Source organism: Kitasatospora sp. NPDC018619 (assembly GCF_044391605.1).
In the GTDB taxonomy this organism is placed as follows: domain Bacteria; phylum Actinomycetota; class Actinomycetes; order Streptomycetales; family Streptomycetaceae; genus Kitasatospora.
This window is the reverse complement of record NZ_JBISAI010000008.1, coordinates 194658-307882: the sequence shown is the minus strand read 5'-3', so window position 1 is coordinate 307882 and position 113225 is coordinate 194658. Positions and strand designations below refer to the sequence as shown.

Sequence of the window (113225 nt, the reverse complement as noted above, 5' to 3'; positions counted from 1 at the left end):
CGGAACACCCGGACGTGGTGGAGGCCGTACTGCGCGGCTCGGTGAAGACCAACGCCTTCATCAAGGCGAACCCCGACAAGGCCAAGGCCGACGCCAACGAGGCGATCAGGAAGGAGGCCGGCAACTCGCTGGAGGCCGCCGTCCTCGACCCGGCCTGGGCCGACATCGACTTCCTGGACGACCCGCTGGCGAACACCCTCCAGGCCGAGGCCGACCACGCCGTCACCGCCGGGCTCCTCAAGAAGCCCAACCTGAACGGCATCTACGACCTCACCCTGCTGAACAAGGTCCTCGCCGCCCAGGGGCAGCCCGCCGTCGCGGACGCCGGGCTCGGCGCCAAGTAGCGCCCGCACCGCCGCCGTTCGACCCGACTCCGCGGTCCGGCCCCCGCCCGCCCGGTCGATCCCCGATCGATGCCCACCGGGACGGGCGGGGCCCGGGCCACGGCCCCGCAGACCTCTCCCCCCTCCCGCCGGCGGACAGGCGGGCCCATGACCACTCACGCAGGAGGTGCCCGGATGACCCCGGCACTGACCACCTCGGCGGACGCCCCCGGCGCCGACGCCCCCGGCGGCGAGCCCGCCGTCCGGATCTCGCACGTGCACAAGTCCTTCGGCCGCCCCGGCGCCCGGACCCGCGTCCTGGACGACATCACCCTCGACGTCGCCCCCGGCGAGTTCGTCACCCTGCTCGGCGCCTCGGGCTGCGGCAAGTCCACCCTGCTCAACCTCGTCGCCGACCTCGACCGGCCCACCTCCGGGACCATCGAGGTCCCCGGCGGCCGCCCCGCGCTGATGTTCCAGGAGCACGCCCTCTTCCCCTGGCTCACCGCCGGCAAGAACATCGAACTCGCCCTCAAGCTGGCCGGCGTCGCCCGCCCCGAGCGCAGGGCCGAGGCCGAACGCCTGCTCGACCTCGTCCGCCTCGGCGGCGCGTACGGCAAGCGCGTCCACGAGCTGTCCGGCGGCATGCGCCAGCGCGTCGCGATGGCCCGCGCCCTCGCCCAGGGCAGCAGGGTCCTGCTCATGGACGAGCCCTTCGCCGCCCTCGACGCCATCACCCGCGACGTGCTGCACGACGAGATCACCCGGATCTGGTCCGAGCGGCAGCTGACCGTCCTGTTCGTCACCCACAACGTCCGCGAGGCCGTCCGCCTCGCCCAGCGGGTCGTCCTGCTCTCCTCCCGCCCCGGCCGGGTCGCCCGCGAATGGCGCATCGACCTGCCCCAGCCGCGCCGCATCGAGTCCGCCGGCGTCGCCGACCTGTCCATCGAGATCACCGAAGAACTGCGTGGGGAGATCCGTCGCCATGGCCAGCACTGACACCACCGCCGTCGCGGACACCGAGGACGGCCGCGCCGAGGCCGGCCGCAACGCGCCGGGCGCGAGCGACACCGCCGGCGTCGGCGCCGGCCTGGACGCCCTCGACGCCGTCTCCGCCCAGCGCGGATCGCTCGGCGAGGCCCTGCGGAGCAAGGCCCTGCCGCCGCTGATCGGCGTGCTGGTGGTGCTCGCGCTGTGGCAGGGCGCGTACAGCCTGGAGCTCACGTCCTCCTACAAGCTGCCCAGCCCCGCCGACGTCTGGCGCTCCGCCCAGGACCTCTGGTACCAGGGCACGCTGTTCTCCGTCATCTGGACCAGCGTCTGGCGCGGGCTGTCCGGCTTCCTGCTCGCCGTCGTCATCGGCACCCCGATCGGCCTGGTCGTCGCGCGCGTCCGGCCGGTGCGCACCGCCATCGGCCCGGTCCTCCAGGGCCTCCAGTCACTGCCCTCGGTCGCCTGGGTGCCCGCCGCCGTCATCTGGCTCGGCATCAACGACTCGATGATGTACGCCGTCATCCTGCTCGGCGCCGTCCCCTCCATCGCCAACGGCCTGGTCGCCGGCATCGACCAGGTCCCCCCGCTGTTCCTGCGGGCCGGGCGCACCATCGGCGCCACCGGCCTCAACGGCGCCCGGCACGTCCTCATCCCGGCCGCGCTGCCCGGCTACCTGGCCGGCCTCAAGCAGGGCTGGGCCTTCTCCTGGCGCTCCCTGATGGCCGCCGAGCTCGTCGCCTCCTCCCCCGACCTCGGCCGGGGCCTGGGCCGCTTCCTGGAGGACCAGCGCGAGTTCTCGGACATGTCCGGCGTCCTGCTCGGCATCATCCTGATCCTCTTCGTCGGCATCGCCATCGAGCTCCTCGTCTTCACCCCGGTCGAGCGCCGGGTCCTGCGCAACCGCGGCCTGCTGGCCGCCGGCAAGTGAGGCACCGCTGATGCCCGCCCTCCTCCTGATCGCCCACGGCAGCCGCGACCCGCGCCACGCCGCGACGGTGGCCGCGCTCGTGGAGGAGGTGCGGGCCCAGCGGCCCGGTACCGAGGTCGCCACCGCCTACCTGGACCACTGCGCGCCGCGGATCCCGCAGGTGGTCGGACGGCTGGCGGACGCGGTGGCGGTGCCGCTGCTGCTCAACCGGGCGTTCCACGCCAAGCACGACATCCCCGCGGCGCTGCGCGCGTCCGGCTCCCGGCTGCCGGTCGCGGACGTGCTCGGCCCCTCGCCCCTGCTGCTCGCCGCCCTCGACCGCCGGCTCGCCGGGGCCGGGCTCGACGTCTCCTCCCCCGCCGTGCGGGCCGCCACGGGTGTGGTCCTGGCGGCGGCGGGCTCCTCGGACCCGGCCGCCGACGCCGCGACCCGCGCGGTGGCCGCCGAGTGGCGGCGCACCCGCGGCTGGGCCGCCGTCGAGGTCGCCTACGCCTCCGCCACCGGCCCGCGCGTCCCCGACGCCCTGGCCGCCCTGCGCGCCGCCGGCGCCGGGCGCACCGCCGTCGCCCCCTACCTGCTGGCCCCGGGCCTGCTGCCGGACCGCATCGCGGCCGCCGCCGGGGGCGCCGACACGGTCGCGGACGTCCTCGGCCCGGCCCCCGAGGTCGCCGCCCTGCTCCTGGCCCGCTACGACCGGGCCCTGCGGGCCACCCGCACCCCCCGGGCGCTGACCGCCTGAGCCGTCACGACGCCTTGAGCTGCTGGTACTCGGCCACGGCAGCCGTGATCACACTGAGCGGAACCGGCTCGTCCAGGTCCGCGATGGCACCCTCGATCCACTCCCGCATGATCGCCGTCGGCTTCACCCCCCGCTCCCGCGCCCGGCGCCGTACCGGGTGGTGCCGGCGTCCCGGGTGGCGGGCCCGGGACCGCGGACGGGCCCCGCACCACCCTCGCGGCAGGGTGGTGCGGGGCCCGTCGGACACCGGGGAAGGGGATCAGTCGAACGTGCGGCGCTGGCGGCCGGTCCCGTAGTTGGAGCCGGACTTGCTGCCGCTGCCGGGCTTGGCGCGGCCGGCGGAGCGGCCGATGAAGCCGGCCGCCTGCGGGCGGTCGCCGTTCTGGGCGGCGGCGCCGAGGCGCTGCTTGGGGCGGGGGCGGCGCGGGTTGCCGTTCATGTCGACGTCGGTGGGCAGCCCGGAGCGCTTGCCGGCCCGGCGGCGCGGGGCACCGGACCTGGCGGGCTTGTCCGCACCGGCACCGGCACCGGCACCGGCGGCGGCCGCGGCCTGCTCGGCCGGGACCGGCACGGCGAGGGTGACCGGCACGCCGCTGGGCGTGCGGGCACCGGTGATCTTGGCCAGGTCGGCGTCGCCCGGGCGGACCTTGGTGACGGTCGGGCGGATGCCGGCCACCGTCATCAGCCGGTTGACCTCGCGGCGCTGCTCGGGCAGCACCAGGGTGACGACCGTCCCGGACTCGCCGGCCCGGGCGGTGCGGCCGCCGCGGTGCAGGTAGTCCTTGTGGTCGACCGGCGGGTCGACGTTGACGACCAGGTCCAGGCCGTCGATGTGGATGCCGCGGGCGGCGACGTTGGTGGCGATCAGCGCGCTGACGTGGCCGTCCCGGAACTGGTCCAGGACCCGGTTGCGCTGCGGCTGGGACTTGCCGCCGTGCAGCGCGGCGGCCTTCACGCCGCTGGCGAGCAGCTGCTTGGCCAGCCGGTCGGCGCCGTGCTTGGTGTGCACGAACATGATCACGCGGCCGTCGCGGGAGGCGATGTGCGCGGTGGCGGAGACCTTGTCGGCCTGGTCCAGCTGGAGGACGTGGTGGTCCATCGTGGTGACCGCGCCGGCCGAGGGATCGACCGAGTGGGTGACCGGGTCGGTCAGGAAGCGCTTGACCAGCCGGTCGACGTTGCGGTCCAGGGTGGCGGAGAACAGCATCCGCTGCCCGCCCTCGGCGACCTGCTCCAGCAGCTTGCTGACCTGCGGCAGGAAGCCCATGTCGGCCATCTGGTCGGCCTCGTCGAGGACCGTGATCGCGACGTCGGAGAGGTTGACGTCACCGCGCCCGATCAGGTCGTCCAGCCGGCCGGGGGTGGCCACCAGCACCTCGGTGCCGCGGCGCACCGCGTTGGCCTGCCGGTTGATCGACATGCCGCCGACGACGGTGGTGATCCGCAGGTTGACGGCGGTGGCGTACGGGGTGAGCGCCTCGGTGACCTGCTGGGCCAGCTCGCGGGTGGGCACCAGGACGAGCGCCAGTGGGTGCCGGGCGTCGGCGCGGCGCCCGGCGGTACGGGCGAGCAGCGGCAGGCCGAAGGCCAGGGTCTTGCCGGAGCCGGTGCGGCCGCGGCCGAGCACGTCGCGCCCGGCGATCGAGTCGGGCAGCGTGGCGGCCTGGATCGGGAAGGGCTCGGTGACGCCCTGGCGGCCGAGCGCGGAGAGGATCGCCTTGGGCAGGTCCAGCTCGGCGAAGGACGCCGCCGGGGGCCGGGCCGGGGTGCCCTGGACCACGGTGAACTCGGTGGCCTCGGGGACGGCGGCGGGGCGGCCCTGCCGGGGGGCGCCGGCGCGGTTGCGCGGCTTGCGCGGGCGGTCGCCGCCGGCGGTGCGGCGGGCCTGGTCGGTGGTGCGGGGGCCGCGCTCGCGCGGGGTGCGGGCAGGGGTGGTCACGGGGTCTCCGTCCGTCGGTCGGCAGCCCGGGGTGCGGGCTCGGTCGGCCGTCGGATGCAGAGTGCGCCGCCCCGGCCGTACGGCGGCATGAGCGGGGGCCCGCACCGTGCGGTGCGGGCCCCCGCTTCGCGATGATCGCGAGTCAGCGTGGAGCTGACGTCAGCCGATGATCTGGATGTTCTCGGCCTGCGGGCCCTTCTGGCCCTGGGTGACGTCGAACTCGACCTTCTGGCCCTCGAACAGCTCACGGAAGCCCTGAGCCTGGATGTTCGAGTAGTGGGCGAACACGTCGGCGCCACCACCATCCTGCTCGATGAAGCCGAAGCCCTTCTCGCTGTTGAACCACTTCACGGTGCCGGTAGCCATAACCGTCTCCTCTAACTGGGGCATCAGGGACCCACACCTCGTGAGTCCCCGGTGTAGCCGCGATCCCCATCCGGAGACTGAAACACCGGACAAAACAAATGCGCCTGGCGGTTGGAACCAGCAGGCGCACACCACGTTCATGGGAACCAAAACTGCAACTGCATCGACTGTAGCACGGGGGAACGGGGGTTGACCGGGGATTTTTCCGCTTCGGAGATCACGTTTGACGGCTCCGGAAAAGGGGCAGCGGCGCCCCGCCGAAGCGGGGCGCCGCCTGGTCCGTGCGGACCGGTCGGATCAGCGCCGGCCGGCCGGCTCCGGCACCCCGTGGGCGCCGGCCACCGGGGCCGGGCCCTCGCCGTGGCCGTGGCCGGGGCTGTCCGCGTGGCCGGGCCACCAGGCGCGGTGGCCGAGCAGCGCGGTGAGCGCCGGGGTGAAGAACATCGCCATCACGAAGGCCGCGATGAGGATGCCGATGGCGATCGAGAAGCCCATCTCGCTCATCAGGGTGTTCCCGGCCAGCAGCATCGTGCCGAAGGTCGCGGCCAGGATGAAGCCGGCCGCGGCCACCGTCGGGCCGCCGTGGCGGATCGCCTGGCTGGCCGCCTCGCGGGGGCTGCGGCCCTCGCGGGCCTCCTCGCGCAGCCGGGCGATCATCAGGATGTTGTAGTCGGTGCCGAGCGCGACCACGAACAGGTAGATCAGGATCGGCAGCATGAACATCAGGCCCTGCTCGCCCTTGATGTTCTGGAACACCAGGGTGGTGGCGCCGAGGGTGGCGCCGAAGCCGAGGCCGACGGAGGCCATCAGGTACCAGGGGGCGACCACGCTGCGCAGCAGCAGGCCCAGGATCACCATGATCAGCACCGCGGCGATCGGGAAGACCAGGCTGTAGTCGTGGGCCATCGCCGTGTTGATGTCCTTGTACACGGAGGTGGTGCCGGCGACGTAGGCCCTGGTGCCGGCGGGCGCGTGGCCGTGGGCGACCTCGCGGACCTCGCCGATGGTGTCGATGGCCTTGTTGCTCGCCGCCTCGTCCTTGAGGACGACGGTGATGTCGGCGGTGAGCCCGTCCTTGCTGATGCCGTGCTCCGGGTCGGGCAGGGCGGCGCTGGACACGCCGTCCACCCGGCCCAGCTCGTCCACGTAGCCCTTGAGCCCGGCGACGTCGATCCGGTTGCCGTTCTCGCTGGTCAGGTAGACGTGGGCGGGGTCGGCGGCACCGGCCGAGTAGGCCTTGATCATGGTGTCCTGGACGACCATCGACTCCTTGGACTTCGGCATCGAGCTGCCGGCCATGTCGAAGGTGCCCTGGTAGTTGAGCGCGGCGACGGCGAGGCCGACCATCACGAGGCCGGAGAGCACGGCGGCGGCGGCCGGACGGCGGCCGACGCCGCGGCCCATCGCCGCGAAGCGGGCGTTGGACGGCTCGCGCTGCCAGGCCTTGGAGGGCCAGAACAGGACCTTCTCGGGGATCAGGCACAGGATCGCGGGCACCAGGGTGACCGAGGCGACGGCGGTGACGGCCACCGCGATGGCCAGCGAGGGGCCGAGCGCCTTGAACATGCCGAGGCTGGAGAGCACGAGGACGGCGAAGGCGACCACGACGGCACCGGCGGCGGAGGCGATGGCCTCGCCGACCCGGCCGATCGCGTTGGCCACGGCCTGCTTGCGGTCGTCGCCGGCCCGCAGCCGCTCGCGGTAGCGGAACATCAGGAAGAGGAAGTAGTCGGTGCCGACGCCGTAGAGCACGACGGTGAGGATCTGTTCCATCGAGCTGTCGGCCTTGAGCCCGAACACCTTGCTGGCGTCGGCGATGAGGCCGTTGGCGACCAGCGAGTAGATGATCACCGAGAGGATCGGCAGCAGCGCGATGATCGGGCTGCGGAAGATGATCCCCAGCGTGAGCAGGATGATCACGACGGTGCCGAGGCCGATCAGCATGCCGGCCGTCTTGCCCGCGTCCTTCTGGTCCAGGTTCATCGCGGCCGGGCCGCCGACCTGGTACTTCAGGTTGCTGCCGGAGGCGAGCGCGGTGCCTTCGTCGCGGAGCTTCTTCGCGGCGTCGGTGAACTCGTCCGACTGCATCTTGGTCTTGTCGATGGAGACCAGCGTCATCGCGTACTTGTGGTCCTGGGAGTACGACGCCGGGGACACCGGGACGACCATCTCGACCAGGGGGATCTTCTTGTCGGTCAGGCCCTGGGTGACCTTGGCCATGGCCGCGGCGTCGCCCTCGTCCAGCGTCCCGCCGTCGGTGCGCTCGAAGAGCAGCAGCGCGGAGGGCGAGATGTTGGACGGGAAGGCCTTCTGCTGGAGCTCCGAGGCCTGGATGGACTCGTAGTGCTTGGGCAGGAAGGCCGCCTCGTCGGTGTTGGCCTTCAGCGGCGGGGCGGTCGCGATGATCGCGACCGCGGCGACCAGCCATGCGCCGATCACCCACCAGGGGCGGCGAACGACGAATTGTCCGAGTCGGTGGAACATGCTCGTGATGCCTCCTGGGCATGGTTCACCGCAGCCCTTGGGGGACGGGACGCCGGGCGACGGCAGGACCGGCGCGGGGCATGCTGCGGGCACACCCTTGCCGGTCGGCAGGTAAGTAGGTCTGGGGCATCATCCTACGAGTACTTGCTTGCCGCCCGGCAAGGAGCCCCCGTGTGCTTCAACCCCCGTCGGGCCGCCACGAAGCGCCCCGGCCCAGTGTCTCCCGGAGGCACCCCCGTCGACCTCGTGCTCCGGGTGGAGTCATCTCCCCCTCAGGGTGGAGGCGCATCCCCTACCCCCTGGGAGGAGATCTCGGGGTCCGGGGGTAGGGGAAACCCCACCCGCGGCCCCGAGGAGGGCGCCGCGAGGGGGCGCGGGCAGCGCGCGGGCCCCGGCGCCCGTGCGTCATGATGATCACCGTCCGGGGTCCCCCGGATGAACGTCGGCGGAACGGAACACCAGTCATGACCCCCTTCGACGAGGGCCGCGCCCGGCGGCTGCTCGCCCAGGCCTGCGCGGCGGCCGGGCTGGCCGCGCCCGACGGGGCCACGCTGCTCGCGCTCGGCGAGAACGCCGTCTTCGACCTCGGCGACCCGGCCGTGGTCGCCAAGGTCGGCCGCGGCCCCGAGCTGTACGACCGGGCGCGGCGCGAGCTGGCCCTGGCCCACTGGCTGGCCGGGCAGGACGTGCCGGTGGTCCGCCCGTACGACGCGGTGGCGCCCGAACCGCAGCTGGCCGACGGCCACCCCGTCACCTTCTGGCACCGGCTCGCGCCCGCCGTCCGGCCCGCCCGTCCGGTCGACCTGGCCCCGCTGCTGCGCGCCCTGCACCGGCTGCCGCCGCCGCCCTTCGCGCTCGGCCGGCGTGACCTGCTGGCCCCCGTCGAACGCTGGCTGGCCTCGGCCGAGGGCCACGTCGACCCGGCCGACGTCGCCTTCCTGCGCCACCGCCGCGCGGCCTTCGAGGCCGCCCTGCCCGACCTCGTCCCGCAGCTGCACCCCGGGGTGATCCACGGCGACGCGCTGCCGCGCAACGTCCACATCGGCCCGGACGGAGCGGTCCTGCTCGACCTGGAGTTCATGGCCAACGACCTGCGCGAGCACGACCTGGTGGTCCTCGCGCTCAGCCAGGACCGGTACGGCGTGCCCGCCGAGGAGTACGACGCGTTCACCGCGGCCTACGGCTGGGACGTGCGCGAGTGGCACGGCTTCACGGTGCTGCGCGGCGCCCGGGAGACCGCCAGCGCCTCCTGGGTGGCGCAGCAGGCGGCCAGCAGCCCGGCCGCGCTGAAGGAGTTCCGGCGGCGGGTCGACTCGCTGCGGGACGGGGCCACCGGGGTGCGCTGGTACCCGTTCTGAGGGCTCCCCGATACCCGGGCCGGGGCCGGGGCGCCACCGGGGCGAGTGTGAGAAGGCTCTTACGGCGGTTCGGTCCGGTCGGCAACCGGCGCACGTACGATCGGCGTCCTGTCGGACAGTCGTCCTGCCCGACAGACCGGCACCGTACTCGCACCTCAGGAGCCGCCGCCATGCACCGGACCGCCCGCCGCCCCTCCACCCCCGACCGACTCGCCCGTACCCGGCGCAGGCTGCTGGTGGGCTGCGTCGCGGTCGCCGCCGCGCTGGGGCTGGCCGCGTGCGGGACGGCCGACGGAGCGCTCCAGCCGCCCGGCGCGGCGGCGCCGGGCGGGACGCCGTCGGCGGCCGGGACGCCCTCGGCGACCACCGCCCTGCCGAGCGGGGCGCCCGCGAGCACCGGCGCCCCGGCCCCCGGCTCGGACGCCGTGCCGCCGGGCGGCGCGGGCTCGCCGAGCGCCGCCCCCTCCTCGCCCTCCCCGGCCGCGACGACCAAGCCGAGCCCGTCCGCGGCCACCGGCTCGCCCGTCGCCACCCCGACCACCGCGACGGCCGCGCCGACCACCCCGGCGGCCCCGAGCGCCGACCCGTCCTCCCCCGCCGCGCCGCGCCCGCACACCGGGGCGGGCACCGTGATCGGCTCCACCGCCTCCGGCGGGCGCACCGTCGCGCTCACCTTCGACGACGGCCCCGGCCCGGCCACCGGCCAGATACTCGACCTGCTGGCGCAGTACCACGCCAAGGCCACCTTCTGCCAGATCGGGCAGAACGCCGCCGCCAACCCCGCGATGGTCAAGCGGATCCTGGCCGCCGGGCACCGGCTCTGCGACCACAGCGTCCACCACCCGCAGCCGTTCGCGAAGCTCCCGCACGACAAGGCCGCGTACGAGATCACCGCCGCCCGGGACATGATCCTCCGGGCGGGCGGGCCGGGCACCGAGATCGGCTGGTTCCGCGCCCCGGGCGGCGGTTTCAACGCCGACAACGAGCAGATCACCGCGGGCCTCGGGATGTCCTCGCTCGGCTGGTCCGTGGACCCGCGCGACTGGTCCCGGCCGGGGACGCCGGCGATCGTCGCGGCCGTGCAGAAGCAGCTGAAGCCCGGCGGGGTGGTGCTGATGCACGACGGCGGCGGCGACCGCAGCCAGACGGTGGCCGCGCTCCGGCAGCTGCTGCCCTGGCTGGTCGCCCAGGGCTACACCTTCGACTTCCCGGCGGCGTAGGGCCGTCGGGGGCGGGGGGTACGGGAGGCCGGGCAGCGGGCGGCGGGGACGTTCCCCCCTCGTTCGCCGACCGGACGGCCGGCGCCCACGCCGCCCGTCACAACCGCCGCCCTCGTCTCCGGGCATGACCGCCGGCCCTCCGTCGAACCCGCGACTGCCCTACCTGGAGGCCCGACTGGGCCTCGGCCGGGCGCTCGCGGCGCTGCTGATGCCGGCGCTCTGCGCGGCGGCCGGCCGGCTGTTCGCCGCCGGGGTGGTCGCCTACCGCGACCGTGGCCGGGAGGTCCACGCCGAAGGTCGCCGGCTCGACGGCGCCCGGGCCGCGGACGTGGTAGCGCAGCGCGTCCGGGAGCGGCGCCCGGCCGACGCCGGTGCCCTGAGGGCCCCCGCGACCGCAAGCCGGTGCAGGGCGGGGCGCCGGGGCGCCATCCGCCCCGGCGACAGGGCGCCGGGCAGCCCCGCGACGTCCTCGGCGACGGCGGCCGGGCCGTGCTCGATGCCGCGGCGCACCGCACGGCGGCAGCCCGGTCAGGCCTCCGGCAGGCCGGGCCGGTGCCCGGCCTCCGCGGCGGGCGCGAGGGCGCCGGGCAGGCCGGCGGGACGGGCCGGGCGCAGCGCCGTCACCGGGCGGGCCAGCGCGGGTCCACCACCGCCTGCGGGTCCTTGCCGCGGCGCAGCCAGGCCTGGAGGCCCTCGGCCCACTGCCGGTACCAGTCGACCTGCCGCCGGTGCAGCTCGGCGGGCTCCACCGCGCCCACCTCGGTGGGGTAGCGCCCGGCCAGCGCGACGGCGACCCGGACGGCGGCCAGGGCGTCGCTGCCCGCCTCGTGGGCGTCCGTCAGCTCCACGCCGTACAGCTCGCAGACCCGTTGCAGGGTGCGCGATCCCTTGCGGTAGCGGTCCACGGCGCGGTCGATCACCAGCGCGTCCAGCACCGGCCCGACCGGTCGGCCGAGGCGCTCGTCGAGCGTCGCCAGCCCGTGCCGGCGCAGCTCGGCGTCGAGCAGCGACAGGTCGAACGGCGCGTTGAACGCCACCACCGGGCGTCCGGCGGCGATCCGCTCGCACAGTGCGGCGGCTATCTCCTCCACCGCCTCCTTCGCCGGTCTGCCCTTGCTGCGCGCCACCTCGTCCCCGATCCCGTGGATCGCCGCCGCCTCGGCGGGTATCGGCACCCCGGGGTCGAGCAGCCAGTGCGCGGCCCCCACCAGGGCGGCCCCGACCGTGTCCACGAGCGCGGCCGTGACGATGCGGTCCACGGCCGGGTCGGTGCCCGTGGTCTCCAGGTCGAAGCCGACCAGTGGCTGCTGCCACCAGCTCATCAGGTGTGTCCTTCCGTCCTGCCTCTCGAAACAGCCCCCATCATCACCCGCCCCACCGACAAGCCGGTCCGCGGGGACCCTGGTCGCGCCCCGCCCGCCCTGGGCCTGAGGAGCTCCGGGACGAGCACCGATCCGCCCGAGGCGCCGGTCGCGGCCCCGGCCACGGCCATCGCGAGGGGCCGGGCCCTCGTCAGCCGCGCCGTCAGGCGCCTGGCGCGGACCGGTGCGGCCGTGCTGAACCGGTGGGAGCACGGAGGGCCCGTCTCCCCCGGCCCGCTCCGCCTCAGCGGGCCGGGGCGGTGAGGGCGACGCGGTCGGGCAGGACGCTGGAGGCGACGGCGAGCAGCAGGCACCGGGCCGTGCCGGCGCCGAGCGGCGCCCGGGGCAGGCGCAGGGCGACGGTGGCCTGGCCGGCCGGGACACGGTGGTCGGGCAGCGCGGTGGTGCCGTACCGGGTGGGCGCGGTGGCGGCGAGGGCGGGCAGGGCGGCGGCGGTGACGACCAGGACGGCCTCCGGCGCGGCCACCGCGGTGGTCTGCCGGCGCACCGTCCCGGCCGGCCGCAGCACGCCGGAATCGCGGTGGCGGTCGGCGGTGCTCGTCACCATTCGTGTCGACGATCGCGATCAGCGCGTGGAGCAGGGCGGCCCCGGGGGTCGTGGTGGCGGCGGTCCAGGTGTCGTGGGCGCCGGGGTCGGGCCCGGGGTCGCGGGCGCCGGTGCGGGTGCCGCCGAGGCGGTCGGCCGGTTCGGCGTCGCGGTGGGCGGCGGTGGGGCGGGCCGGGTGCGTCCGGGCGGTGGTCTTCTCAGGAGACGGGCCGGGAGTCGGCCCAGATGCCCTCGAACTCCTCGCGGTAGACCTCCAGCAGCCCCGGCTCGGTGCCGCCGGGCTGCTGGCCGGCGCCGCCGCGCAGCACCAGCGCCGGGGACTCCATGCCGCGGGCGCGGCGCAGGTAGGGCTGGACGACCCCGAGGTCGCGGCCCTGGCGGCGGCCGCCCGCCTGGCCGGCGGCGCGGGGGCCCTCGACCAGGTAGGCGGTGAAGCGCGGGGTCTCGTCGAAGACCCGGATCTCGAAGCCGCCCTGGTCCCGCAGCCGGGCCCGCACGCGCCGCACGTGCATGATGTTCATCTCGATGGAGCGGGACAACTCGCTGCGCCCCAGCCCGAGTTCGCGCTCGCGGCGGCGTACCGCGCTGCTCGCCGGGTTGAGGAAGAGCAGCCGCACCCGGCAGCCCTCGCCGGCCAGCCGCACCAGGCGCTTGCCGGTGTAGTTCTGGCAGAGCATGCCGAGGCCGATGCCGAGCGCGTCCAGGCGCCGGGCGCCGTCCAGCAGGTCCTCGACCGGCAGGTCGCGCTGGAGGCGGACGCGGTCGGCGTGCACGGCGACGACGTCGGCGTACCGGCCGGCCACCAGGGACTCGACCACGTCGGCGGGCACCCCGCCGGCGCCGCCGTCCAGGACGGCGAGCAGTCGGGCGGCGGCCCGCTCGGTCTGGGCCAGCACGGTCTGGGTGAGCACCCGGTTGCGGGAGACGACGTGCCGGGCCACCTCCAGTTCGTCCAGCGCCAGTTCGATCTCGCGCCGGTCGGCCAGGTACGGCTCGAAGCAGGGCCAGTGCTGGACCATCAGCTCGCGCAGCTGGGGCAGGGTGAGGAAGACGAGCGGGTCGTCGTCGGCCGGGTCGAGCAGGTAGCCCTTGCGGCGGCTGACCTCGCGCACGGCGCCGGCCCGGTGGGCCCACTCCTCGCCTGCCGGGCCGGCGGCGGCGGTGACCCAGTCCTCGCCGTGGGCGGGGGCGTAGATGGGGTGCAGCACCTCGTCGACGAGGGCGCGCAGCCGCTGTTCGACGAGGTTGAGCCAGACGTAGGCGCGGCCGGACAGCCGGACCCGCTGGTAGGCGTCCTCCCACTCGCCGGCCGACCAGGCCAGCGCGGGCACCTCGACCGGGCCGCCCTGGGCGGGCACCAGGGCCCGGCCGGTCAGGGTGGGGCGCATGACCACCGTGGGCGCCTCGCTGCGGCCCGCGCCCCGGTCGGGGCCGTCGGGCCCGGAGCCACGGCCGCCAGCGGGGAACACCATGCGCCACCTCATCTGCGGCTGACCCCCACGGGCGCGGGGGCCGTTGACAGGTCGTTGACAAACACCGGGTCGGCCGGGGCGGCCGGACGATCAAGGATACTGCCCGCCACCGGCCGCTCGCAGCCGGATGTCCGGGGCCCGGCCGCACGCGCCGTCGGCGGCACCCGTCGGCGGCGGCACTCTTCACACGAATGCCCGGCGGACGCTCGTTCGGCCCAACCCGGGCCGGATCTCCCGGCCCGCGGGGACGGGCTCGGGGAGTATGCGCTGTGCCGTGCGTCACGGCTGCTGTGCCGTGCGTCACGGCGCGCGGTCCCGCACATGCCCGGCCGCCCGGCCGGGAAGAGAGCGTCCGAGCCCGGACAGGAGGTCGGGCGCATGTGTCGGACACACGTCAGTTTCCGCCGTCAGCAAGGAAGTTGGAGAGTCATGCAGGTCTGGCCCGGTACGCCCTACCCGCTCGGCGCCACCTACGACGGGGCCGGCACCAACTTCGCGGTGTTCTCCGAGAGCGCCGACCGGATCGAACTGTGCCTGATCGCCGAGGACGGCTCCGAGACCGCCGTCGAACTGCGCGAGACGGACGCCTTCGTCCGGCACGCCTACCTCCCGGGCATCCAGCCCGGCCAGCGCTACGGCTTCCGGGTGCACGGCCCCTACAACCCGGGCCTGGGCCAGCGGCACAACAGCGCCAAGCTGCTCCTGGACCCGTACGCCAAGGCGATGAGCGGGCACATCGACTGGGACGAGTCGGTCTACGGCTACCACTTCGGCGCCCCCGAGCGCCGCAACGACCTGGACTCCGCCCCGCACACCATGCACTCGGTGGTGATCAACCCGTACTTCGACTGGGGCACCGACCGCCCGCCGCGCACCGACTACCACCGGACCGTCATCTACGAGGCCCACGTCAAGGGCCTCACCCGGCTGCACCCGGGCATCCCCGAGGAGATCCGCGGCACGTACGCGGGCCTGGCCCACCCGGCCGTGATCGAGCACCTGGCCAAGCTCGGCGTCACCGCGATCGAACTGATGCCGGTGCACCAGTTCGTCCGCGACCACCGGCTGCGGGACCTGGGGCTGGCCAACTACTGGGGCTACAACACCGTCGGCTTCTTCGCCCCGCACTCCTCCTACTCCTCCAGCGGCGACCGCGGCCAGCAGGTGCAGGAGTTCAAGTCCATGGTCAAGGCGCTGCACGCGGCCGGGATCGAGGTGATCCTGGACGTGGTCTACAACCACACCGCCGAGGGCAACCACCTGGGGCCGACGCTGTCGCTGCGCGGCCTGGACAACGTCTCCTACTACCGGCTCGCCCAGGACCAGCGCTTCTACGAGGACACCACCGGCACCGGCAACAGCCTGCTGATGCGCAGCCCGCACGTGCTCCAGCTGATCATGGACTCGCTGCGCTACTGGGTCACCGAGATGCACGTGGACGGCTTCCGCTTCGACCTCGCCGCCACCCTCGCCCGGCAGTTCCACGAGGTGGACCGGCTCTCCTCGTTCTTCGACCTGGTCCAGCAGGACCCGGTGGTCTCCCAGGCCAAGCTGATCGCCGAGCCGTGGGACCTTGGCGAGGGCGGCTACCAGGTGGGCAACTTCCCGCCGCTGTGGACGGAGTGGAACGGCATGTACCGGGACACCGTGCGGGACCTGTGGCGCGGCGAGAACGCCACCCTCGCCGAGTTCGGCTCCCGGCTGACCGGCTCCTCCGACCTCTACCAGGACGACGGCCGCCGCCCGATCGCCTCGATCAACTTCGTGACCTGCCACGACGGCTTCACCCTGCGCGACCTGGTCTCGTACAACGAGAAGCACAACGAGGCCAACGGCGAGGACAACCGGGACGGCGAGTCCTTCAACCGCTCCTGGAACTGCGGCGTCGAGGGCCCCACCACCGACCCGGCCGTCGAGGAGCTGCGGGCGCGCCAGCAGCGCAACTTCATCGCCACCCTGATGCTCTCCCAGGGCGTGCCGATGCTCTCGCACGGCGACGAGCTCGGCCGCACCCAGCTGGGCAACAACAACGCCTACTGCCAGGACAACGAGCTGACCTGGGTGCACTGGCCCGAGGGCGACGGGCCGCAGGCGCAGCTGCTGGAGTTCACCCAGGGGATGATCTGGCTGCGCCGCGACCACCCGGTGTTCCGCCGGCGGCGGTTCTTCCACGGTCGGCCGGTGTCCGCCTCCGGCGGGTTCGACGACCTCACCGACATCGCCTGGTTCACCCCGACGGGTGAGGAGATGACCAAGCGCAACTGGGGCGCCAGCTACGCCAAGTCGCTGACGGTCTTCCTCAACGGCTACGCGATCTCCGAACCGGACCGGCGCGGCGGGCGGATCGTCGACGACTCCTTCCTGCTGATGTTCAACGCGCACTTCGAGCCGCTGGAGTTCACCGTGCCCGCCGACCACGGCCGGGAGTGGCGGGTCGTGGTCGACACCGCCCTGCCCCGGCTGCCCGCGCCGGGCACGGGGGCGCGGGTCAAGGCCGGGGACAGCCTCTGGCTCACCGACCGCTCGCTGATGGTGCTGCAACGGCCCGCGTAGGGCCGTCGCTGGCCGTCACGGGACCGCCCCGGGACCGCCCCGCGACCGCCCCGGCTGTCCGAACGCGCCGGGGCGGTCACCTGTTCGGATCAGTAGCGGGTCTTGGCGGCGCGCTCCGCCGGGTACCTATGGAGCTATGACCCCCGCCGCCGAGCCCGCGCAGCCCCGCCCGGCCGCCGCCGTCCCCTCGTCGTCGTACCGCCTCCAGCTCCAGCCCGGCTTCACCCTGCGCGACGCCACCGCGGCCGTCCCCTACCTGGCCGCCCTCGGCGTCTCCCACCTGCACCTCTCCCCGCTGCTGGAGGCCGTCCCCGGCTCCACCCACGGCTACGACACCGTCGACCACACCCGGATCAGCGAGCAGCTCGGCGGCGAGCCGGCGCTGCGGGAGCTGGCCGCCGCCGCGCACCGCCACGGCCTGCGGCTGATCGCCGACGTGGTGCCCAACCACATGGCCGTGCCCGCCCCCGAACGCCTCAACCGGCCGCTGTGGCAGGTGCTGCGCGACGGGCCCGACTCCCCGTACGCCCGCTGGTTCGACATCGACTGGACCGCCCAGCCGGGCCCCGTCGACGCCCCCGGGCGCGGACGGGTGCTGCTGCCGCTGCTCGGCGACCGGCTCGGCGCCGTGCTGGACCAGCTGACCGTGGACGGCGACACCCTGCGCTACCACGAGCACGAGCTGCCGCTGCGCCCCGGCACCGCCGGGCTCCCGCTCGACGAGCTGCTCGCCCGCCAGTGGTACCGGCTCGCCTGGTGGCGCCTCGCCCGCACCGAGATCAACTACCGGCGCTTCTTCACCGTCAACGAGCTGATCGCGCTGCGGGCCGAGGACCCGGAGGTGTTCGCCGCCACCCACGCCGTCCTGCTCGGACTGCACGCCGACGGCGTCCTGGACGGCTTCCGAATCGACCACCCGGACGGGCTCGCCGACCCGCGCGGCTACCTGCGGCGCCTCGCCGCGGCCACCGGCGGGGCGTACACGGTGGTCGAGAAGATCCTCACCGGCGAGGAGCGGCTGCCCGAGGACTGGCCGGTGGCGGGCACCACCGGCTACGACGCGCTGCGCCGGATCGACGGCGTGCTCGTCGACCACGCGGGCGCCTGCCGGCTCGCCGGGGCGTACGAGTCCTTCCTGCACGGCGGCCCGGTCCGGGACCTCTGCGCGGACCCGCACCCGGCCGTCGCCGAGGCCCGGCGCGGGCGGGCCGCCATGACCGGGCCGGACGGCGAGCTCGCGGCCGAGGTCGAGCGGCTGGTGCGGATCGCGCTGCGGATCGGCGCCGCCGAGCCCGCGCACGCCGACCACGCGCCCGGGCAGCTGCGCACAGCGCTCGGCCGGCTGCTCACCGGCTACCCGGCGTACCGGCCGTACGCCCGGCCCGGCGAGGCCGTGCCGACCGCCTCCAGCCACCAGCTGCGGGCGGCCCTGGACGGCTCCGCCGACCCGACCGACCGGCTGGTGGCCGCGCTCGCCCTCGGCGAGCTGGGCCGCAGCGCCGACAAGGACGAGTTCTGCACGCGCTTCGCCCAGACCGCCGCCGCGGTGGCCGCCAAGGGCGTCGAGGACACCGCCTTCTACCGCTGGAACGCCCTGCCCGGCCTCAACGAGGTCGGCGGCGATCCGTCCCGCCCCGGGCTGCACCCGGCGGAGTTCCACGACTGGTGCCGCCACGTGGAGCGCAGCTGGCCGCACGGCATGACGGTGCTCTCCACCCACGACACCAAGCGCAGCGCCGACGCCCGGGCCCGGCTGGCCGCGCTCGCCGAGCGGCCGGACGCCTGGGCCGCCGAGGCCGCCGCGTGGTCCACCGCCGCGGGCCCCGGCCCCGACCGGGACGCCGACTGGCTGCTCTGGCACACCCTGGTCGCCGCCTGGCCGATCGATCCGGACCGGCTGGTCGCCGCCCTGCTCAAGGCCGCCCGCGAGGCCAAGCTGCACACCTCCTGGACCGCCCCGGCCCCGGGCTACGAGCGGGCGCTGGAGCAGCGGGCCCGCGCCGTCTTCGGCAACCCCGGGCTGCTGCCCCGGATCGAGGGCGCGGTGCACGCCCTCGCCCCGTACGCCCGTGCCAACACCCTGGCCGCGGCGCTGCTGCACCTCACCGTGCCGGGCGTGCCGGACCTCTACCAGGGCAGCGAGGAGCCGCTGTACACCCTGGTGGACCCGGACAACCGGGGCGTGGTGGACTTCGGCGCGCTGGCCGTGCGGCTCACCGACGCGACCGCCCCGCGCCCCGGCGACCTCGCCCGGGAGAAGCTGCACCTGACCACCACCGCGCTGCACCTGCGCCGCGACCGGCCGCTCGGCGCCTACCAGCCGCTGCCCGCCGCGGGCCCCGCCGAGGACCACCTGCTGGCCTTCGCCCGGGGCGGGGACGTCGTCACCGCCGTCACCCGGCTGCCGTACGGGCTGGAGCGGGCCGGCGGCTGGCGCGGCACCGTGCTGGAGCTGCCGGGGGGCGGGCCGTGGACGGACGCGCTGACCGGGCGCAGCTTCCCGGCGGGCGCGGTGCCGGCCGCCGAGCTGCTGGCGGCCCTGCCGGTGGCGCTGCTGACGAGGAGGGGCTGATGCCGGTCTACCAGGTGTGGGCGCCCGGCGCCGCGTCCCGGGTGAGGGTCGAAGTCGACGGCGAGGCCCACGAGTTGGCGCGCTGCCCGGAACGCGCGGGCTGGTGGTCCGGCACCGCCCCGGCGGGCGACTACGCCTTCCGGCTCGACGACGGGCCGCCGCTGCCGGACCCGCGCTCGGCCCGGCAGCCGTACGGCCCCGACGGGCCCAGCCGCGCGGTGGACCACGCCGGCTTCCGCTGGTCGGACACCGGGTGGCGCGGCCGGGCGCTGCCCGGCGCGGTGCTCTACGAGCTGCACGTGGGCACCTTCACCGCCCGCGGCACCTTCGACGCCGCCGCCGAACGCCTGGACCACCTGGTCGAGTTGGGCGTGGACTTCGTCGAGCTGATGCCGGTCTGCCCGTTCCCCGGCCGGCACGGCTGGGGCTACGACGGGGTCTCCCTCTGGGCCGTCCACGAGCCCTACGGCGGGCCGGAGGGCCTCAAGCGCTTCGTGGACGCCGCACACCGCCGGGGCCTGGGGGTGGTGCTGGACGTCGTCCACAACCACCTCGGCCCCTCCGGCAACCACCTCCCGGCGTACGGGCCGTACTTCACCGACCGGCACCACACCCCGTGGGGCTCGGCGGTCAACCTGGACGCGCCCGGCTCGGACGAGGTGCGCGCCTACCTGGTCGGCAGCGCGCTGGCCTGGCTGCGCGACTACCGGATCGACGGCCTGCGGCTGGACGCCGTGCACGCCCTGGCGGACGACCGGGCCATCCACTTCCTGGAGGAACTCTCCGCCGAGGTGGAGAAGTTGGCGGTCGCCACCAACCGGCCGCTGTTCCTGGTCGGCGAGTCCGACCTCAACACCCCGGCCACCACCGCTCCGCGCGCGGCGGGCGGGCTCGGCCTCACCGCGCAGTGGAGCGACGACTTCCACCACGCCCTGCACTGCGCGCTCACCGGCGAATCCCAGGGCTACTACGCCGACTTCGCGCGCGAGCCGCTCGCCGCCCTGGCCAAGGTGCTCACCCGGGGGTTCTTCCACGACGGCACCTGGTCCTCCTTCCGCGGCCGCACCCACGGGCGCCCGTTCACCCCGCTCGGCGAGGGCCACCGGCTGCTCGGCTACCTCCAGACCCACGACCAGGTCGGCAACCGGGCGCTCGGCGACCGCGTCTCCACCAGCCTCTCCCCCGGCCGGCTCGCCTGCGGGGCCGCCCTGGTGCTCACCTCGCCGTTCACGCCGATGCTGTTCATGGGCGAGGAGTGGGGTGCCGCCACCCCCTGGCAGTACTTCACCGACCACACCGACCCGGACCTCGCCGAGGCGGTCCGGCGGGGCCGGCGGCGGGAGTTCGCCGAGCACGGCTGGGCCGCCGAGGCCGTCCCGGACCCGCAGGAGCCCGCGACCGTGCTGCGCTCGGTCCTCGACTGGACCGAGCCCCGGCGCTCCCCGCACCGCGAACTGCTCTCCTGGCACCGGAAGTTGATCCGGCTGCGGCGCGAGCGGCCGGAGCTGTCCGACCCCGACCTGGGCGCGGTGCGGGTGGTGTACGACGAGGCGGCGGGCCATCTGGTGGTGCACCGGGGGCCGTACCGGGTCGCCGTCAACCTCGGGCCGGACGAGGCCGCGCTGCCACTGGGGGCCGACGCGGTCGAGGTGGTGGCGGCCTTCGGGGCGGCCGCGCCGCGGGGGGCGGCGGTGCGGCTGGCGCCGGACGCGGTGGCGGTCGTCCGGGTCTGAGCGCCGCCGCCGGCCGCCAGGGGCCGCGGGCCGCCGGCTGCCGGTCGGGGCGGCGGCTGGCGTCCGGCCGCCGGCTGGCGTCGGGCGGCGGCTACCAGAGGAAGGTGCCGATCCGCTCCCGCAGCGAGGCCGCGTCCAGGCCGTAGGCGGCCAGGTGCTCCGCGATCGAGCCGTAGTGCCGGTGCTCCTCGCGCGGCACGCCCAGGCCCAGCACCCGGTGCGGGCGGTCGGCGAGCGCCGCGTGCGCCTCGTTGGCGGAGGTGCCCGCCAGGTACGGCTCGACCAGCACCACGTCGGCCCGCTCGCCGAGCGCCGCCCGCAGCCCGGCGGCGTCGAAGGGGCGCACCGTCGCCGCGTACAGCACGGTGACGTCCAGCCCCGAGGTGGCCGCGAGCACCGCGTCCAGCATCGGCCCGACGGCGAGCACCGCGCCGCGCGAACCCGTCCGCACGGTGCTGAAGCGGCCCGGCTCGACCGGCAGCGCCGCCTCGTTGCGGTGCTCCGAGAGCCGGACGTAGACGTTGCGGTCGCCGTCGGCGTAGGCGTGCCGCAGCAGCCGCTCGGCCTCGTCCGGGTGGCCGGGGACGTGGACCGTCCAGTCCGGCAGGGTGTCCAGCAGGGCGACGTCGCCCGGGGACATGTGGGTGCGGCCGCCGGCCGGCCAGTCGTACGAGCCCGCCGCGCTCACCAGCACGGCGCCGACGCCCTGGTGCACGAGGTCCAGCTTGACCTGCTCGAAGGGGCGCTCGATCAGGAAGCTGGCGAAGGTGTGGGCGATCGGGCGCATCCCGGCCAGGGCCAGGCCGCCAGCCGCGCCGATCAACAGCTGCTCGCGGATGCCGACGTTGACCACCCGGTCGGGGTGGCGCTCCCGGGCCGGGGCGAAGGCGGCCGCGGTGATGTCGGCGAGCACCAGGGCCAGCCGGGGGTCCTCGTCCAGCAGTCGGGTGGTGACGTCCACGAAGCGTTCGCGCATGGTGTCCATCGGTGGGGTTCCTCTCGGGTGCGGGCACGGGCCCTGGTTCGGGGTGCGGGTGCGGGTGCGGGGCTCAGGACGGACGGGGGTGCGGCCGGGGGCTCACTGCTGCTCCTTGGGCTCCACCCGGGCCACCACCACGTGCGGCCGGCCCGGGTGCTCCGCGGTGTACGCGCGGTACAGCGCCTCGTGGTCGCGCCCGTCCACCGTCGCGGTCGACCAGCCCTCGGCGGCGAACCGCTGGGCGATGCCGCCCCGCCAGCCGTGGGTGGCCGAGGAGTTGTCGATCACCACCACGTGCAGCCGGTCCAGCCCGTAGGCCCCGGCGAAGGCCACCGCCTCGGCGTTGGAGCCCTCGTCGAACTCCGCGTCGCCGACCAGCACCCACACCGCCGGGTCGGTCAGGCCCTGCGCCCGCAGCCCGAGCGCGGTGCCGACGGCCAGCGGGAGGCCGTGCCCGAGCGAGCCGGAGGCGATCTCCACGCCCGGCACCAGCGTGCGGTCCGGGTGGTGGCCGAGCGGCGAGTCGTAGCCCCCGAAGCTCGGCAGCACCGCCGGGTCGAGGAAGCCCTTGGCCGCCAGCACGGCGTAGTAGGCCATCGGGCCGTGGCCCTTGGAGAGCAGGAAGCGGTCGCGGTCCTGCGCCTCGGCGCTCTCCGGCGCCACCCGCAGGACCCGGTCGTAGAGCACCCAGAGCGCGTCCAGGGTGGAGGTGGCGGCGGGGCCGTGCTTCTCGGCGCCGGTCATCAGCGCCATCAGGGCGGGCAGGTCCTCGAAGCGGGTACCGGTCGGGTTCGTGGCGGTCGCGTTCGTCGTCATGACGACGATGGTGCAACTTAAAGCCGACTTGAGGTCAAGCGGCTACAGTGGGTGCCCATGACCGCCCACTCCGACGGCCCCCGCGCGCCCGGCCCGCACCACGGCGACCTGCTCACCATCGGCCAACTCGCCGACCGCAGCGGCCTCGCCGCCTCCGCGTTGCGCTACTACGAGAGCCTCGGCCTGATCCAGGCCACCCGCACCTCCGGCGGCCAGCGCCGCTACACCCGCGGCACGCTGCGCCGGATCGCCTTCATCCGCGCCGCCCAGCGGGTCGGCCTCTCGCTGGACGAGGCGAAGGTCGCCCTCGACCGCCTCCCCGAGCGCCCCGCGCCCAGCGGCACCGAGTGGGACAGGGTCGCCGCGTCCTGGCAGAGCCGGATCGACGAGCAGATCGCCGAACTGCGGCTGCTGAAGGCCAAGCTGACCGGCTGCATCGGCTGCGGCTGCCTCTCGCTGTCGCGCTGCGCCCTCTACAACGCCGCCGACCGCGCCGGCGAGGCCGGCCCCGGCGCCCGCTACCTGCTCACCCGCGACCCGGACAGCGGCCCCGAGCCCGTCCCGCCGGGCGTACGGACCTGCGGCACCCGCCGGGGAGAAGGCTGAGAAACCCTTTGCCTCCGGCCCGTCCGCCTGCCTAAGGTGCCGCCGTGCTGCCCCTGGTGCTGACGGACGAGGAGTGGGACGCGGTCGTCCCGGACGAAGCGGCGGTGCGCCCCGGCGCCGAGGCGCTGTGCGCCCGGCTGGGCCTCGGCGGCCTGCCGCTGGAGCGCTTCGCGGAGGGCTCCGTCCCGGTGTACGCGGTCGGCGGCGCGCTGGTGCTCAAGCTGTTCCCGGCCGCGAGCGCCCGGGACGCCGTGGTCGAGGAGCGCGTGCTCACCCGCCTGGACGGCGCGCTGCCGGTCCCCACCCCGACCGTCCACGCGGCCGGCGAGTACGTCAACGGCTGGCGCTACGTCCTGATGTCCCGGCTGCCAGGCCAGGGCCTGGCCCCGGCCTGGCCGCGCATCCCCGGCCCCGACCGCGAGCGGATCGCCCGCCGCTGCGGCGAGGCGCTCGCCGCCCTGCACGCCCTCGACCCCGGGCCGCTCGCCGGCTTCCTCGGGCCCGGCGACTGGCCGGCCTTCCTGGCGCGCCAGGCGGCGGGCGCGGTGGCCCGCCAGCGCGAGCGCGGGCTGGGCGCGGAGTGGCTGGAGCAGATCCCGGGCTTCCTCGCCGCCGCCCCGCTGCCCGCCGGCGCGGGGCCCGGCGCCGCACTGCCCGCCGCCTCACTGCCCGGCGCCTCACTGCCCGGCGCCTCCGAACGCGCGCTGCTGCACACCGAGTTCATGCGCGAGCACCTGCTCACCGACCCGGGCGACGGCTGGCGCCTCACCGGCCTGGTCGACTTCGAGCCCGCGATGCTCGGCGACCCGGCCTACGACCTGGTCGCCGTCGGCCTGTTCACCACCCGGGGCGACCGGCGGCTGCTCGGCGCCCTGCTGGACGCCTACGGCCGCGCCGCGGACCCGCGCCTGCTGATGGCGTACACCCTGCTCCACGTCCACAGCAACCTGCCCTGGTACCTGCGGGAGTTGAGGCCCTCGGCGCGGACGCTGGACGCCCTCGCCGAGGAGTGGTTCGCTGGAGCCTGACCTCAGGGGCGGGGGTCGGTGCGCAGCAGGCTGTAGCGGACGACGTCGCGCCACTCGCCGCCGCGGAAGGTCACCGCGCGCTGCACGCCCTCCCGGGTGAAGCCGAGCTTCTCCAGGACGCGCTGCTCGGCCAGGTTGCCCGCCTCGGTGTCCGCCTCCAACCGCATCACCGGCGTGTGCGCGAACAGGTAGTCCACCAGCAGCCGTTGGGCCCGAGTGCCGATCCCGCGCCCGCGCGCGTCCGGCACCAGCTGCACGCCGAGGCTCCAGTACGGCACGGCCGGCCGCATCCCGCCGCGGGTGGCGGCGACGAAGCCGCGGAAGGCGCCCCCGGCGAGGACCGAGAGCATCACCTGCTCGTCCCCGAGCAGCCCGTCCTCCGCCCACCGGCGACGGAACCGCTGCGGGTCCCGCCAGCCGTACCACTGGAACTCGCCGAGTGCCCGCGGGTCGTTCAGCATCTCCTCGACGCCGGTCAGATCGGCTTCGGTGATCGGGCGCAGGGTGACCGAATCTTCACTCATGCCCGCGCAAACGCACGAGCGGACGCGACGGTTCCTCACCCCGCGAGGGAGCGGGCGAGCCGGAATCCGACGTCGTCGATCCGCAGGGTCGGGTGGCTGCGGCGGCGCACGGAGGCGCGGCAGCTCCAGTGCTCGTCGAACCAGCCGCCGCCGCGCAGGACGCGGTAACCGCCGTACACCTCCGGGTCGTAGCGGTCCCAGCACCACTCCCACACGTTGCCCAGCAGGTCGTGCAGCCCGAAGGCGTTCGGGCGCAGTTCGCCCACCGGGTGCGGGCGCTCGCCCGAGGTGCCGCGGTACCAGGCGATCTCGTCCAGCGGGCCGTAGCGCGGGCCGTCCGTGCCGGCGCGGCAGGCGTGCTCCCACTCGGCCTCGGTGGGCAGCCGGTAGCCGTCGGCGCCGCGGTCCCAGGCGACCTCCTCGCCGTCCACCGCGTAGGCGGGCGCGAGGCCCTCGCGCCGGGAGAGCGCGTTGCAGTGGCGGACGGCGTCGAACCAGGAGACGCTGTGCGCGGGGCGGCGGTCACCGGCCGTTCCCTCGTACTCCTCGCGGGTCACCGGACAGCGCGCCAGCCGGTACGAGGGGACGTCGACGGCCCAACTGCGCTGGGTGCGGCGGTCGGAGAGGGTGACCCGGCCGGCCGGAACGGTGATCATCCGGCGATCCTACGCGCGCCCCGCCGTCCCGGCCCGGTCAGCCGGCCGGCAGCGTCACCGCGATGGCGGTGAGCGCCGCCCAGCCGACCAGCGCGATCCCGCCCGAGGTCCAGGCGATGACTGCCGCCGGACGGCCGAACTCCCGGCCCTTGGCGCGCTGGAACCCGGCGACCAGACCGGCGAGGGCGGTGACCGGCAGGGCGAGGAAGGCCAGGAAGAGCAGCCAGCCGTCCACGACCAGCGCGGCCATGATGCCGAACAGCGCCGTCGGCACGGACACCGCCGCCACCGCCATCCCGGCGGCCGCACAGGCGACCCGGAAGCGGTCCCGTCGGGCGAAGAACGGTGGAACGGCACAGGCGACGGCGCACGACAGCCCGAGCCCGTACAGGAACACGTCGGCCGCCCCGTGCACCTGCCGGATCGGGACGACGGGCAGCAGGAACGCCAGGAGCCCCGTTCCGGACAGCCACCGGGCACTCACCGGCACCGCGACCATGGTTCCCCCTGCGCGCCCCACGGATGTGAACGCATCCGGAATTGAACGCATTCGAATCCAGCACGCAGGGGGCACCTCACCGCGGCCGTCGCTCGGCCCCGACCGCCGCCGGCATCCGCCGCCGCACGGTGGCCGGGGCCTGGGGTGGCCGGTACGCCAACTCCGCTCCGGACCGCCGCCGTTCGGCGCCGAGGAGCCGGGCGGGGCGGTACGGGAGCACCACGGCGCCGAGGCCGCCGACGGCGCCGGGCCCGACGCGGGGCCGCCCCGGCTCGGTGGGTGGCTACTCCCAGCGCCAGCCGTTGTTGTCCCGGCAGGTCAGGACGTGGCCGTTGGCATCGCTGCCGGTGTCGCCGTGGGCGCTGTTGGGACAGGTGCGGCCGCGGACGATGCAGTTGCCCTTGGAGTCGGTGGTACAGGCTGACGCCTGGTGCTCGGTGGGCGCGGCGGGCTGCGGCGCCGGCGGGGCGTGCGTCGGAGCCGGGGCGGGCGGCGCGGCAGGGGCGGGAGCAGCCGGGGCGGCGGGCGCAGGGGCCGCCGGAGGGGCGCTCGGCGCCACGGGTTCGGCCGTCGCCGTCCCGGGCGCGCTCGCGGCGGGGGAAGCCGGAGCGGGGGCCGGCGGGGCGGGCGATGCGCTGCCCGGGCAGTCCTCCTCGTTCTTCACCACGGACAGCGTGACCGTCGTGTCCTTCGTCGAGGGCTCCCCGGCGGCCGGCTGCTGGGAGCACACCTTCCAGTGGCTCGGCATCAGAACCGACCGTGTGTGGGACTCGCCCGGGTGGACGTCCTGGAACGTCACGTTCTTGGCAGCCCGGGCGTTCGGCTGCTGAAGGGCGTCCTTGGCCTTGTCCCCGTGCATGCCGATCACACTCGGGATCGGCGCCGGCGTGGCGTCGGCCGTTTCGGCCGACGCCTTGCACCCGGCCACGAGGAGTGCGGCGGCCACGGCGGCGGCGAGGGCGGTGGTCCGCCTCCGACGGGAGGGGCGGGTCGGTCGGGCTTCGTGCGACGGAGCGGTCGTCGGCTGTATCACGGCAGGCAGACGTTCTTTCGAGTCGGCGGTGGGTGGGGTGAGCGGAGCGTCAAACGGGCAGAACCTTTCGAACCTACTCCACCGCGCCGGCGGAAACCTGGGAGTCCCGCCCGCGAATCCTTGATCGAAGCGTGACCTCGGCCCCCTCTCCGGAGCCCCTCCCCGCCCGGCGGAAGCGGCCCGTCCCGGCCTCCGGCGACTCCGGCGCCGCCCGCCCGCCCGGCCCCGAAGCCCCCGTCCGCACCGGGGCCACCGGGGCCCCGACAGCCCACCGCCCAAGGGCTTTCGCGCCGCCCGCGGCCGCCCTCCGCGCGGCCTACGCTCGGCCGCATGAACCGTACGATCCGCACCGCCGACGACGTCCTCGCCCTGCTCGACGGCTTCTTCCCTCCCGAGCGGGCCCGCTGGGACCGCCTCTACGCGGACCGGTCCGTCGAGCGCCCGTTCTTCGCGCCCGAGCCCGACGAGAACCTCGTCTCCTACCTGGACCGCGGCCTCCTGCGCCCCGGCCGGGCGCTCGACCTGGGCTGCGGGGTCGGCCGCAACGCGATCCACCTGGCGGCCGCCGGCTTCGAGGTGGATGCCGTGGACCTCTCCGCCACCGCGATCGCCCGGGCCGAGGAGCGCGCCCGCGAGGCGGGCACCGGCGCCGGCCTGCGCTTCCACCGGGCGAGCATCTTCGAGGCCGAACTCCCGCACCCGCGCTACGACCTGGTCTACGACTCCGGCTGCCTGCACCACCTCCCGCCGCACCGCCGGGTCGGCTACCTGGCGCTGCTCGACCGGGTCCTCGCCCCCGGCGGGCACTTCGCCGTCACCGCCTTCGCGGCCGGGGCGATGGGCTCCGAGCGGCCCGACGAGGAGCTCTACCGGATCGGCTCGCTGGAGGGCGGCCTCGCCTACTCGCCGGACGAACTGCGCTCGCTGTTCCGCGACTTCACCCCGTTGGAGATCCGGCCGATGGCGGCCCAGGCCCCCGGCTCCGGGACCTTCGGCCTGCCCTTCCTCCTCACGGCGGTCTTCCGGAAGGCTCCCAACCTCTGACCGGCCTCTCATCCGGTTCCCCTACCCTGCGGCGCCATGGCCGTCTCCCTGCTCAACGGCTGGATCCCGTGGACGGTTCAGGCCGCGGCCCTCACGCTGGAGATGATCGGCGGCGAGTTCGCCGCGCACGACCCGCCGCCGGTGCTCGCCCAGCGCCCCCGCCGCCAGGGCGTGTCCGGCTGCGTCGCCCAGGGCGACGAGGAGCGCGGCCGGATCGACTCCGCCCGGCCCTGGAGGCGGCGGCCCGCAGGGCCGGCATCCGCACCGTGGAGGTCGTCGGCTCCGGTCGGCGCACCTGGCAGACCGGCGCCGCGTCCTTCGCCCAGGCCCTGCCCTGGCTCGCCCAGCAGCTCGGCGTCCCGGGCGCCCGGGGGTAGCCGTACGGCGCCGGGCGCAGCCGCACCCCCCGACCCCGCGGGTACGCCCCGGGGCGCGGCCGCGCGCACCCGCCGCCACCTGCCCGGATGCGCCGCCACGGCCCGCTCCCGGAACCGGCCGCACGCTCCGGGCCCCGCACACCGTGCCCGCCGCACCGTCCCGGTCCACCCGGAAGGCACGTCCCATCCGCCCCGGAAGGCCCCATCTGCCCCAAAGGGAATCCGGGCCTCCGGCCGGAACCCGGCTTTGCGAGCAGCCGTTCGGTGGCATAGGTTTCGACCGCCGCCGGTGCGCCGTCGCGGCCCTGACCACCCCTCATGTCTGCGACGGGCGGCGGGCCGGGGGTCCGGCGGCCGTACGCACAGGGGGAGGCCCGCCATGCCGAGTGCCCACGACCACGTGTCGGGCGGGCGGCGAGGACGGACGGCCGGCGCCGCGCACCAGCGGCCCGCGGCCGGCGCGCCGCCGACCCCGTTCACCGCCACCGGACACCCGAGGAACCGTCAGTTGCGCACCACCAGAGTCGTCACCGCCACCGCCGCAGCCCTCGTCTGCCTGGGCGCGCTCAGCGCCTGCGGCCCGGACAACACCCAGGGCGTCGGCCCGGCCGCCGCCCCCGGGGCCACCACGCCCGCCGTCGACCCCAAGAAGCCCGGCGGCGGCGACAAGGGCATCCCGGACAAGGCCTGGATGGACACCAAGAGCATCCCGATGGACGAGAGTTACCACTACACGCCGCTGTCGGCGAACGCCAAGCCGCTCTCCGGCCCGGTCCAGTTCAAGGGCCTGGAGCTGTGCCGCGCCGCGGTCGCCAAGGAGGACGAGCCGCTGTTCACCGGCGCCGCCGCCGCGAGGTCCGAGGTGGGCTTCGGCGGGGACCGCTGGACGGCCCAGCAGACCCTGCTGTTCCACGGCGACCCGACCCACAGCAGCGGCGCCAGGCAGTCCGCCAACCTGGCCCAGGCCCGGCTGACGGAGGCGCTCAAGTCCTGCGCCAGGACCGCCCCCGGTGCCACGGTCAAGGTCGACAGCGCCCCGGACGCGCCCTACTTCGCGGCCGTGCTGACGGTCCCGCAGGCCGACGGCGGCGCCGTCACCCTGCACGAGTACGTGGTCGGCGAGGGCGGCGCGGTCAGCGAGCTGTCCGTCTGGGCCACCACCAAGGCCGGCGCCCAGCCCAAGGACGCCTGGAAGGCCCCCGAGGACAAGTACGTCGGCACCGGCATGACGGCGCCGATGTGCGAGGCGCTGCCCGGCTGCGACGGGCACTGACGGCCCCGGCACCGGCCCGCGCAGGCGGGCACCAGCGGGCCGCCGACCGGCCGGACGGGCCGGACGGCGGCCGCTTCAGCGCCGGGGGGCTGTCACAGCCCCAGGACGGCGAGCGCGGTGGTCCAGTCGCCCGCGATCGCGCGGCGCGCGTCGTCGAGACCGACCCGGCCGTTGCACACAGCGTTCTTGAGCTTGGTCTCGACGGAGTCCTTGCTCTGCGCCGGCTGGTTGCCGTAGCGCGGCTCCGGCCACAGGTTGGCCGGGTCGCGCGGGGCACCGCCGAGCTCCAGCGGGACGAGGTGGTCCTCCTCGTAGTCCGCCGTGTTGGTGTCCGCGTAACCGTAGGCGGCGATCTGCTGGACCTTCAGCGGGGTGGTGTAGCTCGTCGGCGGGCGGACGGTGGCGGTCCAGCCGGAGACGCAGATGGTCTGCCCGATCGTCGCCTGGGTGACGCTCGGGTTGTACGCGCCGGGGGTGCAGCCCGGGTCGGGCAGCGGCAGGTACGCCTGCGAACAGCTCGCCGCGAGGGCGTGCGGCCGCGCGGCGCTGCCGTGGGCCGGGGCGGCGGCCTGCGCGGTGCCGGCGGCGAGCCCGGCGGCGGCGAGGGCGGCCGCCGAGGCGACGACGGTGAGGCGGTGACGGAGCATCATGGGGAAGCACTCCTGGTCCGGCCCGGCCCCGTGCCGGGCGACAGTGTTCATGACAGCACCGTCCGCCCGACCGCCGTCAGACCCGGGACGTGAACGCCTGGTGACCGCCTCTCCACAACCGCCGCCGCACCGGAGCGCTCAGCCGCCCCGCCCCGCCCAGCCCCGGCCGGCCGCCCCCCGCCCCGTCCGCTCAGCCCCGGCGGACCGCCAGCTCGACCTCCCGGCCGCCGGGGCCGCCGGGCACCGACAGCACCACCCCGGTGGGCTCGAAGCCGGCCTTGCGGTACATCGCCTCGGCCCGGGCGTTGTCCTCGTGGACGAACAGCCGCACCCGCTCGACCCTGGGCTCGGTGAGCGACCACGCCCAGTCCCGGACGGTCCGGATCAGTTCGAGCGCCAGCCCGGTTCCCCGCGCCTCCGGCCGGACGTAGACCCCGACCACGTGCGCCTGGTCGACCTCGACGACGTCGCCCTCCAGGGCGCCGTCCCCGCCGGCCCGCTCGACCAGCGCGGTCATCGAGCCGAGCCAGCGGCCGTCCGCGGCCTCGGCGATGAACTGCGCCACGTGCGGGGCCGTCGCCGCCGTGGTCGTGCGGTCCTGCCAGAACTCGTCGGGCCTGGCGGCGGCCTGCTCGTGGGTCTCCAGGAACGCGATGGCCGCGACCGGGTCCTGCAGCGCGTCCAGGCGGATGTCCCTGAGCGGCTGCCACTCCTCGGCCCGCACCCGTCTGATGGTGATGTCCGTGCTCATCGCTTGATCATTCCATCCGCACCGGCGGGCCCCGCAAGCGAATTCCGGCCGCCCCCCGCGGCGCCCTCCCCCCGGGACTCCTCCAGCAGCCGCGCCAGCAGCGCCGCCGGCCCCTCCGGCAGGCTGCCGTGGACGAGTTCGGTGCGGTGCACCAGCCGGGGCGTGGCGATCGGCGCCCGCGCGACCCCGGGGGCCGCCGCGAGCACCGGCTCGGGCAGCAGGGTGAGCCCGTGCCCGGTCGCCACCAGGGCGAGCAGCCCGTGCAGGTCGGTGCCCCGGTAGCGGGTGGCGGGCCGGAAGCCGTCCACGCCCGCGGCGGCGCGCAGCCGGGCGGCGGTCGGGGCGAGGTCGGGGGCGTCCAGCCAGCGGGCGGCGCAGAGGTCGGCGAGTTCGAGGCCGCCGCGGCCGGCCAGCGGGTGGCCGAGCGGCAGCCCGACGGCGACGGGCAGCTCGGCCACCGCCACGGTGCGCAGCGGGCCGACCTCGGACAGCGGCAGCGGGTCGCTGGGCGCGGCCAGGCCGTCGATCAGGGCGAGGTCGACCTCGCCGGTGGCGACCTTGGCGGGGAGCACGTCCTGGGCGAGGACGCGGACCTCCGGCCGCACTGCCGGATAGGCCCGGCGCACCTCGCCGAGCGCGCGCCCCAGGGCCGCCCCGACCGCCAGCGGGGTGGCTCCGAGCAGCAGCCGAGCGCTCGGGGCGCCCACCAGGCGCGCGACGTCGGCGCGCGCCGCCGCCAGCCGGACCAGCAGCGGTGCGGCGTGCTCCAGCAGCCGCCGCCCCGCCGCCGTCGGCCCGACCGGCCGGCGGAGCAGCAGCGCGGTCCCGAGGTCGGCCTCCAGCGCGGCGATCTGCTGGGAGACTGCGGACTGGGTGTAGCCGAGCTCCCGCGCCGCCTCCGAGAAGGAGGCGAGGCGGGCGACGGTCACGAAGGTGCGCAGTTGCTGCGGGTCCACGGCGGTCATCAACCGATCTGATCGGAGCTTAAGGAATCATCGTTGGCGCTGATCTCGGGCCGGGGGCCAGGATAGCCGCATGACCTCTCTGACCCCGCGGGTCGCCCTGGTCGGCGACCGCTCCCCCGCCGTCCGCTCGCACGCCCGCGTCCCCGGCCTGCTGGAGGCCCTCGCCGAGCACGACCACCTCGTCCTGGACGCCTACTGGATCCCGACCGGGGACGCCGCCGAGCCCGGCGCCCTGGACGGCTTCGACGCGCTCTGGCTGCTGCCCGGCAGCCCGTACCGCCACGAGGCGGGCGCGCTGGCCGCCGTCCGCACCGCCCGCGAGCGCGGCATCCCCTTCCTCGGCACCTGCGCCGGGTTCCAGCACGCGGTGCTGGAGTACGCCCGGAACGTCTGCGGCCTGGCCGGGGCCGTCCACGGCGAGGACCACCCGGACGCTCCGGAGCAGGTGATCGCCCCGCTGTCGTGCTCGCTGGTCGGCCACGAGGGGGCGGTCACCGTCACCCCGGGGAGCCTCGCCGAGCGCGTCCTCGGCACCACCCGCACGCTGGAGCGCTACCACTGCGCGTACGGCCTCAACGGCGCCTACCTGGAGAGGCTGTCCGCGCACGGCCTGCGGTTCAGCGGGGTGGACGGCTCGGGCGAGGCGCGCATCCTGGAGCTGCCCGGCCACCCGTTCTTCCTGGCCTCGCTGTTCCAGCCCGAGCTGTCCGGCGACGGCACCCGGGCGCACCCGATGATCCGGGCCCTGGCCGGCGCCGCCGTGGCGCACGCGGACGCGGGCGCCCCGGCCGCGACGGCCTGAGCCCGCCTCACAGCGGCAGCGAGCGCAGCCGCACCGGCCCCTCCGGCCACCCGGCCCCGGGGACGAGCGGCGTCCACAGGGTGCGCAGCGGCATCTGCGCCAGCCGCCCTTCCGGCTGTTCCACCGTCACCCCCTCGACCACCTCCCGGAACCCGAGCCCCCGGTAGAACGCGGCCAGCTGCGGGCGGCAGAACAGCAGCGCATGGCGGTGGCCGAGCGTACGCGCATGGTCGAGGGCGGCCCGGACGACGACCGTCGCGAGGCCGCCGCGGCGCCGGTCGGGCGCGACGCCGACCCCGCCGACGCCGACCACGGCCAGGTCGGTGCCGCCCACGGTGAGCGGCACGGCGGCCACCAGCCCGGCGTGGGCGACGAGCCGGCCGTCGGCGGCCCGGACACCGAAGTGGATCTCCTTGGGCCGGAAGGCCAGCCCGGTGTAGGCGACGCCGTACGGGTCGGCCCCGGGGCCGAGGATCTCCTGCTGCTCGGCGCGGCCGTACTGCGGGAGCCGTTCGACCACCGGCGCCCCGGCGGGGTGCGGCTGGGCGGAAGGCGGTTCCACGAGCGGCGGCGCGGGCGAGAAACGATCATCCATTCCGCCATGCTCCCCTCCGGTCGAGGCCTTTCACCAGTCGTTTCCCGGCCACCCGGTCGCACGGACCGCCCCGGCGCCGCACCGGCGTGGAAGCCCGCCTGGCTCACGCCGCCGACGGCGGGGCGGCCGACGACGGGCCGACCGCCGCCGGCCTCGTAGCGCCGCTGCGCCCGCCGCGTCGCGCCCTCGCGCCGACCACCCGGGCTTCGGACCGGCTTCCGCACCGCGGACCAACGCCACCCTGACCACCCACGGCGCACCACCCCTGGCCCAGCTCCGCCGACACCCGGCCGTGGTGGCGGTCACCACGCTCCCCGAGCGGCGGCTCCCGCCCGCCCGCCCGCGTCGCGCCCTCGCGCCGACCACCCCGACGCTGCTCGTCCCGGTCCCGCTCGCCGCCGACGACCCAGGCTTCGGACCGGCTTCCGCACCGCGGACCAACGCCACCCTGACCACCCACGGCGCACCACCCCTGGCCCGGCTCCGCCGACACCCGGCCGTGGTGGCGGTCACCACACTGCCGAGCGGCGGCTCCCGCCCGCCGTGGCGGCGCCAGCCGAACTGCGGCTGCTCGCCCCGGTCACCTTCGGGACGTCACCGCCCCGTCCGGGCCCGCCGACCCGGTCGAGGACCCGCTGCTCTTCGGCTCCCTGCCGCTCGCCCTCGGGCTGACCACCCACCAGCGTCCCCGTACGGTCAGCGGACTGGCCGAGTGCCAGCGGCTGCCGGAGGCCGCCCGCCGGCCCGCCGTTCCGCCGGGAAGCGCGCGGCGGCCACCGAACCCGCCCGTCCCGCCCGGGAGATGCCCGAGGCGGCGTCCCACCGGGCCACGCTGACCACCCCGCACCCGGCCGCCGGACAGGCCGCCCGGGCGGCATCCGGCCGCCGTCCCGGAGACGCTCGGCCTGATCCCCCCTCGGCCCCCAGGCACTCACCGAACTGCGCGGCTTGCCGGGCGCGTGTCGCCCCCGCCGACCGGGCGCCCTGGCCGTGCGGGCGGCCGTCCAGTACGCGGCCTACCGCGATCCGTCCAGGCGGCGCCGAGCAACACCCACACGCACTCACGCCCCCACCGCCGAGGCGGCCGTCACGGTCGGGGTCGCACCGGACGGGCTGTGCCCGGCGGTGGTCAACTCCCCCGCCGGAGACGGAGACGGAGCGGGCGGCGGGTACGGGAACACCCAGCCGCAGGCGGACCGGTTCGGCGCCCGGAGCCGTCCTCCGGCCGCCCGTCCTGCGCGGCCTGCGCACCCGGGCCAGGGACCTCGACCGCGCCCAGGCCCGGACCTCAGGCCGCCGCGCGCCGAGCCAGCTCCGGCCAGAGCGCGCCCACCCGCGCCTCCAACTCCGCCAGAACGCCGCCGACGACGACCACCACATCCACGACCACCAGCCGATCCCCACAGGAGACCTACGCAGCCTGCGCACCCGGGCCAGGGACCTCGGCCGCGCCCGGGCCCGGGCCTCAGGCCGCCGCGCGCCGGGCCAGCTCCGGCCAGAGCGCGCCCACCCGCGCCTCCAACTCCGCCAGGCCACCGCCGTTGTCGACCACCACGTCCGCGATCGCCAGCCGGTCCCCGCGGGAGGCCTGCGCGGCCATCCGGGCCCTGGCCTCCTCCTCGGACATCCCGCGCAGCCGCACCAGCCGCTCCACCCGCACCTCGTCGGCCGCGTCCACCACCACGACCAGGTCGTACAGCGGCGCCAGCCCGTTCTCGGCCAGCAGCGGCACGTCGTGCACCACGACGGCGTCCGGCGCGGCGGCCGCCTCCAGCTCCGCGGAGCGGGCCCGCACCAGCGGGTGGACGATCGCGTTCAGGGCCTTGAGCCGCTCCGGGTCGGCGAACACCACCGCCCCGAGCGCCGGGCGGTCCAGCGTGCCGTCCTCCCGCAGCACCTGCGGCCCGAACTCGGCGACCACGGCCGCCAGGCCGTCCGTCCCGGGGGCGACCACCTCGCGGGCGATCACGTCGGAGTCCACGATCACCGCGCCGCGCGCGGCGAGCAGCCGGGACACCTCGCTCTTGCCCGCGCCGATGCCGCCCGTCAGTCCGATCTTCAGCATGGCGTCAGGCTACCGGCGCGGCCCCGGGGCCGTCAGCACGGGACAGCCGGGGCCCCGGGCCGCAGGCCTCGGCCCCGGCCACCCCGCCTCAGCCCAGCTCCAGGCTCTCGCCCTCCGCCAGCACCGTCAGCTCCGCGCCCGTCCCCGGCCCCTCGGGCCCGACCAGCCGGGTCTGCACGGCGAACCCGATCGGGCTGAGCACCGCCTCGTGCACCGGCACCGCCCGGCGCGGCCCGGCCTCCCGGACGTAGTCGACCACCTCGGAGGCCTTGCTCCAGGGCGCCGCGAGCGGCAGCAGCAGGGTGTCCACGGCGTGCGGCGGCACGGTGAAGGCGTCGCCGGGGTGGAACAGCCGGCCGTCCAGCAGGAAGCCGGTGTTCCGCACCCGCGGGATGTCCCGGTGGATCTCCGCGTGCCACTCGCCGTGCACCGAGACGCCGAGCCCGCCGATCTCGAAGGCGTCGCCCTCGCCGACCACCGCGACCCGCTGCGCCACGCCGTCCAGCTGCGCGGCCACGTCGCGGTTGGTCCACACCCGCAGGGCCGGGTCGGCCGCGAGCGCGGCGCGCAGCCGGGACTCCTCGAAGTGGTCCATGTGCTCGTGGGTGATCAGCACGGCGTCCGCCCCGGCCAGGGCGGCGGGGTCGGTGAAGCTTCCGGGGTCGAGGACGACCGTGGTGCCGCCGTGCTCGACGCGTACGCAGGCGTGTCCGAACTTGGTGATCCGCATGGGCCGAACCCTACAGCAAAGCTGTACAGCAAGGCTGCATACATCCCGGATAGACTCCTCCCATGACCAGCGACACCCCGACCCCGGACGCGCCGCGCCCGGACGCCCCTCATCCGCAGACCCCGCACCCGGACGCCCCGCACCCGCAGACCCCGCGCCCGGACACCCTGGAACTCGCCGCCGACCTGCGCGCCGCCCTCGGCAGCCTGGTCCGCTCCCTGCGCACCGGCGACGAGCTGCCGCAGAACCAGGCCGCCGTCCTCGGCCTGCTGGTCCGGGACGGGCGCACCTGCACCGTCGCCGAGCTCGCCGCGCTCCAGCGGGTCCGCCACCAGTCGATGGCCCGCACCGTCGCCCTGATGACCGCGGCCGGGCTCGTCGCCCAGCAGCCCCACCCCACCGACGGCCGCAAGCTGCTGATCACCGCCACCGAGGCCGGCCGCACCGCCCTGCTCGACCAGCGCGCCCGCCGCGAGCACCGGATCGCCACCGCCATCGAGGCCCGCCTCGGCCCCGCCGAACAGGACCGGCTGCGCGCGGCCGTCGAGCTGCTCCGCCGCCTGCACTGACCGCGCGAGCGCCCGGACGGCCTGCCGCCGGGCAGGAGCCTGCTAGACCGCCCCGACCAGCGGCTCGGCCGGCCGCGGCGCCGGGACGGCCACCGGCGCGATCTCCGGCAGCTCGACGTGCTCGCTCAGCCCGAACCGCCGGTGCAGCCGCCGCAGCGGGGCGGGCGCCCACCAGTTGAACTCGCCGAACAGGCTCATCGCGGCGGGCACCAGCAGGCAGCGCACCAGGGTGGCGTCCACCGCCACGGCCACGGCCAGCGCGATGCCCATCTGCTTGACCATCAGCATGTCCCCCAGCGCGAAACCGGCGAAGACGATCACCATCAGCAACGCCGCCGAGGTGATGATCCGACCGCTGCGCTGCACGCCCAGCTCCACCGCCCGGACGCAGTCGTGCCCGCGCAGGGTCAGCTCCCTGATCCGGGAGAGCAGGAACACCTCGTAGTCCATCGAGAGCCCGAAGGCGAAGGCGAAGACCAGCACCGGGATGAAGGTCTCCAGCCCGCCGGTCGGGCTGAAGCCGAGCAGCCCGCTGAACCAGCCGTCCTGGAACACCAGGGTCAGCGCGCCGAGCGAGGCGCCCAGCGAGAGCAGGTTCATCAGCAGCGCCTTGACCGGCATCACCACCGAGCCGGTCATCAGGAAGAGCAGCACCAGCGTGCCGGCCGCGACCAGGCCCAGCGCCCACGGCCCGCGGGAGAGCAGTTCGTCCTGGAAGTCCACCACCGAGGCCGCGCCGCCGGTGACGTAGGTGGTCAGGCCGCCGCGGTCGGCCCGCAGCTCCTCCACCACCGTCCGGGCCTGCCCGCCCTGCGGGTCCCCGTGCACCAGCACGTCGATCGTGGAGACCTCGCCGCCCACCGGCGACACGGCCCGCACCCCGCTCACCCCGGGCAGCCTGGCGACCACCTCGTCCGCGTACGCCTGCGCCACCGGCGCCCCGCCCTCGACCACCACCGTGACCGGCGCGGCCGAGGCCTGCGGGAAGCGCTGGTCGATCGTCTCGGCGACCTGCCGTCCGGCCGAGGAGGCGGGCAGCACCGCGGCGCCGGAGCTGCGCATCTCGGCGTGCAGGAACGGTGCCCCGGCCGCCAGCAGCAGGGCCACCGAGGCGAGCGTGACGGCGACCGCCCGCTTGCGCACCCGGCGCACCGTCCGGCTGAAGAACCCCTCGTCCGCCACGGGCGCGGCGGGCGCCTTGATCCGCGCGCCGGCGAAGCCGAGCAGTGCGGGGACCAGGGTCAGCGCGGCGGCGACGGCGATCACCACCACGCTCACCCCGGCGGCGGCCACCGCGCCGAGCACCGGGCTGGTGAAGACGAACAGGCCGCAGAGCGCGACGGCGACGGTCAGCCCGGAGAAGGCCACGGTGCGCCCGGCGGTCGCCGCGGTCCGTTCGACGGCGGCGGCCAGGCCCGCGCCGTGGCCGCGTTCCTCGCGGAAACGATTCACCATGAGCAGCGCGTAGTCGATCGAGAGGCCGAGCCCCAGCACCGTGGCGATCGGCAGCACGCTGGTGTCGATGTCCATGATCCGGCTGAAACCGAACATGGCCAGCAGCGCGCCGCCCACCGAGGCGACCGCCCCGATCGCCGGCAGCGAGGCCGCCGCCAGCCCGCCGAAGACCAGCACCATGACGATCAGGGTGAGCGGCAGCGTCACCAGCTCGCCGAACCGGGTGTCCCGCTCGGTCTGCTTCTTGACCTCCTGCTGGAGCACCAGGTCCCCGCCGACCGTGACGCGGGCGCCGCCCGCCCCGTCCAGCGCGGCGAGCCGCTGGGTGACGGCCCCGGTCTGGGCGCCGCTCGCGGTGTCGGCCATCCGTACGGTGACCAGGCCCGCCGTCCCGTCGGCGGAGCGCAGCGCGGCCGACGCCGGGCCGGTCCCGTACGCGTCGAGGGCGGAGGAGACGCCGGGCAGGGCGGCGATCTCGGCGGTGGCCCGCTCGACGGCGGCCCGCACCTGCGGATCGTCCACCGGCCGGCCGTCCACCACGGCGGTGACGGTGCCCTTGGCCGGGTCGGCGGCGGCGACCACCGCGCTGCCCCGGTCGGCCTCGGCGCTGGCCGACGTGGCCCCGGCCACCGACCCCTCGAAGACCCGGCCCCCGATCAGGACGCCGACCACCAGGACGACGGCCCACAGGCCGAGCACCCAGCGGCGGTGGCGGAAGCAGAACCGGCCGAGGGCGGCGAGCCGGCCGCCGACCACGGCGGCGGGGACGGCGGAGGAGGGGTTGCGCATGAGGAGCCTTTCGGGCAGCTCCCCTCAATCTAGGGGCAACCCGAACTCCGGCCTATAGACGGGCAATGAGCCTCATCTCACACTTTCCTTCACATAAAACACACATAAGTCGGAGCGGTATAAGTCAGGGCGGAAAACCAATTCCGGGGCGAAATACGGCGGACCCACCCCGGCGGAGAACGGCGCCCGATGCCCCACGGACGGAAGACGGACCCCGGCGGAAAAACGAAACGGGCCCCACCCGGAGATCCGGGTGGGGCCCGCCGTTCGGCTATCGGCTAGCGGGAGGCGAGAGCGTCAGCTCTGGCCGCCGGCCAGCTTCTCGCGCAGGGCGGCCAGGGCCTCGTCGGAGGCCAGGGCGCCCGAGCCCTCGTCGCTGCTGGACGAGTAGGAACCACCGGCGGCAGCGGCGACGGCGTCGCCACCCTCCTCGGCAGCCTGGGCGTCGGCCTCGCGGCTCTTGATGACCTGGGCCTGGTGCTGCTCGAAGCGGGCCTGCGCCTCGGCGTACTGGCGCTCCCACTCCTCGCGCTGCTTCTCGAAGCCGGGCAGCCAGTCGTTCGCCTCGGGGTCGAAGCCCTCCGGGTAGATGTAGTTGCCCTGGTCGTCGTACGAGGCGGCCATGCCGTACAGGGTCGGGTCGAACTCGACCTCGGCCGGGTTGGCACCCAGGGCCTCGTTGGCCTGCTTCAGCGACAGGCTGATGCGGCGACGCTCGAGGTCGATGTCGATGACCTTGACGAAGATCTCGTCGCCGACCTGGACGACCTGCTCCGGGATCTCGACGTGGCGCTCGGCCAGCTCGGAGATGTGGACCAGACCCTCGATGCCCTCGTCCACGCGGACGAACGCACCGAACGGAACCAGCTTGGTGACCTTACCCGGAACGACCTGGCCGATCTGGTGGGTACGGGCGAACTGCTGCCACGGGTCCTCCTGGGTCGCCTTCAGCGACAGGGAGACGCGCTCGCGGTCCATGTCCACGTCGAGAACCTCGACGGTGACCTCCTGGCCGACCTCGACGACCTCGGACGGGTGGTCGATGTGCTTCCAGGACAGCTCGGAGACGTGCACCAGGCCGTCGACGCCACCCAGGTCCACGAAGGCACCGAAGTTGACGATCGAGGAGACGACGCCGGAGCGCACCTGGCCCTTCTGCAGGGTGGTGAGGAAGGTCTGGCGGACCTCGCTCTGGGTCTGCTCCAGCCAGGCACGGCGGGACAGGACCACGTTGTTGCGGTTCTTGTCCAGCTCGATGATCTTGGCCTCGAGCTCCTTGCCCACGTAGGGCTGGAGGTCGCGGACGCGACGCATCTCGACCAGCGAGGCGGGGAGGAAGCCGCGGAGGCCGATGTCGAGGATGAGACCACCCTTGACGACCTCGATGACGGTACCGGTGACGATGCCGTCCTCTTCCTTGATCTTCTCGATCGTGCCCCAGGCACGCTCGTACTGAGCGCGCTTCTTGGACAGGATGAGACGACCCTCCTTGTCCTCCTTCTGGAGAACCAGGGCCTCGATGTTGTCACCCACGGCGACGACCTCGTGCGGGTCAACGTCGTGCTTGATCGAGAGCTCGCGGGACGGGATGACGCCCTCGGTCTTGTAACCGATGTCGAGGAGGACCTCGTCACGGTCGACCTTCACGATGACGCCCTCGACGATGTCGCCATCGTTGAAGTACTTGATGGTCTCGTCGATGGCGGCGAGGAAGGCCTCCGCGTCGCCGATGTCGTTGACCGCGACCTGCGGGGTGGTGCTGAGGGAGGAGTCGGTGGGGCTCGTCATTAGGAAAAGGGCTCCGGTACGGACATGAAAGTCGTAGGTAATGCCACGCGGAGGGCCCGTATCGCTCCCACCGAAAGCCGGACAGCCAAGAACACGGCGCACCAGTGGTCTCCCGTCACCCGGGAACCGGTGTCCGTCTTGCGACCGTGGGGTCTTCGACAGATGCGAGCGCGACCTGCTCCGTCCGAGGCGCGCAGGCCCGCAGCGCAACTTGTAGCATACGGGGACGGCCAGGCACGGTCAATGCCGAAGGACGGCAAGACGGTGGAGCCCGGTACGGATCAGGCCATATCCTCCGATTGCGCGCCTCGCGGCGGCGCCCGCAGGGGCCCTGTCCCCGGATGCCACCGCCAGGACCCGGACCCTTACGGGCCGGTTCTCGGCAGCGACGCTTCCGCACTCCATACCCTACGCGATGGGCATTGTCACCGTGGCCACCACCCCCCAGGCAGACCTGCACGATCTTGACACCTCCGCCACCGGGGCCGCGGCGGCCGAGGAGGAGGACGGCGACGACGCGCTCCGCAGGGAGGCCGGCACCGGGGAGAGCAGCCGGGCCAGCCGGCACTGGTGGGACCGCAACGCCGACGAGTACCAGGACGAGCACGGCGAGTTCCTCGGCGACGACCGCTTCACCTGGTGCCCCGAGGGGCTGGACGAGGCCGACGCCCGCCTGCTCGGCGACGTGGCCGGCCGGGACGTGCTGGAGATCGGCGCCGGCGCCGCCCAGTGCTCCCGCTGGCTGGCCGCGCAGGGCGCCCGGCCCGTCGCCCTGGACATCTCCTACCGCCAGCTCCAGCACTCCCGCCGGATCGACCTCGGCCGCGGCACCGCGCCCGTCGCCGTCGTCCAGGCCGACGCCGCCGTGCTGCCCTTCGCCGACGCCTCCTTCGACCTCGCCTGCTCCGCGTACGGCGCCGTCCCGTTCAGCGCCGACACCGCCGCCCTGATGCGCGAGGTGCACCGGGTGCTGCGGCCCGGCGGGCGCTGGGTGTTCTCGGTGACCCACCCGATCCGCTGGGCCTTCCCCGACGAGCCCGGCGTCGAGGGCCTCACCGCGGTGTCCTCCTACTTCGACCGCACCCCGTACGTCGAGCAGGACGAGCAGGGGCGCGCGACCTACGTCGAGCACCACCGCACCCTCGGCGACCGGGTTCGCGAACTCGTCGCCGCCGGCTTCCGGCTGGTGGACCTGGTCGAGCCCGAGTGGCCGGCCGGCCTGGAGCAGGAGTGGGGCGGCTGGTCCCCGCTGCGCGGACGGCTGATCCCCGGCACGGCGATCTTCGTCACCGAGCGGGGCTGATCCTCCCGATGAACCCGGCCTGGCGCGACCTGCCCGTCCGCACCGCCCTGCCCGCCCTCCACGAGGCGCTCGACGGGCCCGGCACCGCCGTCCTCGCCGCGCCGCCCGGCACCGGCAAGACGACGCTGGTACCGCTGGCCCTGGCCGGGCTGCTGGACTCCAGGGGCCCGGTGCGGCGGGTGCTGGTCGCCGAGCCGCGCCGGCTCGCCGTCCGGGCGGCCGCCCGGCGGATGGCCTGGCTGCTCGGCTCGTCCGTGGGCCGCGAGGTCGGGTACACCGTGCGCGGGGAGCGCCGCGTCGGGCCTGCGACCGTCGTCGAGGTGGTCACCACCGGCGTGCTGCTGCAACGGCTCCAGCGCGACCAGGAACTGCCCGGCGTGGACGTGGTGGTGCTGGACGAGTGCCACGAACGGCACCTGGACGCCGACACCGCGCTCGCCTTCCTCCTCGACGTCCGGGCGGCACTGCGGCCCGAGCTCCGGCTGGTCTGCGCCTCGGCCACCTCCGACACCGAGGCCTGGGCCGAACTGCTCGGCGGCGCACCGGTGGTCGAGGCGCACGGGGTGTCCCACCCGGTGGAGACGGTCTGGGCGCCGCCGCCGCGCGCCGTCCGGCCCGCGCACGGCACCCGGGTCGACGCCGCCCTGCTCGACCACGTCGCGTCGGTGGTGCGGCGGGCGCTGAGCGAGCGGGAGGGGGACGTGCTCTGCTTCCTGCCCGGCGTCGGCGAGATCGCCCGGGTCGCCGGGGCGCTGGACGGCGTCGCGGCCGAGGTGCTGCAACTCCACGGCCGCGCCCCGCAGGCCGTCCAGGACGCCGCCCTCTCGCCCGGCGAGGGCCGCCGGGTCGTCCTGGCCACCGCCGTCGCCGAGTCCTCGCTCACCGTGCCGGGCGTACGGGTCGTGGTGGACGCCGGGCTCGCCCGCGAGCCGCGCACCGACCACGCCCGCGGGCTCGCCGGGCTGGTCACCGTACGGGCGTCGCTCGCGGCCGCCCGCCAACGGGCCGGGCGAGCCGGACGCGAGGCTCCCGGCACCGTCTACCGCTGCTGGAACGAGGCCGAGGACGCCCTCGCCGCCCGCTTCCCCACAGCGGAGATCGCGCTCGCCGACCTCACCGCCTTCGCCCTCCAGGCCGCCTGCTGGGGCGACCCGGACGCCACCGGCCTCGCCCTGCCCGACGCCCCGCCCGCCGGGGCGATGGCCGCCGCCCGGCAGACCCTGCTCGCCCTCGGCGCCGTCTCCTCGGACGGACGGGCCACGGCGCGGGGCGTCCGCCTCGCCCGTACGGGGCTGCACCCCCGGCTGGGGCGTGCGCTGGTCGACGGCGCGGCGGCGGTCGGTGCGCGGCGGGCCGCCGAGGTCGTCGCGCTGCTGTCCGAGGAGCCGCCACGGGCGCTCGGCGACGACCTCGGCGCGGTGTGGCGGACGGTTCGGTCCTCGCGCGACCCCTACGCGGGGCGCTGGCGCGACGAAGTCCGCCGGCTGCTGCGCGCCACCGCCGACGAACCCGCCACCGAACTGCCCGATGCCGTCGCCGCCGGGCTGGTCGTCGCCCTCGCCTTCCCCGAGCGGATCGCCCGCGCCCGCGTCGAGCGGCCCGCCCCGGGCGAGCGCAGCCCGTACCTGATGGCCAGCGGCACCGCCGCCGAACTCGCCCCCGGGACTGTTCTGGGCGCCCTGCCCTGGCTCGCCGTGGCGGTCGCCGACCGCCCGGCGGGCTCGCACTCCGCCCGTGTCCTGCACGCTGCGGCGCTGGACGAGGCCACCGCGCTGGCCGCCGGAGCTGCGCTGCTCACGGCGGGGGAGGAAGTCCACTGGGACACCCGGCGCGGGGAGGTCGTCTCCCGCCGGGTCGAATCCCTCGGCGCGATCGAACTCACCGAGAAGCCGCTCAATCGTCCTGATCCTCTGCTCGTCCGGGCGGCTCTCCTCGAAGGCCTCGCGCGCGAGGGCGTCAGCACGCTGCTCACGTTCCCGTCCAACCTGCGCGAGCGCCTGGCCTTCGTCCACGCCGCCATCGGCGATCCCTGGCCGGACGTCAGCGACGAGGCGCTGCTGGACCGCGCCGACGAGTGGCTGGAGCCCGAACTCTCCCGCGCCCGCCGCCGCGCCGACCTGGCGAGAATCGATACGACGGCCGCCCTCCAGCGCCTCCTGCCGTGGGCCACCGGCGAGGCAGGTCGCCTGGACGAACTCGCCCCCGAACGCATCACGGTGCCGTCAGGATCGAAGATCCGCGTCGACTACACCACCGAACGCCCGGTCCTGGCCGTCAAGTTGCAGGAACTGTTCGGCTGGACGGCAGCCCCTGCCCTGGCCGGCGGAAGGGTCCCCCTGACCATCCACCTGCTCTCCCCCGCCGGCCGCCCCGCCGCCGTCACCGGTGATCTGGAGAACTTCTGGCGCGAGGGCTACCGCGCCGTCCGGGCGGAGTTGAGAGGCCGCTACCCCCGCCACCCCTGGCCCGAGGACCCGACCACGGCCGAACCCACCCGCCGCACCAACGCCCGGAAGTAGGTCAGCCGCGCCGGTTCGGCCGGATCGCGGAGAAGAGGGCGAGCGTCAGAATCACGGTGGTGAGGACGATCAGGAACTGGCGGAAGCCCTCGGAGTCGGTGGGCAGCCAGCCCTGCAACAGCCCGATCAGCAGCACGATGTCGAGCACGACCGCGATCACGTAGCCTGGTCGCTTCACTGTCGATCTCCCTCCCGAGTCCCGTTTCGCACAGTACCCGCCGTTCCCCGGGAGATCGACCCCGCTACTCGCAGGCGGGTAGCGGGGTCTTCCTGTCCACGCAGCGCGTCAGACGTCGCCGAACTCGCCGGAGCGGACGGCGGTGACGAAGCTCGACCAGGCGTCGGCCGGGAAGGCCAGGGCAGGCCCCTCCGGGTCCTTCGAATCACGAACCGTCCCAGGGCGCGAGTCATCGACCTCGACACACCCGCCTTGCCCGTTGCTGTACGAGCTCTTTCGCCACGCGGCGTCAGCCGGGTGGTCACCGTGCATGCCGTTCATAGTCCTTCCGTGCCTCCCGGATCATGGTTACGCTGTCCGGCCGGGTAAGGGCGTCGACCTGAAGGCGATCGTACTGGCCGGCCCATCTGGCCACGACCTCGGAGTCACGTTCCAGAAAGCCTCGTCCGAGCGTTTCGGTGTACCCAACCATCGTGCGAGTGGGCAGGGTCAACAAAGTGACCGAGTGCGAGAAGGGGCGTGCCTCGCCAAGCGTGCACGGGGCGATCTGAAGGATGAGATGGGGTCGCGCCGCCAAGTCCTCCAAGTGCTTCAGCTGACGTGCCATAACAGCCGGTCCGCCGATTCGGCGCCACAGAACCGACTCATCGAGAATCACATGAACCGTCGCAGGACGCTCAAGCAGTCGCTGGCGGCCCGCCAAAACCTTCAGCCGCTCATTCGCTTGGTCCTGCGTAGCTTCACCGCGTCGAACCGGCGCCATCTCGTACACGGCACTGTAGTCCGGGTGCTGCAGTATGCCGGGCACCATGTCCAGCTCGAAGATCCGGATGGCCACGGCCTCCCGCTCTTTGGCCGCGTACTGGTCAAAGCCCTCGAACAGGATTCGCTGTCCGACCTGACGCCACTCTCGTTCGAACCGATCTGTTTCGAACGCACCATCAACTCTCTTCGCGAAACGCCCGGTTGGAGGCTTCCTTCCGGTTTCCACGGCAGAGATGTGAACCGCAGAGTACCCGGCGAGACCCCCCAAGTGCTCCTGCGTCCACCCTCTCGCCTCTCTGGCCTGGCGAAGAAGCACGCCGAACTTCGCGGTGGGCGAGGAGTCGGGGTCGAGTTCCTTCCGATTCATGATCGCGGTGACTCTCCCTTCTGGGCTGAAAGGTTGAAGGCATCGCCAATACTAGGCCACAGTGGACGCACTGGGTAGCCACACCACTACGGACCGGAGTGACGTCGCGACGCGCACGCCCCTCGCGTTCCCCATCCACCCCTGAGGTGCCCCCATGCTCAAAACCCACCACCGCCCCCGCACGTTCGTGGCCCGCCTCGACTCCCGGGCCGAATCCACGCCCCTGGCCCGGTACTTGCTCCGCGCCTACCTCTCCGGCCTCCCCTCCGGCGAGCGCTACCGCCACACCGCCGAGCTGCTCCTCGGCGAGCTGTTCGCCAACGCGGTCCGGCACTCCGACGCCCCCGACGACCGGCACATCGAGATCCGCTTCTCCCTCGTCGACTCCCTTCTGCGGCTGGAAGTCCACGACGCCGGCTCCGGCCGTCCCGTCCTCCGCGCACCGGCTCCCGCCGACGAGCACGGTCGGGGTCTGTTCCTCGTCAACGAACTCGCCGAACGCTGGGGCTACGACTCCCGCCCCGGCGGCATCGGCAAGTACGTCTGGGCCCACATCACCCCCGGCACCACCACCGCCTGAAAGTTCGAACTCCCATGCACCTCACCACCCTCGCCCGGCACGCCCTCTCCCGTGGCCGCACCCCCGCCGACACCTACGCCCTCCTCGCCCGGCGCACCCACAAGCCCCTGCCCTGCGCCCGCGCGGTCTGCCTCGCCCTCACCATCCCCCTCGCCGAGACCACCCGCCGCCTCGCCGACTGCCACGACGCCCTCCTCGCCGACCCCCGCCCCGGCACCGAGACCGACACCGGCGAACTCCTCGAAGCCCTCGGCGTCTTCGACGTCCCCAAGTCCCTCACCCCCACCCAACTCACCGTCGTGCAGCATTTCCTCACCGCCATCGACGCCCACGGGAGCCTCCGCCCCGGCCACCGCCACGGCCTCCAGCGCTGGTTCACCACCGGCAACCTCACCACCGCCTACCTCTCCCTCACCACCACCCACCCCCTCCCCCGCACCGGCAACCCCACCCTGTACTGGACCGTCCTCGTCACCGCAGGCGAACTCCTCACCGCCGCCCCCAACCCCGACCCCCGCCTCAAGCACGCGCTCACCCACTGCCGCACCCAAGCCCACACCGCCACCCACACCTGACCCCGCACAGGAAGTCGGCCCCGCCGACTTCTCGCGCACCCCGGCAACCAGGGGCGAAGCCCGGCGACGCCACCGCGGCCACACCACCCGCAAGGCCACCGGACGCCCCAACCACCGGACAAGGAGGTGCCGTCGCCGCCGGTCCCCACGGACGGCGTCCTCCCACCCACCGCGGCGCGGCGATACGGGCTTCCGCCCGCTCCCGCACCGTCTCCGCCCAGCCCCACGAATCCGCGCCATGGAGAGCGCAGTTCACCTGCCACCGGGCGACGGCCCCGGCAATGTCCGCCCTCGCCCATGGCACCGCGCCAAGGGCCACCGGGGCCGCCCGGACCACACCACGACCCCTCGCACCGACCGAAGCCGGGCCGGTACGACCGCCTGGCCGGTGCCCAAGCCCCCCATGGGCACGGAGCCAACGCTGTTCGCGCACAGGAAGTCGGCCCCGCCGACTTCTCGCGCACCCCGGCACCCAGGGGCGAAGCCCGGCGACGCAGCCGGATGCCCCAACCACCGGACAAGCAGGTGCCGACCAGCCCCCACGAATCCGCGCCAGGGAGAGCGCAGTTCACCTGCCACCGGGGCAGGAACCCCGGCAATGTCCGCTCTTGCCCGTTGCACCCTGCCAAGGGCCATCGGGGCCATCGGGGCCCCACCACGATCCCTGCTCGTTCGCGCGCGAGCTGCTCAATCGCACCGACCGAAGCCGGGCCGGTACGACCGCCTAGCCGGTGCCCAAGCCCCCATGGGCACGGGGCCAACGCTGTTCGCGCACAGGAAGTCGGCCCCGCCGACTTCCCACGCGCCCGGCCGCCCACTCTCGCTGCCGGACCCCCGGAGCCGAAGCGCCACGCACAGGAAGTCGGCCCCGCCGACTTCTCGCGCACCCCGGCACCCAGGGGCGAAACCCGGCGACGCCACCACGGCCACACCACCCGCAAGACCGCCGGACGCCCCGACCCCCGGCCAAGGAGGTGCCGACCAGCCCCCACGAATCCGCGCCAAGGAGAGCGCAGTTCACCTCCCACCGGGCAAGGACCCCGGCAATAGCCGCCCTCGCCCATGGCACCGCGCCAAAGGCCACCGGGGCCGCCCGCACCACACCACGACCCCTGCCCGATGGCATCGACCGCAGCCCGGGCCGGTACGACCGCCCGGCCGGTGCACAAGCCCCCCGTGGCCACGGAGCCGATCCCGTTCGCGCGCAGGAAGCCGGCCCCACCGACTTCCTGCGCAGCCCCGCCACCACCGCGAGTACACGCCTCTCGCACCGCTCGACCCCTGGAGCGACCGATGAGAGATCAACGCCGGCTCCATCGACGGTGGCCCAACCGCACCCAAGCCCCCCGCACTGAGCCGTACCTCCTCGCCCGGCCGCCCGGGCTCAACGCCAGGCGCGCGATCCCACGACCTCGGCTCCCCGCCGTCAGGCGCGGCGGGCGTGGGACGCGAGGCGGTCGGCGAGCGCGGTGACGAGGTCGCGCAGTTCGTCGGGGCGCTCGATGACGAACGGCCGGTCGAGGGAGGCGAGGACCGGAGGCAGCCAGTCGAGGCGCTCCGCCCGCAGCTCGACGCGCAGCCAGCGCTCGGACGCCCGGTCCTCGCCCGGCTCGGACGCGCACTCCTCCAGACTGGCGACGCTCGCGGGCAGGTGGGCGCGGATCTGCGCGGCCGTTCCGTGGATCCGCAAGGTCACCTCGTGCCGGTACCCGGCCGTGGCGAACGCCGACAACACGCGCTGTGCCGGGCCGGGGCCCTCGGGGGCTTCGAACGAGCCGGGCCGGGTCCGCGCGTCCGCGATGCGATCGAGCCGGAAGGTCCGGTCCTCGCCGAGCGCGGCGTCCTCACCCGTGACGTACCACCGGCCCGCATGGGCGACGATCCCGTACGCGTGCAGCGTGCGTTCGCTGCGCCGTCCGTCGCGGTCGGTGTAGCGGATCGAGACCGGTCGGCGGTGGCGCACCGCATCGGCGACGGTGAGCAGGACCTCGGCGTCCGGGGTGTCGAACTCGCCGGGCCGGTCCGTGAAGTCGAGAGCTTCCAGGAGTGTGTCCAGCCGACGGGCGAGGTGCCGGGGCAGCACCCGCCGGATCTTGGCCGCCGCCGTCTCGCTCGCCGTGCGTTCCGCCGTCGTCAACCCCGCTCGGCGGCCTGCGACCAGACCGAGCAGGACGGCCAGCGCCTCGTCGTCGCTGAGCATGAGCGGGGGCAGGCGGTAGCCGGGAGCGAGCCGGTACCCGCCGTAGCGGCCGCGCACCGACTCCACGGGGACGTCGAGGTCGATCAGCTGGTCCACGTACCGCCGCACGGTGCGCCCTTCGACGCCGAGCCGGTCGGCGAGTTCGGCCACGGTCCGGATGCCGCCCGACTGCAGCAGCTCCAGAAGGGTCAGCACGCGGGCGGCCGGTCGAGGCATGTTCGCAGCCTAACGCGAATAGAGGACCGGTTCTGTCCACTATTTTGCCTAGCCTGCGACGCGCACACCCCATCCAGCACGGCCCAGGAGAGATCCCCATGGACTTCGTCTCGATCCGCCTCATCACCGACGACGTGGCGCGCCTCGTCGAGTTCTACGAGCGAGCCACCGGGGCGCGGGCCGCGTGGGCCACCGAGGACTTCGCCGAACTCAGGGTCGGCGGCGCCACCCTCGCGATCGCCGGCACCCGCACCGTCCCGCTGTTCGCCCCGGGCTCCGCCCGCCCGGCGGCCAACCGGAGCGTGATCACCGAGTTCCTCGTCGACGACGTGGACCGCGTCCACCAGGACCTGCGCGGCTTCGTCACCGACTTCGTCACCGAGCCCACCACGATGCCCTGGGGGAACCGGTCGCTGCTGCTCCGCGACCCCGACGGCAACCTGGTCAACTTCTTCACCCCCGTCACGCCGGCGGCCGTCGAGAAGTTCGCACGCTGACGCCGGGCCCAGCCGCGCCCCGTGGCGTCGGGGGGGTTCCCGGTCAGTGGGTGTGGTCGGGCCAACCCGGGGTCGGGGTCCCCATCGACTGTCCCGGGCGCAGGATCGGAATGCCGGTCTGGACGGGACTACAGGTGATGATCCGGCCCGCCGAGTCGTGGATGCACTTGCCCTGCGGGTCGGATTCCACGGCCTTGGCCTCGCAGGCGGTGCAGGGCGCCGGGGCCAGGTCGTTCGGGTCCTGCGCCGCCGGGGCCTTGGGCTTCCCCGCCGACGACCCCTGGGGCTTGGACGCGGCGGTGGGTACGGCCTTCGCGGTCGGCTTTCGAGTGGTGGTCGGGGCGCCGCTCGCGGGCTCGTCCGCCTCGGGTTCGACGGAGGTCGGGGCCGGGACGGCGGCCGGGTCGGGTTCCGGCGCCGCGGACGGGCTGGGTGAGGACTGCGCCTCGGTCGGCGCGGGCATCGGCGTCACCGACGGCTCGGCGGTCGCCGTCGCGCTCGGCGTGGCCGTGCCCGCCCCGGCCGAGGCCGTCGGCCCGCCCCCGCTGCCGGACCCGCTGCCGGACAGCGTCCAGACCGACCCACCCACCAGCACCAGCGCCACCAGTACGGTCGGGACCACCGACCGGGGCCGCAGGAACCTCCGCCGCCGCGTTCCCTCGTCCGTCTCCGCCATCGCCGTCCCCCACCCTCCGCCGCACCCGCCGCACCCGCCGTGCCGGCCGTGCCCGCCGCACGGCGGACCGGCAGGATCGTAGCGACGGGCCCGGACACTCACGCGCCCGGGCCCGCCCGAAGATCACCTCGTCAGTGCGCGGCGGCCCGCACCACGAGATCGCCGGGCGCACCGGAAGTCGGCCCCGCCGACTTCCCGCGCGGCGCTCGCAGCAGCCCGCGCTTCACGACGACGCGGTCGGACGCGGGGCGGCCCACCAGGTCGAGGGCGCCGCGACCGTGTACCCCAGCGACTCGTACAGCGGCCTGCCCAGCTTCGAGGCGGTGAGGGTGGCCGGGCGGTCCGCCAGGTGGGCGAGGGCGCCCAGCATGACGGCCCGGCCCACGCCGCGCGAGCGGAACGCCGACGACGTACTGATCCAGTAGTGGCTGCCGACGCCGTCGGCCAGGACGCTGACGCCGACGCCCGCGGTCTCGCCGTCGATCGAGGCGATGAAGACGTCCACGCCCGGCTCTTCGATCAGCGCGGGCGGGAAGAGTTCGCCGGGGCGGTAGGGCTCGAACCCGTCCAGCTCGAAGCCCTCGATCACGACCCGCTCGGCGGTCCGGAGGTCCTCGGGCCGCCGCACCCGGATCACGTCCAGCGCCGGTTCGCCGACGGGCCCGGGCAGGCGCAGCATGACCGGCATCTGCCAGCTGCGCATGCCCAGGTGGCTCAGGTCGGTGGAACTGAACGGATCCTCGACGTTCACCGCCCCCGCGGCCCGGCGGACCAGCTCGGTCAACCCGGCCAGTTCGTCCGCGTCGAGGTCGGGCTCCTGGACGAGGACCCGCAGACCGGCCCGCTCGTCGCCGTCGACTGCGACGAATCCGCGGCAGCGGATCACCTCGTGCCCGCGGCTGCGGCCGGTCGCGGTCCAGAAGGCGGCGGAGTTGCGGGCCTGGTGCTTCGGCGCCTCGGCCAGGGATACGGACCGGTCGGTCGCAGTGGCTCCTGTTGTCATTGTGCCTACGGTAGTACGGAACTGACCGTACGTTCGGGCCGACTTCCCCGGGAGACGGCCGGCCGTCCCCGGCCGGAACGGCAGCGGGCCCGAACGCTGCGCGCGTCCGGGCCCGTTCGGCAGGAGGTTGCCGTCAGTGCGCGGCGGCCTCCCAGTTCGGGCCGACGCCGACGGAGACGTCCAGCGGGGCGCGCAGCGGGTAGGCGCCGGCCATCTGCTCGCGGACGAGGGCCTCGACCTGCTCGCGCTCGCCCGGGGCCAGTTCCAGCACGATTTCGTCGTGCACCTGGAGCAGCATCCGGGAGGCGAGGCCGGCCGTGCGCAGCGCCTCGTCGACCCGGAGCATGGCGATCTTGACGATGTCGGCGGCCGAGCCCTGGATCGGGGCGTTGAGGGCCATCCGCTCGGCCATCTCGCGGCGCTGGCGGTTGTCGCTGTTGAGGTCCGGCAGGTAGCGGCGGCGGCCGAGCAGCGTCTCGGTGTAGCCCGTCGCCCGGGCCTCGTCGACGACCCGGCGCAGGTAGTCCCGTACGCCGCCGAAGCGCTCGAAGTAGGTGTCCATCAGGCCCTGGGCCTCGGCGGGCTTGATGCCGAGCTGCTGCGAGAGCCCGTAGGCGGACAGCCCGTACGCCAGGCCGTAGGACATCGCCTTGATCTTGCGGCGCATCTCGGCGTCCACCGCGGCGCGCGGCACCTCGAAGACCTGGGAGGCGACGGTGTTGTGCAGGTCCTCGCCGGAGGCGAAGGCCTCGATCAGCGCCTCGTCCTCGGACAGGTGCGCCATGATCCGCAGTTCGATCTGGGAGTAGTCGGCGGTGAGCAGGGACTCGTAGCCCGCGCCGACGACGAAGGCGCGGCGGATGGCCCGGCCCTCCTCGGTGCGGACCGGGATGTTCTGCAGGTTCGGGTCCTGCGAGGAGAGCCGGCCGGTCGCGGCGACCATCTGGTTGAAGGTGGTGTGGATGCGGCCCTTGGGCGAGACGGTCTTGAGCAGGCCCTCGACGGTGGTGCGCAGCTTGGCCTGGTCGCGGTGGCGCAGCAGGATGACCGGCAGTTCGTTGTCGGTCTGGGTGGCCAGCCAGGTGAGCGCGTCGGCGTCGGTGGTGTAGCCGGTCTTGATCTTCTTGGTCTTGGGGAGGGCGAGCTCGCCGAAGAGGATCTCCTGGAGCTGCTTGGGCGAGCCGAGGTTGAACTCGTGCCCGGCGGCGGCGTGCGCCTCCTCCACCACGCGCTGGATCTCGGCGGCGAACTGGGCCTCCAGGCCGGTGAGCCACTCGCGGTCGGCGGCGATGCCGTAGCGCTCCATCCGGGCCAGCAGGGCGGCGATGGGCAGCTCCATGTCGTGCAGCAGCCCGGCGGCGCCGACCTCGGCGAGGCGGGTGTCGAAGAGCGCGGCGAGGTCGAGCACGGCGCGGGCCTGGAGCATCAGGGCGCGGGCGGCCGCCGTCTCGTCCTCCTCCGGTGCGTCGAAGGCGAGTTGGCCGCTCTCGGTGGCGGGGGCCGGGGTGAGCGAGCGGGCCAGGTACTCCTCGGCGAGCACCTCCAGGGTGAAGGTGCGGCGGCCGGGCTTCTCCAGGTAGGCGGCGAGCGCGGTGTCGGCGACGACGCCCCCGACCGTCCAGCCGCGCTCGGCGAAGGCGCGCATGACCTGCTTGGCGATGTGCAGGGCCTTGGGGGCGGCGGGATCGGCGAGCCAGGCCGCGAAGGCGCGCTCGTCCTCCTCGGTGAGCAGCGCCGGGTCGAACCAGGCGGCCGCCTCTCCCGCGGCGAGGGCCACCTCGGTGACCTCGCCGGTGCCGAGCGCCCACTGGTAGACGGCGGCGAGGGCGACGGTGGCCTTGCCGTCGGCGGCGTGCTCGGCGAGCCAGGCGGCCAGGGTGCCCGGGTCGGTGAGGAGTTCGCCGTCGACCTCGACGCCGGGGGCGAGCTCCACGCCCGCCTCGACCTCGCCGGCGGTCGGGTCGATGTTGAAGACGCGGTCGCGGAAGTTGGCGTTGCGGAACTCCAGCGACTCCATCAGGGTGCCGACGGCCTCCTTGTCGAAGGGCTTGCGGCCCAGGTCGGCTACCCCGAGCGGGAGTTCGACGTCGCGGACGAGCTCGGTGAGCACCCGGTTGCGCCGGACGGAGTCGAGGTGGTCGCGCAGCTTCTCGCCGATCTTGCCCTTGACCTCGTCGGCCCGGTTGACGAGCTCCTCGAAGGAGCCGAACTGGTTGACCCACTTGGCGGCCGTCTTCTCGCCGACGCCGGGGATGCCGGGCAGGTTGTCGGACGGGTCCCCGCGCAGGGCGGCGAGGTCCGGGTACTGGCGCGGGGTGACGCCGTACTTCTCGGTGACCTTCTCCGGGGTGAAGCGGGTGAGCTCGGAGACGCCCTTGGTCGGGTAGAGCACGGTGACGTGGTCGGTGACCAGCTGGAGCGAGTCGCGGTCGCCGGTGACGATGTCGACGTCGTAGCCGGCCGCCTCGGCGGCGGTGGCCAGGGTGGCGATGATGTCGTCGGCCTCGAAGCCCTCGACCGTCAGCCGGGGGATGTGCATCGCGTCGAGCAGCTCGCCGATCAGGCCGACCTGGCTGCGGAACTCGTCCGGCGTCTTGGCGCGGTTGGCCTTGTAGTCGGGGAACTCGACGGAGCGGAAGGTCTGCCGGGAGAGGTCGAAGGCGACGGCGAGGTGGGTGGGCTGCTCGTCCCGGACGGTGTTGGCGAGCATGGAGGCGAAGCCGTAGACCGCGTTGGTGGGCTGGCCGGTGGAGGTGTTGAAGTTCTCCACGGGCAGGGCGTAGAAGGCCCGGTAGGCCATCGAGTGCCCGTCGAGCAGCATCAGCCGGGGCCGCCGGCCGGCCTCGCCGCCACCCGTCGCGCCCTTGTCCGTACTCTGCGTAGCCACGTCAACGTCCGTTCCTGCCGATTCCACTACCGGCCACCGATCCTATGGCCCGGCACCGACAAAAAGGACGCCGCGCCGGTTCGGGAGCAGTGGCTACCTATGAGTAGGACGGTCGTACGATCACAGGCGGCACACCCCCGAGTGGCAGGAGTTCCCCATGACCGACGCGGTCCCCGGCACCGCCCCCGAGAGCAGCTCCGAGAGCACCTCCGACACCGCTCCCGGCTCCGCGCCCGTCCTGAACGTCCCGCAGGACGTGCTGGACCACTTCGCCAGGCTCGGCGTGACCCCGGGGACCTTCTCCGGCGGCCACCTCGGCGACAAGCTCGGCATCCGGATCGTCGAGGCCTCCGGCGACCGCGTGGTCGGCACCATGCCGGTGGAGGGCAACCAGCAGCCGTACGGGCTGCTGCACGGCGGCGCGTCGGCGGCCCTGGCCGAGACGCTGGGCTCGATCGGGGCGATGCTGCACGCCGGCCCCGGCCGCTACGCGGTGGGCGTGGACCTCAACGCCACCCACCACCGCTCGGCCACCTCCGGACTGGTGACCGGCGTGGCGACGGCCGTCTTCAAGGGCCGCACGGCCGCCACGTACGAGATCGCGATCACCGACGACACCGGCCGGCGGATCACCAGCTGCCGGCTGACCTGCATGCTGCGCGACCTCTGACCCGAACGGCGAGCACCGCGATCCCCTCACAACGTCCGCCCGGTGGACAGGAGTTCACTCCGGACGACATCAAGTCCCTTTTCCGCCCCCTTGTTTGACCTTCCGCCGCCCTGGGCAGGCGTTGGTCTGGACAAGGGGGCGTCCGCATGTCCGGGCGCGGGAGGCCCGGATCCCGCGCCTGTGACGCTGCGTAACAAGTAGGAAATCCGATCAATTGCCGGCTCCGTGGCCCCAGAGGGCCCCGGGGCCACTTCGTCGCGCCCTCGATGTCCGCAATACGGACGCTCAAGGTCGAAAGCAGAGCATCGGACATGAGCGTCCGATTATCGGTACTGCCAGCTGCAACCCGCATTTCTGGGCCTTACATCGCCCCATCAGCGTGTAAACGCCCGCCATCGCAGGATCGATCGAGTCGGAACGACCACATGATGAGACAAATGCTCCGTGTGCTCATAACAAGAGAATCACAGCCTGCGCTCAACACTGCCCGAGCCGCCCAACGACATCTAGAGTCACGGCCAGTCACCGCGCCATTCGATTGGGCCAGGCCCTCCGCGCACTCCGGCTCCCGCCATTCAGGCGCGGGCGCCTCCTGAACCGAAGGGGACCCTCGTGCGTCATCGTTCAGCAGTTGTCGTGAGCATTGCCGTGATCGGCGCTCTCAGCCTCAGCGCCTGCGGCTCCCGCGGAGAGAAGAAGAACGCCGACGGCGGGGGCTCCAACTCCGGCTCCACCACGGTCGTCATCGGCGTCGACGCCCCGCTCACCGGCGACCTCTCCGCCCTCGGGCTCGGCATCCGCAACTCCGTCGACCTCGCGGTCAAGAAGGCCAACGAGACCAACGAGGTCCCCGGCGTCAAGTTCGAGATCAAGGCCCTGGACGACACCGGCAAGCCCGCCCCCGGCCAGCAGAACGCCACCCAGCTGGTCGGCGACGCCAAGGTCCTCGGCGTCGTCGGCCCGCTCAACTCCAGTGTGGCGCAGTCGATGCAGCAGATCTTCGACGACGCCAACCTGGTCGAGGTCTCCCCCGCGAACACCGGCGTCGCCCTCAGCCAGGGCGAGAAGTGGGCCAGCGGCGAGAAGAAGCGCCCCTTCAAGTCCTACTTCCGCACCGCCACCACCGACGCCGTCCAGGGCCCGTTCGCCGCCCAGTACCTCTTCAACGACGCCAAGAAGACCAAGGTCTTCCTCATCGACGACCAGAAGACCTACGGCGCGGGCCTGGCCGGCACCTTCAAGGGCGAGTTCACCAAGCTCGGCGGCACCCTGGTCGGCGAGGAGCACGTCAACCCCGACGACCGCGACTTCGCCGCCATCGTCACCAAGGTCAGGAGCTCCGGCGCCGAGGCCGTCTACTACGGCGGCGAGTACCCCGCGGCCGGGCCGCTCTCCCTCCAGCTCAAGGAGGCCGGCGTCAACATCCCGCTGATGGGCGGCGACGGCATCCAGAGCGCCGACTTCATCAAGCTCAACCCCAAGAGCCAGGGCGACCTCGCCACCGCCGTCGGCCTGCCGGTCGAGAGCCTCGACACCGCCAAGAAGTTCATCGCCGACTACAAGACGGCCGGCTACAAGGACGCCTACGAGACCTACGGCGGCTACTCCTACGACAGCGCCTGGGCCATCATCGAGGGCGTCAAGCAGGCCGTGAAGGACAACAACGGCAAGGTCCCCGACCGCAAGGCCGTCCGCGACGCCGTCCAGAAGGTCACCTTCGACGGCGTGACCGGCAAGGTCTCCTTCGACGAGTTCGGCGACACCACCAACAAGCAGCTCACCGTCTACACCGTCAAGGACGGCAAGTGGGCCGTGGAGAAGTCCGGCACCTTCAAGGGCTGACGGGGCCGAGGCCGCCGACGCCTTCGGCACAGGCCCGACGGACCGGCCTGACGAGACGTCACCGCCCGCACCACCAGCGCCACTTCACCACCACCGCGCGCGGGGGCGCCACGAGTGCCCCCGCGCGCACCCACATCCACCACCCAAGCGGACACCCCCGAACGCACTACGGAGGCCCAGCGGTGCACGACCTACCGCAGCAGCTGGCCAACGGCCTGATCCTCGGCGCCCTCTACGGGCTCGTCGCGATCGGCTACACGATGGTCTACGGCATCGTCCAGCTCATCAACTTCGCCCACGGCGAGATCGTCATGGTCGGCGGCTTCGGCGCCCTGACCGCCTACCTCGCCCTCCCCGGCGGCACCACCCTGTGGCTGGCGCTGCCGCTCATGCTGGTCGCCGGCATCCTGGTCTCCACCCTCACCGCCGTCGCCGCCGAGCGCTTCGCCTACCGCCCGCTGCGCAACGCCCCCCGGCTGGCCCCGCTGATCACCGCGATCGGGCTGTCCATCCTCCTCCAGCAGCTCGTCTTCTCCTTCTACCCGGACGCCAAGAAGGCCCGGGTCTTCCCCAAGCTCCCCGGCGACCCGTTCAGCCTCGGCTCCGTCACCATCCAGCGCAGCGACCTCTTCCTGGTCATCGCCGCCCCGCTGTGCATGCTCGCCCTCGGCTGGTTCGTCACCCGCACCCGCTCCGGGCGCGCCATGCAGGCCACCAGCCAGGACCCGGACACCGCCAAGCTGATGGGCATCGACACCGACCGCATCATCGTCATGGCCTTCGCCATCGGCGCCGCGTTCGCCGCCGTCGCCGCCGTCGCGTACGGGCTGCGCAGCGGCCAGGTCGACTTCCGGATGGGCTTCATCCTCGGCCTCAAGGCCTTCACCGCCGCCGTCCTCGGCGGCATCGGCAACATCTACGGCGCCATGCTCGGGGGCCTCGCCCTCGGCCTCGCGGAAGCCCTCGCCACCGGCTACGTCCAGCACCTGCCCGGCATGCACCTCTTCGGGGGCGGCGCCTGGAAGGACGTCTGGGCCTTCGTACTCCTCATCCTCGTGCTCCTGATCCGGCCGCAGGGCCTGCTCGGCGAGCGCGTCGCGGACAGGGCGTGACCACCATGACCACCACCCCCACCGAGACCACCCCGGTCATCCCGCTGCCGGCCCGCGCCGCCGCGGCCGCCACCGGCCTCGGCGCCCTCGCCACCGCCGCCTCCGCCGCCATGTCCTGGACCTGGACCGCCGAGTTCCCCGGCGACCTCACGTACTACGGCTCCCCGGCCGGCCTCCAGTGGCTCGCCCTCGCCGCCGGCCTGCTCACCCTGGTCCTGCTGCTCGCCGGCCAGGGCGTCCCCGGCCTGCGCTGGGCCGCGCCCAGCCGCAGCAACAACGCCGTCCTGTACGCCGCCACCGGCGCCCTCACCCTCGCCGTGTACGCCGTCGCCGCGATCTCCTCCGAGCTCGGCGGCCTCGCCAACCTCGAACCCGGCGGCTGGGTGCTCGCCGCGGGCGGCCTGGTCTCCGTCCTCGGCGCCCTCGGCCTGCCGCTCGACCGCCGCACCGCCGTCCCGCTGCGCATCCTCGACAAGCGCCTCTTCCTGCTCGTCCCGATCGCCCCCGCCGCCTGGTTCGGCGCCCACGCCGTCCCCGCGGACAAGCCGGTGGCCCCCGTCCTGACCGCCCTGGCCGGCGGCCTCGCCATCGCCGCCGGCGCCGTCCTGCTGCTCCAGCTCGGCCACCTCGCCAACAGCGGGCTGCGGCTGGGCCGGACCGACCGCCCGCAGGCCGCGCCGCGCGCGCTGCCGTCCTGGGTCGAGGTGCTGCTGATCGTCCTCGCCTTCGGGCTCGGGCTGTTCGCGATCACCTTCGGCATCGACACCGAGTACGGCGAACTCTTCACCGGCTACCTGCTGTTCGTCGCCCTCGCCGTCCCCGCCCTCGCCCGGTCCGGCCTGCTCGCCCGGCTGCGCGCGCTGACCGTCAAGCACCGCCCGGTCACCACCGGCGCCGCCTTCGCCGCCGCCGCCAGCTTCCCGTTCACCCAGACCAGCGACCAGTACACCTCGGTCGCCACCAACATCCTGATCTTCGCGACCGTCGCCCTCGGCCTCAACATCGTCGTCGGCCTGGCCGGCCTGCTCGACCTCGGGTACGTCGCCTTCCTCGGCGTCGGCGCCTACGCCGCCGCCCTGGTCTCCGGCTCCCCCGCCTCGCCCATCCACGTCCAGTTCCCGTTCTGGGCCGCGATGCTCACCGGCGCCGTCGTCTCCATGGTCTTCGGCGTCCTGATCGGCGCCCCCACCCTGCGGCTGCGCGGCGACTACCTCGCCATCGTCACCCTCGGGTTCGGCGAGATCTTCCGCATCACCATGCTCAACCTCAACGGCACGACGGGCCCCAAGGTCACCAACGGCTCCAACGGCATCCCGCGGATCCCGGACCTGGAGATCCTCGGCTTCGACCTCGGCAAGCCGCACACCGTCCTCGGCATCGAACTCGGCCGCTTCTCCAACTACTACCTGCTGATGCTCCTGGTCACCGCCCTGGTCGTGCTGGTCTTCGCCCGGGTCGGCGACTCCCGCATCGGCCGCGCCTGGGTCGCCATCCGCGAGGACGAGACCGCCGCCGAGGCCATGGGCATCAACGGCTTCCGGCTCAAGCTGCTCGCCTTCGCCCTCGGCGCCCTGCTGGCCGGCCTGGCCGGCACCGTGCAGGCCCACGTCAGCTACACCGTCACCCCCGACCAGTACACCTTCGCCGAGGCCCTCCCGCCGAACTCCGCCTTCCTGCTCGCCGCCGTCATCCTCGGCGGCATGGGCACCATCAGCGGCCCGCTGGCCGGCGCCACCCTGCTCTTCCTCATCCCGAAGAAGCTCGAATTCCTCGCCGACTACCAGCTCCTCGCCTTCGGCGCCGCCCTCATCGTCCTGATGCGGGTGCGCCCCGAGGGCCTCATCCCCAACCGGCGCCGACAGCTGGAGTTCCACGAGGCCGACCTCCCGGCCCCGGCCCCCGGCGGGCCGACCGCACTCACCAAGGCAGGGGCGTGACCGACCCGATGACCACCACCGCCGCACCCCTGCTCGAAGTCACCGGCGTCACCATGCGCTTCGGCGGCCTCACCGCGGTCAACGACGTCTCCCTGACCGTCGGCGAGGGCGAGATCATCGGTCTGATCGGCCCCAACGGCGCCGGCAAGACCACCTTCTTCAACTGCCTCACCGGCCTGTACGTCCCCACCGAGGGCGCCGTGCGCTACCGCGACACCCTGCTGCCGCCCAAGCCCCACCTCGTCACCCAGGCCGGCATCGCCCGCACCTTCCAGAACATCCGGCTGTTCGCCAACATGACCGTCCTGGAGAACGTCCTCGTCGGCCGGCACACCCGCACCAGGGAGGGCATCTTCTCCGCCATCCTGCGCGGGCCCGGCTACCACCGCGCCGAGGCCGAGAGCCGCGAGAAGGCCATGGAGCTCCTGGAGTTCACCGGCCTCGCCGAGAAGGCCGACCACCTCGCCCGCAACCTCCCCTACGGCGAGCAGCGCAAGCTGGAGATCGCCCGTGCCCTCGCCTCCGAACCCGGCCTGCTGCTGCTCGACGAGCCCACCGCCGGCATGAACCCCCAGGAGACCCGGGCCGCCGAGGAACTCGTCTTCGCGATCCGCGACCAGGGGATCTCCGTCCTCGTCATCGAGCACGACATGCGCTTCATCTTCAACCTCTGCGACCGCACCGCGGTGCTCGTCCAGGGCCAGAAGATCGTCGAGGGCGACCGCGAGACCGTCCAGAACGACGAACGCGTCATCACCGCCTACCTCGGCGCCCCGCTCGAAGGCACCACCCCGGCCGTTACGGAGTCCGACCAGTGACCGCACTTCTCGAAGTTCAGGACCTCCGCGTCGCCTACGGCAAGATCGAGGCCGTCAAGGGCATCGGCTTCAGCGTCGAACAGGGCGAGGTCACCACCCTCATCGGCACCAACGGCGCCGGCAAGACCACCACCCTGCGCACCCTGTCCGGCCTGCTCAGGCCCACCGCCGGACGGATCACCTTCGACGGCCAGGACCTCTCCACCGTCCCCGCCCACCGGATCGTCGCCCTCGGCCTCGCCCACTCCCCCGAGGGCCGGCACATCTTCCCCCGGATGACCATCGAGGAGAACCTCCTCCTCGGCGCCTTCCTGCGCACCGACGCGGCGGGCATCGCCTCGGACGTCGAACGCGCCTACGGCCTGTTCCCGATCCTCGGCGAGCGCCGCCGCCAGGCCGCCGGGACGCTCTCCGGCGGCGAGCAGCAGATGCTCGCGATGGGGCGGGCGCTGATGTCCCGGCCCAAGCTGCTCATGCTGGACGAGCCCTCGATGGGGCTCTCGCCGCTGATGATGCAGAAGATCATGTCGACCATCGTGGAGCTGAAGGCGTCCGGTACGACCATCCTCCTGGTCGAGCAGAACGCCCAGGCGGCGCTCTCGCTCTCCGACCGGGGGTACGTCATGGAGACCGGCCGCATCGTCCTCTCGGGGACGGGGGCCGACCTCCTGCACGACGAGTCCGTCCGCAAGGCCTACCTGGGCGAGGACTGACCCGCCTGCAACGCGAAGGGCCCGGCAGAAACGTTCTGCCGGGCCCTGCGTACGTGCTCTACTCGGACGTGCCCTCTTCCGCCTTCCTGCGGTCCTGGGCCTCGCCCTCCTCGATGACCGCCTCGGCCACCGCCGCCATCGTCATCCGACGGTCCATCGACGTCTTCTGGATCCACCGGAAGGCGGCCGGCTCGTTCAGCCCGAACTTGGTCTGCAGCACGCCCTTCGCCCGGTCCACCAGCTTCCGGGTCTCCAGCCGCTGGCTGAGATCCCCGATCTCCTTCTCCAGCGCCCGCATCTCCGCGTACCGGGACACCGCCATCTCGATCGCCGGCACCAGGTCCGACTTCGAGAACGGCTTCACGATGTACGCCATCGCCCCGGCGTCCCGCGCCCGGTCCACCAGCTCCCGCTGCGAGAACGCCGTCAGCATCAGCACGGGCGCCAGGTGCTTCTCGTGGATCTGCTCGGCTGCGGAGAGGCCGTCCAGCACCGGCATCTTCACATCGAAGATCGCCAGGTCCGGCTTCAGCTCCTCCACGAGCCGCACCGCCGTCTCCCCGTCCCCCGCTTCACCGACGACGGTGTACCCCTCCTCCTCCAGCATCTCCTTGAGGTCGAGACGGATCAGCGCCTCGTCCTCGGCGATCACGATCCGGGTGATCTGGGGTGTATCGGTCTCAAGCGGCTGCGCCTGCTCGTCGGCGGTGCTCACGGGGCTCCTCGTTCCGGCGGGGTACTGCATGCACGAGGGTACCTAGACACGGTATGTTTGAGACCAGCGGGTCCGAAGTTCAACCTTCGAATCCACGGGCGCCCCGGTAGCCCAGCGGGAGAGGCGATGGTCTCAAACACCATACAGCGTGGGTTCGAATCCCACTCGGGGCACTTTTCCTTCGATTCTTAAGTCACTTAGGGTAGCCTAATGCTTGGCGATCTTCATCAATCCGAATGAAAATCGCGGCATTCGCCGGGCCCTGTCCGCGTGATTCGCACACGCTCGGTCGCATGTACGACATGGCCACACGCCGACGAGCACTCGATCTACACGCCTCCGGACTGACGTTCAGCCACGTCAGCCGCGCGACCGGCATCTCCCGATTCGCCATCCGCGGGTGGGCCTCCGGCGCCGTCCCCAGCCCGCGCATGTCGGCCGAATGCCCGGTCCGTGACGGTCAGCTCGATCCGTCGCGCCCGCGCGCCGACTACGCCTATCTGCTCGGCCTCTACCTCGGCGACGGGTGTATCAGCGAGGGCCGCCGCCAGGTTCACGCCCTCCGCATCGCCTGCTGCAACGCCTGGCCAGGTCTCATCCTCGAGTGCGAGCAGGCCGTCGCCGCCGTCCTGCCGCACAACAAGGTCTTGCGCGTTCGCGCGCCCGGCTGCCCGAAGCACCTGCGGCCGATCTCCCTTGCACCCCGGCAGCAGGAGATCGTCGACGCGCACCCCTGGGAGTTCCTGCGCGGGCTGATCCACTCCGACGTCCACTGGAAGGCAGCCTCCCGATCCAACGGTGCTGCGAACATCTCCGTCGCCCGCAAGGACTCGGTCGCCCTCATGGACGCCCACATCGGCCCCAAGTGCTGACGGCGGCGCGACCCCTGGAAGGGGCCGCGCCGCGCGAAGGGCCTCAGGCGTCCAGCGTCCCCACGTGGTGGACGCGGACGAGGTTGGTGGAGCCGGCCAGGCCGGGGGGCGAGCCGGCCGTGATGACGACGATGTCGCCCTTCTGGCAGCGCCCGAGCGACAGCAGGGCCGCGTCGACCTGTTCGACCATCTGGTCCGTCGTCGGGGCGAACGGGCCGAGGAAGGTCTCCACCCCCCAGGTGAGGGCGAGTCGGCTGCGGACGGCCGGTTCGTAGGTGAAGGCGAGCACCGGGATCGGCGAGCGGTAGCGGGTGAGGCGGCGCGCGGTGTCGCCGGACTGGGTGAAGGCGATCAGGTACTTGGCGTGCAGGAAGTCGCCGATCTCGGCGGCCGCCCGGGCGACGGCGCCGCCCTGGGTGCGCGGCTTGCTGCCGACGGTCAGCGGCGGCAGCCCGGCCGCCAGGATGTCGTTCTCGGCGGCCTCGACGATCCGGGCCATGGTCTTGACCGTCTCGACCGGGTACTTGCCCACCGAGGTCTCCCCGGAGAGCATCACCGCGTCCGTCCCGTCCAGGACGGCGTTGGCCACGTCGGAGGCCTCGGCGCGGGTCGGCCGGGAGGTGTTGATCATCGAGTCGAGCATCTGGGTCGCGACGATGACGGGCTTGGCGTTGCGGCGGGCGAGCTTGATGGCGCGCTTCTGGACCAGCGGGACCTGTTCGAGGGGCATCTCCACGCCCAGGTCGCCGCGGGCCACCATGATCCCGTCGAAGGCGTCGACGACGGACTCCAGGTTCTCCACCGCCTGCGGCTTCTCGATCTTGGCGATGACCGGGACGCGGCGCCCCTCCTCCGCCATGATCCGGTGGACGTCCTCGACGTCCCGGCCGCTGCGGACGAACGAGAGCGCGACCAGGTCGGCCCCGGTCCGCAGCGCCCACCGCAGGTCGGCGACGTCCTTGTCGCTCAGCGCGGGGACGGAGACGGCGACGCCGGGGAGGTTGAGGCCCTTGTGGTCGGAGACCAGGCCTCCCTCGATGACCAGGCAGCGCACGTGCGGCCCGTCGACGGCGACGACCTCCAGGGTGACCCTGCCGTCGTCGACCAGGATGCGCTCGCCGCGGCTGACGTCCCCGGCGAGCCCGGAGTAGGTGGTCCCGCAGCGGTCCTTGTCCCCCACGACGCCCTTGTCGGTGGAGATGGTGAACTCGTCGCCGCGTTCGAGGAGTACGGGTCCGTGGGCGAAGGTGTCGAGCCGGATCTTCGGGCCTTGAAGGTCGACGAGGACGCCGACGCTGCGGCCGGTCTCGTCGGCGGCCTTGCGGACGCGGCGGTAGCGTTCCTCGTGCTCGGCGTGCGTGCCGTGGCTGAGGTTCAGTCGGGCGATGTCCATCCCGGCGTCGACCAGGGACTTGATCTGGTCGTACGAGTCGGTGGCGGGCCCGAGGGTACAGACGATTTTTGCTCGGCGCATAGTGCTGAGACTAGGCATTACCGGCGCGTAACCACGACGCGGGTCCGGACTGCGGGATGACCTTTGCACCAAGGCGAGTTGAACAATCTGACACACCCTCGGACCGCTGTGCGAACGCCTCCCGCCGCCCGCTCCGCGCACCCCCGCCGCACGCCTCCCGCACCCCCGTCACGCCCCGCCGCACACCCTCCCCGCCGCCCGTCGATGCGATTCCGTGAAGGGGTGTTCACCCCCGGTTCACCGCCGCTTCCGCCACCGCTCCCCGCCCGGCGGGACGCTCGTCACCCCCGGGGGGATTCCGGGGCGCCCCGGGCGACCACCCGGACGAAGTAGCGGACGAGGGGGAGGCGTTCGGCATGCGACGCGCACTGGGGGTGGTGGCGGCCCTGGCCCTGCTGGGCGGGGTCGCCTTCGCGCTGGTCCCCGACGGCGGGAAGGACGGCGGCACTTCGACGGTCACCGTCACCGGCCTGATCGGATCGGAGAAGCGCGCCTTCTTCGAGGACGAGGCGGTCAGGGCGGAGTTGGCGAAGAAGGGCCTGGTGGTCCGCGCGGACTCCACCGGCTCCTGGACGATGAGCGACCAGGCGGCCAAGACCCCCGGGCTCGACTTCGCCTTCCCGGCCAGCTCGGCACCGGCACGGGAGATCCAGCGCATCTGGAATCTCCAGGACTCCCCGCTGGTCCCGTTCTACTCGCCGCTGGTGATCGTGGCCCACGAGCCGGTGGCCGCCGTCCTGAGGGAGAACAAGCTGGCCGACCTGGACCAGGCCACCGGCGTCTGGACGTTCCGGATGGACGAGTACGTCAACGCGCTGAAGGGCAACCGCAGATGGGAGGAGCTGACCGGCGCCGCCGCGCACCCCGAGCTGTCCGGCCAGCTGTTCGTGACCACCACCGACCCGGAGAGCTCGTCCTCGGGCGCGATGTACCTGGCGCTGCTCTCCTACCTCGTCAACGGCCACCAGGTGGTGTCGGACGCCGCCGGCGTCGCCGCCGTCAAGGACGTCCTGCACAAGGCGAACGCACTGCAGGGCATCCAGAAGAGCAGCAGCGACGAGCCGTTCCGGGACTTCGGAGCGGGGATCGGCAGCCCGCTGATCTTCGCCTACGAGTCCCAGGCGGCCGCCCTGCCGCTCCAGGGCAAGCCCACCGGGGACATGGTCGTGATGTACCCGGACACCACGGTCTACTCGGACCACACCGTCGTGGCCCACACCGACCACGGCCGCAAGCTGGCCGACGTCCTCCAGAACGACGACGTCCTGCGCGACCTGGCGGCCAGGTACGGCCTGCGGCCGCAGGCCAAGCCGGAGGCCTTCGCGAACCTGATGCGGGAGAAGAAGCCGACTTTCGCACCCGATCTGACCGCCGCCAGGGTCAAGCAGGCGACCCTGCCCTCGCTGGACAACCTGCGCGAGCTCACCGCCGCGGCGAAGGGGACCAAGTGACCATCCCGATGAAGCGCCGCGGCCTGCTCGCCGCCGCGCTGGCCGCCGTGCTCGCCGCGGCGAGCGCCTGCACCTCCGACGGCGGCAAGCCCGCACCCGACCCCGACGGCCCCCCGGCCGCGACCGCCGCGCCGGGCGTGCTGCGCGTCCTGGCCGGCAGCGAACTCCAGGACCTGGCACCGGTTTTGGAGGACGCCAGGAAGGCCACCGGGGTGACCGTGCAGTTCTCCTGGACGGGCACCCTGGACGGCGCGGACGCCGTCTCCTCGGGCCGGGCCGACGGCAAGTACGACGCCGTGTGGTTCCCGTCCAACCAGTACCTGCGGCTGGATCCGGCCGGCCGGTCCAAGCTGGTCTCCGAGACCCCGGTGATGGTCTCGCCGGTGGCGATCGGGGTGCGCACCGCCACCCTGGGCGAGCTCGGCTGGGGCGACGGCTCCAAGGTCACCTGGGCGCAGGTCGGCGCCGCGGCCGCGGCCGGCAGGCTGCCGTACGGGATGGCCGACCCGTCCCGCTCCAACTCGGGCTTCTCCACCCTCGTCGCGGTGGCCTCGGCCTTCTCCGGCGCCGGCGCGGCGCTGACCGACGCGGACGTGCGGCAGGCCACCCCGCAGCTGAAGGAGTTCTTCACGGGCCAGAAGCTGACCTCCGGCTCCTCGGGCTGGCTGGCGCAGGCGTACACCCGGGCCGAGTCGGGCGTGGTGGGCGCGCTGGTGAACTACGAGTCGGTGCTGCTGTCGCTGAACAGGTCCCTGCCGCCGCAGCAGCAGCTGACGGTGGTGCGGCCGGCGGACGGCGTGGTGTCGGCGGACTACCCGCTCTCGCTGATGTCCTCCGCCGGGCAGGAGCAGCGGGACGCCTTCCAGCGGCTGACGGCGTACCTGCTCAAGGAGGACGTGCAGAAACGCATCTCCGAGACCACGCTGCGCCGTCCGGTGACGGCGGGCGCGGCCCCGGCGGCCGGGCTGCCCACGGACCGCCGCAGGGAGCTGCCGTTCCCGGGCACCCGGGCGGTCGCGGACGGCCTGCTGGCCTCGTACCAGAACGAGCTGCGCCGCCCGTCCCGGACGGTGTACGTGCTGGACACCTCGGGCTCGATGGAGGGCCCGCGGATCGCCGCGCTGAAGAGCGCGCTGGGCCGGCTGACCGGGGCGGACGACACCCGCGGGACGCGCCGCTTCCGGGACCGCGAGGAGATCACGCTGCTCTCCTTCGCCTCCGCGGTGAAGTGGACCAGGACCCACGTGGTGCCGGCCACCGGCAGCCAACCGGGCCCGGAGGCGGAGCTGGCCGCGATCAACGCGGACGTGCAGTCGCTGGCGGCTTCGGGCGGGACGGCGGTGTACTCCTCGCTGGAGGAGGCGTACCGGGTGATCGAGCGCCAGCAGGCCGCGGCCGGCGACGACCGGTTCACCTCGATCGTGCTGATGACCGACGGGGAGAGCAACGCCGGGGCGACGGACGCCGACTTCAAGCGCTTCCACGACGCGCTGCCGGCCGGGGAGAAGGCGATCCCGGTATTCCCGATCAGGTTCGGGGAGGCGGCGGTGGGCCAGCTCCAGGGGATCGCGGACCTGAGCGGCGGCAAGCTGTTCGACGGGACGGGCTCGCTGGACGGGGTGTTCGAGGAGATCCGTGGCTACCAGTGACGGGGTCGGCCCCCGGGTGCTGCGCTACCTGGAGTCGGCCCGGAACCTGGTCGGCTGCGCGGGCGGTGCGGTCGGCCTGGGGCTGCACTTCGCCGGGTTGGGCGGGCCCTGGTGGCCGGGGGTCGTCGCCGGGCTGTACGGGGTGGGCGCGCTGCTGACGCCCGGCCCGGGGGGCCGCACGGGCGCCGGCCCGGGGGCGGGCCCCGGCACCGCCCCGGGCTCCGGTCCGGCCCAGGGCTCCGGCACCGCGCCGGGCCCGGGGGCGACGGCCCCCGGGCCCGACCGGCCCGAGCCCCCGTCCGAGCACCGGCCCGAGCACCGCCCCGGCCCCCACCCGGAGCACCGCCCCGAGCCCGAGCCCGAGCACCGGGAGCAGCCGCCGCGCCGGGAGCGGGCCCCCGAGCCCGACCCCGAGCTGGTGGCGCTGGCCGCCTACCTGGAGACCGTCCCGCTGCCGCCCTCGGCCGGGGTGGACGGCCTGCTGGCGGCGCTGCGCGCGGCCGGCCCGGGCCCGGTGGCGGACGGGATCGTCCGGCACCGGCTGCCGGTCGCGGTGGCCGGCTACCTGCGGGCACGGACCTGGCAGCCCTGGGCCGGTCCGGACGACCCGGATCCGGCGGTCCGGCTGGGCCGGGAGGTCGAGCGCCTGGTGGGCGAGCTGTCCTGACCGGGTGTCGGGCGCCCGCCCCACCGCCTCCGGTCTCCCCCGTCCCCGTCACGAACGAGTCGCCAAGATCTCACCTCCGGGACAGGTTGGGGGGCTATCCAGCACCCCGGCTCGCACGGCACACTTCTACGCGCGTCCTTCTACGCGCGTCGACGGGTGCGCGCCCGCCCGGTGGCGCATCCTGCTCACGAACAACCGTTCACGAACACCAGTTGACGGCCCCTCGGCCGTCACCCCTCGGGAGAGTCGTCTCATGCCCCTGAACCGCCGTGACTTCGTCACCCGGTCCGCCGCCACCGCCGCCGGCGCCGCCCTGGCCGGTGGCACCGCCCTGGCCGCCGCCCCCTCCGCCGCGGCCGCCCAGCCGGACACCGCGGCGGCCAAGGGCCCGCAGCGCGCCCCGCGCAAGCAGGCCTTCACCGTCATGGGCACCACCGACCTGCACGGCCGGGTGCTCAACTGGGACTACTTCACCGACGCCGAGTACACCGACAAGGCCCACAACGCGGTCGGCCTCGCCCGGATCTCCACCCTGGCCAACCAGGTGCGCGAGGAGAAGGGCTGGGACCGCTGCCTGCTGATCGACTCGGGTGACACCATCCAGGGCACCCAGCTGTCCTACTACTACGCCCGGATCGAGTCGATCGACACCGAGGCGAACACCGTGCCGGACCACCCGATGGCCGTCGCCATGAACCTCATGGAGTACGACGCCGCCGCGCTCGGCAACCACGAGTTCAACTACGGCATCCCGCTGCTGAAGGCGTACGAGGAGCAGCTGGAGTTCCCACTGCTGGGCGCCAACGCGCTGCACGCGAAGAACGAGAAGCCGGCCTTCAGGCCGTACGTGATCAAGGAGCTGCGGCTGGGCGGGGGCCGGCCGCTGCGGGTCGGCATCCTCGGCCTGACCAACCCGGGCATCGCGATCTGGGACAAGGCGAACGTCAGCGGCCGGATGGTCTTCCCGGGCATCGTCGAGACCGCCGCCGTGTGGGTGCCGAAGATGAAGGCCGCGGGCGCGGACGTGGTCGTCGTCTCCGCGCACTCCGGCTGCGACGAGGCGACCACCTGGGGCGACCAGCTGCCCTGGGCGGAGAACGCCTCGGTGGCGCTGGCGGAGACCGTCCCCGACATCGACGCGGTGCTGGTGGGCCACGCCCACAAGGAGATCGCGCAGCGCCTGGTCGTCAACAGGAAGACCGGCAGGACGGTCGTGCTGTCCGAGCCGCTCTGCTACGGCCAGCGGCTGACCTGCTTCGACTTCGAGGCCGAGTTCACGGGCGGCGCCTGGAAGGTCTCCTCGGTCTCGGCGCGGCTGCTGAACTCCAACACCGTCCCGGAGAACCCGGAGATCACCGACGCGGTCGCCGAGCAGCACAAGAAGGTCGTCGCGTACGTCAACCAGAACATCGGCACCAGCAAGATCGCGCTGTCGATCGCCGACGCGCCCTTCAAGGCCACCCCGATCATCGACCTGATCGGCCGGGTCCAGGCCGACGCCGTCAAGGCCGCGCTGGCGGGCGGGCAGTACGCCGGCCTCCCGGTGCTGGCCCAGGCCGCCCCGTTCAACCGCACCGCCCTGATCCCGTCGGGCCAGGTCAAGCTGCGCGACGCCGCAGGCCTGTACATCTACGAGAACACCCTGGAGGCCCGCGTCCTGACGGGTGCCCAGCTCAGGGACTACCTGGAGTACTCGGTCAAGTACTACAACCAGCTGGCCCCGGGTGCGCCGGTCGACAAGGACAAGCTGACCGGCGCCGAGGCGACGCCGGACTACAACTACGACTCGGTCTACGGCCTGAGCTACGACATCGACATCGCCCAGCCGAAGGGCTCGCGGATCGTCAACCTGTCCTTCCAGGGCAAGCCGATCGACCCGGCCGCCGAGTTCGTCCTCGCGGTCAACAACTACCGTGCCAACGGCGGCGGGAACTTCCCGCACGTGGCCAAGGCCAAGGTCGTGTGGTCGAACTCCGACGAGATCCGCAACACGATGATCGCCTGGGTGAAGGCCAAGGGCGTCATCGACCCCGCGGACTTCTTCACCGACTCCTGGCGCCTCGTCCGCGCCGGCCAGCCGGTCTTCTGACCGGCCCCACCCGGCCCGAGCCGTGGAACGGTACGGGCCTCCCGGCGGCAGCCGCCGGGAGGCCCGTACGTCGGAAGGGGTGCGGCCCGTAGCTCTTCGGCCCCGGTCAGAAGGGGAAGACGGCGCGCTCGTGCTGGACGGAGATCCACTTCAGCGTGGTGAAGGCCTCCACGGTGGCCTCGCCGTTGAGGCGGCCGACGCCGGAGTTCTTCTCGCCGCCGAAGGGGACGCCCGGCTCGTCGGCGATGGTGCCGCCGTTGACGTGGATCATGCCGGTCTCGATCCGCTGGGCGAGCCGCACGCCGCGCTCGGTGTTCCCGGTGTGCACGGCGCCGCTGAGGCCGAACGGCGTGTCGTTGGCGAGCCGGACGGCCTCGTCCTCGCCGTCGAAGGGCACCAGCAGCACGACCGGGCCGAAGAGCTCGCTGCGCAGGATGGGCGCGTCCTGCGGGAGGTCGGTGAGCACGGTGGGCGCCATCAGGCTGCCGACCGTGCTGCCGCGCAGCAGGGCGGTGGCGCCGGCCCTGACCGCCTGGTCGACCTGGGCGCAGAGGGCGTCGGCCTGGACGGAGTTGATCAGCGGGCCGAGGTGGGTGGCCGGGTCCCGCGGGTCGCCGACGGTCAGCGAGGCGACCTTGGCGACGAACTTCTCGGTGAACTCGGCCTCGACGGAGCGGTCCACCAGCACCCGGTTGGCGGCCATGCAGACCTGCCCCTGGTGCACGAAGCGGCTGAACACCGCGGCGTCCACGGCGTGGTCCACGTCGGCGTCGTCGAGCACGATCAGCGCGCTGTTGCCGCCGAGTTCCAGCACCGTCCGCTTGAAGTGCGCGGCGGCGACGGTGGCGACGTGCCGGCCGACCTTGTCGGAGCCGGTGAAGGAGATCACCTTGGGCACCGGGTGCTCCAGGAAGGCGTCGCCGACCTCGGCGATGTCGGTGATCACGACGTTCAGCAGGCCGGGCGGCAGCCCCGCGTCCTCGAAGAGCTTCGCGATCAGCCCGCCGCCGACGACCGGGGTCTCCTGGTGCGGCTTGAGGACGACCCCGTTGCCGAGCGCGAGCGCCGGGGCGACGGCCTTGAGCGCGAGGAACAGCGGGAAGTTGAACGGGCTGATCACGCCGACCACGCCGACCGGCAGCCGGTAGAGCCGGTTCTCCCGGCCCTGGGCGGGAGAGGTCAGCACCCGGCCCTCGGGGGCCACCGACTGGTGCAGGCAGTCCCGCAGGACGTCCTTGACCAGCGACAGTTCGAAGCCCGCCTTCAGCGCGGTGCCGCCGAGCTCCGCCGTGATCGCCTCGACGATCTCCGGCTCGCGCTCCTCCAGCAGCCGCAGCGCGCGCTCGAAGACCCGCCGCCGCCGGTAGGGGTTGGTGGCGGCCCACTGCTTCTGGGCGCGCGCGGCCGCCCGGTAGGCGAGGTCGACCTCGGCCACGGTGGCCACGGTGATGGTGGCGAGCTTCTCACCGGTGTAGGGGTCGACGTCGACGATGTCCCAGGAGCCGCTGCCGGTGCGCCACTCGCCGTCGATGTACTGCAGCGCCAACTCGGAGAAGTACGACATCTGATCCCTCTCATGCACCGACCTGATGAGAGGTCATCGTACTGACGTATTACAGTTCCTGGCGCACCGCGTACAGAAGATCCCGGGTCAGTTCCGGACTCAGGCTGTCGGCGACCAGGTCGTCCATCGCGTGCCGGTACTCGGCCACCTCGGCGGGCTTGTCGAGGTAGAGCGCGGTGGTGAACTGCTCCAGGTACACCACGTCCGACAGTTCGGCCTCGGCGAAGCCCAGGACGGTGAAGGCGCCGCTCTCCGCGCTCAGCCCGGCGTTGCCCAGCGGCAGCACCTGGAGCCGGACGTTGGGCAGCTCGCCGAGCTCCAACAGCCGGTCCAGCTGGCCGCGCATCAGCTCCGGGCCGCCCCAGGGGCGGCGCAGCGCGGCCTCGTCCAGCACCGCGACCAGCTGCGGCGCCCGCTCGCCGGTGAGCACCGCCTGCCGCCGGAGGCGGACGTCGACCCGGCGCTCGACCTCCTCGGGCCCGTTGGCGTGGCAGCCGGCGGTGACCACGGCGCGGGCGTAGTCGGCGGTCTGGAGCAGCCCGTGGACGAACTGGACCTCGTAGCTGCGGATCTCGGCGGCGGCCTCCTCCAGCCCCAGGTAGTTCTGGAACCAGCCGGGCAGGACGTCCCCGTACTCGTGCCACCAGGAGGTGGCGTTGGCGTCGCGCAGCAGGCCGAGGACGGTGGCCCGCTCCTGTTCGACCTCGACCCCGTAGAGGGTCAGCAGGTCGGCGACGTCGCGCTCCTTGAAGCCGACCCGGCCGAGCTCCATCCGGCTGATCTTGGACTCGGAGGCGCGGATCGAGTACCCGGCCTCCTCGCGGCTGACGCCCCTGGCCTCGCGGAGCTTGCGCAGCTGGGTGCCGAGCAGCAGACGCCGTATCGTGGCGCCCCCGCCTGCCTGAGTCGTGCCCATCGACGTCATCCTTCGCGCTCGCCCAGCCCCCCGGCCGTCGGCGGCAGTCTGCCACCTGGCACCGACGAACAACAGCCCACGGCCCGGAACCGCCGGAGCACCGCACAACTCCGGCCGTTCGCCGGGGACTTGCGGTGCCCTCCGCGGGCGGGCACGCGACGGCGCCCGCCCTCCAACTGGTCGGGGAAGAGGGCAGGCGCCAGGAGACCGCGTTGGCCCGGCGACACTGGCGGGGGCAGCGGGTTGAGCTCCCGGCGATGCGGCGCCGGGCGTTCGGTGGGGGCCGGTCGGACCGTCCGTCCGTCAGACCACCAGGGGGCGGTCGGTGGGCCGGATCGGGGCGGGAAGCGGGGTCTTGCCGCCCAGGTACCTGTCCACCGCGGCTGCGGCCGAGCGGCCCTCCGCGATGGCCCAGACGATCAGCGACTGGCCACGGCCGGCGTCTCCGCAGACGTACACGCCATCGACATTGGTGGCGAACCGGCCATCGCGGGCAATGTTACCGCGCGCGTCGAGGTCCGCTCCCAGCTGCTCGACGAGCCCGTTGCGCACGTCCGTGCCGGTGAAGCCCATGGCCAGGGTGACGAGCTGCGCGGGGATGGCCCGCTCGGTGCCGGGGACGGGCTCGAAGCGGCCGTCCCGGAACTCGACCTCCACGAGGTGCAGCTCCTGGACGTTGCCGTCCTCGTCGCCGCTGAAGTGGGTGGTGCTGACGGAGTAGATCCGCTCGCCGCCCTCCTCGTGCGCGGAGGTGACCTTGTAGGTCATCGGCATGGTCGGCCAGGGCTGGTGGCCGGGCCGGTCCTCGCCCGGCCGCGGCATGATCTCCAGCTGGGTGACGGAGGCCGCCCCCTGCCGGTGCGCGGTGCCGACGCAGTCGGCGCCGGTGTCGCCGCCGCCGATCACGACGACGTGCTTGCCCCTGGCGCTGATCGGTGACTCCACGAAGTCGCCCTCCTGCACCTTGTTGGCCAGCGGCAGGTACTCCATGGCCTGGTGGACGCCCTTGAGCTCGCGCCCGGGCACCGGCAGGTCGCGGGCGGTGGTGGCGCCCGCCGCGACGACCACGGCGTCGAAGCGCTCGCGCAGCTGCTGCCCGGTGATGTCCTCGCCGACGTGCACGCCGGTGCGGAACCGGGTGCCCTCCGCCCGCATCTGCTCGATGCGGCGGTTGATGTGGCGCTTCTCCATCTTGAACTCGGGGATGCCGTAGCGCAGCAGTCCGCCGATCCGGTCGGCCCGCTCGTACACCACGACGGTGTGCCCGGCCCGGGTGAGCTGCTGGGCGGCGGCGAGGCCGGCCGGGCCGGAGCCGATCACGGCGACGGTCTTGCCGGACAGCCGCTCGGGCACCTGGGGGGTGACCCCGCCGCGGTCCCAGGCCTTGTCGATGATGGTGACCTCGACGTTCTTGATGGTCACCGCGTCCTGGTTGATGCCGAGCACGCACGCGGACTCGCAGGGGGCCGGGCACAGCCGCCCGGTGAACTCCGGGAAGTTGTTGGTGGCGTGCAGCCGCTCGATCGCGCCGACGAAGTCGTCCCGGTAGGCCAGGTCGTTCCACTCGGGGATGAGGTTCCCGAGCGGGCAGCCGTTGTGGCAGAACGGGATGCCGCAGTCCATGCAGCGGCCGGCCTGCTTGCTGATGATCGGCAGGAGGCTGCGCTCGACGTAGACCTCGTTCCAGTCCTTGATCCGGACGTCGACCGGGCGGCGCTCCGCCAGCTGCTTGGGCGTGGTCAGGAAGCCCTTGGGGTCAGCCATTAGCCGCCTCCATCATCTTCGCGGTGGTCTCGGCCTCGGAGAGGCCGGCGCGCTCGGCGGCGTCCCTGGCGGCGAGCACGGCCTTGTAGTCGGTCGGCATGATCTTGGAGAAGCGGGAGACCCCGCTGCCCCAGTCCACCAGGAGTTCGGCGGCGACGGTGGAGCCGGTCTCCTCGTAGTGCTGCTGCACGGTCTCGCGCAGCCAGTCGCGGTCGGCGGCGCCGGGGGCCTCGATGCCCACCATGCCGTCGTTGACGTTGGCGGGGCGCAGGTCCAGGACGTACGCGATGCCGCCGGACATGCCGGCCGCGAGGTTGCGCCCGGTCTCGCCGAGGATGACGACCCGGCCGCCGGTCATGTACTCCAGGCCGTGGTCGCCCACGCCCTCGACGACCAGGGTGGCCCCGGAGTTGCGGACGGCGAAGCGCTCGCCCGCCTTCCCGCGCAGGTGGACGCGGCCGGAGGTGGCGCCGTAGCCGATGGTGTTGCCGGCGATGACGTGGTTCTGGGCGTCGTTGCCGATGGCGGCCGCCTCGCGGGCGGGGCGCACGACCACCACGCCGCCGGACAGGCCCTTGCCGACGTAGTCGTTGGCGTCGCCCTCCAGCCGCAGGGTCACGCCGCGCGGCAGGAACGCGCCGAAGGACTGCCCGGCGGAGCCGGTGAAGGTGACGTCGATGGTCCCCTCCGGCAGGCCCTCGCCGCGGTACCGCTTGGTCACCTCGTGGCCGAGCATGGTGCCGACGGTGCGGTTGACGTTGCGGATCGGCAGCTGGAGGCGGACGGTCTCGCCGCGCTCCAGCGCGTCCTCGGCCAGCGCGATCAGCTGGTTGTCCAGGGCCTTGTCCAGCGCGTGGTCCTGGGTGGTGGTGCAGTGCCGGGCGGCGCCCTCGGGCAGCTCCGGCACGTGGAACAGCGGGGCGAGGTCCAGCCCGGCGGCCTTCCAGTGGTCGATCGCGGCCCGGGCGTCGATGTGCTCGGCGCGGCCGACGGCCTCCTCGATCGAGCGGAAGCCCAGCGAGGCCAGGATCTCCCGGACCTCCTCGGCGATGAACTCGAAGAAGTTGACGACGAACTCGGGCTTGCCGGAGAACCGCTCGCGCAGCACCGGGTTCTGGGTGGCGACGCCGACGGGGCAGGTGTCCAGGTGGCAGACGCGCATCATGATGCAGCCGGAGACGACCAGCGGGGCGGTCGCGAAGCCGAACTCCTCGGCGCCGAGCAGCGCGGCGATGACCACGTCGCGGCCGGTCTTCAGCTGGCCGTCGGTCTGGACGACGATGCGGTCGCGCAGCCCGTTGAGCAGCAGGGTCTGCTGGGTCTCGGCGAGGCCGAGCTCCCAGGGGCCGCCCGCGTGCTTGAGCGAGGTGAGCGGCGAGGCGCCGGTGCCGCCGTCGTGCCCGGAGACCAGGACGACGTCGGCGTGCGCCTTGGACACGCCGGCCGCGACCGTGCCGACGCCGACCTCGGAGACCAGCTTCACGTGGATGCGGGCGGCCGGGTTGGCGTTCTTGAGGTCGTGGATGAGCTGGGCGAGGTCCTCGATCGAGTAGATGTCGTGGTGCGGCGGCGGGGAGATCAGGCCGACGCCCGGGGTGGAGTGCCGGGTCCTGGCGACCCACGGGTAGACCTTGTGGCCGGGCAGCTGGCCGCCCTCGCCGGGCTTGGCGCCCTGGGCCATCTTGATCTGGATGTCGTCCGCGTTGACGAGGTACTCGGAGGTGACGCCGAACCGGCCGGAGGCGACCTGCTTGATCGCCGAGCGGCGCTCCGGGTCGTACAGGCGGTCCGGGTCCTCGCCGCCCTCGCCGGTGTTGGACTTGCCGCCGAGGCGGTTCATCGCGATCGCGAGGGTCTCGTGCGCCTCGCGCGAGATCGAGCCGTAGGACATGGCGCCGGTGGAGAAGCGCCTGACGATCGCGGAGACCGGCTCGACCTCCTCGACCGGGATCGGCTCGCGGCCGAGGCCGTCCAGCCGGAACAGGCCGCGCAGCGTCATCAGCCGCTCGGACTGCTCGTTCACCCGGTCGGTGTACTGCCGGAAGATGTCGTACCGGCGGTTGCGGGTGGAGTGCTGGAGGCGGAAGACGGTGTCCGGGTCGAACAGGTGGGGCTCGCCCTCGCGGCGCCACTGGTACTCGCCGCCGATCTCCAGTGCGCGGTGCGCGGCCGGGATGCCGGAGGCCGGGTAGGCCTTGGCGTGCCGGGCGGCGGTCTCGCGGGCGATCTCCTCCAGGCCGATGCCGCCGAGCTTGGTGGTGGTGCCGGCGAAGTAGGCGTCGACGAGGTCCCGGGAGAGGCCGATGGCCTCGAAGACCTGGGCGCCGCGGTAGGAGGCGACGGTCGAGATGCCCATCTTGGACATGACCTTGAGCACGCCCTTGCCGAGCGCCCTGATCAGGTTCCTGATCGCCTTCTCGGGCTCGACGCCCTCGATGAAGACGCCCTGGGCGACGAGGTCCTCGACCGACTCCATCGCCAGGTACGGGTTGACGGCGCCGGCGCCGTAGCCGATCAGCAGCGCGACGTGGTGCACCTCGCGGACGTCGCCGGCCTCGACCAGCAGCGACACCTGGGTGCGCTGCTTGGTGCGGATCAGGTGGTGGTGCACGGAGGAGGTGAGCAGCAGCGAGGGGATCGGGGCGTGCTCGGCGTCCGAGTGCCGGTCGGAGAGCACGATGATCCGGGCGCCGTCGGCGATGGCCGCGTCGGCCTCGGCGGCGATCTCGGCGAGGCGGGCGGCCAGGCCCTCGCCGCCGGAGGCGACCTTGTAGAGGCCGGAGAGGGTGACGGCCTTCAGCCCGGGCTGGTCGCCGTCGGCGTTGATGTGGACGAGCTTGGCCAGCTCGTCGTTGTCGATCACCGGGAAGGTGATGCCGACGGAGCGGCAGGAGGCGGCCTCGGCGGCCAGCAGGTTGCCCTCCGGGCCGAGGTTGGACAGCAGCGAGGTGACGAGCTCCTCGCGGATGGCGTCCAGCGGCGGGTTGGTGACCTGGGCGAAGAGCTGCACGAAGTAGTCGAACAGCAGGCGGGGCTTCTCGCTCAGCGCGGCGATCGGCGAGTCGGTGCCCATCGAGCCGAGCGCCTCGGCGCCGGTGCGGGCCATCGGCGCGAGGACGACCCGCAGCTCCTCCTCGGTGTAGCCGAAGGTCTGCTGGCGGCGGGTGACGGAGGCGTGGGTGTGGGCGATGTGCTCGCGCTCGGGCAGCTTGGCGAGCTGGATCTGCCCGCCGGCCACCCACTCCTCGTACGGGTGCTCGGCGGCGAGGGCGGACTTGATCTCCTCGTCCTCGACGATCCGGCCCTGGGCGGTGTCCACCAGGAACATCCGGCCGGGCTGGAGGCGGCCCTTGCGGGTGACCTTCTCCTGGTCGATGTCGAGCACGCCGACCTCGGAGGAGAGGACGACCAGGCCGTCCTCGGTGATCCAGTAGCGGGCGGGGCGCAGGCCGTTGCGGTCGAGCACGGCGCCGATCTGGGTGCCGTCGGTGAAGGTGACGCAGGCCGGTCCGTCCCAGGGCTCCATCAGGTTGGAGTGGTACTGGTAGAACGCGCGCCGGGCCGGGCTCATGGTGGCGTGGTTCTCCCAGGCCTCCGGGATCATCATCAGCACCGAGTGCGGCAGCGAGCGGCCGCCGAGGTGGAGCAGTTCCAGGACCTCGTCGAAGGAGGCGGAGTCGGAGTGGTCCGGGGTGCAGATCGGGAAGATCCGGCTCAGGCCCTGCCCGTTCCGGTTCGCCGGGATCAGGTCGGTGGCGAGCTGGGACTCCCGGGCCCGCATCCAGTTGCGGTTGCCCTTGACCGTGTTGATCTCGCCGTTGTGGGCGACGAAGCGGTACGGGTGGGCGAGCGGCCAGCTCGGGAAGGTGTTGGTGGAGAACCGCGAGTGCACCAGGCCGATCGCGGACGCGTAGGAGCGGTCCGACAGGTCGGGGAAGAACGGCTCCAGCTGGCCGGTGGTCAGCATGCCCTTGTAGACGATGGTGCGCGCGGACAGCGACGGGAAGTAGACCCCGGCCTCGCGCTCGGCCCGCTTGCGGACCACGAAGGCGATCCGGTCCAGCTCGATGCCGGCCAGTCCGTCCCGGCTCAGGAAGAGCTGCCGGAAGCGCGGCATCACGCTGCGGGCGGTGGCGCCGAGCAGGTCGGGGGTGACCGGGACGTCGCGCCAGCCGAGGACGGTGAGGTCCTCCTCGGCCGCGATGGCCTCGATCTGCGCCACCGCGGCGGCGTCCTCCTCGGGCAGGAAGGCGATGCCGACGGCGTAGGACCCGGCGGCGGGCAGGTCGAAGCCGACCTTCCCGCGCAGGAAGGCGTCCGGGATCTGGGTGAGGATGCCCGCGCCGTCACCGGAGTCCGGCTCGGCGCCGGTGGCGCCGCGGTGCTCCAGGTTGCGCAGGACGTTGAGTGCCTGCTCGACGATGGTGTGGTCGGCGATGCCCGTCAGCGTGGCGACGAAACCGACGCCACAGGCGTCGTGCTCGTTTCGCGGGTCGTACAGGCCCTGAGCAGCAGGTCGCGCATCCGGCACGAGCCCGTACGGCGGGCGGGGGGCGCCGGCCTGGGGCTCGTTGGCGGAGTGCATGGATGCAGACAGCATCGGCTCTCCCGTCGTCGTCTTTCGGCAAGTTGGTGCAAGGAGGGACGACGTTGGCCCTGATGCGATGGTGCGGTGTCGTGCAAGTTACATGATGCCCGTGATCCCGAGAAGCGGAATATCCCGTCCACATGGCGGGACGACGCGCAGGTCAGGGGGTGTGTGAGAGGGCGCGCCACAGTGCACGCCCCGACGATTGTGCCCAACGGTCCGCGGCCCGAAACAGGGGCGAAACCGGGCCGCCACAGAGGCCGATCATGGACGCCTGCGAATCCATCCCGGGAGCCCGCCCGCAGATGCGAATCCGCGGCGCGGGGGCCCGGATGGTGAGACTAGGCCAGGCGGCCTCCGGCGACGATGTGCGGAACGTCACCCATCTGCCAGCATAGTCATGCAATGTTACGAGTCACCCGCGCGGTCAGCCCACCTGCCCGCCGATCAGCCATCCGAGCAGGTAGGTCACGCCGGCGGCGGCACCGCCCAGCACCAGCTGCCGCAACCCGCTGAACCACCAGCTGCGCGCCGTCACCCGGGCCACCACCGCGCCGCACAGGAACAGCCCGGCGCCCGCCAGCAGCAGCGCGGGCAGCAGCGTGGTCGCCCCCAGCAGGTACGGCAGCAGCGGCAGCAGCGCGCCGAGCGCGAAGCACAGGAAGGACGATCCGGCCGCCACCAGCGGCGAGGGCAGGTCGGTCGGGTCGACGCCCAGCTCCTCGCGGGCGTGCACCTCCAGCGCCAGCTCCGGGTCCGCGGACAGCTGCCGGGCCACCTCGTGGGCCAGCTCCGGCTCCACCCCGCGCGAGACGTACAGCTGGGCCAGCTCGGCCAGCTCCCCGTGCGGGTTGCGGCGCAGCTCCAGCCGCTCGACCTCGATCTCGGCCTGCACCAGCTCCCGCTGGGAGGCCACCGAGGTGTACTCCCCCGCCGCCATCGAGCAGGCGCCGGCCGCCAGGCCCGCCAGGCCGGTGAGGATGACCGTGCCGTTGGACGCGGCACCGCCGACCACCCCGGTCATCAGCGCGAAGTTGGACACCAGGCCGTCCACCGCGCCGAACACGGCCGGCCGCAGCCAGCCGCCGTTGACGTCCCGGTGGTGGTCGGCCGCGGGGATCCGGGGCTGGTGCCCGGCGTCGGCCTCCAGGGTGGTCGCACTCATCGTCTCTTCCCCTCCGTCGTCGTTCGTCAGCCCTGAAGGTAGCCCGTCTGACCTGGGCATTTCCAGCAAAGTAAGGCTGTCCGAACAGCACCGGGGCCACCCCTCGCGGTCCTTGCGAAGGGTGGCCCCGGTGGAGGGAAGCGCTGGTCAGATCGGGTTCTTGGCGTCCTCGCCGGCCGTCTTCCCGTCCACGGGCTCGGCCTGCCGGCGCAGGAGCGGCTGCCGGGCGGCGTTCCGCTCGGCCTTGTCCGCGGCCTTGTCGGCCTTCCCGAAGGCGGCCTTCCCGTCGGTCCCCTCGTCGGCCTTGCCGTCGCCCTGCGCCCCGGGCCCGGCCTCCTCCTCCGCGTGCGCGGCCGGGTCGATGCCCGCCGGGTCCTCCCGCCCGGGCCTCGTCCGGCCGACGACCACGAAGTACGCCACCGCGGCCAGGAACACCGCGATGGACACCCAGTCGTTCAGCCGCAGGCCGAAGTAGACGTGCGCGTCGTCGATCCGCAGCCACTCGATCCAGAACCGGCCCACCGTGTAGGCGGCCACGTACAGCGCGAACGCCCGGCCGTGGCCCAGCACGAACCGGCGGTCCGCCCAGATGACCAGCAGCGCGACGCCGACGCACCAGAGCGACTCGTACAGGAAGGTCGGGTGGTAGACGCCCTTGACGACCTCGCCGTCGGCCAGCGTCTTGTCGATCTCCAGGCCCCACGGCAGGGTGGTCGAGCGGCCGTAGAGCTCCTGGTTGAAGTAGTTGCCCCAGCGCCCCAGCGCCTGCGCGAGCGCGATGCCCGGCGCGATGGCGTCCGCGTAGGCGGGCAGCGGCACGCCGCGGCGGCGGGCGCCGATCCAGGCGCCGACCGCGCCCAGCGCGACCGCGCCCCAGATGCCGAGGCCGCCCTCCCAGATCTTGAGGGCGTCCCAGGGGTTCTTCCCCTCGGCGAAGTACAGTCGGCCGCCGTCGGTGATCACGTGGTACAGGCGGCCGCCGACCAGGCCGAACGGCACGGCCCACACGGCGATGTCGCCGACGGTGTGCTTGGCACCGCCCCGGGCGACCCAGCGCTTGCTGCCGAGCCAGACGGCGACGACGACACCGAGGATGATGCAGAAGGCGTAGGCGCGCAGCGGGATCGGTCCGAGGTACAGGACGCCCCGCGACGGGCTGGGAATGTAGGCGATATCCATGGCAGTCCCGACGCTACAGGGTCCGAAGGCCCGCTCGGACACCCTTGGGGTCACAGAAACCGAACAACGGCGGCGCCGCCCCTGCCGGACGGGGCGGGGGCGGCGCGGCGGGGCGGGCTCAGCCGGCCGTCGGCGACGGGTTGTTGGCCTCCGAAGCGGTGCTGGTCGGCGCCGGGGTCTGCCCGTGCGACCCGGCCGTGCCCAGCTGCTTGCCCTGGTTCGCGGCGTCCACCCACTTCACCAGGTTGGCCGGGGTGATCTCCTCGGTGCCGTTCTTCGGGTAGACCGGCTGGCCGTTGAGCAGCACCGTGGGGGTGGACTTGAAGCTGGACTTGTCGAAGTCCTGCTGCACCGCGGAGACCCAGCCGCCGAAGCGGCTGTCCCTGACGCAGGACTGGAACGCGGGCGTGTCCAGGCCGTCGACCTGCTTGGCCAGGCCGAGCAGCACGTTCTTGTCGCCGAAGGCGTCGTTGGTCTCGTCCGGCTGGTTGCGGTAGAGCACGTCGTGGAAGTCCCGGAAGTGCCCGGCGTCCTGGGCGCAGCCCAGCGCGTTGGCGCCGTTCCTGGAGCCCTTGCCCGGTACGGCGCGGTCGATGAACGACACGATGTGGTAGTTCGTGAAGATCTTCCCGGCGTCCTCCAGCTGGTCGATGGTCGAGGAGAACTCCCGCTCGAAGGTGCCGCAGGCGGGGCAGCGCGGGTCCTCGTAGACGGTGAGGACGGAGGGCGCGTTGCCGGAGCCGACCGGGATGACGAGGTTCTTGTCGCCGATCGTCCCGGCCGGGGCGGCGACGGGCGTCTCCGGCTTGGAGCGCTGGTTCTGCACCACGACGCCGACGACCGCCGCGGCGGCGATCACCGCGAGCACGGAGCCGCCGACGATCAGCTTCTTCCTGCGCCGGGAGGAGGCCTCCTCGGCCTGCCGCTGCTCCAGCATCCGCTCGCGGGCGGTGCGCTTGCCTTCTCGGTTCTTCTCGCTCATTGCCTTGACATCCACGGTCGGGGGCCTTCGTCGGGTGCGGGGGTACGTAGGTCAGCTCGCCAGCAGGCCGTCCACCGACAGCCGGGTGCGGGGCCGCCACAGCAGCCACCCGGCCAGCAGCAGGAACCCGGTGTCGCGCAGGATCTCCTGGAGGTACGCCGTGCGGGACTCGTCGACGTGCCCGCCGCCGCCGAAGCAGCCGCAGTCGATCGAGATGCCGCGCGCCCAGGCGGAGGCGATCCCGGCGACGAAGACCAGCAGCAGCAGGGCGGAGACCCCGGCCACCAGCCGGACGCCGAGGCCCAGGACGAGCAGCAGGGCCAGTGCCAGCTCCAGGAACGGCAGCCCGTAGCCGATCGGCTTGACCAGGCCCTCGGGCAGGATCTCGTAGGCCCGGACGGCCTGGGCGGCCTCCGCCGGGTCGGCGATCTTCGCCAGCCCGGCCCACCCCCAGACCACCGCGAGGCCGAGCCGGACGACCGTGCCGAGCCACTCGCTCCAGGCCGGCACCGGCCGCCGTGCCGTCGGCGCGGGCTCGGGCGCGGAGCCGCCGGGCTGCGCGGTCATCAGGGGACCCCCCTCGGGAAACTCGTTCACTCCCTGATGAACCGTGACGGCCGAAGGGGGGTTCCTCCGCATTCGGGAATGACGCCGGATGAGTGACGTTCCGTCCGGAGGTGACGAACACCCGTGCGTCACCGGCAGCCGGCCGCCCGCCCCGCCTCGAACAGGTCCGGGTGCCGGGCCGCCGCCGCGCAGGCCACCGCCTCCCGCTCCGCCCGCTCGGCCCCCCGCCTGGCCAGCGCCTGGCCCACCTCGACGTGCAGCCCGACCGCGCCGCCGAGCACCACCACGGCCGCCAACGCCCGCAGCAGGACGGCCCGCTGGAGACCCCGCACCGGCTCACCCCTCTCCGCTCGCGCCCGCAACCGTTCGTGCACTCCTCCCCCACTCAACGTCCGCCGACCCCCGCTGATGCGTGTCCCCACCCCTTGTTCACCCGTTCGGGCCCGCGCTCGTCGGGCGGGGCGCGCGGAGACGGTCCGCTCCGGTCCGGCGGGCGCGCGGAGCACACCCGCACGCCCCGCCGGACGAGCGACGGCCCCCCGCTCCCGGAGGAGTGGGGGGCCGTCGGCCGTCCGGCGCCGCCGCGCGTCAGCGCCTGCGCACGCCCTCGGCCAGCTCCCCGGCCAGGGCCCGCACGGCGTCCAGCGCCGCGGCCTCGTCGCCGTCGGCGGCCAGGATCCGCTTCACGAAGGCCGACCCGACGATCACGCCGTCCGCGAAGCGGGCGACCTCCGCCGCCTGGTCCGGGTCCGAGACGCCGAGCCCGACGCAGACCGGCAGGTCCGTGGTCGCCCTGGTCCGGGCGACCAGGTCCTCGGCCATCGACCCGACGGCCGACCTGGTCCCGGTCACGCCCATCACGGCTGCCGCGTAGACGAACCCGCTGCCCGCCGCGGTGACCTCCGCGAGCCGCGCGTCCCTGCTGCTGGGGGCGACCACGAACACGGTGTCCAGCCCGTGCTCGTCCGCCGCCTTGCGCCACTGGTCGGACTCCTCCACCGGCAGGTCCGGCAGGATGCAGCCGGCCCCGCCCGCGGCCGCCAGGTCGGCCGCGAAGCGCGCCACGCCGTAGCGGTCGACGGGGTTCCAGTACGTCATCACGAGCACCGCGGCCCCGGGGTGTGCCGAGGCGACCTCCCGGACCGTCCGCAGCACGTCCTTGATCCGCACGCCACCGCGCAGCGCGATGTCGTCCGCGGTCTGGATGACGGCGCCGTCCAGCACCGGGTCCGAGTGCGGCAGCCCGACCTCGACCACGTCGCAGCCGCCCTCGACCAGGGCGCCGATCGCCCGGATGCCGCCCTCGACGGTCGGGAAGCCGGCCGGCAGGTAGCCGATCAGCGCGGCGCGGTCCTCGGCCCGGGCCGCCGCCAGGACGTCGCTCAGCTTGGCAGCCATGGTCACTTACCCCCCTCGGCGGAGCCCTCGTCCGAGGCGCCGGCCTGCTCGTCGTACAGTCCGAAGTACTCGGCCGCGGTGTGCATGTCCTTGTCCCCGCGCCCCGACAGCGAGACCAGGACGGTCGCCTCCGGCTCGAGCTCGCGCCCCAGCTCCAGCGCCCCGGCGAGCGCGTGGGCGCTCTCGATGGCCGGGATGATCCCCTCGGTGCGGGACAGCAGCCGCAGCGCCTGCATCGCGGCGTCGTCGGTGACCGGCCGGTACTCCGCCCGCCCGGTGTCCTTCAGCCAGGCGTGCTCGGGGCCGACGCCCGGGTAGTCCAGGCCCGCCGAGATCGAGTGCGACTCGATGGTCTGGCCGTCCTCGTCCTGGAGGACGTACGTGCGGGAGCCGTGCAGCACGCCCGGGTCCCCCTTGGTGAGGGTGGCCGCGTGCCGGGGCGTCTCGGCGCCCTCGCCCGCCGCCTCGCAGCCGACCAGCCGCACCCCGGCGTCCGGGATGAACTCGTGGAAGATCCCCATCGCGTTGGAGCCGCCGCCCACGCAGGCCACCACCGCGTCGGGCAGCCGGCCCGTCCGGTCGAGCACCTGCCGGCGCGCCTCGACGCCGATCACCCGGTGGAAGTCCCGGACCATCATCGGGAACGGGTGCGGGCCGGCCACGGTGCCGAACAGGTAGTGGGTGGAGTCGACGTTGGCGACCCAGTCCCGGAAGGCCTCGTTGATGGCGTCCTTGAGCGTCCGGCTCCCGGACCTGACGGCCACCACCTCGGCGCCGAGCATCCGCATCCGGGCCACGTTGAGCGCCTGGCGCTCGGTGTCGACCTCGCCCATGTAGATGGTGCAGTCGAAGCCGAACAGCGCGCAGGCGGTGGCGGTGGCCACGCCGTGCTGGCCGGCGCCGGTCTCGGCGATGATCCGGGTCTTGCCCATCCGCCGGGTGAGCAGCGCCTGGCCCAGCACGTTGTTGATCTTGTGCGAGCCGGTGTGGTTGAGGTCCTCGCGCTTGAGCAGGATGCGCGCGCCGCCCGCCTCGGCGGAGAAGCGGTGCACGTCGGTCAGCGGGCTCGGGCGCCCGGTGTAGTCCTTGAGCAGCCCGTCGAGCTCGGCGGCGAAGGCCGGGTCGGCCTTGGCCTTCTCGTACTCCTCGGCGACCTGCTCGACCGCGGCGACCAGCGCCTCGGGGATGAAGCGGCCGCCGTACGCGCCGAAGTAGCCGCGGGCGTCCGGCACCCCGGCACCGGGCAGGTAGTCCTTGTCGGACATGGTGGTTTCCCTTGAACGGAGATGGACGACAGTGACGTCTTCCCGGCCGCCCCGGCCGATGGGCCGGTCAGCCGGACGTCACGCGCCATCGCCGCCCGGGCACCTGCCCGGGCTCGCACCCGATCACGTACCGCACCCGACGCCCCAGCACCCGGCGTGCGGGCGCGCGGCAGCCGCGCGGGCGGCAGCCGGGGGCGAGTCGGGCGGCGATCTTCACGGGGTGGCGTCAGTCCTTGTGCCGGACGGCGGGGTGGGCCCCGGCGGCGACCAGGTCGGCGACCGCTGCGCGCGGGTCCTTGCCGGTCACCAGGGTCTCGCCGACCAGCACCGCGTCGGCGCCGAGGTTAGCGTAGTTGATCACGTCCAGCGGGCCGCGTACACCGGATTCGGCGATCCTGACGATGCCGTCCGGGATCGCGTGGGCGACGTTCTCGAAGGTGTTGCGGTCCACTTCGAGCGTCTTGAGGTTGCGGGCGTTGACGCCGATGATCCGGGCGCCGGCGTCCACCGCGCGCTTGATCTCCTCCTCGTCGTGCACCTCCACCAGCGGGGTGAGGCCGATCGACTCGGCGCGCTCGATCAGCGACACCAGGGCCGGCTGGTCGAGGGCCGCGACGATCAGCAGCGCGAGGTCGGCGCCGTGCGCGCGGGCCTCCCACAGCTGGTAGGCGGTGACGATGAAGTCCTTGCGCAGCAGCGGGGTGTCCACCGCGGCGCGGACGGCGTCCAGGTCGGCCAGCGACCCGCCGAAGCGGCGCTGCTCGGTCAGCACGCTGATCGCGGCGGCACCGCCGGCCGCGTAGTCGGCCGCCAGGGCGGCCGGGTCGGCGATCGAGGCCAGGGCGCCCTTGGACGGGCTGGAGCGCTTCACCTCGCAGATCACCCGGACCCCGTCGCCGCGGAGGGCGGCGACGCCGTCCTTGGCCTCCGGTGCCTTGGCGGCGAGCTCCTTGAGCTCGTCGAGGGAGACCCGGGCCTGCCGCTCGGCGAGGTCCTCGCGGACCCCTTCGATGATCGAGTCGAGCACACTCACTCAGGAGCCCCCATCTTTTCTGCCAGTCGGTCGGCTTTCCGCCGGTTGGCCGGCGCCAGCCGGCGGGCGGCGGCCCACCGGCCCTTCGATGGTATCGGCACCGGGGGGCGCGGGGCGCACCGGTTCGCGCCGCATCTCGCGGACCGGACGCCCCCTGTGGCCGTCCCCAACTGCGGCTTCACCGGGCCTGCACCGGTTTTCGGACGGACTTCGCGCCCGTTTCGGACGGTCCCCGAGCCCGGTGGCGGCGGCCGGCGGGCAGCGGCGGCGGTCAGACCAGCGGCGGTGCCAGCCCGGCGCCGACCGCCGAGTTGCGCACCACCGTGAACACCAGCACCAGCAGGGCGATCAGCGCCCACCGGCGGCCCCCCACGGCGACCCTCGGCGGCGGCCCGCCGGTCAGCGCGGCCCAGGCCCAGCGCAGCCACAGCACCGACAGCACGCCGAAGAGCAGGACCGCCACCGCGTTGTCGTGCAGGGCTCCGGTGAGGTCCCCGTGGGCCAGCGCGTGGACGCAGCGCAGCCCCCCGCAGCCGGGGCACCACCAGCCGGTGGCGGTCAGGAACGGGCACTCGGGGTAGTGCCCGGGGGCGTTCGGGTCCACCACGGCGACGTACGCGGCGGGGGCGGCCACCGCCGCCAGCGCGGTCAGCGGCGGGCTCAGCCGGCGCAGCACGGGCGGCGGGGCGGAGGTGGTGGAAGCGGTCGGGGCGGCGTTCACGCCCCGATTCTGCCCGGGCCGGGCCCGGACACGACGAAACGGCGGGCGTGGCGCGCCCGCCGTTCCGATGTACGACAAACGTGTGGTGCGACGACCCGTCGTCAGGCGGCGACGGCGGCGCGGGCCTCACGGGCCGCGAGCTGCTCCTCGGTCGACTTGTACACGTTGGTGCTGGGCTGCTTGCCCATGCCCGCGACAGCCATGGCCTTGCCGACCACGCCGCCGGCCAGGACGACGGCGATGCCGACCCAGACGAGCAGCACCGACGGCAGGATCATCGCGACGCCCGCGACGCCGAAGCCGACGAAGGAGATGATGACGCCGGTCCAGGCGGCGGGGGTGTGGCCGTGTGCTGCTGCTGCCATCTGCGTGGTGCTCCTTGGCTCTCGGGGCCCGGCCGGGCCTGCGGGGCCGCCGGCGGGTTGACGGGTTCCATTGTGCCGGGCCACACACCGGCGGCCCAAAGCGGGTGGTGGGTCTATCGCGTCACATGCCCGCGGCTCACACCGCGGTCGGGTCCTCGCCCCGGTCCAGGGCCTTCCACAGGTCCCCCGGGGTGTCCGTCCTGGCCGGGGCCCTGCGGGTCGGCGCCTCGTAGCGGCTGCCCATGGCCGGCCAGCCCCGGCCGTAGCGCAGGGTGAGCAGGCCCGCCAGGGCCAGCAGCACCCCGCCGACCAGCGCGACCCAGGGCCAGGCGGTGTGCGAGACCTCGGCGGCCGCCGAGCCGCTCAGCGCCAGCTTGCGGGCGGCCTCGGCGTCCAGCGCCGCGGTGTCGCCCGCCCCGGCCGCCGAGGCGGCGGCCGCGCCGATCCCGGCCAGCAGGGTCAGCGCGCCGACCGCCAGCCGGCCGGCGCCGCGCACCGCGAACACCGCGACGGCCGCGGCGAGGCCCACCAGGGCCAGCCCGCCGGGCAGTTCGGAGATCCTGCCGCCGGTGACGGACACGTCCAGGGTGCCCGCCCGGCCCTCGGCCCAGGTCCGCCCGGCCGCGGTCAGCACCAGCACGGCGCTCAGCACGGTCAGCAGCAGCATCACGCCGAGGGTGCGGCGGCTGGGGGTGGCGGGGGCGGGAGTCTGCTCAGCGGTCACCCGTCCACTATCCCCCGGCCGACGCCGGGGGCCGAACCCGGGGTGGGCAACGCGTCGCGCCGGGCGGCCTACCGGTCGGCGGGCGGGGCGGCGGACGCGGTGGGGAACCCGTCCGTGCGCAGCACCGCCGTACCGCCGCCGAGCGGCAGGAACAGGTCGTTGCCGAACGGCACGCGCTCGGCCTCCCGGTACACCCCCTCGGGGGACGGCGCGGTGTGCACCGTGCAGACCGCGGCCGCCGGATCGACCACCACGTACAGCGGCACGCCGCTCTGCGCGCCGGCCCGCGCCCAGGCGTGGCCGCGGCCCGGGTGGGCCACCTCCAGCACCGCCGCCACGTCGGCGGCGGCGTACCGGCCCCGGGCCCCGCGGGCCGCCCCGGGGGCGAGCACCGCGAGGTCCGGGGCGATCGGCCCGGGCGCGGCCGGGAAGTCGATCACCACGCCGGAGAGCACCCGGCCGTGGCCGGCCGGCTGCTCCCCGAGCTGCACGGCGGCGCCGAACACCACGGCCCAGCGCAGCTCGTCGTACGGCACTTCGGGCGCCTCGGGCATCCGGCCGCCTCCCTCACCTCAGGACAGTCCCGGCGTCCGCAGCGTATTGGCGGTGGCGACGGCCCGCAGCACGGCGGCCGCCTTGTTGCGGCACTCGGTGTCCTCGCCGTGCGGGTCGGAGTCGGCGACCACGCCCGCGCCGGCCTGCACGTACGCCCGGCCGTCGCGCAGCACCGCGGTGCGGATCGCGATCGCGGTGTCCGAGTCCCCGGCGAAGTCCAGGTAGCCGACGCAGCCGCCGTACAGGCCGCGGCGGGTGGGCTCCAGCTCCTCGATGATCCGCATCGCCCGCGGCTTGGGCGCCCCGGACAGGGTGCCGGCCGGGAAGCAGGCGGTCAGCACGTCGAAGGCGGTGCGCCCGGGCGCCACCCGGCCGGTGACGGTCGACACGATGTGCATCACGTGGCTGTAGCGCTCGATCTGCATGAAGTCGACCACCTCGACGCTGCCCGGCTCGCAGACCCGGCCGAGGTCGTTGCGGCCGAGGTCCACCAGCATCAGGTGCTCGGCGCGCTCCTTCGGGTCGGCGAGCAGCTCGGCGGCCAGCTCCGCGTCCTCGTGCGGGGTGGCGCCGCGGTGCCGGGTACCGGCGATCGGGTGCAGCATCGCCTCGCCGTCGGTGACCTTGACCAGCGCCTCCGGGCTGGAGCCCACCACGTCGAAGCCGCCCTCGGCGCCGCCGTCCGGGCCCGGGAAGCGGAACAGGTACATGTACGGGCTGGGGTTGGTGGTGCGCAGCACGCGGTAGACGTCCAGCGCGGAGGCCGGGCAGGGCGCCTCGAAGCGCTGCGAGGGCACGACCTGGAAGGCCTCGCCGGCCCGGATCCGCTCCTTGACCGTCTCGACGGCGGCCCGGTACGGCGCGCCGCCGAACGGCGAGCTGACCTCGCCGGGGCCGGCCGGGGTGAAGGTGGCCAGGCCCGGGTCGACGGGCTTGGCCAGCTCGGCCTCCATCGCGTCCAGCCGGGCCACCGCGTCCGCCCAGGCCTCGTCCACGCCGCTGGCCAGGTCGTTGTGGTTGACGGCGTTGGCGATCAGCAGCACCGTGCCGTCCACGTGGTCGAGCACCGCGAGGTCGGTGGCGAGCAGCATGGTCAGCTCGGGCAGGCCGAGGTCGTCCGGGTTGAGGTCGGGCAGCTTCTCCAGCCGGCGGACGATGTCGTAGCCGAGGTAGCCGACCAGGCCGCCGGTGAGCGGGGGCAGGCCGTCGTCCTCGGAGCGCGGGGTGTGCAGCGCTTGCAGGGCGGCGCGCAGCACCTCCAGCGGGTCGCCGGCGGTGGGAATGCCGACCGGCGGGGTGCCCAGCCAGCGGGCGCCGCCGTCCGGGCCGACGGTCAGGGCGGCGGCGCTGCGCACCCCGACGAAGGAGTAGCGCGACCAGCTGCGGCCCTGTTCGGCGGACTCCAGCAGGAAGGTGCCGGGGCGCTCCTCGGCGAGGCTGCGGTAGAGGCCGATCGGGGTGAGGCCGTCCGCGAGGAGCCTGCGGGTGACCGGGATGACCCGGGTGTCGACGGCGAGCTTGCGGAAGGCTTCGAGATCCATGGCGGGCGGCACCTTCTGGAGTTGTGGGCGGGGTTTTCCGGTTCAGGACAGCGGGAGCACGTCGGCGTCGAAGCAGGTGCGGTCGCCGGTGTGGCAGGCCGCGCCGGTCTGGTCGACCTTCACCAGCAAGGTGTCGCCGTCGCAGTCCAGGGCCACCGACTTGACCGCCTGGACGTGGCCCGAGGTGTCGCCCTTCACCCAGTACTCACGGCGGCTGCGGCTCCAGTAGGTGCAGCGGCCCGTGGTGAGGGTGCGGTGCAGCGCCTCGTCGTCCATCCAGCCGAGCATCAGCACCTCGCCGGTGTCGTACTGCTGGGCGATGGCCGGGAGCAGCCCGTCCTCGGTGCGCTTGAGCCGGGCGGCGATCTCCGGGGCGAGGGCGGTGCTGCCGGGGGTGGCGGGTGTGGTGGACATGGGGCCATTGTGTCAGCCCGGCCCGCGCCGCCCGTCCCCCGCTCCGGCCGCCCCGGCCGGCGCCCGCGTCACGGGCGCAGCTGCCCGGTGAGCTTGGGGCCGCCCTGCTTGTTGCTCGCGGCGAGGGTGCAGGTGTAGTCGCGCCAGCCCTGCTGGTAGTTGGCCATCGACGGGCCGAACTGGCGGCCGTAGTAGGTCCGCCCGTCGCCCTGGCGGGCCTTGGCGGCGGCCTCGGCGTCCTTGCAGCCCTCCCGCATGGCGAGGGCGAGCGGGATCTCGCCGGTGATGCCGTCGGGGAGCACCGGGTCGGCGATCACCTCGCCGTCGTGCTCGCCCGCGCAGGGCCGCTCCTCGGGCTTGGTGATCACGGGGCTCAGCTGCGGGTGGTCGAAGCAGGCGCCGACCGGGAAGTAGGCGTACGGCGGCGCCGGCCTGGTCGGCTCGGGGGTCGGGGTCGGCGTCGGCGTCGGGCCGGCCGTGGGGGCGGGCGGCGGCGGCGCGGCGGCCGGCTTCCCGTCGTCCGGCCAGAGCACCGCGGTGGCCACCACCGCGAGCAGGACGGCCAGCACGGCGGCGACGGTGAGGACCAGGCCGCGGGACGGGCGGGAGCCGGCTGCGGACGGCTGCTGCTCGGAGGTCATGGCCACGAGGATGGCCCACCCGGCCCCCGCCTGGCAGCCGCTTCGCCGAACTCGCCCCGTTCGGGGGCGCCCGCGGGCTGTCGGAAGTCGGCCCGGGAGGAGCGGAGGGCCGCCCTTCGGGCAGCCGGTGCGGGAAACACGACAGGAGGTGTCGGGTTTCGCGGGGAGGGTGGGGCCGCCGGTCGGTACCGTCGTGGTGCGGGCCGGGACGACGGACGGACGTAAGGAAACCGATGCGCGAAACACCCGAGGAGCTCCGCCGGCTCCAAGAACTCCTGGACGCCTCGCTCGCCCGGTCGACGGCGCACCTGCGGTCGATCATCAGCGGCGAACGCACGCTGAGCGCCGAGCAGTTGACCGGCGTGCTCACCGGGATGCGCACGCTCGCGCTGTCCACGGTGACGGCGAAGGGCGAGCCGCGGATCAGCGGCGTGGACGGGCACTTCCTGCACGGGCGGTGGCACTTCGGCACCGCGCGCGGCGCCGCCAAGGCCCGGCACCTCGCGGCCCGGCCCGCGGCCAGCGTCGCGCACCTGCGCGGGGAGGAGCTGGGCGTGTTCGCCCACGGCACCGTGGAGGTCCTCAACCCGCACGGCGGCGAGCCGGCCGCCGACTGGCCGGAGCTGCTCGCGTACTTCCGGGGCTTCTACGGCGACGACGCCTTCGACTGGGACGACGACGTCGTCTACTACCGGCTGCACCCGCAGTGGATGACCGTGTACGCCGCCGACCCCACCGCCCTCGGCGGCGGGGAGGAGCGCGCCTGAACCGGCCCGCCCGGCGACAATGGCGCGGGGCCCGGGCAAGCGCCGGGCCCAGGACGGAGGGAGCGACGTGCGGGCGAGCCGGGCCATCGCGCTGCTGCTGCTCCTCCAGGCCCGGCGGGCGATGACGGCCACGGAGCTCGCCGCCGAGCTGGAGGTGTCGGAGCGCACCGTGCAGCGGGACGTCGCCGCCCTGGTCGAGGCCGGGGTGCCGGTGTACGCCGACCGCGGCCGGGGCGGGGGCTACCGGCTCGTCGGCGGCTACCGCACCCGCCTCACCGGCCTCGAACGCGCCGAGGCCGAGGTGCTGCACCTGGCCGGGCTGCCGGGCCCGCTGCGCGACATGGGCCTGGCCGGGGCCGCCCTGGCCGCCCGGCTGAAGGTCGCCGCCGCGGTGGGCGACGCCCCCTCGGCCGCCGTGCGGCGGTTCCACCTCGACGCCCCGGCCTGGTTCCGCGAGGCCGAGGCCCCGCCGCTGCTGGCCGAGGTGTCGCGCGCCGTGTGGGAGGACCGGGTGCTGCACGCCCGGTACGCGGCGCGCGGCGGCACCCGGGAGCGCCGGCTGGAGCCGTACGGCCTGGTCCTGAAGGCCGGGCGGTGGTACCTGGCGGCGCGCGGCCCGTCCGGCCGGGTCGGCTCGTACCGCGTCGACCGCTTCGAGACCGCCGAGGCCGGCGACGAACGGTTCGAGCGCGACCGGGAGTTCGACCTCGCCGACTACTGGGCCGAGGCGGCCCGGGAGTTCACCCGCACCCTGCTGCGCGAGCGGGCGGTGGTCCGGCTGAGCCCGCTCGCCGTGGACGGCCTGGCCGGCCTGCTGGAACCGACCGCCGCGGCCGACGCGCTCGCCACCGCGGGCCCGCCGGACGCCGAGGGGTGGGTCACCGTGAGCCTGCCGGTCGAGAGCTGGGACATCGGCTACGTCGAGCTGCTGCGCCTCGGCCCGGAGGCCGAGGTGCTCCACCCGCCCGCGCTCCGCGCCCGCCTGGCCGAGGCGCACCGCCGCGCCGCCGCCCGCTACACCCGGCCGCGCGATCCGGACCCGACGGACCGGAGCGCCTAGGGCGCACCCGGCGAGAACTGTCAGACACGCCCTAGGCTGACGCCATGTCGAACCACGCCCTCGCCGAACGCCACCGCCTCGCCCGGCTGCTCACCGACGCCGGGCCGAACGCCCCCACCCTCTGCGAGGGTTGGACCACCCGGGACCTCGCCGCCCACCTGGTGATCCGCGAGCGCCGCCCCGACGCCGCGGCCGGCCTGCGGGTCGGCGCGCTGGCCGGCTGGACGCAGCGGGTGCAGGACGGCTACGCCGAGCGGCCGTACGAGGAGCTGGTGCGGCTGTTCCGGGCCGGCCCGCCGGTCTTCTCGCCGTTCGCCCTGCCCGGCGCCGACGAGGCGGCGAACACCGTCGAGTACTACGTCCACGCCGAGGACGTCCTGCGGGCCCCCGACGACTGGAGCCCGCAGCCCGTCCCGCCGGGCCGCGCGGAGGCCCTCTGGCGCCGGCTGCCCCTCATCGCCCGGCTGGAGGCCGGCCGCCGCTCCCCCGTCCGGCTCTCCCTCGTCCACCCCGACGGCCGCTCGCTCACCGTCGGCCCGGCCGGCTCCGCGACCGTCCGCCTCACCGGCGAGCCCGCCGAGCTGGTCCTCTTCGCCTACGGCCGCGGCGCCCGGACCACGCTCGGCGTCGACGGCGCCCCCGACGCCGTCGAGGCCCTGCGCCACGTCCTGCCGCTGCCCCCGGCGTAGCGCGCGGGCGGGCCCTCCGGGCGGCCCGGAGGCCCGTCGCCTCCGGCTGCGGATGTCCGTGGGCGGGTGCAGACTCGCAGGTGGCCGGGGTCCGCCCAGGGCAGCCCGGTCCCCCTCCGTCGAAGGGCACCCCGCACATGCTCACCACCGACTTCCCCCTCGGCTCGCCCTGCTGGATCGACCTGGGCAGCCCGGACATCCCCGCCACCGCGGACTTCTACGGCAAGGTGTTCGGCTGGACCTTCCAGGAGGTCCCCGAGGCCGGCGGCTACGGGTTCCTGCAGAAGGACGGCAGGACCGTCGGTGCCATCGGCTCCCTCGACGCCGGCGCGCGGTCCGCCTGGACGACGTACTTCCGCACCCCGGACGCGGACGCCACCGTCAACGCCGCCGAGCAGGCCGGCGCCACCGTCCGCGTACCGCCGACGGACGTCATGCGGGAGGGCCGGTTCGCCGCCCTCACCGACCCGCAGGGCGCCGAGTTCTCGGTCTGGCAGGCGGGCGACACCACGGGCCTGGAGGCCGTGTCCGAGGAGGCCGCCCTGGTCTGGGCCGAGCTGCACACCCCCGACCAGGAGGATGCCTCCGCCTTCTACCGGCAGCTGTTCGGCTGGCGGGTGCAGGAGTTCGAGCCCGCGCCGGGGATGCACTACCGGGTGGCCTCCACCGCCGAGGGCGACCAGCAGGCCACCAGCTTCGGCGGCATCGCCCCGACCATGGGCCCGGCGCAGCCCGCCGCCTGGACGCCGTACTTCGCGACCGCGGACGTGGACGCGCGGGTGGCCAAGGCGACGGCGGCCGGCGGCTCGGTGCTGATGGGCCCCGAGAACGTGCGGAACGTCGGCCGGATCGCGTGGGTCGCGGACCCGGACGGCGCCCCCTTCGCGCTGATCAAGGGCGACCCGAACCAGACCTGAGCGCATGCGGGGCCCGCCGTCCGGAGCCGGACGGCGGGCCCCCGTCACGCACGGAGCGTCACCGCACCGGGTGCCCGGCCTCCCGCAGCGCGCCCTTGACCTCGCCGATCCGCAGGTCCCCGAAGTGGAAGACGCTGGCGGCCAGCACCGCGTCCGCGCCCGCCTCGACGGCCGGCGCGAAGTCCGCGACCCTGCCCGCGCCGCCGGAGGCGATCACCGGCACCGAGACGCTCGCGCGCACGGCCCGGATCATGTCCAGGTCGTAGCCGTCCTTGGTGCCGTCCGCGTCCATCGAGTTGAGCAGGATCTCGCCCGCGCCCAGCTCGGCGGCGCGGCCCGCCCACTCGACGGCGTCCAGGCCGGTGCCCTTGCGCCCGCCGTGGGTGGTGACCTCGAAGCCGGAGGCGGTCTCCGTCCCGGGCGGGCAGCGCCGGGCGTCCACCGAGAGCACCAGCACCTGCCGCCCGAAGCGCCGGGCGATCTCGCGGACCAGCTCCGGCCGGGCGATGGCCGCGGTGTTGACGCCGACCTTGTCGGCGCCGGCCCGCAGCAGCCTGTCGACGTCCTCGACGGCGCGGATGCCGCCGCCGACGGTGAGCGGGATGAAGACCTGCTCGGCGGTGCGGCGGACCACGTCGTAGGTGGTCTCCCGGTCGCCGGAGGAGGCGGTGATGTCGAGGAAGGTCAGCTCGTCGGCGCCCTCGGCGTCGTAGAGCTTGGCCATCTCGACCGGGTCGCCGGCGTCGCGCAGGTTCTGGAAGTTGACGCCCTTGACCACCCGCCCGGCGTCGACGTCCAGGCAGGGGATGACACGTACTGCGAGGGTCACGGCTGTTTGCCTTCCGGGGTTTCCCGGGCGTCCGGGGCTTTCGAGGACTCCCGGGTCTCCAGGAGGTCCTGGGTCTGCCGGGACTCCTCGGCCTTCCGGGCGTCCAGGGTCGTTGCCAGCCCGGATCGGTACGCGTCGAGCTCGACCTCGACCAGCATCCGGGAGTCGATCAGTCCGTCGACCACCACCATGGTGGCCACCGGGCGTGCGGCGTCGAAGAGTTCGCGGTGGGCGCGGCCCACCTCCTCGGCGTCGCGGACGTGGGTGAGGTACATCCGGGTGCGCACCACGTCGTCGGTGGTCAGACCGTACGCGGCCAGGGCCCGGAGCCCGGCGCCGAACGCGGCGAGGGCCTGCCGGTACGGGTCGCCCTCGTGCTCGATCCGGCCGTCCGCCCAGGCGGTGGAGCCGGCCACGTGCACGTGGTCGCCCGCGGCGACCGCCCGGGAGCAGCCGAACTCCTCCTCCCAGGGGGACGATCCGGTGACCCTGCCGCGTACGATCCGACCGTCCGTCATCCTGAAACCGCCTCCAGGGCCTCTTCGAGGGTGAACTTCTGCTCGTAGAGTGCCTTGCCCACGATGGCGCCCTCGACACCCTCGCCGACCAGCGAGGCGATGGCGCGCAGGTCGTCGAGCGAGGAGACGCCGCCGGAGGCGACCACGGGCTTGTCGGTGGCGGCGCAGACGTCGCGCAGCAGCTGGAGGTTGGGGCCGGTCAGGGTGCCGTCCCGGTTGACGTCGGTGACGACGTAGCGGGCGCAGCCCTCCTGGTCGAGGCGGGCCAGCACGTCGAAGAGCTGGCCGCCGTCGCGGGTCCAGCCGCGGCCGCGCAGGGTGGTGCCGACCACGTCCAGGCCGACGGCGATCCGGTCGCCGTGCTCGGCGATCGCCTTGGCGACCCACTCCGGGGCCTCCAGGGCCGCGGTGCCGAGGTTGACCCGGGTGCAGCCGGTGGCGAGGGCCCGGGCGAGCGACTCGTCGTCGCGGATGCCGCCGGACAGCTCGACCCTGATGTCCAGCCGGGAGGTGACGTCGCGCAGCAGCTCGTAGTTGGAGCCGGTGCCGAAGGCGGCGTCCAGGTCGACCAGGTGCAGCCACTCGGCGCCGGCGTTCTGCCAGGCGAGGGCGGCGGCGAGCGGCTCGCCGAAGGAGGTCTCGGTGCCGGAGGCACCCTTGACCAGGCGGACGGCCTGGCCGTCCCGGACGTCCACGGCGGGCAGCAGTTCGAGGCTCATCAGAGATCCAACTCTCGGAAAGTCAGAGGGTGTCGACCCAGTTGGTCAGCAGGGCGGCGCCGGCGTCGCCGGACTTCTCGGGGTGGAACTGGGTGGCCCACAGCGGGCCGTTCTCGACGGCCGCGACGAACGGCTGCCCGTGCGTGGCCCAGGTGACCAGCGGCGGGTTGATCCGCGCGCTGTGGGTCTCCAGCTCCCAGTGCCGCACCCCGTAGGAGTGCACGAAGTAGAAGCGGGTCTGCGGGTCGAGGCCGGCGAACATCCGGCTCCCCTCGGGGGCCTGCACGGTGTTCCAGCCCATGTGGGGCACGACGGGGGCGTCCAGCGGCTCCACGGTGCCCGGCCACTCGTCGCAGCCGGCCGTCTCCACGCCGTGCTCGACCCCCTTCTCGAAGAGGATCTGCATGCCGACGCAGATGCCCATGACCGGGCGGCCCCCGGCGAGCCGGCGGCCGATGATCCAGTCCCCGCGGACGGACCTGAGTCCGCGCATGCAGGCCTCGAAGGCGCCCACGCCGGGGACGAGCAGGCCGTCCGCGGCCATCGCGGTGTCGTAGTCGGAGCTGACGGTGACCTCCGCCCCGGTCCGCTCCAGGGCGCGCTGCGCGGAGCGGAGGTTGCCGGAGCCGTAGTCGAGGACGACGACGTTCTTGCCCATGTTCAGGTGTCCAAGTCTGTGTGCGGCGAGCGGCGGGTCTAGAGGCGCAGGAGCCCGGAGGCCAGGCACATCACGGAGCCCAGGGCCAGCACCAGGATGACGCTCTTGGAGTGCTTCTGCTTCCAGAACGAGATGACTCCGCCGGCCAGGAAGAGGCCGACGAAGATGAGGATCATCGCGGTATTGCTCACAGCGCACCCTTGGTCGACGGGAGGATTCCGGCCGCGCGCGGGTCGCGCTCGGCGGCGTAGCGCAGCGCCCGGGCCAGCGCCTTGAACTGGCACTCCACGATGTGGTGCGCGTTGCGCCCGTAGGGCACGTGGACGTGCAGGGCGACCTGCGCCTGGGCCACGAAGGACTCCAGGATGTGCCGGGTCATCGTGGTGTCGTACGAGCCGATCATCGGGGCGATGCCCTCGGGCTCGGTGTGCACCAGGTACGGCCGGCCGGAGAGGTCCACGGTGACCTGGGCGAGCGACTCGTCCAGCGGCACCGTGCAGTTGCCGAAGCGGTAGATGCCCACCTTGTCGCCGAGCGCCTGCCGGAAGGCGGCGCCGAGCGCGAGGGCGGTGTCCTCGATGGTGTGGTGGGTGTCGATGTGCAGGTCGCCGTCGGTCTTGACGGTGAGGTCGAACAGGCCGTGCCGGCCGAGCTGGTCGAGCATGTGGTCGTAGAAGCCGACACCCGTGGAGATGTCGGTCCGCCCCGTGCCGTCGAGGTCTATCTCGACCAGGACCGAGGTCTCCTTGGTGGTGCGCTCGACGCGTCCGATGCGGGACATGGGGGTCACAGCTCCTGACTGGCAGCGCGCGCGGAGCGTGCTCGACCGGGGGTGGGGGTGGGCGCCGGGAGGACGGCGCGGACGGCGTCCAGGAAGGCGTCGTTCTCGGCGGGCGTGCCGGCGGTGACCCGCAGCCACCCGGGGACGCCGTTGTCGCGGACCAGGACGCCCTGGTCGAGGATCGCCCGCCACACCGCGTGGGTGTCGGCGAAGCGGCCGAACTGGACGAAGTTGGCGTCCGAGTCGGTGACCTCCAGGCCCATCCCGCGCAGCGCGTCGACCAGCCGGTCGCGCTCCTCCTTGAGCCGCCCGACGTAGCCGAGCAGGGTGTCGGTGTGCTCCAGGCAGGCCAGCGCGGTGGCCTGGGTGACGGCCGACAGGTGGTACGGCAGGCGCACCAGCTGCACCGCGTCCACCACCGCCGGGTCGGCGGCCAGGTAGCCCAGCCGCAGCCCGGCCGCGCCGAAGGCCTTGGACATGGTGCGGCTGACCACCAGGTGGGGGCGGCCCTCGACCAGCGGCAGCAGCGAGGGGCGGTGCGAGAACTCGACGTACGCCTCGTCCACCACGACCAGGCTGGGCCGGGCGGCCTGCGCGGCCTCGTACAGCCGCAGCACGGTGGCGGCGTCCACCGCGGTGCCGGTCGGGTTGTTGGGCGAGCAGACGAACACGACGTTCGGCCGGTGCTTCGCGATGGCGGCGACGGCGGCGTCCACGTCGATCGTGAAGTCGTCGTTGCGCGGCCCGGAGATCCAGGCGGTGCCGGTGCCCCGGGAGATCAGCGCGTGCATCGAGTACGAGGGCTCGAAGCCGAGGGCGCTGCGGCCGGGGCCGCCGAAGGTCTGGAGCAGCTGCTGGAGCACCTCGTTGGAGCCGTTGGCGGCCCAGACCTGCTCGCGCGCGACCGGGAAGCCGGTGCTGCGGGTCAGGTACGCGGCGAGGCCCTCGCGCAGCTCGACCGCGTCCCGGTCGGGGTAGCGGTTCAGCCCGCGGGCGGCCTCGGCGACGCGCTCGGCGATCCGGGCCACCAGCTCCTCGGGCAGCGGGTACGGGTTCTCGTTGGTGTTCAGCTGCACGGGCACGTCCAGCTGCGGCGCGCCGTACGGGGACTGGCCGCGCAGCTCGTCCCGCACCGGCAGGTCGTCGATGCGGGTCACGGGGGTCACGGGGGTCACGAGCCGGGCACCGTCCAGTCGAAGCGGGCCTTGATCGCGTCGCCGTGGCCGGGCAGGTCCTCGGCGTTCGCCAGGGTGACCACGTGCGCGGCGACGTCCGCCAGCGCGTCCCGGTCGTACTCGACGACCTGGACGCCGCGCAGGAAGGTCTGCACCGACAGCCCGGAGGAGTGGCAGGCGCAGCCGCCGGTCGGCAGCACGTGGTTGGAGCCGGCCGCGTAGTCGCCCAGCGAGACCGGCGTCCAGCGGCCGATGAAGACCGCGCCGGCGTTGACCACCCGGGCCGCCACCGCGTGCGGGTCGCGGGTCTGGATCTCCAGGTGCTCGGCCGCGTACGCGTTGACCACGGCCAGGCCCTGGTCGAGGTCGTCGACCAGGATGATGCCCGACTGCCGGCCGCCCAGCGCCTCGGCCACCCGCTCGCCGTGCTTGGTCCGGGCGACCTGCACGGCCAGCTCGGCCTCGACCGCGTCGGCCAGCGCCGGGGAGTCGGTGACCAGCACCGAGCCGGAGGTCGGGCCGTGCTCGGCCTGGCTGATCAGGTCGGCGGCGACGTCGGACGGCAGCGCGCTGTCGTCGGCGAGGACGGCGATCTCGGTCGGGCCGGCCTCGGAGTCGATGCCGATCCGCCCGGCGAAGTAGCGCTTGGCGGCGGCCACGTAGATGTTGCCGGGGCCGGTGACCATGTCGACCGGCCGGCACTCCTCGGTGCCCAGGGCGAACATCGCGACCGCCTGGGCGCCGCCGACGGAGTAGACCTCGTCCACGCCGAGCAGCGCGCAGGCCGCCAGGATGGTCGGGTGGACGCGCCCGCCGAACTCCTTCTGCGGCGGCGAGGTGACGGCGATGCCCCGGACGCCCGCCTCCTGGGCCGGCACCACGTTCATCACCACGGAGGACGGGTAGACCGCCAGCCCGCCCGGCACGTACAGGCCGACCCGCTCCACCGGCACCCAGCGCTGGGTGACCGTGCCGCCCGGCACCACCTGGGTGGTGTGCCCGGTGCGGCGCTGGTCGGCGTGCACGGCACGGGCCCGGCGGATCGACTCCTCCAGGGCGGCCCGCACCTTCGGGTCCAGCGTCTCCAGCGCGGCGGTCAGCTGCTCGGCCGGGACCCGGGTCGACTCCAGCCGGACGCCGTCGAAGCGTTCGGTGATCTCGATCAGCGCCGCGACCCCGCGATGGCGGACGTCCTCGGCGATCGGGCGCACCTTCTCCAGGGCGGCCGCGACGTCGAAGTCGGCACGGGGCAGCAGGTCACGCGGGTCGTCCAGCGAGCCGCGGAGGTCGATTCGAGAGATCACGCCACCCAGTGTAAGGAGTGGCCGGAACCGCTGGTCCCGCATTTCAGTCCGTGATACGAAGGGCGAGACGACCGGGGGGACGGGGGAAGGCATGGCGGAGCGTGCTCCGGAGGGCTGGACCGGGGTGGAGCAGCGGCTCTGGGAGGCCTACCGCCAGGGCGAGATCCTGGACCTGCGCACGGGCCTGGCGGAGGCCGACGACCCCTTCGGCGACGCCGTCTGGGGCCCCGAGCGCACCATCCGCGCCGAGGTGATCGCCCACCTGCTGCTGGCCGGCCCCGAGCCCGCCCCCGGCCGGGTCGCGTCGCTGCGGTTCAGCGGCGCCCTGGTCACCGACGCGCTCAACCTGGCCGGCGCCGCCATCGGCCACTACATCGAGCTCCACGAGTGCCGCTTCGCGCACAAGGTCCTGCTCTCCGAGGCCTCGGCCCCCACGCTGCGCTTCGTGAACTGCCTGATACCCCGGCTGGAGGCCTCCCGGCTCGCCACCACCGGCGACCTCCACCTGGCCCGGTGCCGGCTGCCCGACGGCGTCCGGCTCACCGACGCCAAGATCGGCACCGACCTGCTGCTCAACCAGGCCCGGGTCGGCGGCGACCGCTTCGGCCGGGCCGTCTCCGCCGACGGGATCACCGTCAACCAGGACTTCGAGGCCGAACGCCTGGAGACCCGCGGCGAGCTGAGCATCCGCACGGCCCGCATCGGCGGCCGGCTCTCGCTGCGCGGCGCCCAGCTGCGCGCCGACCGACGGCACAACCCGACCTGCCTCAACGCCGTCCGGGTCACCATCGGCCACACCCTCTACCTGACCGGCTCCGCCGACCTCGGCTGGAGCGGCTCCCGCGGCTACTACGGCTCCGGCTACGGAGAGGTCCCGCCCGCCGACGGCCCGATCACCCCGTTCCGCGCCTTCGGCCGGGTCCGGCTGTCCGACTCCCGCTTCGACGGCGCCTGCCTGATCTCCGGGGAGTTCCACCTGGAGGACGACGACGAGCTCTCGCTGCGCCGCATCCAGACCCCGGAGCTCCGCTTCGCCTGCGCCTTCCGCCCCACCGGCACCGTCTCCCTCTCCCGGGCCCGGGTCGGCAACCTGGTCGACGCCCCGGGCGCCTGGCCGCTCGGCAGGCACCTGCGCCTGACCGGCTTCGTGTACGAGAACCTGCGCCCGATCGGCTCCTTCACCGTCCAGCAGCGGATCGCCTGGCTGGAGGGCTCCTCGGTGGACTTCCAGCCGGAGTCCTACGAGCAGCTCGCCGCCGCGCTGCGCCGCGACGGCGCCGACGACGACGCCCGCGAGGTGCTCTACGCCAAGCAGCGCCGGCGCCGGCGCACCCTGCCGCTGCCGGCCCGGATCTGGGGCACCGTCCAGGACGTCACCGTCGGCTACGGCTACCGCCCGGTGCGGGCGGGCCTGTGGCTGCTGCTCGCCTGGGCCCTCGGCAGCCTCTGGTTCGCCACCCACCCGCTGGAGCCGCTCAAGGCCGACGAGCGCCCGCACTGGAACCCGGTGCTGTACACCCTGAACCAGCTGCTGCCGATCGTGGACCTCAACCAGGGCGGCTGGAACCCCGGCGGCCTCACCCAGTGGATCTCCGCCGGGCTGGTCGTGGTCGGCTGGCTGCTCGCCTCCACCGTCGTCGCCGGCGCCACCCGGATGCTCCAGCGCGGCTGAGCCCGCGGCCGCCGGGCGCCGTCCGGCGGCCGCGCGCCGTCGAACCGTGCGACAAGGCCCCCGTCCGGGGAACTACGCTGTCCGCCGTGACAGAACGGCTGCCGCTCTTCCCGCTGAACACCGTGCTCTACCCGGGCCTGGTGCTGCCCCTGAACGTCTTCGAGGAGCGCTACCGCCGTCTCGTCGCCGACCTGCTCGAACAGCCCGAGGACACCCCCCGGCGGTTCGGCGTGCTCGCGATCAGGGACGGCCGGGAGGTCGCCCCGGTCCGGCCCGAGGAGGGCCCGGCCGGTCCGCTGGACGGCCTCGGCACCGCCACCGGGGACCCGCTGGAGGCGATCTTCCCGGTCGGCTGCGTGGCCGACATCGCCTCCGCCCAGCACCAGCCGGACGGCCGCTACGAGCTGCTGGTCACCGGCACCACCCGGTTCCGGCTGCGCTCGGTGGACGCCTCCGGCCCGTACCTGACCGGCGGCGTCGAGCCGATCGAGGAGCGCCCCGGCGAGGGCTCCGGGGCGCTGGCCGCCGAGGTCGAGCGGGCCTTCCGGGTCTACCAGAAGCGCCTGGCGGGCGCCCGGGAGGCCAGCACCGTCGGCCACCAGGAGCTCCCGGACGACCCCCAGGTGCTCTCCTACCTGGTCGCCGCGGCCTCGGTGTTCGAGACCCCGGTGAAGCAGCGGCTGCTCGCCTGCCCGGACACCGCCGAGCGGCTGCGCGCCGAGCTCGACCTGCTGCGCCGCGAGACCGCCGTGCTCAGCTGGCTGCCCTCGCTGCCCGCCATCGACCTCACCCGCCAGTCCTTCAGCCCCAACTGACGGAGGGCCCCACGGCCCCAGGAACCCGAGGAGCCCCGCGTGGCCAGGAAGACCAGGAAGGGCGGCCAGGGCACGCCCGCCACCGTCGCCCTGGAGGCCGCCGCCGTCCCGTTCACCGTGCACGCCTACGACCACGACCCGGCCGCGGCCTCCTACGGCGGCGAGGCCGCCGAGGCCCTCGGCATCGCGCCCGAGCGGGTCTTCAAGACCCTCGTCGCCGAGGTGGACGGCGCCCTCACCGTCGGCGTGGTCCCGGTCTGCGGCCGGCTCGACCTCAAGGCCCTGGCGGCGGCAGTCGGCGGCAAGCGCGCCGCCATGGCCGACCCGGCCGCGGCCGAGCGCAGCAGCGGCTACGTGCTCGGCGGCATCTCCCCGCTGGGCCAGCGCCGCCCGCTGCGCACCGTGGTCGACGCCAGCGCGCTCGGCCACCCCACCGTCTACGTCTCGGCGGGCCGCCGCGGCCTGGAGGTGGAGCTGGCCCCCGCCGACCTCGTCGCGCTCACCGGGGCTACCACCGCCCCCATCGCGCGCTGAACCGCCGGGCCCGCGCCCGGCCCACCCGGTGCCGCCTCAGCGCTCCGTACCGCCGCCCGGCCCCGGCCCGCCCCACGGCTCCGCCGGCGCCCCCGCCGCGGGCGCCCCGAGCGGGGCCTGCGCCACCGGCGCCCAGTACGGCGGCGGGTCCTCCTCGCGCTTGCCGAACGCCGCCGAGAGCAGGAGCAGCACCACCATCGCCGTCATCGGCCAGACCAGCAGCGCCCCCAGCGCCCCCAGGTCGATGCCCGCGTCGAAGTGCCCGCCGTTGCCGACCCTGCGGGCCTCGCCGATCAGGTCGCCGCTGGGCCCGAGCCACCGCCCGATCCGCCAGGCCCCGATCGATCCGAGCAGCCCGCCGACGGTCAGCCCCAGCGCGACCGCGATGCCGCCGCCGCGCCGCCTGGTCACCAGGAAGGCCCCGAGCGCGGTCACGAGGCCGGCCCCCAGGCCGATGAGCACGAACACCGCGTCGGCCCCGGCCCGCTGCTCGCCCTCGGGGTCGGCGTAGAGGATGCGGTCACCGTCCACCAGGAGCGGCACCTTCGGCGCCAGCCAGGCCCACAGCCCGGCCACCACCACACCGGCCACCAGGCAGGCGAGCACGACGCCCGCCCCGACCCGCACCTCCGGCAGCAACCGCTGCCCCAGCGGGGTCCCCCCGGCCCCGATGGCGGTGGCCCCGTACGGCGGCGCGAACGGGTCGGGCGCTGCGTCCGGCCCCGCCTGCGCTGCGGCGGCGGGGGCGGGGTCCGGAGGTGTGTTCGGTACGGTCACGCGCCCCATCGTTTCACGACGGCCGCCCGAAGGACCCACCGTGCCCCGCGGTCGGCCCCGCGGGGAGCGCGCTACCGCGAGACCGCCCGCCGGTACGCCCGGGTGGCGACGGCGAGCGAGACCACGCCCACCCCGGCGCAGACCGCGAGGTCCGCGAGCACCAGCGCCCAGTCCGGGTCCGGAGCGAACGTCCGCGCGAAGGCGTCCACCCCGTACGTGGACGGCAGCAGGTCCCGCAGCCACTGCACCGGCTGCGGCAGGTGGTCCACCGGCAGCACGCCCAGCAGCAGCGCGGCCGACATCCCGAGCTGCCCGAGCATCGTGGCGATCTCCTGCCGCGGCGCCAGCAGCCCGCAGGCCGCTCCCAGCCCCGACAGCGCGGCCCCGGCCAGCGGCACGACCGCCGCCAGCACCCACAGCTGCCCGAGCGGGAGCCCGAACAGCACCGCCCCCAACGCCGCCGTGGCGAGCGTCCCCGGCAGCGTGAAGGAGGCGTACGCGGCGGCCGCCCCCAGCACCACCGAGGCGGCCGGCACCGGCAGCGTCGCGTAGTGGTCGAGCCCGCCGGTGGCCCGCAGCTTCCCGAAGTACTGGGCGAGCAGGTTCAGCGCGACGAAGGCCACCACCAGCACGCTCGACCCGGCGACCACCGACCGCGCCTCCGGTGACTGCCCGGCGTCCACCACGCCCCGCATCATCACCAGGATGCCCACGGACTGGAAGGTGGCCACGAACAGCAGCGGGATGCGCGCCACCCGGGCCCGGGCGAGCTGCGCCCGGTACACGGCCGCGAGCGACGGCAGCAGCCGGGCCGCGGGGGCGAGCGGGGCGGGGGCGGCCGTGGACCGGTCGGTCCGCGGCGGCACCGAGAGCAGCGTCACTTGGCCAGTCCTCCGTGGCGGCCGCCCAGCTTGAGGTACGCGTCCTCAAGGCTCGGGGTGGCGAGGGTGAAGTCGTCGAGGGCGGCGAAGGCCGGGCCGGTGGTGACGGCGGCGACCAGTTCGCGGGCCTGCTCGGGGGTGGTGCGGACGGTCCAGCGGCGCCCGGTGCACTCGGCCCGTTCGCGCAGCGCGGCGACGGCGGGCACGCCGAGCGGCGCCTCGTCCCGCCAGACCAGGTCGAGCCGGACGTCGCCGTCCACCAGCGCCTTGAGTCCGCCGGGCGTGTCGCAGGCGATCACCCGGCCCTCGTCCACCACCGCGACCCGGTCGAGCACCGTCTCCGCCTCGATCACGTTGTGGGTGACGAGCAGCACCGTCGTGCCGTGCTCGGCCCGCCGCCGGTCCAGGGCGCTCCACACGGCGCGCCGGGCGACGGGGTCCATGCCGGTGGTGGGCTCGTCCAGGACGAGCAGCGGCCGCTCCCCCACCAGGGCGGCCGCGAAGCAGGCGAGCCGCCGCTGCCCGCCGGACAGCTTGGCCAGCGGCCGGGCGGCGATCGGCTCCAGCCCCAGCTCGGCCAGCACGTCCGCGGCCGCGCCGCGGGCCTGCGCCCGGGTGAGCCCGCGCAGCCGTCCGGTGGTCTCGGCGGCGAGCGCCACCGTCAGCTCGTCCAGCGCGGTGGACTCCTGGCCGAGGTAGCCGAGCAGCCGGGCGGCCCGCTCGGGGTGCCGCACGATGTCGTGGCCGAGGAGTTCGACGGACCCGGAGTCGGGGCGCAGCAGCCCGGTGAGCTGGCGCACCAGCGTCGACTTGCCCGCCCCGTTCGGCCCGAGCAGCCCGAAGACCTCGCCCTGGCGGACGGTCAGGCTGATCCCGTCGTTGGCCCGGATCTCGGTGGCGGCCGCGCCGCGCCCGCCGCGGTAGGTCCTGACCAGGTCGCGCACGGCCACGCACGGCAGGGGTTCCTCGGGTGCTCGCCCCGCCGTCTCGTTCACGACCGAAGACTCTACGCGCTCGTACGGGCGAACCGGACAACGGGGCCCTGCCCGCGCCGGGGGCCGCGCCGTGGGCCGTACCAGGCCCGGGCCCCGCCGGGTCAGTCGTCGACGACCATCGACCCGCCGGGCACCCGCGCCGCCAGTTCCTTCCAGAACCCGGCCCGGATGGCGTAGCGGTCATGCTCGTCGATCTGGTCGTCCTTGTGCGCCAGCAGCCCGAAGCGGGCGGCGTAGCGCAGCAGCTCGCCGTCCACCCGGTGCGGGATGCGCGGGTAGTCGGGCCAGAGCACCGTCAGCCTCTCCGCGTCGCCGACGCGTTCGCTCCAGCGCCGGGCGAAGACCTGCCCGACCTCGTGGGCGTCGCCGCCGATGGAGGTGATGTCCTCCTCGCGGTCGGCCCAGCGCTGCTCGGCGGTGGTGAGCTGGGCGAGGGTGGGCAGGCTGTCGCCGGCGGTGACGGCGGGCTCCGGGGCGGGGCGGTCCACCCAGCCCCGGTCGGAGGACCAGCGCAGCACCGGCCCGGACTGGGCGACGGCCGTGTGCCCGTTGACCCCGTGCCCATTGGCCCCGTGCCCGCCGTTGGCCACCGGGGTGATCGGGGTGACGGAGGAGGCCCGTCCGGCCAGGTCCTTCGGGGTCGGGACGACCTTGAGCGCGGCCGCGGCCGGCTGCGGCCGTCCGTCGGCGGCGGGGGCGGCCGGGGCCTCGGCGGTGGCGGCCGGACGGACCGTCGGCGGCACCACGGTGGGCAGCACCGCGGGCGGGGCGGCGAGGATCTTGGCGATCTCCTGCCGGGCCCCGGGGGCGGGGAACACGCTGGAGTGCTCCCGCAGGGAGAAGGACCCCTCGATCCACTCCCGGTCCAGCACCCGGCGCTCGTCGGCCTCGCCGACCAGGTCCTCGGACTGGTTGAAGTCGCCGTCGGCGGCCTGGAGGGCCCACAGGTGGACGGCGACCCCGTGTTCCTTGGCGGTCATCATGCCGGGCAGCAGGTCGCCGTCGCCGGTGATCAGCACGACGTCGGCGCAGGCCCGGTTGCGGGCGAGCTCGGAGAGTTCGGCGTGCATCGCGGCGTCGACGCCCTTCTGCACCCAGCGCCCCTCGGCCCGGGTGAGCGCGCCGAGCCGCACGGTGACCCTCGGCAGCACCCGCAGCCGCCGGTGCTCGGGCATCGGGCGCCGGTCGGGTGCGGCGTCGAACCAGTAGATCCGCAGCAGCGGCAGCCCGGTCTCGGCCTCGGCGCGCTCGCGCAGGGCGGTGATCAGGGCCGTGTGGTTCACGGTGACCTTGGAGCGGGACGGATCCCCCGCGAGCAGGCTGGCGGCGGCGCCCAGCAGGTATCCGGCGTCCACCAGGACGACACAGCGGTCCATCGCGCACCTCTTCTCGCTCGCCCTCGGAAGGTCGGGTGGGTCGATTCGGGATCGGGCGGGTCGGTCCGTCGTCCGGGTGTGTCGAGGTGAGGGGCCCCCGTCGCCGCCCGATCGTTGGGTCACCTTTTACCCGCGGTTCGTCTGCCGAACCTCGCGGGTTGTCCCGGTACCGCAACAGCCGCGCCGACGCGGAGCGAACGCGAGCGAGGGCGGGCCCCGTACAACGACGGGGCCCGCCCGAGGTCACGCGGCGGTGTTCCGACCGGTGGACCGGCCGCTCCGCCGGGCGGGGCTCAGCCCCGGAGCTCGGCGGCGACCAGCTCGGCCAGCTGGACGGCGTTCAGCGCGGCGCCCTTGCGCAGGTTGTCGTTCGAGACGAACAGCGACAGGCCGTGGTCGACCGTCTCGTCCGCCCGGATGCGGCCGACGTAGCTCGGGTCCCGACCGGCGGCCTGGAGCGGGGTGGGGATGTCGGAGAGCTCGACGCCGGGGGCGCCGGTGAGCAGCTCGACGGCGCGCTCGGGGCTGATCGGGCGCTCGAAGCGGGCGTTGATCTGGAGCGAGTGGCCGGAGAAGACCGGGACGCGCACGCAGGTGCCGGAGACCTTGAGCCCGGGGATGCCGAGGATCTTGCGGCTCTCGTGGCGGAGCTTCTGCTCCTCGTCGGTCTCGTTGGAGCCGTCGTCGACGACGGAGCCGGCCAGCGGCACCACGTTGAAGGCGATCGGCCGCTGGTAGACCCTGGGCTCCGGGAACTCGACGGCGGCGCCGTCGTGGGCGAGCGCGGCGGCGCCGGCCTCGACGACCTTGGCGGCCTGGTCCCGGAGCTCGGCGACGCCGGCCACACCGCTGCCGGAGACGGCCTGGTAGGTGGAGACGACGAGCGCGGCCAGGCCGGCCTCCTCGTGCAGCGGGCGCAGCACGGGCATGGCGGCCATGGTGGTGCAGTTGGGGTTGGCGATGATGCCCTTGGGGCGGTCCGCGACGGCCTGCGGGTTGACCTCGGAGACGACCAGCGGGACCTCGGGGTCGCGGCGCCAGGCGGAGGAGTTGTCGATCACGACGGCACCGGCCGCGGCGACCTTGGGCGCCAGGGCCTTGGAGGTCGAGCCGCCGGCCGAGAAGATCACGATGTCCAGGCCGGTGTAGTCGGCCGTGGCCGCGTCCTCGACGGTGACCTCGGTGCCCTGCCAGGGCAGCGTGCGTCCGGCCGAGCGGGCCGAGGCGAACAGCCGCAGCTGCTCCACCGGGCCGATCCCGCCGGGAAGTCCGGCGCGCTCCGCCAGGATCTCGCGGACCACGCCGCCGACCTGACCGGTGGCACCGACAATGCCGATCTTCATCTCCGACTACTCCTCTGCATCATGCTGTTCACAGCCGCACTCCGCCCATCATGCCTTGTCCCGCGGGTGTGCCCGCCTTGCGTTCCACGGTGTGAGAGCACCCCTACTGGTCCAGACCATTGGCGAGGGCCAGCGCGGCGCGGACCTCCGCCCGCCCGGCCGGCAGCAGCGGCAGCCGCACGTCCGGGGTCGGGATGCGGCCCTGGGCGTGCAGCACGCCCTTGGTCACCGTCGGGTTCGGCGCCGTGAAGGCGGACAGCGCCAGGGCGGTCAGCCGGTGCCCGAGCGCCCGCGCCCGCGGCACGTCCCCGGACTGCCAGGCCTCGGCCAGTTCCACGAACCGGGCGGTCGCCAGGTGCGCGCTGGCGAGGATGCCGCCGGCCGCGCCGAGCGCCAGCATCGGCGCGAGGTAGGCGTCCTCGCCGGTGAGGAAGGCGAACCCCTCGGGGGTGTCGGCGAGCAGTTCGACGGCCGTCTGGTCCAGGCCGCCGGTCGCGTACTTGACGCCCACCACGCCGTCGAGCGCGGCGAGTTCGCGCAGCGCGGCGGTGGAGAGCTGCTGCCCGGTGCGGTACGGGATGTGGTAGACGACCAGCGGCAGCGGGCTGCTCGCGGCCAGCGCCCGGAAGTGCGCGACCGTCCCGGCCTCCCCCGCCCGGACGAAGGACGGCGTGGTGACCAGCGCCGCCGCGTCCGGCACCCGGGCGCCGAGCGCGGCCAGCGCCTCGCCGACGGCCCGGGTGTCGCCGCCGGAGGCGCCGACGGTCAGCCGTGCCCCCCGCGCGGCGCAGGCGGCCGCGGCGACGTCGATCACGGCGTCCCGCTCCCCGGCGGTCAGCGCGGCCGGCTCGCCGGTGGTGCCGAGCGCGACCAGTCCGGCCGCCCCGGCGTCCAGGACCTCGTGCGCGAGCTTCTCCAGCGCGTCCAGCGCGACGGAGCCGTCGGCGGCGAACGGCGTGATCAGGGGGACGTGGATGCCCGTGAGTTCCATGCCTCCGATCCTGCGGCCCACGATCACCCGGGTCCAGTTCACATTTCCGACGCTTCTCGTAAGCTGAGCCGATGCTCGGCTAGGCTCCTCGGATGCTGGACGTCCGCCGCCTGCGCCTGCTGCGCGAACTCGCCCACCTCGGCACCATCGCCGCCGTCGCCGAGGCGCTCTCCTTCAGCCCCTCGGCGGTGTCCCAGCAGCTGTCCGTCCTGGAGAAGGAGGCGGGCGTGCCGCTGCTGGAGCGCACCGGGCGGCGGGTGTCCCTCACCCCGGCCGGGCTGGGCCTCGTCCGGCACGCCGAGGCGGTGCTCGCCCTGCTGGAGCAGGCGGGGGCCGAACTCGCCCATGCCAAGCGCGGGTTGGCCGGTCCGCTGCGGATCGGCACCTACCCGTCGGCGGCCCGGTCGATCATCCCGGCGGTGCTCGCGGAGCTGGCCGGCTGGCACCCGGGGCTGGAGCCGATGGTCACCGAGGTGGACCCGGCGGCCGTCGGCGCGGCGCTGCGGGCGGGCGAGCTGGACGTGGCGCTGGTGCACGAGTACGACCTCGTCCCGACCGAGCCGGTGCCGGGCCTCGCGGTGACCGGTCCGCTCTTCACCGAGCCGATGTACCTGGCCGCCCGCGCCCCGGGCACCGTCGCCGAGCAGCGCGGGGCGCCGTGGATCACCTCCCCGCCCGGCACGCTCTGCCACACCATGGCCGTCCGGGCCTGCGAGGCGGCGGGCTTCGCGCCCCGCATCCGGCACCAGATCGACGACTTCACCACCGTGCTGGCCCTGGTGGCGGCCGGCCAGGGCGTCGCGCTGGTCCCCCAGCTGGGCACCGTCGGGCTCCCGCCCGGCGTCGTCCTCACCCGGCTGCCGATGTACCGCCGCACCCGCGCCGCCTTCCGCGCCGGCGCGGGCTCCCACCCCGCCGTCTCGGCCTTCGTCTCCGCCCTGCACACCGCCGTCCCCGCAGGCCTGGGCGGCGGCTCCTGAGCGGGGCCCGGGCACCTGCCCCGGGCCCCCGGCCTCACCCCGCCAGGCAGCTCGGCCCGAGCAGCTGCTTCAGGTCCCCGAAGAGCGCCGGGTCGGACTTCACCCGGTGGCGGTCCAGCCGCAGCACCGTGGTCTTGTTGCGGCTCTCCAGCCGCACCCGCACCTCGGTGCTGCCGCGGTGGTTCCCGAGCACCTCGCCGAGCCGGGCCACCAGCGGCGGGGTGACCTTCCCGCTGGGGATGCTGATGGTGATCGGGGCCTCGGCGTGCGCGTTCGACAGGTCGGGCACGGACAGCTCCATGCCCATCAGCCGCGGCACGTCCTCGCGCTTGTCCAGCTTCCCGCGCACGAAGACGACGGCGTCCTCGACCAGCTGCGAGGACACCAGCTGGTAGCTGGCCGGGAAGAACATGCAGTCGATCGACCCGGCCAGGTCCTCGACGGTGGCGATCGCCCAGGCGTTGCCCTGCTTGGTCATCTTCCGCTGGAGGCCCGAGATGATGCCGCCGATGGTGACGATCGTCCCGTCCGGCCGATCCGCGAGGTCGGCCACCGCGCAGTCCGCCTTGTCCGCGAGCACGTGCTCGATGCCGTGCAGCGGGTGGGAGGAGACGTACAGGCCGAGCATCTCCCGCTCCTGGGTGAGCAGGAAGGACTTCTCCCACTCCTCCTCGGAGAAGACGACGTCCAGCCCGAAGCTCGGCTCGTCCGCGGTGGCGTCGCCGCCGAAGAGGTCGAACTGCCCCTCGGCCTCCTTGCGCTTCACCCCGACGACGTTGTCGATCATCGGCTCGAACTGCGCGCTCAGGCCCTTGCGGGTGTGGCCGAGCGAGTCGAAGGCGCCGGCCTTGATCAGCGATTCGACGGTCCGCTTGTTGCAGACCACCGACTCCACCTTGTCCAGGAAGTCGGGGAAGGACGTGAACTTCCCCTTCGCCTTCCGGGTCCGGATCATCGAGTCGACCACCGGCCCGCCGACGTTGCGGATCGCGGTGAGGCCGAAGCGGACCAGGGTGTCCCCGTGCGGGGTGAAGTCCGAGTCCGACTCGTTGACGTCCGGCGGCAGCACCTGGATGCCCATCTTGCGGCACTCGTTGAGGTAGACCGCGGACTTGTCCTTGTCGTCCTTGACGGAGGTGAGCAGCCCCGACATGTACTCCGCCGGGTAGTTGGCCTTCAGGTACGCCGTCCAGTACGAGACCAGCCCGTACCCGGCGGTGTGCGCCTTGTTGAACGCGTAGCCGGAGAAGGGGACCAGGACGTCCCACACCGCCTGGATGGCCTCGTCCGAGTACCCGCGCTCGCGGCAGCCCTTCTGGAAGGGGACGAACTCCGCCTCCAGGATCTCCTTCTTCTTCTTGCCCATCGCACGGCGCAGCAGGTCCGCCTGGCCGAGCGAGTAGCCGGCCAGGATCTGCGCGGCCTTCTGCACCTGCTCCTGGTAGACGATCAGTCCGTACGTCGGCCGGAGCACCTCCTCCAGGGGCTTCTCCAGCTCCGGGTGGATCGGGGTGATCTCCTGCTGGCCGTTCTTGCGCAGCGCGTAGTTGATGTGGGAGTTGACGCCCATCGGGCCGGGCCGGTACAGCGCCAGGACGGCGGAGATGTCCTCGAAGTTGTCGGGCTTCATCAGCCGCAGCAGCGAGCGCATCGGCCCGCCGTCGAGCTGGAAGACGCCGAGCGT

The 113225-nt window shown here is 74.1% G+C and carries 104 protein-coding genes and 1 tRNA gene (2 of these 105 cut by a window edge); 40 read left to right on the top strand and 65 right to left on the bottom strand.

The window, feature by feature from the left end; all coding sequences use genetic code 11:
• From ACH5AR_RS15605 to ACH5AR_RS15590, 4 genes are all read left to right on the top strand, one after another.
• On the top strand, positions 1–344 hold the final stretch of the coding sequence (locus ACH5AR_RS15605) for an aliphatic sulfonate ABC transporter substrate-binding protein (protein ID WP_396301914.1). It extends 850 nt beyond the left edge of the window; 344 of the gene's 1194 nt are visible here — the last part of the coding sequence; its start codon lies off the left edge, out of view; it ends in the stop codon at positions 342–344.
• Between the two features lie 174 nt (positions 345–518).
• Positions 519–1322 (top strand): ABC transporter ATP-binding protein, encoded by an 804-nt coding sequence (locus ACH5AR_RS15600; RefSeq protein ID WP_396301913.1) that lies wholly within the window; start codon positions 519–521, stop codon positions 1320–1322.
• Positions 1309–2244, top strand: a complete 936-nt coding sequence (locus ACH5AR_RS15595; protein WP_396301912.1) for an ABC transporter permease — start codon at positions 1309–1311, stop codon at positions 2242–2244. Before ACH5AR_RS15600 ends, ACH5AR_RS15595 begins: the two co-directional genes overlap by 14 nt.
• Positions 2245–2254: 10 nt before the next feature.
• Positions 2255–2983, top strand: coding sequence for a sirohydrochlorin chelatase (locus tag ACH5AR_RS15590; RefSeq protein WP_396301911.1), 729 nt, complete (start codon positions 2255–2257; stop codon positions 2981–2983).
• Positions 2984–2987: 4 nt separating this feature from the next.
• Here ACH5AR_RS15590 and ACH5AR_RS15585 read toward each other — a convergent pair whose 3' ends face one another.
• The 4 genes from ACH5AR_RS15585 to ACH5AR_RS15570 form a co-directional block, all read right to left on the bottom strand.
• Positions 2988–3110 (bottom strand): hypothetical protein, encoded by a 123-nt coding sequence (locus tag ACH5AR_RS15585; protein WP_396301910.1) that lies wholly within the window; start codon positions 3108–3110, stop codon positions 2988–2990.
• A gap of 132 nt (positions 3111–3242) precedes the next feature.
• The gene (locus tag ACH5AR_RS15580; protein ID WP_396301909.1) at positions 3243–4922 is read right to left on the bottom strand and encodes a DEAD/DEAH box helicase; all 1680 of its coding nucleotides are present in this window, start codon (positions 4920–4922) and stop codon (positions 3243–3245) included.
• Between the two features lie 159 nt (positions 4923–5081).
• Positions 5082–5288 carry a cold-shock protein gene (locus tag ACH5AR_RS15575; RefSeq protein ID WP_030060364.1) on the bottom strand — a complete coding sequence of 69 codons (207 nt, stop codon included), beginning with the start codon at positions 5286–5288 and terminating at the stop codon, positions 5082–5084.
• A gap of 297 nt (positions 5289–5585) precedes the next feature.
• Complete coding sequence (locus tag ACH5AR_RS15570) at positions 5586–7772, bottom strand: MMPL family transporter (protein ID WP_396301908.1); 2187 nt, start codon at positions 7770–7772, stop codon at positions 5586–5588.
• 464 nt (positions 7773–8236) lie between these two features.
• On the opposite strand from ACH5AR_RS15570, the gene ACH5AR_RS15565 reads away from it, so the two are divergent.
• The gene (locus ACH5AR_RS15565; protein WP_396301907.1) at positions 8237–9130 is read left to right on the top strand and encodes an aminoglycoside phosphotransferase family protein; all 894 of its coding nucleotides are present in this window, start codon (positions 8237–8239) and stop codon (positions 9128–9130) included.
• Positions 9131–9300: 170 nt separating this feature from the next.
• Positions 9301–10350: a polysaccharide deacetylase family protein gene (locus ACH5AR_RS15560; protein ID WP_396301906.1), complete on the top strand. Its 1050-nt coding sequence runs from the start codon at positions 9301–9303 to the stop codon at positions 10348–10350.
• A gap of 620 nt (positions 10351–10970) precedes the next feature.
• Here the strand turns inward: ACH5AR_RS15560 and ACH5AR_RS15555 are convergent.
• From ACH5AR_RS15555 to ACH5AR_RS15545, 3 genes are all read right to left on the bottom strand, one after another.
• The gene (locus tag ACH5AR_RS15555) at positions 10971–11672 is read right to left on the bottom strand and encodes an exonuclease domain-containing protein (RefSeq protein WP_396301905.1); all 702 of its coding nucleotides are present in this window, start codon (positions 11670–11672) and stop codon (positions 10971–10973) included.
• A 283-nt stretch (positions 11673–11955) separates the two neighbouring features.
• The gene (locus ACH5AR_RS15550) at positions 11956–12279 is read right to left on the bottom strand and encodes a hypothetical protein (protein WP_396301904.1); all 324 of its coding nucleotides are present in this window, start codon (positions 12277–12279) and stop codon (positions 11956–11958) included.
• A 197-nt stretch (positions 12280–12476) separates the two neighbouring features.
• Positions 12477–13667, bottom strand: coding sequence for an SAV2148 family HEPN domain-containing protein (locus ACH5AR_RS15545; RefSeq protein ID WP_396301972.1), 1191 nt, complete (start codon positions 13665–13667; stop codon positions 12477–12479).
• A 513-nt stretch (positions 13668–14180) separates the two neighbouring features.
• Between ACH5AR_RS15545 and glgX the strand changes: the two genes are divergently transcribed.
• From glgX to treZ, 3 genes are all read left to right on the top strand, one after another.
• Entirely contained in the window at positions 14181–16304 is a 2124-nt protein-coding gene (gene glgX, locus ACH5AR_RS15540; RefSeq protein WP_396301903.1) for a glycogen debranching protein GlgX, read from the top strand.
• 136 nt (positions 16305–16440) lie between these two features.
• Positions 16441–18876 (top strand): malto-oligosyltrehalose synthase, encoded by a 2436-nt coding sequence (gene treY, locus ACH5AR_RS15535; RefSeq protein WP_396301902.1) that lies wholly within the window; start codon positions 16441–16443, stop codon positions 18874–18876.
• The gene (treZ, locus tag ACH5AR_RS15530; RefSeq protein WP_396301901.1) at positions 18876–20609 is read left to right on the top strand and encodes a malto-oligosyltrehalose trehalohydrolase; all 1734 of its coding nucleotides are present in this window, start codon (positions 18876–18878) and stop codon (positions 20607–20609) included. Before treY ends, treZ begins: the two co-directional genes overlap by 1 nt.
• Positions 20610–20700: 91 nt before the next feature.
• Here the strand turns inward: treZ and ACH5AR_RS15525 are convergent, their stop codons facing one another.
• A complete protein-coding gene (locus ACH5AR_RS15525) occupies positions 20701–21594 on the bottom strand; it encodes a transketolase family protein (protein ID WP_396301900.1) in 894 nt (297 codons plus the stop codon).
• 93 nt (positions 21595–21687) lie between these two features.
• On the bottom strand, positions 21688–22404 hold the full coding sequence (locus ACH5AR_RS15520) for a thiamine pyrophosphate-dependent enzyme (RefSeq protein WP_396301899.1): 717 nt from the start codon (positions 22402–22404) through the stop codon (positions 21688–21690).
• A 57-nt stretch (positions 22405–22461) separates the two neighbouring features.
• On the opposite strand from ACH5AR_RS15520, the gene soxR reads away from it, so the two are divergent.
• Positions 22462–23010: a redox-sensitive transcriptional activator SoxR gene (soxR, locus tag ACH5AR_RS15515; protein ID WP_396301898.1), complete on the top strand. Its 549-nt coding sequence runs from the start codon at positions 22462–22464 to the stop codon at positions 23008–23010.
• A gap of 44 nt (positions 23011–23054) precedes the next feature.
• On the top strand, positions 23055–24038 hold the full coding sequence (locus ACH5AR_RS15510; RefSeq protein WP_396301897.1) for a phosphotransferase family protein: 984 nt from the start codon (positions 23055–23057) through the stop codon (positions 24036–24038).
• A 2-nt stretch (positions 24039–24040) separates the two neighbouring features.
• Here ACH5AR_RS15510 and ACH5AR_RS15505 read toward each other — a convergent pair whose 3' ends face one another.
• The 4 genes from ACH5AR_RS15505 to ACH5AR_RS15490 all read right to left on the bottom strand — a co-directional run bounded on the left by ACH5AR_RS15505 (position 24041) and on the right by ACH5AR_RS15490 (position 26576).
• Entirely contained in the window at positions 24041–24562 is a 522-nt protein-coding gene (locus ACH5AR_RS15505; RefSeq protein WP_396301896.1) for a GNAT family N-acetyltransferase, read from the bottom strand.
• 35 nt (positions 24563–24597) lie between these two features.
• Positions 24598–25218, bottom strand: coding sequence for a formylglycine-generating enzyme family protein (locus ACH5AR_RS15500; protein ID WP_396301895.1), 621 nt, complete (start codon positions 25216–25218; stop codon positions 24598–24600).
• A 37-nt stretch (positions 25219–25255) separates the two neighbouring features.
• Positions 25256–25708, bottom strand: coding sequence for a hypothetical protein (locus ACH5AR_RS15495; protein WP_396301894.1), 453 nt, complete (start codon positions 25706–25708; stop codon positions 25256–25258).
• Positions 25709–26000: 292 nt separating this feature from the next.
• Complete coding sequence (locus ACH5AR_RS15490) at positions 26001–26576, bottom strand: hypothetical protein (protein WP_396301893.1); 576 nt, start codon at positions 26574–26576, stop codon at positions 26001–26003.
• A gap of 504 nt (positions 26577–27080) precedes the next feature.
• Between ACH5AR_RS15490 and ACH5AR_RS15485 the strand changes: the two genes are divergently transcribed.
• Complete coding sequence (locus ACH5AR_RS15485; RefSeq protein WP_396301892.1) at positions 27081–27794, top strand: class I SAM-dependent methyltransferase; 714 nt, start codon at positions 27081–27083, stop codon at positions 27792–27794.
• A gap of 885 nt (positions 27795–28679) precedes the next feature.
• Complete coding sequence (locus tag ACH5AR_RS15480) at positions 28680–29444, top strand: hypothetical protein (RefSeq protein ID WP_396301891.1); 765 nt, start codon at positions 28680–28682, stop codon at positions 29442–29444.
• A 92-nt stretch (positions 29445–29536) separates the two neighbouring features.
• Here the strand turns inward: ACH5AR_RS15480 and ACH5AR_RS15475 are convergent, their stop codons facing one another.
• From ACH5AR_RS15475 to ACH5AR_RS15465, 3 genes are all read right to left on the bottom strand, one after another.
• The gene (locus tag ACH5AR_RS15475; RefSeq protein ID WP_396301890.1) at positions 29537–30145 is read right to left on the bottom strand and encodes a hypothetical protein; all 609 of its coding nucleotides are present in this window, start codon (positions 30143–30145) and stop codon (positions 29537–29539) included.
• Positions 30146–30284: 139 nt separating this feature from the next.
• On the bottom strand, positions 30285–30845 hold the full coding sequence (locus tag ACH5AR_RS15470) for a GNAT family N-acetyltransferase (protein WP_396301889.1): 561 nt from the start codon (positions 30843–30845) through the stop codon (positions 30285–30287).
• Positions 30842–31810, bottom strand: a complete 969-nt coding sequence (locus ACH5AR_RS15465; protein ID WP_396301888.1) for a LysR family transcriptional regulator — start codon at positions 31808–31810, stop codon at positions 30842–30844. The genes ACH5AR_RS15470 and ACH5AR_RS15465 overlap by 4 nt, the downstream gene beginning before the upstream one ends.
• Positions 31811–31880: 70 nt before the next feature.
• Here ACH5AR_RS15465 and ACH5AR_RS15460 point away from each other — a divergent pair, with 70 nt between their 5' ends.
• Positions 31881–32612, top strand: a complete 732-nt coding sequence (locus ACH5AR_RS15460; RefSeq protein WP_396301887.1) for a hypothetical protein — start codon at positions 31881–31883, stop codon at positions 32610–32612.
• Between the two features lie 7 nt (positions 32613–32619).
• Here the strand turns inward: ACH5AR_RS15460 and ACH5AR_RS15455 are convergent, their stop codons facing one another.
• The 3 genes from ACH5AR_RS15455 to ACH5AR_RS15445 form a co-directional block, all read right to left on the bottom strand.
• Positions 32620–33207, bottom strand: a complete 588-nt coding sequence (locus ACH5AR_RS15455) for a GNAT family N-acetyltransferase (protein WP_396301886.1) — start codon at positions 33205–33207, stop codon at positions 32620–32622.
• 1465 nt (positions 33208–34672) lie between these two features.
• Positions 34673–35272, bottom strand: a complete 600-nt coding sequence (coaE, locus tag ACH5AR_RS15450) for a dephospho-CoA kinase (protein ID WP_396301885.1) — start codon at positions 35270–35272, stop codon at positions 34673–34675.
• A gap of 88 nt (positions 35273–35360) precedes the next feature.
• Entirely contained in the window at positions 35361–36002 is a 642-nt protein-coding gene (locus tag ACH5AR_RS15445; protein WP_396301884.1) for an MBL fold metallo-hydrolase, read from the bottom strand.
• A 62-nt stretch (positions 36003–36064) separates the two neighbouring features.
• Between ACH5AR_RS15445 and ACH5AR_RS15440 the strand changes: the two genes are divergently transcribed.
• The gene (locus ACH5AR_RS15440) at positions 36065–36571 is read left to right on the top strand and encodes a MarR family winged helix-turn-helix transcriptional regulator (protein WP_396301883.1); all 507 of its coding nucleotides are present in this window, start codon (positions 36065–36067) and stop codon (positions 36569–36571) included.
• A gap of 42 nt (positions 36572–36613) precedes the next feature.
• Here ACH5AR_RS15440 and ACH5AR_RS15435 read toward each other — a convergent pair whose 3' ends face one another.
• Together ACH5AR_RS15435 and rpsA are read right to left on the bottom strand one after the other, a co-directional pair.
• Complete coding sequence (locus ACH5AR_RS15435) at positions 36614–38815, bottom strand: MMPL family transporter (RefSeq protein ID WP_396301882.1); 2202 nt, start codon at positions 38813–38815, stop codon at positions 36614–36616.
• A gap of 297 nt (positions 38816–39112) precedes the next feature.
• Positions 39113–40603: a 30S ribosomal protein S1 gene (rpsA, locus tag ACH5AR_RS15430; RefSeq protein ID WP_030061640.1), complete on the bottom strand. Its 1491-nt coding sequence runs from the start codon at positions 40601–40603 to the stop codon at positions 39113–39115.
• Positions 40604–41018: 415 nt separating this feature from the next.
• Between rpsA and ACH5AR_RS15425 the strand changes: the two genes are divergently transcribed.
• Both ACH5AR_RS15425 and hrpB read left to right on the top strand, forming a co-directional pair.
• Positions 41019–41906, top strand: coding sequence for a class I SAM-dependent methyltransferase (locus ACH5AR_RS15425; protein WP_396301881.1), 888 nt, complete (start codon positions 41019–41021; stop codon positions 41904–41906).
• Between the two features lie 8 nt (positions 41907–41914).
• Positions 41915–44425, top strand: a complete 2511-nt coding sequence (gene hrpB, locus ACH5AR_RS15420; protein ID WP_396301880.1) for an ATP-dependent helicase HrpB — start codon at positions 41915–41917, stop codon at positions 44423–44425.
• A 1-nt stretch (position 44426) separates the two neighbouring features.
• Here the strand turns inward: hrpB and ACH5AR_RS15415 are convergent, their stop codons facing one another.
• The 3 genes from ACH5AR_RS15415 to ACH5AR_RS15405 all read right to left on the bottom strand — a co-directional run bounded on the left by ACH5AR_RS15415 (position 44427) and on the right by ACH5AR_RS15405 (position 45735).
• Entirely contained in the window at positions 44427–44603 is a 177-nt protein-coding gene (locus ACH5AR_RS15415; RefSeq protein ID WP_396301879.1) for a hypothetical protein, read from the bottom strand.
• Positions 44604–44711: 108 nt separating this feature from the next.
• The gene (locus tag ACH5AR_RS15410) at positions 44712–44924 is read right to left on the bottom strand and encodes a DUF397 domain-containing protein (protein ID WP_396301878.1); all 213 of its coding nucleotides are present in this window, start codon (positions 44922–44924) and stop codon (positions 44712–44714) included.
• Positions 44905–45735, bottom strand: a complete 831-nt coding sequence (locus ACH5AR_RS15405; RefSeq protein WP_396301877.1) for a Scr1 family TA system antitoxin-like transcriptional regulator — start codon at positions 45733–45735, stop codon at positions 44905–44907. The genes ACH5AR_RS15410 and ACH5AR_RS15405 overlap by 20 nt, the downstream gene beginning before the upstream one ends.
• 154 nt (positions 45736–45889) lie before the next feature.
• Between ACH5AR_RS15405 and ACH5AR_RS15400 the strand changes: the two genes are divergently transcribed.
• Together ACH5AR_RS15400 and ACH5AR_RS15395 are read left to right on the top strand one after the other, a co-directional pair.
• The gene (locus ACH5AR_RS15400; protein ID WP_396301876.1) at positions 45890–46315 is read left to right on the top strand and encodes an ATP-binding protein; all 426 of its coding nucleotides are present in this window, start codon (positions 45890–45892) and stop codon (positions 46313–46315) included.
• 14 nt (positions 46316–46329) lie between these two features.
• On the top strand, positions 46330–46890 hold the full coding sequence (locus tag ACH5AR_RS15395) for a hypothetical protein (RefSeq protein ID WP_396301875.1): 561 nt from the start codon (positions 46330–46332) through the stop codon (positions 46888–46890).
• A 1426-nt stretch (positions 46891–48316) separates the two neighbouring features.
• On the opposite strand, the gene ACH5AR_RS15390 is transcribed toward ACH5AR_RS15395, so the two are convergent.
• Positions 48317–49306 carry a helix-turn-helix transcriptional regulator gene (locus ACH5AR_RS15390; RefSeq protein WP_396301874.1) on the bottom strand — a complete coding sequence of 330 codons (990 nt, stop codon included), beginning with the start codon at positions 49304–49306 and terminating at the stop codon, positions 48317–48319.
• Positions 49307–49404: 98 nt separating this feature from the next.
• Here ACH5AR_RS15390 and ACH5AR_RS15385 point away from each other — a divergent pair, with 98 nt between their 5' ends.
• Positions 49405–49803 (top strand): VOC family protein, encoded by a 399-nt coding sequence (locus tag ACH5AR_RS15385; RefSeq protein WP_396301873.1) that lies wholly within the window; start codon positions 49405–49407, stop codon positions 49801–49803.
• A gap of 43 nt (positions 49804–49846) precedes the next feature.
• On the opposite strand, the gene ACH5AR_RS15380 is transcribed toward ACH5AR_RS15385, so the two are convergent.
• The 3 genes from ACH5AR_RS15380 to polA all read right to left on the bottom strand — a co-directional run bounded on the left by ACH5AR_RS15380 (position 49847) and on the right by polA (position 54303).
• A complete protein-coding gene (locus tag ACH5AR_RS15380) occupies positions 49847–50479 on the bottom strand; it encodes a hypothetical protein (RefSeq protein WP_396301872.1) in 633 nt (210 codons plus the stop codon).
• A gap of 223 nt (positions 50480–50702) precedes the next feature.
• Entirely contained in the window at positions 50703–51482 is a 780-nt protein-coding gene (locus ACH5AR_RS15375) for a GNAT family N-acetyltransferase (RefSeq protein ID WP_396301871.1), read from the bottom strand.
• A gap of 133 nt (positions 51483–51615) precedes the next feature.
• A complete protein-coding gene (gene polA / locus ACH5AR_RS15370) occupies positions 51616–54303 on the bottom strand; it encodes a DNA polymerase I (RefSeq protein ID WP_396301971.1) in 2688 nt (895 codons plus the stop codon).
• Between the two features lie 223 nt (positions 54304–54526).
• Here polA and ACH5AR_RS15365 point away from each other — a divergent pair, with 223 nt between their 5' ends.
• The 6 genes from ACH5AR_RS15365 (at position 54527) to ACH5AR_RS15340 (ending at position 61461) form a co-directional block, all read left to right on the top strand.
• Positions 54527–55039, top strand: coding sequence for a PaaI family thioesterase (locus ACH5AR_RS15365; protein ID WP_396301870.1), 513 nt, complete (start codon positions 54527–54529; stop codon positions 55037–55039).
• 612 nt (positions 55040–55651) lie between these two features.
• The gene (locus tag ACH5AR_RS15360; protein ID WP_396301869.1) at positions 55652–56881 is read left to right on the top strand and encodes a branched-chain amino acid ABC transporter substrate-binding protein; all 1230 of its coding nucleotides are present in this window, start codon (positions 55652–55654) and stop codon (positions 56879–56881) included.
• A 182-nt stretch (positions 56882–57063) separates the two neighbouring features.
• A complete protein-coding gene (locus tag ACH5AR_RS15355) occupies positions 57064–57993 on the top strand; it encodes a branched-chain amino acid ABC transporter permease (RefSeq protein WP_396301868.1) in 930 nt (309 codons plus the stop codon).
• Positions 57994–57998: 5 nt separating this feature from the next.
• A complete protein-coding gene (locus ACH5AR_RS15350) occupies positions 57999–59930 on the top strand; it encodes a branched-chain amino acid ABC transporter permease (protein WP_396301970.1) in 1932 nt (643 codons plus the stop codon).
• Between the two features lie 8 nt (positions 59931–59938).
• Positions 59939–60748, top strand: a complete 810-nt coding sequence (locus tag ACH5AR_RS15345) for an ABC transporter ATP-binding protein (RefSeq protein ID WP_396301969.1) — start codon at positions 59939–59941, stop codon at positions 60746–60748.
• On the top strand, positions 60745–61461 hold the full coding sequence (locus ACH5AR_RS15340) for an ABC transporter ATP-binding protein (protein ID WP_396301867.1): 717 nt from the start codon (positions 60745–60747) through the stop codon (positions 61459–61461). Before ACH5AR_RS15345 ends, ACH5AR_RS15340 begins: the two co-directional genes overlap by 4 nt.
• Before the next feature lie 58 nt (positions 61462–61519).
• On the opposite strand, the gene ACH5AR_RS15335 is transcribed toward ACH5AR_RS15340, so the two are convergent.
• On the bottom strand, positions 61520–62176 hold the full coding sequence (locus tag ACH5AR_RS15335) for an ANTAR domain-containing response regulator (RefSeq protein ID WP_396301866.1): 657 nt from the start codon (positions 62174–62176) through the stop codon (positions 61520–61522).
• A 100-nt stretch (positions 62177–62276) separates the two neighbouring features.
• Here ACH5AR_RS15335 and ACH5AR_RS15330 point away from each other — a divergent pair.
• Positions 62277–62349 (top strand) — tRNA-Leu (locus ACH5AR_RS15330).
• A gap of 120 nt (positions 62350–62469) precedes the next feature.
• Positions 62470–63048: a transcriptional regulator gene (locus ACH5AR_RS15325; RefSeq protein WP_396301865.1), complete on the top strand. Its 579-nt coding sequence runs from the start codon at positions 62470–62472 to the stop codon at positions 63046–63048.
• A 43-nt stretch (positions 63049–63091) separates the two neighbouring features.
• On the opposite strand, the gene pyk is transcribed toward ACH5AR_RS15325, so the two are convergent.
• Positions 63092–64522, bottom strand: a complete 1431-nt coding sequence (gene pyk, locus ACH5AR_RS15320) for a pyruvate kinase (RefSeq protein ID WP_396301864.1) — start codon at positions 64520–64522, stop codon at positions 63092–63094.
• 356 nt (positions 64523–64878) lie between these two features.
• On the opposite strand from pyk, the gene ACH5AR_RS15315 reads away from it, so the two are divergent.
• The 4 genes from ACH5AR_RS15315 (at position 64879) to ACH5AR_RS15300 (ending at position 70378) form a co-directional block, all read left to right on the top strand.
• Complete coding sequence (locus ACH5AR_RS15315) at positions 64879–65973, top strand: hypothetical protein (RefSeq protein WP_396301863.1); 1095 nt, start codon at positions 64879–64881, stop codon at positions 65971–65973.
• Positions 65974–65981: 8 nt separating this feature from the next.
• Positions 65982–67622: a substrate-binding domain-containing protein gene (locus tag ACH5AR_RS15310; RefSeq protein ID WP_396301968.1), complete on the top strand. Its 1641-nt coding sequence runs from the start codon at positions 65982–65984 to the stop codon at positions 67620–67622.
• Positions 67609–68289, top strand: coding sequence for a hypothetical protein (locus ACH5AR_RS15305; RefSeq protein WP_396301862.1), 681 nt, complete (start codon positions 67609–67611; stop codon positions 68287–68289). Before ACH5AR_RS15310 ends, ACH5AR_RS15305 begins: the two co-directional genes overlap by 14 nt.
• A 253-nt stretch (positions 68290–68542) precedes the next feature.
• Positions 68543–70378, top strand: a complete 1836-nt coding sequence (locus ACH5AR_RS15300) for a bifunctional metallophosphatase/5'-nucleotidase (RefSeq protein ID WP_396301861.1) — start codon at positions 68543–68545, stop codon at positions 70376–70378.
• Between the two features lie 106 nt (positions 70379–70484).
• Here ACH5AR_RS15300 and ACH5AR_RS15295 read toward each other — a convergent pair whose 3' ends face one another.
• From ACH5AR_RS15295 to ACH5AR_RS15200, 20 genes are all read right to left on the bottom strand, one after another.
• Entirely contained in the window at positions 70485–71942 is a 1458-nt protein-coding gene (locus ACH5AR_RS15295; protein WP_396301967.1) for an aldehyde dehydrogenase family protein, read from the bottom strand.
• A gap of 49 nt (positions 71943–71991) precedes the next feature.
• The gene (locus ACH5AR_RS15290; RefSeq protein ID WP_396301860.1) at positions 71992–72858 is read right to left on the bottom strand and encodes a helix-turn-helix domain-containing protein; all 867 of its coding nucleotides are present in this window, start codon (positions 72856–72858) and stop codon (positions 71992–71994) included.
• A 303-nt stretch (positions 72859–73161) separates the two neighbouring features.
• A complete protein-coding gene (locus ACH5AR_RS15285; protein ID WP_396301859.1) occupies positions 73162–74622 on the bottom strand; it encodes a glutamate synthase subunit beta in 1461 nt (486 codons plus the stop codon).
• The gene (gene gltB / locus ACH5AR_RS15280; RefSeq protein WP_396301966.1) at positions 74615–79207 is read right to left on the bottom strand and encodes a glutamate synthase large subunit; all 4593 of its coding nucleotides are present in this window, start codon (positions 79205–79207) and stop codon (positions 74615–74617) included. The genes ACH5AR_RS15285 and gltB overlap by 8 nt, the downstream gene beginning before the upstream one ends.
• A 430-nt stretch (positions 79208–79637) precedes the next feature.
• Complete coding sequence (locus ACH5AR_RS15275) at positions 79638–80375, bottom strand: VIT1/CCC1 transporter family protein (protein ID WP_396301858.1); 738 nt, start codon at positions 80373–80375, stop codon at positions 79638–79640.
• 147 nt (positions 80376–80522) lie between these two features.
• Positions 80523–81554, bottom strand: a complete 1032-nt coding sequence (gene lgt / locus ACH5AR_RS15270) for a prolipoprotein diacylglyceryl transferase (RefSeq protein ID WP_396301857.1) — start codon at positions 81552–81554, stop codon at positions 80523–80525.
• 118 nt (positions 81555–81672) lie between these two features.
• Positions 81673–82536: a DsbA family protein gene (locus ACH5AR_RS15265; RefSeq protein ID WP_396301856.1), complete on the bottom strand. Its 864-nt coding sequence runs from the start codon at positions 82534–82536 to the stop codon at positions 81673–81675.
• Between the two features lie 51 nt (positions 82537–82587).
• The gene (locus ACH5AR_RS15260; protein ID WP_396301855.1) at positions 82588–83103 is read right to left on the bottom strand and encodes a MauE/DoxX family redox-associated membrane protein; all 516 of its coding nucleotides are present in this window, start codon (positions 83101–83103) and stop codon (positions 82588–82590) included.
• Between the two features lie 128 nt (positions 83104–83231).
• On the bottom strand, positions 83232–83435 hold the full coding sequence (locus ACH5AR_RS15255; RefSeq protein ID WP_396301854.1) for a hypothetical protein: 204 nt from the start codon (positions 83433–83435) through the stop codon (positions 83232–83234).
• Between the two features lie 256 nt (positions 83436–83691).
• Positions 83692–84501, bottom strand: coding sequence for a tryptophan synthase subunit alpha (gene trpA, locus ACH5AR_RS15250; RefSeq protein WP_396301853.1), 810 nt, complete (start codon positions 84499–84501; stop codon positions 83692–83694).
• Positions 84502–84503: 2 nt separating this feature from the next.
• Positions 84504–85766, bottom strand: a complete 1263-nt coding sequence (gene trpB / locus ACH5AR_RS15245) for a tryptophan synthase subunit beta (protein WP_396301852.1) — start codon at positions 85764–85766, stop codon at positions 84504–84506.
• Between the two features lie 67 nt (positions 85767–85833).
• Positions 85834–85917, bottom strand: coding sequence for a hypothetical protein (locus ACH5AR_RS15240; protein WP_396301965.1), 84 nt, complete (start codon positions 85915–85917; stop codon positions 85834–85836).
• Positions 85918–85992: 75 nt separating this feature from the next.
• Entirely contained in the window at positions 85993–86799 is an 807-nt protein-coding gene (gene trpC, locus ACH5AR_RS15235; protein WP_396301851.1) for an indole-3-glycerol phosphate synthase TrpC, read from the bottom strand.
• 271 nt (positions 86800–87070) lie between these two features.
• Complete coding sequence (locus ACH5AR_RS15230) at positions 87071–87520, bottom strand: DUF2752 domain-containing protein (protein ID WP_396301850.1); 450 nt, start codon at positions 87518–87520, stop codon at positions 87071–87073.
• Positions 87521–87621: 101 nt separating this feature from the next.
• Positions 87622–87885, bottom strand: coding sequence for an HGxxPAAW family protein (locus tag ACH5AR_RS15225; RefSeq protein WP_396301849.1), 264 nt, complete (start codon positions 87883–87885; stop codon positions 87622–87624).
• 136 nt (positions 87886–88021) lie between these two features.
• Complete coding sequence (locus ACH5AR_RS15220) at positions 88022–88609, bottom strand: TIGR02234 family membrane protein (RefSeq protein WP_396301848.1); 588 nt, start codon at positions 88607–88609, stop codon at positions 88022–88024.
• Positions 88610–88677: 68 nt separating this feature from the next.
• Complete coding sequence (locus ACH5AR_RS15215) at positions 88678–89163, bottom strand: Uma2 family endonuclease (protein WP_396301847.1); 486 nt, start codon at positions 89161–89163, stop codon at positions 88678–88680.
• 18 nt (positions 89164–89181) lie between these two features.
• Positions 89182–90705, bottom strand: a complete 1524-nt coding sequence (locus ACH5AR_RS15210) for an anthranilate synthase component I (RefSeq protein WP_396301846.1) — start codon at positions 90703–90705, stop codon at positions 89182–89184.
• Between the two features lie 42 nt (positions 90706–90747).
• Entirely contained in the window at positions 90748–91119 is a 372-nt protein-coding gene (gene hisI, locus ACH5AR_RS15205; protein WP_355249771.1) for a phosphoribosyl-AMP cyclohydrolase, read from the bottom strand.
• Positions 91120–91187: 68 nt separating this feature from the next.
• Positions 91188–91760 carry a hypothetical protein gene (locus ACH5AR_RS15200; RefSeq protein WP_396301845.1) on the bottom strand — a complete coding sequence of 191 codons (573 nt, stop codon included), beginning with the start codon at positions 91758–91760 and terminating at the stop codon, positions 91188–91190.
• A gap of 233 nt (positions 91761–91993) precedes the next feature.
• Between ACH5AR_RS15200 and ACH5AR_RS15195 the strand changes: the two genes are divergently transcribed.
• From ACH5AR_RS15195 to ACH5AR_RS15180, 4 genes are all read left to right on the top strand, one after another.
• Complete coding sequence (locus tag ACH5AR_RS15195) at positions 91994–92527, top strand: pyridoxamine 5'-phosphate oxidase family protein (protein ID WP_396301844.1); 534 nt, start codon at positions 91994–91996, stop codon at positions 92525–92527.
• Between the two features lie 67 nt (positions 92528–92594).
• The gene (locus ACH5AR_RS15190; RefSeq protein ID WP_396301843.1) at positions 92595–93587 is read left to right on the top strand and encodes a helix-turn-helix transcriptional regulator; all 993 of its coding nucleotides are present in this window, start codon (positions 92595–92597) and stop codon (positions 93585–93587) included.
• 44 nt (positions 93588–93631) lie between these two features.
• Positions 93632–94276, top strand: coding sequence for a TIGR03085 family metal-binding protein (locus ACH5AR_RS15185; RefSeq protein WP_396301842.1), 645 nt, complete (start codon positions 93632–93634; stop codon positions 94274–94276).
• 137 nt (positions 94277–94413) lie between these two features.
• Positions 94414–95193, top strand: coding sequence for a VOC family protein (locus ACH5AR_RS15180; protein WP_396301841.1), 780 nt, complete (start codon positions 94414–94416; stop codon positions 95191–95193).
• Between the two features lie 58 nt (positions 95194–95251).
• Here ACH5AR_RS15180 and hisF read toward each other — a convergent pair whose 3' ends face one another.
• The 8 genes from hisF to hisD are packed head-to-tail and all read right to left on the bottom strand — an operon-like array spanning position 95252 to position 101177.
• A complete protein-coding gene (gene hisF, locus ACH5AR_RS15175) occupies positions 95252–96022 on the bottom strand; it encodes an imidazole glycerol phosphate synthase subunit HisF (protein WP_396301840.1) in 771 nt (256 codons plus the stop codon).
• On the bottom strand, positions 96019–96540 hold the full coding sequence (locus ACH5AR_RS15170; RefSeq protein ID WP_396301839.1) for a RidA family protein: 522 nt from the start codon (positions 96538–96540) through the stop codon (positions 96019–96021). Before ACH5AR_RS15170 ends, hisF begins: the two co-directional genes overlap by 4 nt.
• Complete coding sequence (gene priA / locus ACH5AR_RS15165) at positions 96537–97259, bottom strand: bifunctional 1-(5-phosphoribosyl)-5-((5-phosphoribosylamino)methylideneamino)imidazole-4-carboxamide isomerase/phosphoribosylanthranilate isomerase PriA (RefSeq protein ID WP_396301838.1); 723 nt, start codon at positions 97257–97259, stop codon at positions 96537–96539. Before priA ends, ACH5AR_RS15170 begins: the two co-directional genes overlap by 4 nt.
• 22 nt (positions 97260–97281) lie before the next feature.
• Complete coding sequence (gene hisH / locus ACH5AR_RS15160; protein ID WP_396301837.1) at positions 97282–97917, bottom strand: imidazole glycerol phosphate synthase subunit HisH; 636 nt, start codon at positions 97915–97917, stop codon at positions 97282–97284.
• A gap of 38 nt (positions 97918–97955) precedes the next feature.
• Positions 97956–98108, bottom strand: a complete 153-nt coding sequence (locus ACH5AR_RS15155) for a hypothetical protein (protein WP_396301836.1) — start codon at positions 98106–98108, stop codon at positions 97956–97958.
• On the bottom strand, positions 98105–98698 hold the full coding sequence (gene hisB, locus ACH5AR_RS15150; RefSeq protein ID WP_396301835.1) for an imidazoleglycerol-phosphate dehydratase HisB: 594 nt from the start codon (positions 98696–98698) through the stop codon (positions 98105–98107). The genes ACH5AR_RS15155 and hisB overlap by 4 nt, the downstream gene beginning before the upstream one ends.
• A 5-nt stretch (positions 98699–98703) precedes the next feature.
• Positions 98704–99855, bottom strand: a complete 1152-nt coding sequence (locus tag ACH5AR_RS15145; RefSeq protein ID WP_396301964.1) for a histidinol-phosphate transaminase — start codon at positions 99853–99855, stop codon at positions 98704–98706.
• Positions 99856–99869: 14 nt separating this feature from the next.
• Positions 99870–101177, bottom strand: a complete 1308-nt coding sequence (gene hisD, locus ACH5AR_RS15140) for a histidinol dehydrogenase (protein ID WP_396301834.1) — start codon at positions 101175–101177, stop codon at positions 99870–99872.
• Between the two features lie 91 nt (positions 101178–101268).
• Between hisD and ACH5AR_RS15135 the strand changes: the two genes are divergently transcribed.
• From ACH5AR_RS15135 to ybaK, 3 genes are all read left to right on the top strand, one after another.
• Complete coding sequence (locus ACH5AR_RS15135) at positions 101269–102849, top strand: oxidoreductase (protein ID WP_396301833.1); 1581 nt, start codon at positions 101269–101271, stop codon at positions 102847–102849.
• Between the two features lie 86 nt (positions 102850–102935).
• Complete coding sequence (locus ACH5AR_RS15130; RefSeq protein ID WP_396301832.1) at positions 102936–103664, top strand: LON peptidase substrate-binding domain-containing protein; 729 nt, start codon at positions 102936–102938, stop codon at positions 103662–103664.
• Positions 103665–103703: 39 nt separating this feature from the next.
• Entirely contained in the window at positions 103704–104198 is a 495-nt protein-coding gene (gene ybaK / locus ACH5AR_RS15125; RefSeq protein ID WP_396301831.1) for a Cys-tRNA(Pro) deacylase, read from the top strand.
• Positions 104199–104234: 36 nt separating this feature from the next.
• Here ybaK and ACH5AR_RS15120 read toward each other — a convergent pair whose 3' ends face one another.
• The 6 genes from ACH5AR_RS15120 to ACH5AR_RS15095 form a co-directional block, all read right to left on the bottom strand.
• Complete coding sequence (locus ACH5AR_RS15120) at positions 104235–104975, bottom strand: hypothetical protein (RefSeq protein ID WP_396301830.1); 741 nt, start codon at positions 104973–104975, stop codon at positions 104235–104237.
• Positions 104976–105046: 71 nt separating this feature from the next.
• Positions 105047–105856 (bottom strand): ABC transporter permease, encoded by an 810-nt coding sequence (locus ACH5AR_RS15115; RefSeq protein WP_396301829.1) that lies wholly within the window; start codon positions 105854–105856, stop codon positions 105047–105049.
• Entirely contained in the window at positions 105853–106851 is a 999-nt protein-coding gene (locus ACH5AR_RS15110; protein WP_396301828.1) for an ABC transporter ATP-binding protein, read from the bottom strand. Before ACH5AR_RS15110 ends, ACH5AR_RS15115 begins: the two co-directional genes overlap by 4 nt.
• A 101-nt stretch (positions 106852–106952) precedes the next feature.
• Entirely contained in the window at positions 106953–108227 is a 1275-nt protein-coding gene (locus tag ACH5AR_RS15105) for an NYN domain-containing protein (RefSeq protein ID WP_396301827.1), read from the bottom strand.
• Positions 108228–108520: 293 nt separating this feature from the next.
• Positions 108521–109570, bottom strand: coding sequence for an aspartate-semialdehyde dehydrogenase (locus ACH5AR_RS15100; RefSeq protein ID WP_396301826.1), 1050 nt, complete (start codon positions 109568–109570; stop codon positions 108521–108523).
• Between the two features lie 103 nt (positions 109571–109673).
• Positions 109674–110561 carry a dihydrodipicolinate synthase family protein gene (locus ACH5AR_RS15095; RefSeq protein ID WP_396301825.1) on the bottom strand — a complete coding sequence of 296 codons (888 nt, stop codon included), beginning with the start codon at positions 110559–110561 and terminating at the stop codon, positions 109674–109676.
• A 92-nt stretch (positions 110562–110653) separates the two neighbouring features.
• Between ACH5AR_RS15095 and ACH5AR_RS15090 the strand changes: the two genes are divergently transcribed.
• Positions 110654–111541: a LysR family transcriptional regulator gene (locus ACH5AR_RS15090; protein WP_396301824.1), complete on the top strand. Its 888-nt coding sequence runs from the start codon at positions 110654–110656 to the stop codon at positions 111539–111541.
• A gap of 34 nt (positions 111542–111575) precedes the next feature.
• On the opposite strand, the gene dnaE is transcribed toward ACH5AR_RS15090, so the two are convergent.
• Positions 111576–113225, bottom strand: partial view of a DNA polymerase III subunit alpha gene (dnaE, locus tag ACH5AR_RS15085; RefSeq protein WP_396301823.1) — the final stretch only. It continues 1884 nt past the right edge of the window; only the last 1650 of its 3534 coding nucleotides appear in the window; its start codon lies beyond the right edge, outside the window — the gene reads right to left on this strand; it ends in the stop codon at positions 111576–111578.

Coding starts and splice junctions, on each gene's coding strand:
- ACH5AR_RS15600 (WP_396301913.1), top strand. CDS start 519: ATGACCCCGGCACTGACCACCTCGGCGGACGCCCCCGGCGCCGACGCC.
- ACH5AR_RS15595 (WP_396301912.1), top strand. CDS start 1,309: ATGGCCAGCACTGACACCACCGCCGTCGCGGACACCGAGGACGGCCGC.
- ACH5AR_RS15590 (WP_396301911.1), top strand. CDS start 2,255: ATGCCCGCCCTCCTCCTGATCGCCCACGGCAGCCGCGACCCGCGCCAC.
- ACH5AR_RS15575 (WP_030060364.1), bottom strand. CDS start 5,288: ATGGCTACCGGCACCGTGAAGTGGTTCAACAGCGAGAAGGGCTTCGGC.
- ACH5AR_RS15570 (WP_396301908.1), bottom strand. CDS start 7,772: ATGTTCCACCGACTCGGACAATTCGTCGTTCGCCGCCCCTGGTGGGTG.
- ACH5AR_RS15565 (WP_396301907.1), top strand. CDS start 8,237: ATGACCCCCTTCGACGAGGGCCGCGCCCGGCGGCTGCTCGCCCAGGCC.
- ACH5AR_RS15560 (WP_396301906.1), top strand. CDS start 9,301: ATGCACCGGACCGCCCGCCGCCCCTCCACCCCCGACCGACTCGCCCGT.
- ACH5AR_RS15555 (WP_396301905.1), bottom strand. CDS start 11,672: ATGAGCTGGTGGCAGCAGCCACTGGTCGGCTTCGACCTGGAGACCACG.
- ACH5AR_RS15550 (WP_396301904.1), bottom strand. CDS start 12,279: ATGGTGACGAGCACCGCCGACCGCCACCGCGATTCCGGCGTGCTGCGG.
- ACH5AR_RS15545 (WP_396301972.1), bottom strand. CDS start 13,667: ATGCGCCCCACCCTGACCGGCCGGGCCCTGGTGCCCGCCCAGGGCGGC.
- glgX (WP_396301903.1), top strand. CDS start 14,181: ATGCAGGTCTGGCCCGGTACGCCCTACCCGCTCGGCGCCACCTACGAC.
- treY (WP_396301902.1), top strand. CDS start 16,441: ATGACCCCCGCCGCCGAGCCCGCGCAGCCCCGCCCGGCCGCCGCCGTC.
- treZ (WP_396301901.1), top strand. CDS start 18,876: ATGCCGGTCTACCAGGTGTGGGCGCCCGGCGCCGCGTCCCGGGTGAGG.
- ACH5AR_RS15525 (WP_396301900.1), bottom strand. CDS start 21,594: ATGGACACCATGCGCGAACGCTTCGTGGACGTCACCACCCGACTGCTG.
- ACH5AR_RS15520 (WP_396301899.1), bottom strand. CDS start 22,404: ATGACGACGAACGCGACCGCCACGAACCCGACCGGTACCCGCTTCGAG.
- soxR (WP_396301898.1), top strand. CDS start 22,462: ATGACCGCCCACTCCGACGGCCCCCGCGCGCCCGGCCCGCACCACGGC.
- ACH5AR_RS15505 (WP_396301896.1), bottom strand. CDS start 24,562: ATGAGTGAAGATTCGGTCACCCTGCGCCCGATCACCGAAGCCGATCTG.
- ACH5AR_RS15500 (WP_396301895.1), bottom strand. CDS start 25,218: ATGATCACCGTTCCGGCCGGCCGGGTCACCCTCTCCGACCGCCGCACC.
- ACH5AR_RS15490 (WP_396301893.1), bottom strand. CDS start 26,576: ATGCACGGGGACAAGGCCAAGGACGCCCTTCAGCAGCCGAACGCCCGG.
- ACH5AR_RS15485 (WP_396301892.1), top strand. CDS start 27,081: ATGAACCGTACGATCCGCACCGCCGACGACGTCCTCGCCCTGCTCGAC.
- ACH5AR_RS15475 (WP_396301890.1), bottom strand. CDS start 30,145: ATGAACACTGTCGCCCGGCACGGGGCCGGGCCGGACCAGGAGTGCTTC.
- ACH5AR_RS15470 (WP_396301889.1), bottom strand. CDS start 30,845: ATGAGCACGGACATCACCATCAGACGGGTGCGGGCCGAGGAGTGGCAG.
- ACH5AR_RS15465 (WP_396301888.1), bottom strand. CDS start 31,810: ATGACCGCCGTGGACCCGCAGCAACTGCGCACCTTCGTGACCGTCGCC.
- ACH5AR_RS15460 (WP_396301887.1), top strand. CDS start 31,881: ATGACCTCTCTGACCCCGCGGGTCGCCCTGGTCGGCGACCGCTCCCCC.
- ACH5AR_RS15455 (WP_396301886.1), bottom strand. CDS start 33,207: ATGGATGATCGTTTCTCGCCCGCGCCGCCGCTCGTGGAACCGCCTTCC.
- coaE (WP_396301885.1), bottom strand. CDS start 35,272: ATGCTGAAGATCGGACTGACGGGCGGCATCGGCGCGGGCAAGAGCGAG.
- ACH5AR_RS15445 (WP_396301884.1), bottom strand. CDS start 36,002: ATGCGGATCACCAAGTTCGGACACGCCTGCGTACGCGTCGAGCACGGC.
- ACH5AR_RS15440 (WP_396301883.1), top strand. CDS start 36,065: ATGACCAGCGACACCCCGACCCCGGACGCGCCGCGCCCGGACGCCCCT.
- ACH5AR_RS15435 (WP_396301882.1), bottom strand. CDS start 38,815: ATGCGCAACCCCTCCTCCGCCGTCCCCGCCGCCGTGGTCGGCGGCCGG.
- rpsA (WP_030061640.1), bottom strand. CDS start 40,603: ATGACGAGCCCCACCGACTCCTCCCTCAGCACCACCCCGCAGGTCGCG.
- ACH5AR_RS15425 (WP_396301881.1), top strand. CDS start 41,019: ATGGGCATTGTCACCGTGGCCACCACCCCCCAGGCAGACCTGCACGAT.
- hrpB (WP_396301880.1), top strand. CDS start 41,915: ATGAACCCGGCCTGGCGCGACCTGCCCGTCCGCACCGCCCTGCCCGCC.
- ACH5AR_RS15410 (WP_396301878.1), bottom strand. CDS start 44,924: ATGAACGGCATGCACGGTGACCACCCGGCTGACGCCGCGTGGCGAAAG.
- ACH5AR_RS15405 (WP_396301877.1), bottom strand. CDS start 45,735: ATGAATCGGAAGGAACTCGACCCCGACTCCTCGCCCACCGCGAAGTTC.
- ACH5AR_RS15400 (WP_396301876.1), top strand. CDS start 45,890: ATGCTCAAAACCCACCACCGCCCCCGCACGTTCGTGGCCCGCCTCGAC.
- ACH5AR_RS15395 (WP_396301875.1), top strand. CDS start 46,330: ATGCACCTCACCACCCTCGCCCGGCACGCCCTCTCCCGTGGCCGCACC.
- ACH5AR_RS15390 (WP_396301874.1), bottom strand. CDS start 49,306: ATGCCTCGACCGGCCGCCCGCGTGCTGACCCTTCTGGAGCTGCTGCAG.
- ACH5AR_RS15385 (WP_396301873.1), top strand. CDS start 49,405: ATGGACTTCGTCTCGATCCGCCTCATCACCGACGACGTGGCGCGCCTC.
- ACH5AR_RS15380 (WP_396301872.1), bottom strand. CDS start 50,479: ATGGCGGAGACGGACGAGGGAACGCGGCGGCGGAGGTTCCTGCGGCCC.
- ACH5AR_RS15375 (WP_396301871.1), bottom strand. CDS start 51,482: ATGACAACAGGAGCCACTGCGACCGACCGGTCCGTATCCCTGGCCGAG.
- polA (WP_396301971.1), bottom strand. CDS start 54,303: ATGCTGCTCGACGGGCACTCGATGGCCTACCGGGCCTTCTACGCCCTG.
- ACH5AR_RS15365 (WP_396301870.1), top strand. CDS start 54,527: ATGACCGACGCGGTCCCCGGCACCGCCCCCGAGAGCAGCTCCGAGAGC.
- ACH5AR_RS15350 (WP_396301970.1), top strand. CDS start 57,999: ATGACCACCACCCCCACCGAGACCACCCCGGTCATCCCGCTGCCGGCC.
- ACH5AR_RS15345 (WP_396301969.1), top strand. CDS start 59,939: ATGACCACCACCGCCGCACCCCTGCTCGAAGTCACCGGCGTCACCATG.
- ACH5AR_RS15325 (WP_396301865.1), top strand. CDS start 62,470: ATGTACGACATGGCCACACGCCGACGAGCACTCGATCTACACGCCTCC.
- pyk (WP_396301864.1), bottom strand. CDS start 64,522: ATGCGCCGAGCAAAAATCGTCTGTACCCTCGGGCCCGCCACCGACTCG.
- ACH5AR_RS15315 (WP_396301863.1), top strand. CDS start 64,879: ATGCGACGCGCACTGGGGGTGGTGGCGGCCCTGGCCCTGCTGGGCGGG.
- ACH5AR_RS15310 (WP_396301968.1), top strand. CDS start 65,982: ATGAAGCGCCGCGGCCTGCTCGCCGCCGCGCTGGCCGCCGTGCTCGCC.
- ACH5AR_RS15300 (WP_396301861.1), top strand. CDS start 68,543: ATGCCCCTGAACCGCCGTGACTTCGTCACCCGGTCCGCCGCCACCGCC.
- ACH5AR_RS15295 (WP_396301967.1), bottom strand. CDS start 71,942: ATGTCGTACTTCTCCGAGTTGGCGCTGCAGTACATCGACGGCGAGTGG.
- ACH5AR_RS15290 (WP_396301860.1), bottom strand. CDS start 72,858: ATGGGCACGACTCAGGCAGGCGGGGGCGCCACGATACGGCGTCTGCTG.
- ACH5AR_RS15285 (WP_396301859.1), bottom strand. CDS start 74,622: ATGGCTGACCCCAAGGGCTTCCTGACCACGCCCAAGCAGCTGGCGGAG.
- gltB (WP_396301966.1), bottom strand. CDS start 79,207: ATGCACTCCGCCAACGAGCCCCAGGCCGGCGCCCCCCGCCCGCCGTAC.
- ACH5AR_RS15275 (WP_396301858.1), bottom strand. CDS start 80,375: ATGAGTGCGACCACCCTGGAGGCCGACGCCGGGCACCAGCCCCGGATC.
- lgt (WP_396301857.1), bottom strand. CDS start 81,554: ATGGATATCGCCTACATTCCCAGCCCGTCGCGGGGCGTCCTGTACCTC.
- ACH5AR_RS15265 (WP_396301856.1), bottom strand. CDS start 82,536: ATGAGCGAGAAGAACCGAGAAGGCAAGCGCACCGCCCGCGAGCGGATG.
- ACH5AR_RS15260 (WP_396301855.1), bottom strand. CDS start 83,103: ATGACCGCGCAGCCCGGCGGCTCCGCGCCCGAGCCCGCGCCGACGGCA.
- trpA (WP_396301853.1), bottom strand. CDS start 84,501: ATGGCTGCCAAGCTGAGCGACGTCCTGGCGGCGGCCCGGGCCGAGGAC.
- trpB (WP_396301852.1), bottom strand. CDS start 85,766: ATGTCCGACAAGGACTACCTGCCCGGTGCCGGGGTGCCGGACGCCCGC.
- ACH5AR_RS15225 (WP_396301849.1), bottom strand. CDS start 87,885: ATGGCAGCAGCAGCACACGGCCACACCCCCGCCGCCTGGACCGGCGTC.
- ACH5AR_RS15215 (WP_396301847.1), bottom strand. CDS start 89,163: ATGCCCGAGGCGCCCGAAGTGCCGTACGACGAGCTGCGCTGGGCCGTG.
- ACH5AR_RS15210 (WP_396301846.1), bottom strand. CDS start 90,705: ATGGATCTCGAAGCCTTCCGCAAGCTCGCCGTCGACACCCGGGTCATC.
- hisI (WP_355249771.1), bottom strand. CDS start 91,119: ATGTCCACCACACCCGCCACCCCCGGCAGCACCGCCCTCGCCCCGGAG.
- ACH5AR_RS15200 (WP_396301845.1), bottom strand. CDS start 91,760: ATGACCTCCGAGCAGCAGCCGTCCGCAGCCGGCTCCCGCCCGTCCCGC.
- ACH5AR_RS15195 (WP_396301844.1), top strand. CDS start 91,994: ATGCGCGAAACACCCGAGGAGCTCCGCCGGCTCCAAGAACTCCTGGAC.
- ACH5AR_RS15185 (WP_396301842.1), top strand. CDS start 93,632: ATGTCGAACCACGCCCTCGCCGAACGCCACCGCCTCGCCCGGCTGCTC.
- ACH5AR_RS15180 (WP_396301841.1), top strand. CDS start 94,414: ATGCTCACCACCGACTTCCCCCTCGGCTCGCCCTGCTGGATCGACCTG.
- ACH5AR_RS15170 (WP_396301839.1), bottom strand. CDS start 96,540: ATGACGGACGGTCGGATCGTACGCGGCAGGGTCACCGGATCGTCCCCC.
- priA (WP_396301838.1), bottom strand. CDS start 97,259: ATGAGCCTCGAACTGCTGCCCGCCGTGGACGTCCGGGACGGCCAGGCC.
- hisH (WP_396301837.1), bottom strand. CDS start 97,917: ATGGGCAAGAACGTCGTCGTCCTCGACTACGGCTCCGGCAACCTCCGC.
- hisB (WP_396301835.1), bottom strand. CDS start 98,698: ATGTCCCGCATCGGACGCGTCGAGCGCACCACCAAGGAGACCTCGGTC.
- ACH5AR_RS15135 (WP_396301833.1), top strand. CDS start 101,269: ATGGCGGAGCGTGCTCCGGAGGGCTGGACCGGGGTGGAGCAGCGGCTC.
- ACH5AR_RS15105 (WP_396301827.1), bottom strand. CDS start 108,227: ATGGACCGCTGTGTCGTCCTGGTGGACGCCGGATACCTGCTGGGCGCC.
- ACH5AR_RS15100 (WP_396301826.1), bottom strand. CDS start 109,570: ATGAAGATCGGCATTGTCGGTGCCACCGGTCAGGTCGGCGGCGTGGTC.
- ACH5AR_RS15095 (WP_396301825.1), bottom strand. CDS start 110,561: ATGGAACTCACGGGCATCCACGTCCCCCTGATCACGCCGTTCGCCGCC.
- ACH5AR_RS15090 (WP_396301824.1), top strand. CDS start 110,654: ATGCTGGACGTCCGCCGCCTGCGCCTGCTGCGCGAACTCGCCCACCTC.